The sequence below is a fragment of the Sphingomonas hengshuiensis genome (assembly GCF_000935025.1).
GTDB classification, from domain to species: Bacteria; Pseudomonadota; Alphaproteobacteria; order Sphingomonadales; family Sphingomonadaceae; genus Sphingomonas; species Sphingomonas hengshuiensis.
Genome location: NZ_CP010836.1, coordinates 5089459 through 5190000 on the forward strand (window position 1 = coordinate 5089459; position 100542 = coordinate 5190000).

At 67.2% G+C, this 100542-nt stretch carries 86 protein-coding genes and 1 pseudogene (2 of these 87 cut by a window edge); 42 read left to right on the forward strand and 45 right to left on the reverse strand.

The window, feature by feature from the left end:
- On the forward strand, positions 1–652 hold the 3' end of the coding sequence (locus TS85_RS23250) for a putative bifunctional diguanylate cyclase/phosphodiesterase (protein ID WP_044335445.1). It extends 1040 nt beyond the left edge of the window; only the last 652 of its 1692 coding nucleotides appear in the window; its start codon lies off the left edge, out of view; its stop codon occupies positions 650–652.
- Positions 653–656: 4 nt separating this feature from the next.
- Here TS85_RS23250 and mutS read toward each other — a convergent pair whose 3' ends face one another.
- Positions 657–3236, reverse strand: coding sequence for a DNA mismatch repair protein MutS (gene mutS / locus TS85_RS23255; protein WP_044336902.1), 2580 nt, complete (start codon positions 3234–3236; stop codon positions 657–659).
- Positions 3237–3361: 125 nt separating this feature from the next.
- Between mutS and TS85_RS23260 the strand changes: the two genes are divergently transcribed.
- Complete coding sequence (locus TS85_RS23260) at positions 3362–5617, forward strand: NADP-dependent malic enzyme (protein ID WP_044335447.1); 2256 nt, start codon at positions 3362–3364, stop codon at positions 5615–5617.
- 1 nt (position 5618) lies between these two features.
- Here TS85_RS23260 and TS85_RS23265 read toward each other — a convergent pair whose 3' ends face one another.
- The 5 genes from TS85_RS23265 to aceA all read right to left on the reverse strand — a co-directional run bounded on the left by TS85_RS23265 (position 5619) and on the right by aceA (position 10477).
- A complete protein-coding gene (locus TS85_RS23265; protein WP_155006540.1) occupies positions 5619–6566 on the reverse strand; it encodes a hypothetical protein in 948 nt (315 codons plus the stop codon).
- A 171-nt stretch (positions 6567–6737) separates the two neighbouring features.
- Entirely contained in the window at positions 6738–7517 is a 780-nt protein-coding gene (locus TS85_RS23270) for an SDR family oxidoreductase (RefSeq protein ID WP_044335450.1), read from the reverse strand.
- 189 nt (positions 7518–7706) lie between these two features.
- Entirely contained in the window at positions 7707–8852 is a 1146-nt protein-coding gene (locus TS85_RS23275) for an acyl-CoA dehydrogenase family protein (RefSeq protein ID WP_044335452.1), read from the reverse strand.
- Between the two features lie 143 nt (positions 8853–8995).
- Positions 8996–9166, reverse strand: coding sequence for a hypothetical protein (locus tag TS85_RS25905; RefSeq protein WP_173426256.1), 171 nt, complete (start codon positions 9164–9166; stop codon positions 8996–8998).
- A gap of 27 nt (positions 9167–9193) precedes the next feature.
- On the reverse strand, positions 9194–10477 hold the full coding sequence (gene aceA, locus TS85_RS23280) for an isocitrate lyase (protein ID WP_044335454.1): 1284 nt from the start codon (positions 10475–10477) through the stop codon (positions 9194–9196).
- Positions 10478–10910: 433 nt separating this feature from the next.
- On the opposite strand from aceA, the gene TS85_RS23285 reads away from it, so the two are divergent.
- Positions 10911–12287 (forward strand): helix-turn-helix domain-containing protein, encoded by a 1377-nt coding sequence (locus tag TS85_RS23285; RefSeq protein WP_044335456.1) that lies wholly within the window; start codon positions 10911–10913, stop codon positions 12285–12287.
- 32 nt (positions 12288–12319) lie between these two features.
- On the opposite strand, the gene TS85_RS25710 is transcribed toward TS85_RS23285, so the two are convergent.
- Positions 12320–12496 (reverse strand): hypothetical protein, encoded by a 177-nt coding sequence (locus TS85_RS25710; RefSeq protein ID WP_155006541.1) that lies wholly within the window; start codon positions 12494–12496, stop codon positions 12320–12322.
- Positions 12496–12762 (reverse strand): hypothetical protein, encoded by a 267-nt coding sequence (locus TS85_RS23290; RefSeq protein ID WP_044335458.1) that lies wholly within the window; start codon positions 12760–12762, stop codon positions 12496–12498. Before TS85_RS23290 ends, TS85_RS25710 begins: the two co-directional genes overlap by 1 nt.
- A gap of 123 nt (positions 12763–12885) precedes the next feature.
- On the opposite strand from TS85_RS23290, the gene TS85_RS23295 reads away from it, so the two are divergent.
- From TS85_RS23295 to metH, 4 genes are all read left to right on the forward strand, one after another.
- Complete coding sequence (locus TS85_RS23295) at positions 12886–13854, forward strand: ArsR/SmtB family transcription factor (RefSeq protein ID WP_044335460.1); 969 nt, start codon at positions 12886–12888, stop codon at positions 13852–13854.
- A complete protein-coding gene (metF, locus tag TS85_RS23300; RefSeq protein WP_173426257.1) occupies positions 13851–14768 on the forward strand; it encodes a methylenetetrahydrofolate reductase in 918 nt (305 codons plus the stop codon). Before TS85_RS23295 ends, metF begins: the two co-directional genes overlap by 4 nt.
- Positions 14769–14906: 138 nt before the next feature.
- Entirely contained in the window at positions 14907–15953 is a 1047-nt protein-coding gene (locus TS85_RS23305) for a homocysteine S-methyltransferase family protein (protein WP_044336907.1), read from the forward strand.
- Between the two features lie 96 nt (positions 15954–16049).
- A complete protein-coding gene (gene metH, locus TS85_RS23310) occupies positions 16050–18653 on the forward strand; it encodes a methionine synthase (RefSeq protein ID WP_044336909.1) in 2604 nt (867 codons plus the stop codon).
- Between the two features lie 91 nt (positions 18654–18744).
- On the opposite strand, the gene TS85_RS23315 is transcribed toward metH, so the two are convergent.
- From TS85_RS23315 to ligA, 4 genes are all read right to left on the reverse strand, one after another.
- Entirely contained in the window at positions 18745–19551 is an 807-nt protein-coding gene (locus TS85_RS23315) for a LytR/AlgR family response regulator transcription factor (protein ID WP_044335461.1), read from the reverse strand.
- Positions 19548–20654, reverse strand: a complete 1107-nt coding sequence (locus tag TS85_RS23320; protein ID WP_044336911.1) for a sensor histidine kinase — start codon at positions 20652–20654, stop codon at positions 19548–19550. The genes TS85_RS23315 and TS85_RS23320 overlap by 4 nt, the downstream gene beginning before the upstream one ends.
- 150 nt (positions 20655–20804) lie before the next feature.
- Positions 20805–23567 (reverse strand): TonB-dependent receptor, encoded by a 2763-nt coding sequence (locus TS85_RS23325; protein WP_044335463.1) that lies wholly within the window; start codon positions 23565–23567, stop codon positions 20805–20807.
- Positions 23568–23736: 169 nt separating this feature from the next.
- Positions 23737–25863 (reverse strand): NAD-dependent DNA ligase LigA, encoded by a 2127-nt coding sequence (gene ligA / locus TS85_RS23330; protein WP_044335464.1) that lies wholly within the window; start codon positions 25861–25863, stop codon positions 23737–23739.
- A 73-nt stretch (positions 25864–25936) separates the two neighbouring features.
- On the opposite strand from ligA, the gene TS85_RS23335 reads away from it, so the two are divergent.
- Together TS85_RS23335 and TS85_RS23340 are read left to right on the forward strand one after the other, a co-directional pair.
- On the forward strand, positions 25937–27112 hold the full coding sequence (locus TS85_RS23335) for an MBL fold metallo-hydrolase (RefSeq protein ID WP_044335466.1): 1176 nt from the start codon (positions 25937–25939) through the stop codon (positions 27110–27112).
- A gap of 88 nt (positions 27113–27200) precedes the next feature.
- Positions 27201–27662, forward strand: a complete 462-nt coding sequence (locus tag TS85_RS23340; RefSeq protein ID WP_044335468.1) for a hypothetical protein — start codon at positions 27201–27203, stop codon at positions 27660–27662.
- On the opposite strand, the gene TS85_RS23345 is transcribed toward TS85_RS23340, so the two are convergent.
- A complete protein-coding gene (locus TS85_RS23345) occupies positions 27663–28235 on the reverse strand; it encodes a DUF3617 domain-containing protein (protein WP_044335470.1) in 573 nt (190 codons plus the stop codon).
- Positions 28236–28289: 54 nt separating this feature from the next.
- On the opposite strand from TS85_RS23345, the gene uvrB reads away from it, so the two are divergent.
- From uvrB to TS85_RS23360, 3 genes are all read left to right on the forward strand, one after another.
- Positions 28290–30485 carry an excinuclease ABC subunit UvrB gene (gene uvrB, locus TS85_RS23350; RefSeq protein ID WP_044335471.1) on the forward strand — a complete coding sequence of 732 codons (2196 nt, stop codon included), beginning with the start codon at positions 28290–28292 and terminating at the stop codon, positions 30483–30485.
- A gap of 113 nt (positions 30486–30598) precedes the next feature.
- A complete protein-coding gene (locus tag TS85_RS23355) occupies positions 30599–31027 on the forward strand; it encodes a hemerythrin domain-containing protein (protein ID WP_052508078.1) in 429 nt (142 codons plus the stop codon).
- Between the two features lie 27 nt (positions 31028–31054).
- Positions 31055–31621, forward strand: a complete 567-nt coding sequence (locus TS85_RS23360; RefSeq protein WP_227698597.1) for a hypothetical protein — start codon at positions 31055–31057, stop codon at positions 31619–31621.
- Between the two features lie 410 nt (positions 31622–32031).
- Here TS85_RS23360 and TS85_RS23365 read toward each other — a convergent pair whose 3' ends face one another.
- The 5 genes from TS85_RS23365 to lnt form a co-directional block, all read right to left on the reverse strand.
- The gene (locus TS85_RS23365) at positions 32032–32793 is read right to left on the reverse strand and encodes an EAL domain-containing protein (RefSeq protein WP_227698598.1); all 762 of its coding nucleotides are present in this window, start codon (positions 32791–32793) and stop codon (positions 32032–32034) included.
- Positions 32794–32862: 69 nt separating this feature from the next.
- Entirely contained in the window at positions 32863–33378 is a 516-nt protein-coding gene (locus tag TS85_RS23370) for a hypothetical protein (protein ID WP_044335473.1), read from the reverse strand.
- A 66-nt stretch (positions 33379–33444) separates the two neighbouring features.
- A complete protein-coding gene (locus tag TS85_RS23375; protein WP_155006542.1) occupies positions 33445–33906 on the reverse strand; it encodes a hypothetical protein in 462 nt (153 codons plus the stop codon).
- A 121-nt stretch (positions 33907–34027) separates the two neighbouring features.
- Positions 34028–35239, reverse strand: coding sequence for a methionine adenosyltransferase (metK, locus tag TS85_RS23380; protein ID WP_044335476.1), 1212 nt, complete (start codon positions 35237–35239; stop codon positions 34028–34030).
- A 72-nt stretch (positions 35240–35311) separates the two neighbouring features.
- A complete protein-coding gene (gene lnt, locus TS85_RS23385) occupies positions 35312–36871 on the reverse strand; it encodes an apolipoprotein N-acyltransferase (RefSeq protein ID WP_044335478.1) in 1560 nt (519 codons plus the stop codon).
- 57 nt (positions 36872–36928) lie between these two features.
- On the opposite strand from lnt, the gene TS85_RS23390 reads away from it, so the two are divergent.
- Together TS85_RS23390 and TS85_RS23395 are read left to right on the forward strand one after the other, a co-directional pair.
- Positions 36929–37348: a VOC family protein gene (locus TS85_RS23390; RefSeq protein ID WP_044335480.1), complete on the forward strand. Its 420-nt coding sequence runs from the start codon at positions 36929–36931 to the stop codon at positions 37346–37348.
- Positions 37348–37650: a polyhydroxyalkanoic acid system family protein gene (locus tag TS85_RS23395; RefSeq protein ID WP_044335481.1), complete on the forward strand. Its 303-nt coding sequence runs from the start codon at positions 37348–37350 to the stop codon at positions 37648–37650. Before TS85_RS23390 ends, TS85_RS23395 begins: the two co-directional genes overlap by 1 nt.
- A 148-nt stretch (positions 37651–37798) precedes the next feature.
- Here the strand turns inward: TS85_RS23395 and TS85_RS23400 are convergent, their stop codons facing one another.
- From TS85_RS23400 to miaB, 7 genes are all read right to left on the reverse strand, one after another.
- The gene (locus TS85_RS23400; protein WP_044335482.1) at positions 37799–39163 is read right to left on the reverse strand and encodes a PQQ-dependent sugar dehydrogenase; all 1365 of its coding nucleotides are present in this window, start codon (positions 39161–39163) and stop codon (positions 37799–37801) included.
- 3 nt (positions 39164–39166) lie between these two features.
- Positions 39167–40084: a hemolysin family protein gene (locus TS85_RS23405; RefSeq protein ID WP_044335484.1), complete on the reverse strand. Its 918-nt coding sequence runs from the start codon at positions 40082–40084 to the stop codon at positions 39167–39169.
- An 8-nt stretch (positions 40085–40092) separates the two neighbouring features.
- Positions 40093–40602, reverse strand: a complete 510-nt coding sequence (ybeY, locus tag TS85_RS23410) for an rRNA maturation RNase YbeY (RefSeq protein ID WP_044335486.1) — start codon at positions 40600–40602, stop codon at positions 40093–40095.
- Positions 40602–41000, reverse strand: coding sequence for a type II toxin-antitoxin system VapC family toxin (locus tag TS85_RS23415; protein ID WP_044335488.1), 399 nt, complete (start codon positions 40998–41000; stop codon positions 40602–40604). The genes ybeY and TS85_RS23415 overlap by 1 nt, the downstream gene beginning before the upstream one ends.
- A complete protein-coding gene (locus TS85_RS23420; protein ID WP_044335490.1) occupies positions 40997–41257 on the reverse strand; it encodes a type II toxin-antitoxin system VapB family antitoxin in 261 nt (86 codons plus the stop codon). Before TS85_RS23420 ends, TS85_RS23415 begins: the two co-directional genes overlap by 4 nt.
- A 50-nt stretch (positions 41258–41307) precedes the next feature.
- Positions 41308–42333, reverse strand: a complete 1026-nt coding sequence (locus TS85_RS23425; protein WP_044335492.1) for a PhoH family protein — start codon at positions 42331–42333, stop codon at positions 41308–41310.
- A gap of 180 nt (positions 42334–42513) precedes the next feature.
- Positions 42514–43824, reverse strand: coding sequence for a tRNA (N6-isopentenyl adenosine(37)-C2)-methylthiotransferase MiaB (gene miaB / locus TS85_RS23430; protein ID WP_077228769.1), 1311 nt, complete (start codon positions 43822–43824; stop codon positions 42514–42516).
- Between the two features lie 29 nt (positions 43825–43853).
- Here miaB and TS85_RS23435 point away from each other — a divergent pair, with 29 nt between their 5' ends.
- Positions 43854–44219, forward strand: coding sequence for a GIY-YIG nuclease family protein (locus TS85_RS23435; protein WP_227698599.1), 366 nt, complete (start codon positions 43854–43856; stop codon positions 44217–44219).
- Positions 44220–44319: 100 nt separating this feature from the next.
- Here TS85_RS23435 and TS85_RS23440 read toward each other — a convergent pair whose 3' ends face one another.
- The 9 genes from TS85_RS23440 to TS85_RS23480 form a co-directional block, all read right to left on the reverse strand.
- On the reverse strand, positions 44320–45177 hold the full coding sequence (locus TS85_RS23440; protein ID WP_044335494.1) for a lysophospholipid acyltransferase family protein: 858 nt from the start codon (positions 45175–45177) through the stop codon (positions 44320–44322).
- A complete protein-coding gene (locus TS85_RS23445) occupies positions 45149–45571 on the reverse strand; it encodes a Fur family transcriptional regulator (protein ID WP_044335495.1) in 423 nt (140 codons plus the stop codon). The genes TS85_RS23440 and TS85_RS23445 overlap by 29 nt, the downstream gene beginning before the upstream one ends.
- Positions 45572–45682: 111 nt before the next feature.
- Positions 45683–46099, reverse strand: a complete 417-nt coding sequence (locus tag TS85_RS23450) for a MucR family transcriptional regulator (RefSeq protein ID WP_044336923.1) — start codon at positions 46097–46099, stop codon at positions 45683–45685.
- A 107-nt stretch (positions 46100–46206) separates the two neighbouring features.
- Positions 46207–46683 carry a GNAT family N-acetyltransferase gene (locus TS85_RS23455; RefSeq protein WP_044335496.1) on the reverse strand — a complete coding sequence of 159 codons (477 nt, stop codon included), beginning with the start codon at positions 46681–46683 and terminating at the stop codon, positions 46207–46209.
- On the reverse strand, positions 46680–47396 hold the full coding sequence (gene tsaB, locus TS85_RS23460) for a tRNA (adenosine(37)-N6)-threonylcarbamoyltransferase complex dimerization subunit type 1 TsaB (RefSeq protein WP_077228770.1): 717 nt from the start codon (positions 47394–47396) through the stop codon (positions 46680–46682). The genes TS85_RS23455 and tsaB overlap by 4 nt, the downstream gene beginning before the upstream one ends.
- Positions 47326–47919: a malonic semialdehyde reductase gene (locus TS85_RS23465; RefSeq protein WP_044335498.1), complete on the reverse strand. Its 594-nt coding sequence runs from the start codon at positions 47917–47919 to the stop codon at positions 47326–47328. The genes tsaB and TS85_RS23465 overlap by 71 nt, the downstream gene beginning before the upstream one ends.
- Positions 47920–47950: 31 nt before the next feature.
- Positions 47951–48526 (reverse strand): NifU family protein, encoded by a 576-nt coding sequence (locus TS85_RS23470; protein ID WP_044335500.1) that lies wholly within the window; start codon positions 48524–48526, stop codon positions 47951–47953.
- Positions 48527–48590: 64 nt separating this feature from the next.
- Positions 48591–48875: a hypothetical protein gene (locus TS85_RS23475; RefSeq protein ID WP_044335502.1), complete on the reverse strand. Its 285-nt coding sequence runs from the start codon at positions 48873–48875 to the stop codon at positions 48591–48593.
- Between the two features lie 31 nt (positions 48876–48906).
- On the reverse strand, positions 48907–49728 hold the full coding sequence (locus tag TS85_RS23480; RefSeq protein WP_077228771.1) for an aspartyl/asparaginyl beta-hydroxylase domain-containing protein: 822 nt from the start codon (positions 49726–49728) through the stop codon (positions 48907–48909).
- 210 nt (positions 49729–49938) lie between these two features.
- Between TS85_RS23480 and TS85_RS23485 the strand changes: the two genes are divergently transcribed.
- Complete coding sequence (locus TS85_RS23485) at positions 49939–52827, forward strand: M16 family metallopeptidase (RefSeq protein WP_044335504.1); 2889 nt, start codon at positions 49939–49941, stop codon at positions 52825–52827.
- Between the two features lie 327 nt (positions 52828–53154).
- Positions 53155–53898 (forward strand): dienelactone hydrolase family protein, encoded by a 744-nt coding sequence (locus TS85_RS23490; protein WP_044335506.1) that lies wholly within the window; start codon positions 53155–53157, stop codon positions 53896–53898.
- Positions 53899–54419: 521 nt separating this feature from the next.
- Here the strand turns inward: TS85_RS23490 and TS85_RS23495 are convergent.
- Entirely contained in the window at positions 54420–55433 is a 1014-nt protein-coding gene (locus TS85_RS23495; protein ID WP_044330013.1) for an IS110 family RNA-guided transposase, read from the reverse strand.
- Between the two features lie 314 nt (positions 55434–55747).
- Between TS85_RS23495 and TS85_RS24960 the strand changes: the two genes are divergently transcribed.
- Entirely contained in the window at positions 55748–56128 is a 381-nt protein-coding gene (locus TS85_RS24960; protein WP_227698600.1) for a DUF7668 domain-containing protein, read from the forward strand.
- Between the two features lie 60 nt (positions 56129–56188).
- Here the strand turns inward: TS85_RS24960 and TS85_RS23500 are convergent, their stop codons facing one another.
- Entirely contained in the window at positions 56189–57976 is a 1788-nt protein-coding gene (locus TS85_RS23500; RefSeq protein ID WP_044335508.1) for an AMP-dependent synthetase/ligase, read from the reverse strand.
- 204 nt (positions 57977–58180) lie between these two features.
- Between TS85_RS23500 and TS85_RS23505 the strand changes: the two genes are divergently transcribed.
- Positions 58181–59911: a gamma-glutamyltransferase family protein gene (locus tag TS85_RS23505; RefSeq protein ID WP_044335509.1), complete on the forward strand. Its 1731-nt coding sequence runs from the start codon at positions 58181–58183 to the stop codon at positions 59909–59911.
- Positions 59912–60054: 143 nt separating this feature from the next.
- Here the strand turns inward: TS85_RS23505 and TS85_RS23510 are convergent, their stop codons facing one another.
- On the reverse strand, positions 60055–60672 hold the full coding sequence (locus tag TS85_RS23510; RefSeq protein WP_227698601.1) for a DnaJ domain-containing protein: 618 nt from the start codon (positions 60670–60672) through the stop codon (positions 60055–60057).
- Positions 60673–60707: 35 nt separating this feature from the next.
- Between TS85_RS23510 and TS85_RS23515 the strand changes: the two genes are divergently transcribed.
- From TS85_RS23515 to TS85_RS23530, 4 genes are all read left to right on the forward strand, one after another.
- On the forward strand, positions 60708–60992 hold the full coding sequence (locus tag TS85_RS23515; protein ID WP_044335511.1) for a BolA family protein: 285 nt from the start codon (positions 60708–60710) through the stop codon (positions 60990–60992).
- Positions 60989–61438 carry an NUDIX hydrolase gene (locus TS85_RS23520; RefSeq protein ID WP_044335514.1) on the forward strand — a complete coding sequence of 150 codons (450 nt, stop codon included), beginning with the start codon at positions 60989–60991 and terminating at the stop codon, positions 61436–61438. The genes TS85_RS23515 and TS85_RS23520 overlap by 4 nt, the downstream gene beginning before the upstream one ends.
- Positions 61439–61676: 238 nt before the next feature.
- Entirely contained in the window at positions 61677–62576 is a 900-nt protein-coding gene (locus tag TS85_RS23525; RefSeq protein WP_044335516.1) for a pirin family protein, read from the forward strand.
- 112 nt (positions 62577–62688) lie between these two features.
- Positions 62689–63585, forward strand: coding sequence for an alpha/beta fold hydrolase (locus TS85_RS23530; RefSeq protein WP_044335518.1), 897 nt, complete (start codon positions 62689–62691; stop codon positions 63583–63585).
- Positions 63586–63592: 7 nt separating this feature from the next.
- On the opposite strand, the gene TS85_RS23535 is transcribed toward TS85_RS23530, so the two are convergent.
- Positions 63593–64675 (reverse strand): DUF2332 domain-containing protein, encoded by a 1083-nt coding sequence (locus TS85_RS23535; protein ID WP_044335519.1) that lies wholly within the window; start codon positions 64673–64675, stop codon positions 63593–63595.
- 49 nt (positions 64676–64724) lie between these two features.
- Here TS85_RS23535 and hisG point away from each other — a divergent pair, with 49 nt between their 5' ends.
- The 6 genes from hisG to TS85_RS23565 all read left to right on the forward strand — a co-directional run bounded on the left by hisG (position 64725) and on the right by TS85_RS23565 (position 70809).
- Positions 64725–65375, forward strand: coding sequence for an ATP phosphoribosyltransferase (gene hisG / locus TS85_RS23540; protein WP_044335521.1), 651 nt, complete (start codon positions 64725–64727; stop codon positions 65373–65375).
- A gap of 136 nt (positions 65376–65511) precedes the next feature.
- Positions 65512–66804, forward strand: a complete 1293-nt coding sequence (gene hisD / locus TS85_RS23545) for a histidinol dehydrogenase (protein WP_044335524.1) — start codon at positions 65512–65514, stop codon at positions 66802–66804.
- The gene (locus tag TS85_RS24350; RefSeq protein ID WP_052508079.1) at positions 66804–67190 is read left to right on the forward strand and encodes a hypothetical protein; all 387 of its coding nucleotides are present in this window, start codon (positions 66804–66806) and stop codon (positions 67188–67190) included. The genes hisD and TS85_RS24350 overlap by 1 nt, the downstream gene beginning before the upstream one ends.
- Entirely contained in the window at positions 67183–67644 is a 462-nt protein-coding gene (nusB, locus tag TS85_RS23555) for a transcription antitermination factor NusB (RefSeq protein ID WP_044335525.1), read from the forward strand. Before TS85_RS24350 ends, nusB begins: the two co-directional genes overlap by 8 nt.
- A complete protein-coding gene (thiL, locus tag TS85_RS23560) occupies positions 67641–68495 on the forward strand; it encodes a thiamine-phosphate kinase (RefSeq protein WP_044335527.1) in 855 nt (284 codons plus the stop codon). Before nusB ends, thiL begins: the two co-directional genes overlap by 4 nt.
- Before the next feature lie 115 nt (positions 68496–68610).
- The gene (locus TS85_RS23565; protein WP_044335528.1) at positions 68611–70809 is read left to right on the forward strand and encodes a sodium-translocating pyrophosphatase; all 2199 of its coding nucleotides are present in this window, start codon (positions 68611–68613) and stop codon (positions 70807–70809) included.
- Between the two features lie 53 nt (positions 70810–70862).
- On the opposite strand, the gene dinB is transcribed toward TS85_RS23565, so the two are convergent.
- Genes dinB through TS85_RS23580 form a run of 3 tightly spaced genes read right to left on the reverse strand, consistent with a single transcriptional unit; the run spans position 70863 to position 75100 of the window.
- Positions 70863–71939: a DNA polymerase IV gene (dinB, locus tag TS85_RS23570; protein WP_044335529.1), complete on the reverse strand. Its 1077-nt coding sequence runs from the start codon at positions 71937–71939 to the stop codon at positions 70863–70865.
- 15 nt (positions 71940–71954) lie between these two features.
- Positions 71955–73616 carry a response regulator gene (locus tag TS85_RS23575; RefSeq protein WP_044335530.1) on the reverse strand — a complete coding sequence of 554 codons (1662 nt, stop codon included), beginning with the start codon at positions 73614–73616 and terminating at the stop codon, positions 71955–71957.
- A complete protein-coding gene (locus TS85_RS23580) occupies positions 73613–75100 on the reverse strand; it encodes an ATPase domain-containing protein (protein WP_044335531.1) in 1488 nt (495 codons plus the stop codon). Before TS85_RS23580 ends, TS85_RS23575 begins: the two co-directional genes overlap by 4 nt.
- Before the next feature lie 238 nt (positions 75101–75338).
- Here TS85_RS23580 and TS85_RS23585 point away from each other — a divergent pair, with 238 nt between their 5' ends.
- Positions 75339–75719 (forward strand): winged helix-turn-helix domain-containing protein, encoded by a 381-nt coding sequence (locus TS85_RS23585; protein ID WP_044335532.1) that lies wholly within the window; start codon positions 75339–75341, stop codon positions 75717–75719.
- A gap of 13 nt (positions 75720–75732) precedes the next feature.
- Here the strand turns inward: TS85_RS23585 and TS85_RS23590 are convergent, their stop codons facing one another.
- Complete coding sequence (locus TS85_RS23590; RefSeq protein ID WP_044335533.1) at positions 75733–76371, reverse strand: response regulator; 639 nt, start codon at positions 76369–76371, stop codon at positions 75733–75735.
- A 235-nt stretch (positions 76372–76606) separates the two neighbouring features.
- Between TS85_RS23590 and TS85_RS23595 the strand changes: the two genes are divergently transcribed.
- The 4 genes and pseudogenes from TS85_RS23595 (at position 76607) to TS85_RS23610 (ending at position 80105) form a co-directional block, all read left to right on the forward strand.
- Complete coding sequence (locus tag TS85_RS23595; protein WP_227698602.1) at positions 76607–77530, forward strand: alpha/beta fold hydrolase; 924 nt, start codon at positions 76607–76609, stop codon at positions 77528–77530.
- A gap of 90 nt (positions 77531–77620) precedes the next feature.
- The gene (locus tag TS85_RS23600) at positions 77621–78301 is read left to right on the forward strand and encodes an isochorismatase family protein (protein WP_044335536.1); all 681 of its coding nucleotides are present in this window, start codon (positions 77621–77623) and stop codon (positions 78299–78301) included.
- A gap of 64 nt (positions 78302–78365) precedes the next feature.
- Positions 78366–79001, forward strand: coding sequence for a pyridoxamine 5'-phosphate oxidase family protein (locus TS85_RS23605; protein ID WP_044335538.1), 636 nt, complete (start codon positions 78366–78368; stop codon positions 78999–79001).
- A 237-nt stretch (positions 79002–79238) separates the two neighbouring features.
- A pseudogene (locus TS85_RS23610) lies at positions 79239–80105 on the forward strand (manganese catalase family protein).
- Positions 80106–80167: 62 nt separating this feature from the next.
- Here TS85_RS23610 and TS85_RS23615 read toward each other — a convergent pair.
- The 3 genes from TS85_RS23615 to TS85_RS23625 form a co-directional block, all read right to left on the reverse strand.
- Positions 80168–82390, reverse strand: coding sequence for a hypothetical protein (locus TS85_RS23615; protein WP_044335540.1), 2223 nt, complete (start codon positions 82388–82390; stop codon positions 80168–80170).
- Between the two features lie 65 nt (positions 82391–82455).
- A complete protein-coding gene (locus TS85_RS23620; RefSeq protein ID WP_044335542.1) occupies positions 82456–83586 on the reverse strand; it encodes a glycoside hydrolase family 130 protein in 1131 nt (376 codons plus the stop codon).
- Complete coding sequence (locus TS85_RS23625) at positions 83583–84341, reverse strand: SDR family oxidoreductase (RefSeq protein WP_044336929.1); 759 nt, start codon at positions 84339–84341, stop codon at positions 83583–83585. The genes TS85_RS23620 and TS85_RS23625 overlap by 4 nt, the downstream gene beginning before the upstream one ends.
- Positions 84342–84598: 257 nt before the next feature.
- Between TS85_RS23625 and TS85_RS23630 the strand changes: the two genes are divergently transcribed.
- From TS85_RS23630 to TS85_RS23665, 8 genes are all read left to right on the forward strand, one after another.
- The gene (locus TS85_RS23630) at positions 84599–87922 is read left to right on the forward strand and encodes a glycosyltransferase (RefSeq protein WP_044335544.1); all 3324 of its coding nucleotides are present in this window, start codon (positions 84599–84601) and stop codon (positions 87920–87922) included.
- A 52-nt stretch (positions 87923–87974) separates the two neighbouring features.
- Positions 87975–88742 carry an AcvB/VirJ family lysyl-phosphatidylglycerol hydrolase gene (locus TS85_RS23635; RefSeq protein ID WP_077228773.1) on the forward strand — a complete coding sequence of 256 codons (768 nt, stop codon included), beginning with the start codon at positions 87975–87977 and terminating at the stop codon, positions 88740–88742.
- The gene (locus tag TS85_RS23640) at positions 88742–89149 is read left to right on the forward strand and encodes a DUF2147 domain-containing protein (RefSeq protein ID WP_044335545.1); all 408 of its coding nucleotides are present in this window, start codon (positions 88742–88744) and stop codon (positions 89147–89149) included. The genes TS85_RS23635 and TS85_RS23640 overlap by 1 nt, the downstream gene beginning before the upstream one ends.
- A gap of 35 nt (positions 89150–89184) precedes the next feature.
- Positions 89185–91713 (forward strand): bifunctional lysylphosphatidylglycerol flippase/synthetase MprF, encoded by a 2529-nt coding sequence (gene mprF, locus TS85_RS23645; protein ID WP_044336933.1) that lies wholly within the window; start codon positions 89185–89187, stop codon positions 91711–91713.
- Between the two features lie 244 nt (positions 91714–91957).
- Complete coding sequence (locus tag TS85_RS23650; protein WP_044335547.1) at positions 91958–94441, forward strand: TonB-dependent receptor domain-containing protein; 2484 nt, start codon at positions 91958–91960, stop codon at positions 94439–94441.
- Positions 94442–94509: 68 nt separating this feature from the next.
- Positions 94510–96357, forward strand: coding sequence for a methyl-accepting chemotaxis protein (locus TS85_RS23655; protein ID WP_044335549.1), 1848 nt, complete (start codon positions 94510–94512; stop codon positions 96355–96357).
- Positions 96358–96427: 70 nt separating this feature from the next.
- Positions 96428–97483 (forward strand): DUF2332 domain-containing protein, encoded by a 1056-nt coding sequence (locus TS85_RS23660; protein WP_044335551.1) that lies wholly within the window; start codon positions 96428–96430, stop codon positions 97481–97483.
- 309 nt (positions 97484–97792) lie between these two features.
- A protein-coding gene (locus TS85_RS23665; protein ID WP_044335553.1) for a TonB-dependent receptor plug domain-containing protein crosses the window boundary here: on the forward strand, positions 97793–100542 show its 5' portion. The gene runs 106 nt beyond the window's last position; the window shows 2750 of its 2856 coding nt (coding positions 1–2750); its start codon is at positions 97793–97795; the stop codon falls past the right edge of the window.

The following is a 100542-nucleotide window of genomic DNA, read 5'->3' on the forward strand; positions in this document are numbered from 1 at the left end:
CTGGACGCAACCTGAACTCGGCGCGCTGGCCCCGGCCGAATTCGTGCCGATCGCCGAGGAAACCGGGCTGATCGTCCCGCTGGGCGAATGGGTGCTCGAGCGGGCGGCGCGGATGATGGCGCAATGGCCGGGCATTCCGATCGCCGTCAATGTCTCGCCGATCCAGATCCGTACCGCGGGGATCGTCGAGCGCGTGTTCGAGATCGTCGACTCCGTCGGGCTGCCGCGCGACCAGCTGCATATCGAGATTACCGAAACCGCGATCTTCGACGGCGGCGACGGCGCCGCCGAAAAGCTGCGGCGGCTGCGTGCGGCGGGCGTGAAGATCGTGCTCGACGATTTCGGCACCGGCTATTCCAGCCTGTCGCACTTGCAGCGGCTCGAAGTCGATCGCGTCAAGATCGACCAGTCGTTCGTCGGCGGGCTGGGCGCCGGGGGCGATTCGCGGCGGATCGTCGAGGCGGTGCTGTGCATCGGTCGTACGCTGGGGATCGCCGTGACGGCCGAGGGCGTCGAATCGGAGACCCAGCGCTGCATCCTGCGCGACAGCGGCTGTACCGAGTTCCAAGGCTATTTCTTCTCCGAACCGCTGCCGGAGGCGGCGATGCGCGCCTATTTGTCGCAGGCGCGGGTGAGCGCGCGCGCGGCCTGACGCATCATCCCTCGCGCGCCAGCGCCTTGAGCCGGTAGAGCGTATCCAGCGCCTCGCGCGGGCTGAGCGCGTCGAGATCGAGCCCGTCCAGCGCATCGCGCAGTGCGTCCACGGCCGCTGCCTCCTGTTCGGCGACGGCGGCGAACAGCGGCAGATCGTCGAGCCCCGCGGCGAGCCCGCCGGTCTTGGCGCGCCCCGCCTCCAGCTTGTCGAGCACTGCCTTGGCGCGCTTGAGCGTCGCGGGCGGCAGCCCCGCCAGCCGCGCGACGGCGATCCCGAAGCTGCGGTCGGCGGGCCCGTCGGCGACTTCGTGGAGCAGCACCAGATCGCCCTTCCACTCGCGCGCGCGGACATGGTGCAGCGTCAGCGCCTCGCAGCGTTCGGCGAGCCGGGTCAGCTCGTGATAATGCGTCGCGAACAGGCAGCGGCAGCGATTATCCTCATGGATCGCCTCGACCACCGCCCAGGCGATGGCGAGCCCGTCATAGGTGCTGGTGCCGCGCCCGACTTCGTCGAGGATCACGAAGCTGCGCGGCGTCGCCTGGGCCAGGATCGCCGCGGTCTCGACCATTTCGACCATGAAGGTCGATCGGCCCCGCGCGAGATTGTCCGACGCGCCGACGCGGCTGAACAGCCGGTCGACGAGCCCCAGCGTCGCGCGTGTCGCGGGGACGTAGCTGCCCGCCTGGGCGAGGACGGCGATCAGCGCGTTCTGGCGCAGGAAGGTCGATTTGCCGCCCATGTTCGGGCCGGTGACGAGCCACAGCCGCGAGGATTCGGACAGGGTGCAGTCGTTCGCGACGAAGCGCCCGCCCGATCGCGCCACCGCATCCTCGACCACCGGATGCCGCCCGCCTTCGATCTCGAAACAGCCATGGTCGACGAGCGTGGGGCGCGCCCAGCCGCCTTCGGCTGCGCGCTCGGCGAGCCCGGCGGCGACATCGATCCGCGCGAGCGCGTCGGCGGTCGCGGCGATCGGTTCGCGGCGATCGAGCGCGGTTACGGTCAGGTCTTCGAGATGCGCGGCCTCGGCCGCCAGCGCATGCGCCCCCGCCTGGGTGACGCGGAGCGCGACGTCGTGGAGTTCGGGCGCGTTGAACCGCACCACGCCGGCCAGCGTCTGGCGATGGGTGAAGCCGCTGTCCTGCGCCATCAGCGCATCGGCGGCGCGCGCGGGGACTTCGATATGATAGCCGAGCACGCCGTTATGGCGGATCTTGAGCGCGCCGATGCCAGTGCGCGCGCGATATTCGGCCTCCAGCGCGGCGATGGCGCGGCGTCCGCCCGCACCCGAATCGCGCAGGTCGTCGAGCGCGGCGTCATAGCCCTCGGCGATATAGCCGCCCTGTGCCGCGTCGACCGGCGGCTCGGGCACCAGCGCGCGCGTCAGCAGGTCGATCAGCGCGCCATGCCCGCGCAGCATCGGGGCGAGGTCGTCGAGCAGCGCGGGCTTGTCCGCGATTGCGCCCAGCCGCTCGCCCAGCCGCCATGCGCCGTCCAGCCCGTCGCGCAATTGCCCCAGGTCGCGCGGCGATCCGCGCCCGGCCGCCAGCCGCCCCAAGGCGCGACCGATATCGGGCAGCGCCCGCAGCGCGGCGCGCACGCTTTCGCGCAGCCCGCTATCGTCGTGGAAGCGCCGGACGAGGTCGAGCCGCGCCTCGATCGCGCGGCGGTCCATCAGCGGCGCGGCGATATCGGCACCGAGCAGCCGTGCGCCGGCGCCAGTGACGGTACGATCGACGCTGTCGAGCAGGCTGCCCTTGCGCGCGCCGGCGGTGCTGGTCGTCAGCTCCAGGCTCTCGCGCGTCGCCGCATCGATCGCCATCGCCGCGTCGGTCTGGCTGAGGCTGGGCGGCCGCAGGAAGGGCAGCGAACCCTTGGCGGTATGTTCCAGATAGGCAACCAGCCCGCCTGCGGCGGCGAGCGCCGCGCGCGAGAAGCTGCCGAATCCGTCGAGCGTTGCGACGCCGAACAGCCGCTTGAGCCGTTCTTCGCCGCCTGCGCTGTCGAAATCGGCGCGCGGGCGCAGGACGTTGGCGAGGTCGGCAAATCCCGTCGCGTCGCTCGCGATCGTCTCGGCGGGGGAGAGGCGCGCGATTTCGGCGCCGACGCGATCGGGATCGCTTTCGACGACGTCGAAGCGGCCCGTGGAGATATCGGCGCAGGCGATCGCGACCTGGCCGCCCGCCTCGCCGATCACCACGCACCAGTTTGCGCTGCGGCTGTCGAGCAAGGTCTCTTCGGTCAGCGTGCCCGCGGTCACGACTCGGACGATCGCGCGGTTGACCAGCGCCTTCGATCCCATCCGCTTGCGGGCGGCCTCGGGCGTCTCGGTCTGTTCGGCGATCGCCACGCGGTGCCCGGCCTTGATCAGCCGCGCGAGATAGCCCTCCATCGCATGCACCGGAACGCCGCACATCGGGATGCGCGTGCCTTCATGCTCGCCGCGCGCAGTGAGCGCTATGTCGAGGCAGGCGCTGGCGATTTTGGCGTCGTCGAAGAACAATTCGAAGAAGTCGCCCATGCGGTAGAACAGCAGGCAATCCTCGGCTTCGGCCTTGAGCGCGAGATATTGCGACATCATCGGGGTTGGAGCCGCGGCGGACATGGTGCAGGGCCTAGCGAAACGCGCGTCGCGATCAACACCCGGCGATGGGTTTTCTTGGGGACAAGTCGTCCCTAAAGCGATCGCGAGCATGGGAGGCGGAAATGTCTGAGGAATCGAACGTCCAGTTTTCGGAGCGCGAGGCGCTGCTGTACCATTCCGAGGGACGCCCCGGTAAGATCGAGATCGTCGCGTCGAAGCCGATGGCGACCCAGCGCGACCTTGCGCTGGCCTATTCGCCCGGTGTCGCGGTGCCGGTGCTGGCGATCGCCGCCGATCCTGCGCTCGCCTATGACTATACCGCCAAGGGCAATCTGGTCGCGGTAATCTCCAACGGCACGGCGATCCTGGGGCTGGGCAATCTCGGCGCGCTCGCCTCCAAGCCGGTGATGGAAGGCAAGGCGGTGCTGTTCAAGCGCTTCGCCGACGTCGACTCGATCGATCTCGAGCTCAAGACCGAGGATGTCGATCGCTTCATCGACGCCGTCGAACTGATGGAGCCGAGCTTCGGCGGCATCAACCTCGAGGACATCAAGTCCCCCGAATGCTTCGTGATCGAGCAGACGCTGCGCGAGCGGATGAACATTCCGGTCTTCCATGACGACCAGCACGGCACCGCGATCATCGCCGCCGCCGGGATCATCAACGCGCTGTTCCTGACCGGGCGCGACATCAAGACGACCAAGATCGTCGTGAACGGCGCGGGCGCGGCGGCGATCGCGTGCACCGAGCTGATCAAGGCGATGGGGCTGCCGCACGACAATCTGCTGATGTGCGACCGGACCGGCGTGATCTACCAGGGCCGCGACGACGTGAACCAGTGGCAGTCGGCGCACGCTGCGAAGACCGACCGTCGCACGCTGGGCGAGGCGCTGGAGGGCGCGGACGTGTTCCTGGGGCTGTCCGCCGCCAATGCGCTGCCCGCCGAGCTGCTGGTCAAGATGGCCGCCAAGCCGATCATCTTCGCAATGGCCAATCCCGACCCGGAGATCACACCGCCCGAGGCGAAGCGCGTGCGGCCCGACGTGATCATCGCCACCGGGCGTTCGGACTATCCGAACCAGGTCAACAACGTGCTGTGCTTCCCGTTCATCTTCCGCGGCGCGCTCGACGTGCGGGCCACGACGATCAACGACGCGATGAAGCTGGCCGCGGCGCGCGCGCTGGCCGAACTCGCGCGCCAGCAGGTGCCCGAGGAAGTCGCCACCGCTTATGGTACCCAGCACAGCTTCGGCCCGGACTATATCATCCCGACGCCGTTCGACCCGCGGCTGATGGAGATCATCCCCTCCGCCGTCGCACAGGCAGCGATGGACTCGGGCGTCGCGACCAAGCCGATCGTCGACATGGCGGCCTATCGCCAGACGCTGAAGGCGCGGATGAACCCGACGACCTCGGTGCTCAGCCTCGCCTATGAGGGCGCGCGCGCCAATCCGAAGCGGGTGATCTTCGCCGAGGGCGAGGAAGAGACCGTGCTGCGCGCGGCGATCGCGTTCAAGGATGGCGGCTATGGCATCCCGGTGCTGGTCGGCCGTGAATCGGTGCAGGACCGTCTCCGCGCGCTGGGCGCCAATCCCGACGATTTCGAGCTGCACAACAGCGTCAATTCGCCGCTGGTGCCGGAAATGGCCGATTTCCTGTACAACCGGCTCCAGCGCCGCGGCTATCTGCGCCGCGACGTCGATCGGATGGTCAATCGCGATCGCAACATCTTCGGCGCGCTGCTGCTCCAACTCGGTGTCGCCGACGCGATGATCACCGGCGTCACCCGCACCTATGCCGAGACGATGCGCCAGATCCTGCGGGTGATCGACTATGCGCCCGGGCGCACTGCATTCGGCATCCACGTGCTGGTCGGTCAGTCGCACACGGTGTTCATCGCCGACACCACCGTCAACGAGCGGCCCGGCACCGAAGAACTCGCCGCGATCGCCGAGGGCACCGCACAGGTCGCTCGGCGGATGGGGCATGAGCCGCGGGTCGCGTTCCTCAGCTATTCGAACTTCGGCAATCCCGAGGGGCAGTGGCTCGAGAATGTCCGCGGCGCGATCAAGCTGCTCGACGAGCGCAAGCCGGGGTTCGAATATGAAGGCGAAATGTCGCCCGACGTCGCGCTCAACCCGCGCCAGATGGCCAACTATCCCTTCTCGCGGCTGTCGGGCCCGGCGAACGTGCTGATCATGCCGGGGCTCCAGTCGGCGAACATCTCGGCCAAGCTGCTGCGCGAGCTAGGCGGCGATTCGACGATCGGGCCGATGCTGATCGGGATGGAAAAGCCCGTCCAGATCGCCCCGATGTCGGCCACCGCCAGCGAGCTGGTGACGCTGGCGATGCTCGCGGCGGGGGGCATCGCTCGGTAGGCTAGCTGCCTGCTCGCTCAGGAAGGGCCGCGATCGGGATGGTCGCGGCAATCCGCCGCTGATGCCGCTCGATGGCGATAAGCAAGAAGAAGAACATCAGGGCAATAAAGCCGCCGAATATTCGAAGCGCCAGCGACAAGTCTATACTTCCTCGGACGTTACTCTCCGCGATCTCAATGCGACGTGCCTCCGCGGTGGCCGCATTGCTAGAGCGACGGTTTTCGAGCAAAGTGAAGAACTTATCCTGCATCGCATGGAATATCTGGGAGTGTGATTGCGTACCTTTCGGAAACTCCATTGCCTTCGTGGTTTCGGAATAGGGCACCTCAACCGCGCGCCGTTCAGCGCACCCGATCGGCGAATAGAACCAACCATCGCAGCTGGTACTCAGCGAGTTCCAGCCGCGCCGATATTCAATGCGAGTCTTCCTTATCTGGCGCTGCACAGCTACTTTTTTCGCCGCTTTGTAGCGGCGCAGGCGTTGGATCGTACGGGGCTCGACCGCGGCCGCCGTCATCGCAGCCAGAAGCGACTCCAGATCGGCGCGGTCGCTGCTGAACGTGACGCTGCCGGCGGTGGCCGCATTCAGTCGAGCAGCGGATTGAACGAAGCTATCGTCGAACTCATCACGGCTGAGCACCTTGTCTTCCGGCTGCCGGAAAGGCTCGAACTTGGTGTGAAAGAGCCGAAAGTAGCGCTCTACGAAGTTTGAGTAGAATTTCTGCTGTTCGGAATCTGCAACCGGACCTTTCCCGGCCTCGGGCGAAACCGCTTCGGGTTGCTCGGCGTCGCTGATCTCGTTGGCTGCTACGCTGGCCACTGCCTCTCGAACCGAACTGGGAGACTGGGCGACACGGTATAAGCCAGAAACAGCAAGGTAGGCTGTATACAGAATCAGAATCGTAGCGATAACCAAAATGATCGCGCGCAAAAAGCGCAGATAGATCACCTCGGTATGGTCGATTATTTCGGAAACCCGAGTGGAAATAGATCGCGATTGCGGCTCCATATTCAAGTCAGCCCCCCAGCTTGTAGCGTAAAATGGTCCCGCATTTCGTTTGAAACGTCAAATAGAGTCTGCGGGCCGTGTGGGCATTTCTCAAACTTATATTCTATCCCTCTATGCGGGCGCCAGCGATGCGTTGACCAGCCCGCCGTCGACGGTCAGCGTCTCGCCGACGACATAGTCGCCGGCGCGGCTGGCGAGGTAGATGGCGGCGCCGGCCATGTCCTCGTCCACGCCGATCCGCCCGGCGGGGATGCTTTTTGCGACGCCGTCGGCATGGTCGCGCGCCACCTTGTTCATGTTGCTGGCAAAGGCGCCGGGGGCGAGCGAAGTGACGACGATGCGGTCGGCGATCAGCCGCGCGGCCATGCGCCGGGTCAGGTGGATCAGCGCCGCCTTCGACGCCTGATAGCTATAGGTTTCCCACGGGTTGACGCGCTGGCCGTCGATCGAGGTGATGTTGATCACCTTGGCCGGGCCGCCCGCCGCGGCGCCGGCCTTGAGCAGTTCGTGCAGCGCCTGGGTGAGGAAGAAGGGGGATTTGACGTTGAGGTCCATGACCTTGTCCCAGCCCTGTTCCGGGAAGGTCTCGAACGCCTCGCCCCAGGCGGCGCCGGCGTTGTTCACGAGGATGTCGAGCGCCGGCTCGCGCTTCGCCAGTTCCTCCGCCAGCGCGCGGCAGCCGGCGACCGTCGAGACGTCGGCGGGGAGCGCGATGCAATTGGGGCCGAGCGCCGCCGCGGTTTCCTCGCACGCATCCGCCTTGCGCGACGAGACATAGACCTTTGCCCCTTGGGCGACGAAGCCCGTGGCGATCATCCGCCCGATCCCGCGCGATCCGCCGGTGACCAGCGCGACGCGGCCATCGAGGCGGAAAAGTGTGTTCGTGTCCATTCGATTCTCCCTCTCCCCTTTAGGGGAGTTTTGCGGTCGGTCATGCCCCCGGCATGACCTGAACAGCGCGGGGCGCTGTTCACCTAAAACTGGCCGGGGAGAGGGGCAGTCCCTCCGTTTCCGGCCCTTCATTGTGTTGCGACTGCCCCTCTCCCAACCCTCTCCCCTGAAGGGGAGAGGGCTATTCTTTCACCCTCCCCGCTTCAGCGTCTCCCTGGCGATGATCAGTTGCTGGATCTGGCTGGTGCCTTCGTAGATGCGGAACAGCCGGACGTCGCGGTAGAGGCGTTCGATGCCGTAATCGGCGATGTACCCCGCGCCGCCGAAGATCTGGACCGCGCGATCGGCGACGCGGCCGACCATTTCGCTCGCGAAATACTTGGCCGCCGCCGCCTCCATCGTGGTGTTGCCGCCGGCATCCTTGGCGCCCGCCGTCTCCAGCACCAGCGCACGGGCGGCGAGCGCCTCGGTCTTCGAATCGGCCAGCATCGCCTGGATGAGCTGGTGCTCGGCGATCGGTTTGCCGAACTGGGTGCGGCCCGTGGCGTAGGCGACGCAATCGGCGATCAGCCGCTCGGCCACGCCGACGCAGACCGCCGCGATGTGCAGCCGCCCGCGATCGAGCACCTGCATCGCGATGCGGAACCCCTCGCCCTCGGCGCCCAGCCGGTTGGCGGCGGGGACGGGGACGTCGTCGAGGATCAGGTCGGCGACCCTGGCGCCGCGCTGGCCCATCTTCTTCTCGGGCGCGCCGACGCTCAGGCCGGGCAGGTCGCGGGGCACGAGGAAGGCGGAGACGCCGCGGCCGCCGGGTTCGTCGCCGGTGCGGGCCATCACGGTGAACAGGTCGGCCTTGTCGGCATTGGTGATGTAGCGCTTGGTTCCGCTCAGCCGGTAGACTTCGCCGTCGCGCACCGCGCGGGTCTTCACTGCGCCCGAATCCGACCCGACATCGGGCTCGGTCAGCGCGAAGCTGGTGACGATCTCGCCGCTCGCGATCCGGGGCAGCCACTGCGCCTTTTGCGCCGCAGTTCCCGCGATCACGAGCCCCTGCGACCCGATCCCGACATTGGTGCCGAAGGTCGAGCGGAACGCCGGGGTGGTGCGTCCCAGCTCGATCGCGACCCGGCATTCCTCGAGCATCGTCAGCCCCAGCCCGCCAAATTCCTGCGCGATGGAGAGCCCGAACAGCCCCAGCGCGCGCATCTCCGCCACCACCGCGTCGGGGATCGCATCGGCGGCCTCGACCTCGGCCTCGAGCGGGCGGAGCCGGTCGGCGACGAAGCGGCGGACGGTTTCGAGCAGCGCATCGAAAACTTCCGGGTCCAGGGCCATCGCAAGCGTTCCTCAGGTTCGAACGATGAGCCTACACTTCGAACGAAGGTCGCTGCAAGCCATACCCGATCTTCCAACCCAACGGAAATACCCGCCGGGACCGGACCCGGCGGGCATCCTTTCCTCCCCAGGAAAGTCGTCGATCAGCCCACGCGGCCCAGCCGGTGGTACAGGTTCGAATATTTGACCGATTCCGGCGAATCCCGGACCTGCTGCAGATGGGTGCCGACCGCTTCGCGGATCAGGCGGAAATCCTCGGTCGAGAAGACCGCGCGGCTGCGCTGCGGCTCGGACGGGCGGGGTTCGGTGGTCATGGCAGTGTCTCCTGATACGCGGATGGGTTATGCGGCTTCGCGGGTGAACTGGTCGGCTTCGGTCGATTGGGCATAGGCAGTGGTCGAGCTTTCGCCGCCGGCCACCGCCTGGGCGATGGCGTCGAAATAGCCGGTGCCGACTTCGCGCTGGTGGCGCGTCGCGGTATAGCCATTGGCCTCGGCGGCGAATTCGGCCTGTTGCAGCTCCGAATAGGCGGCCATGCCGCGATCCCGGTAGCCGCGGGCCAGTTCGAACATGCCGTAGTTGAGCTGGTGGAAGCCCGCGAGCGTCACGAACTGGAACTTATAGCCCATCGCGCCGATTTCGCGCTGGAAGCGAGCGATGTCGTCCTTGTCCAAATTCTTCTCCCAGTTGAAGCTGGGCGAGCAATTATAGGCGAGCATCTTGTCCGGATGCGCCTGTTTGATCGCCTCGGCGAAGCGGCGGGCGTCGTCGAGATTGGGCTTCGACGTTTCCCACCACAGCAGGTCGGCATGCGGCGCGAAGGCGAGCCCGCGCTGGATGCAATGGTCGACGCCGGTGCCCTCCTTGAGGCGGAAGAACCCCTCCGCGGTGCGCTCGCCGGTCAGGAACGGATGGTCGCGTTGGTCGACGTCCGAGGTGATGAGCTTCGCGCTCTCGGCGTCGGTGCGGGCGCAGATCACCGTGGGTACGCCGCACACATCCGCCGCCAGCCGCGCGGCATCGAGGTTGCGGATCTGCGCTTGCGTCGGGATCAGCACCTTGCCGCCGAGATGGCCGCACTTCTTCTCGCTGGCGAGCTGGTCCTCATAATGGACCCCGGCGGCGCCGGCGGCGATATAGGCCTTCATGATCTCGAAGCAGTTGAGCGGGCCGCCGAACCCGGCCTCCGCATCCGCCACGATCGGCGCGAACCAGTCGCGGGTGGCGCCGCCCTCCATATGCTCGATCTGGTCGGCGCGCTGGAGCGTGGCGTTGATCCGCTTGGCCAGTTCGGGCCCGGCATTGGCGGGGTAGAGCGACTGGTCGGGGTACATCTGGCCCGCGGTGTTGGCGTCGGCCGCAACCTGCCAGCCCGAGAGATAGATCGCCTTCAGCCCGGCGCGGACCATCTGCATCGCCTGGTTGCCCGACAGCGCGCCGAGCGCGTGGACATAGTCCTCGGTCCGCAGCAGCTCCCACAGCTTGAGCGCGCCGCGGCGGGCGAGGCTGTGCTCGACCGCGATCGAGCCGCGCAGCTTCGCCACGTCTTCGGGCGTGTAGGGGCGGACGATGCCGTCGAAACGCCCGGCGGGGGCGGGGACCAGATCCTCGAAGCGCTGCGGCATGTTGTGAATTCCTTGACGGGTGTGCGTTTCCTGTATGGGCTAAGTTGACGATCTTTAGGCGTGTGGATAGAAATTTGGGCCGGTTTCGGGGTTGTGCTGTGAAGTCCGTGCGGTGGTGGATTGTTGTGGTGTAAAGGTTTTACAAGGTGGCGAGTCGCGGGATGGTTGGAACATAGCAGGAACGATGGATGTAGGACAGGGGGCGGGATTTGCCATCGCTGTTTAGACTGCGTCCCCCTCACCCTTCCCACCGCCTACGGCGGCGGGCCCCTTCCCTCTCCCACAAGGGGAGAGGGAGCTTGGGCTACTGCGTCCCTCTCCCCTTGTGGGAGAGGGAGGGAGCGCCGAAGGCGCGGAAGGGTGAGGGGGACGAAGGGGAATGCGATAGCGCAGCCCCCACGCGGGGTGACGACGACAGAAGGGGAACACCACCATGGCCGAACGCAAGCTGCTCGCCGGGCACGCCATTCGCCGGCTTCGCCGCCAGCTCGGGCTGTCGCAGGTCGCCATGGCCGAGGCGCTCGACATGTCGCCGAGCTACCTCAACCTGATCGAGCGCAACCAGCGCCCGGTTTCCGCCGCGGTGCTGTTGCGGCTGGCTGAGGCCTATGATTTCGACCCGCGCAAGCTCAACGCCGCGGCGCCCGGGGGCGGGGCCGATGCGGTGCGGCGGCGGCTGAGCGATCCGTTGTTCGCCGACCTGGCGATCGACCGGCACCAGCTGGAGGAATGGCTGGCGGGCGCGCCCGACGGTGCCGAGGCGTTTGCGCGCGCCTATGACCGGATGGGCGGCGGCGCAGCGCCGGGTGCCGCGCCCGATGCCGAGGCCGCCGTCCGCCGCGAGATCGAACGGTGGCGCAACCATTTCCCCGATCTGGACGCGGTGGCCGAGGCGCTGGCCGATGAATTGCGGATGGGGGCGGGCGACCTGTACGGCGCGATGGCCGAGCGGCTGCGCGTCAAGCACCAGCTATCGGTGCGCATCCTGCCTGCCGAAGTGATGCCCGGGCTGACTCGGCGGCTCGACCTGCATGCGCGGCAATTGCAATTGTCGGAGATGCTCGATCCGTCCTCGCGCAGCTTCGCGCTGGCCGAGCAACTGGCGCAGGAGGCGCGCGGCGAGATCGATGCGCTGGTCCGTGGTGCGGCGCTCGACCGGCTGGGCGAGCGGATGTACCGGCGGCATCTGACCGGCTATTTCGCGGCGGCGCTGACGATGCCCTATGCCCGGTTCCTGCGCGCGTGCGAGGCGAGCGGCTATGACGTGGCGCTGCTCGAGCGCCGTTTCGGCGCGAGCTGGGAGCAGATCGCGCACCGGCTGACGACGCTGCACCGCGTCGGCGCGCGCGGGCTGCCCTTCTTCCTGTTGCGCGTGGACCGGGCGGGGCAGGTGTCGAAGCGGCTGGCGGGCGCGAGCGCGGCCCCGCTGGCGGAAGGGGCGGGGACGTGCCCGTTATGGAATGTGTACGAGGCGTTTGCCCGGCCCGACGAACTGCTGACGCAGCTCGTGGCGCTGGAGGATGGCAGCCGCTGGTTCACGATGACGCGCTGCGTCCGGCGTCACGGGATGCGCGTGGGCGGCGTGGCGGCGCGCTTTGCCGTGACATTGGGGCTGACGACGGGCGCGGCCGGGCCGCTGGCGGCGGCGGCGGGGGTTGCCCTGGAAGGCGCGGCGGTGCCCATCGGGCTGGGCTGCCGCGCCTGTACCCGCCCCGATTGCCCGCAGCGATCGGCGGCGCCGACCGGGCGGACGCGCGTGATGCCGGAGCGCGAGACGGGGGCGTCGCCGTTCGGGTTTGCTGCGGATTGAGGGGAGCGCACGGCGCCGCCCCGCGGGCGCGGTCAGCGCGCGTCGGAGTCCGTGTCCGCAGCATTGTCGGTCAGCGCGACGTTGATGTCGGTGGCCGCTGCGGCTTCGTCGAGCTGGCGCGTTTCGTCGGCGGTCGTGCCGGGGGCGGACTCGGGCGTGCCGCCGCAGCCGGCGAGCGCGAGCAGCGCGGCGAGCGGCAGCAGGCGCATCAGTCGGTGATCTCGGTCGCGTTGGCGTCGGCGCCTTCGGTGTCGGCGCTTCCGCTCTCCGGGGTGCCACTCGCAGTGGCTGCGGGCGGATAGGCCTCGGCCCCGGCCGCGTTGGCGGCGTCGACGTCGCGCACCGCCTCGCCCATCGTGTTGCTGTCGCCCGCAACCGTCTCATTCGCCTCGGCGGCTTCGTTCTTCGCCTTGCCGCCGCATGCGGACAGCGCGAGCAGGGCAGTCGCGGCGAGGGGGAGCAGGCGCGGGCGCATGGGGATTCCTTGAACAACGGCGTCGCCCTGCGCTAGCCGAGCGCAGCCGACGCATGCAACCCGCGTCGCGACTCAACAGCCGCATTGACCTGATATAAAGATATCTTTATATCTATATGCGACATGACCGCTTCGCTCACCATTTTCCGCGCCCTCGCCGATTCGACGCGGCTGCGCATCGTCGCGCTGCTCCGCTCGATGGAGCTCTCGGTGGGCGAGCTTGCGCAGGTGCTGGGGCAGAGCCAGCCGCGCGTCAGCCGCCATGTGAAGATCCTGTGCGATGCTGGCCTCGCCGAGCGGCGCAAGGAGGGAAGCTGGGTGTTCGTCGCGCTGGGCGCCGACGCCATTGTGAAGCCCGTGCTTGCCGCGCTGGACGCATGGGACGAGGGCGACCGCTGGGCGGCAGCCGACGAAGCGCGGCTGGCGGCGGTGCGCGCCGATCGCGCGGCGGCGGCGGCGGAGTGGTTCGAGGCGAATGCCGGGCAATGGGACGCGATCCGATCGCTGCACGTCGCCGAGGCGCAGGTCGAGGCGGCGATGGCGGCGGCGCTGGGCGGTGCTGGGCTGGCCAGTGCGGGGCTGGGGCGGCTGATCGATATCGGCACCGGCACCGGGCGGATGCTCGAGCTGTTCGCGCCCGATGCGCAGACCGCGCTGGGGATCGATCGCAGCTCCGAAATGCTGCGGCTGGCGCGTGCCAAGCTGTCCGAGCGCGGCTTGCTCAACACCGAATTGCGCCAGGCGGACCTTTATGCGCTGCCGCTCGCCGATGGCGGGGCCGACACCGCTATATTGCACCATGTCCTGCATTTCGCGCAGCAGCCGGGCGCGGCGATCGGCGAGGCGGCGCGGGTGCTGAGCCCGGGCGGTCGGCTGCTGATCGTCGATTTCGCGCCGCACCACCGCGAGGAATTGCGCACGCGCGATGCGCATACGCGGCTGGGCTTTTCGGACGAACAGATATTGGGCTGGTTCGACGCGAGCGGGATCGCGCCGAGCGAAGTCGACACGCTGGAGGGCGCGGAGCTCAGCGTGAAGCTATGGCTGGGCCGCAAGACCGGCCCGATTGCAGAGAGGGTTAAGGCGGCATGACATTCGTGGACCCGCTGGCGGCACCGCTGTTCGCGGACGTGGCCGGCGACATCGACATCTCGTTCGAATTCTTCCCGCCCAAGAGCGAGAAGATGGAGGCGGCTTTGTGGGAGTCGATCGAGACGCTGGGGCCGCTGGGGCCGCGCTTCGTCAGCGTGACCTATGGCGCGGGCGGCACGACGCGCGACCGGACGCACGCCACGGTGGCGCGGATCGCGCGCGAGACGGGCATCCCGGCGGCGGCGCATTTGACCTGTGTCGAGGCGACGCGCGACGAGGTCGACGCGGTGGCCGAGGCCTATTGGGCGGCGGGGGTGCGGCATATCGTGGCGCTGCGCGGCGATCCCCCGCGCGCGGGGGAGAAATACCAGACGCATCCGGGCGGCTATGAGAATGCCGCCGACCTCGTCGCGGGGCTGCGCCGGCTGCACCCGTTCGAGATTTCGGTGAGCGCCTATCCCGAATGCCACCCCGATTCGCCGAGCAAACAGGCCGATCTCGACAATCTGAAGCGCAAGATCGATGCCGGCGCCAACCGCGCGATCACGCAATTCTTCTTCGAGCCCGAGACCTTCCTGCGCTTTCGCGACGATGCGGCGGCGGCGGGGATCGACGCCGAGATCGTGCCGGGGATCATGCCGGTGACCAACTATGCCGCGATCCAGCGGATGGCGGCGATGTGCGGGACCGAGGTGCCGGCATGGCTGGGGCGGCTGTTCGACGGGCTCGAGGACCATCCCGCCGCGCGCCAGTTGGTCGCGGCGACGCTGACCGCGGAATTGTGCCGCAAGCTCTATGCGGGGGGCGTGCGGCAGTTCCACTTCTACACGCTCAACCGCGCCGAGCTGAGCTACGCGATCTGCCATTTGCTGGGGGTGCGGGCGAAGCCGGGGGCCGTGGCGGCGGCGGCATAGACAAATGCACCCCCTGCCCGCTTGCGGGAGGGGGCAGGGGGTGGGCCCACGCTCTCCTCCTGACGACACGCTTGTTGATGGCGGGGGCCCCCCCCCCAACCCCCTCCCGCAAGCGGGCAGGGGGAGAGGAAGAGAATGATGACACCACGCGAGACTTTCCTGGCCGAGGCGGCCAGGCGTATCCTGATCACCGACGGGGCGTTCGGGACCGAGATCCAGAACTGGAAGCTGTCCGAGGCGGATTATGCCGGCGCGCTCGGGCTGAGCCATGACCAGAAGGGCAATAACGACATCCTCGCGCTGACCAAGCCGGAGGTGCCGGCGAGCATCCACCGTGCCTATTTCGAGGCGGGGGCGGATATTGCCGAGACCAATACCTTCTCCGCCAACCGGATCAGCCAGGCCGATTATGGCGCCGAGCATCTGGTGCGCGAGATCAATATCGAGAGCGCGAAGCTGGCGCGCAGCATCGCCGACGAGTTCCAGGCGCGCGACGGTCGCCCGCGCTTCGTCGCGGGCGCGCTGGGGCCGACCAACAAGACGCTGTCGCTGAGCCCCGACGTCAACGACCCGGGCTATCGCGAGATCGATTTCGACCATCTGAAGGACGTGTACCGCGAACAGATCGACGCGCTGGTCGAGGGCGGGGTGGACTTCATCCTGATCGAGACGGTGTTCGACACGCTCAACGCCAAGGCGGGGATCATGGCGTCGATCGAGGCGGCGAACGCTCTGGGCCGCGATCTGCCGATCATGATGTCGATGACGCTGACCGATTTGTCGGGGCGCAACCTGTCGGGCCATACGGTCGAGGCGTTCTGGCACGCGGTGCGGCATGCCAAGCCGCTGACGATCGGGCTCAACTGCTCGTTCGGCGCCGAGCAGCTTCGCCCGCATGTGAAGGTGCTCTCCGCGCTCTGCGACACGCTGATCATGGTCTATCCCAATGCCGGCCTGCCCAACGAACTGGGCGCCTATGACGAGGCGCCGGCGACTACCGCCGCGCTGGTCAAGGAATGGGCCGATGCGGGGCAGGTCAATGTGCTCGGCGGCTGCTGCGGATCGACGCCCGCGCATATCGCCGAGATTGCGCGCGTGGTGCGGGGCTTGCCCGCGCGGGCGATCGCGGTGCCTGCGGTCCAGACCCGGCTGGCGGGGCTGGAGCCGTTTACGATGGCGGCCTGACCAAAAAGCCCGGCGAAGGCCGGGGTCTCGCAGTTACTGAGCGTGCGCTAGCGGCACGCGGTCCCGGCTTTCGCCGGGATGACGATTGGAAAAACCATGACCACCACTGCCTCCTCCACCAATTTCGTCAATATCGGCGAGCGCACCAACGTCACGGGCTCCGCGGCGTTCAAGAAGATGATCATGGCGGGGGACTATACCCGCGCGGTCGAGGTTGCGCGGCAGCAGGTCGAGAATGGCGCGCAGGTCGTCGACGTCAATATGGACGAGGGGCTGCTCGACGCGCATTACGCGATGACCACCTTCCTCAAGCTGATCGCCGCCGAGCCCGATATCGCCCGCGTGCCGGTGATGATCGACAGCTCGAAATGGTCGGTGATCGAGGCGGGGCTGAAATGCGTGTCGGGCAAGCCGATCGTCAATTCGATCAGCATGAAGGAAGGCGTCGACCAGTTCCTCGACCATGCCCGCAAATGCATGGCGTACGGCGCCGCGGTGGTGGTGATGGCGTTCGACGAGAAGGGCCAGGCCGACACCAAGGAGCGCAAGATCGAAATCTGCGAGCGCGCCTACCAGCTGCTGATGGAGATCGGCTTCCCGCCCGAGGACATCATCTTCGATCCCAATGTCTTCGCGGTCGCGACGGGGATCGAGGAGCATAACAACTACGGCGTCGACTTCATCGAGGCGACGCGCGAGATCAAGGCGCGCTGTCCGCATGTCCATATCTCGGGCGGGCTGTCGAACCTGAGCTTCAGCTTTCGCGGCAACGAGGCCGTGCGCAAGGCGATGCATTCGGTGTTCCTCTACCACGCGATCCCCGCGGGGATGGACATGGCGATCGTCAATGCCGGCCAGCTCGACATTTACGACCAGATCGAGCCCGAGCTGCGCACTGCTTGCGAGGATGTGATCCTCAATCGCGATCCCGAGGCGGGCGACCGGCTGGTAGCACTTGCCGAGAAGTTTCGCGGCACCGATGCCGTGGCCGAGAAGCAGGCCGCCGAGTGGCGCGGCTGGCCGGTCGCGCGGCGGCTGGAGCATGCGCTGGTCAAGGGCATCGACATGTATGTCGTCGAGGATACCGAGGAATGCCGCCTCGCCTTCCCGCGCCCGATCGAAGTGATCGAGGGGCCGCTGATGGACGGGATGAACGTCGTCGGCGACCTGTTCGGATCGGGCAAGATGTTCCTGCCGCAGGTGGTGAAGTCGGCGCGCGTGATGAAGAAGGCCGTCGCGCACCTCCTCCCCTATATCGAGGCGGCGAAGGAAGAGGGCGCCAAGGGCAAGGGCAAGATCATCATGGCGACCGTCAAGGGCGACGTCCATGACATCGGCAAGAACATCGTCGGCGTGGTCCTCCAGTGCAACGGCTTCGACGTGGTCGACCTGGGGGTGATGGTGCCCTGGTCCAAGATCATCGAGGCGGCGAACGAGAATGACGCCGACATGATCGGGCTGTCGGGGCTGATCACGCCGAGCCTCGACGAGATGGTGACCGTGGCCGAGGAAATGCAGCGTTCGGGCATGACGATGCCGCTGCTGATCGGCGGCGCGACCACGAGCCGGGTACATACCGCGCTGCGCATCGAGCCCGCCTATAAGGGGCCGGTGGTGCATGTCCTCGACGCCAGCCGCGCGGTGGGCGTGGCGACGACGCTCGTCTCCGACACGATCCGCGACGATTATGTGGCCAAGGTCGCCGAGGAATATGAGCAGGTCCGCCAGGCGCGCGCCGGGCGCGGACAGAGCGAGCTGGTGCCGCTCGACAAGGCGCGCGACAATGGCTTCGACGCGGACATGAGCCTGAAGCCGGGCAAGCCGCGGCTCCCCGGCGTGCATGACTTTCTCGACTGGGACCTGGCCGACCTGCGGCAATATATCGACTGGACGCCGTTCTTCCGCGCCTGGGAGCTGGCGGGCAATTATCCTGCGATCCTCGAGGACAAGGTGGTCGGCGAGAGCGCGACCTCGCTGTTCGCCGATGCGCAGGCGATGCTGGACCGGATCATCGCCGAGAAATGGCTGACCGCGCGCGGCGTGGTCGGGCTGTGGCCGTGCCGGCGGCAGGGCGACGACATCATCGTCCATGTCGAGGACGAGGTCCATTACACGCTCCCGATGCTCCGCCAGCAGATCGCCAAGCGCGAGGGGCGGGCAAACATGTGCCTCGCCGACTTTATCGACCATGACGGCGACTGGATCGGCGGGTTCGCGGTCGGCATCCACGGAATCGAGCCGCATCTCGCGAAGTTCAAGGCGGCGATCGACGATTATTCGGACATTTTGCTCAAGGCGCTGGCCGACCGGCTGGCCGAGGCCTTTGCCGAGCGGCTGCACCATTATGTGCGCACCGCCTTGTGGGGCTATGCCGAGGGCGAGCAGCTCACCAACGAGGCGCTGATCAAGGAGCAATATCGCGGCATCCGCCCGGCGCCGGGCTATCCGGCCTGCCCCGAGCACAGCCTGAAGCCGATCCTGTTCAAGATGCTCGACGCGCATCACCGCACCGGCATCTCGCTGACCGAGAGCTTCGCGATGCTGCCGACGGCGGCGGTGTCGGGGTTCTATTTCGGGCATCCGCAGGCCGAATATTTCGGCGTCGCGCGGATCGGGCAGGACCAGCTGGAGGAATATGCCGTTCGCCGCGGGATCAGCCTGGAGCTGGCGCAGCGCTACTTACGGCCCAATCTGGACTGAGGATTCTCCCTCGTTACCCTTCCTTCCCGTCACCCTCGTCTTAGCGGGACGAGGGTGACGGAGGAATTGAGGGGCGGGCGGTCCCGCGCCCTCAGTGGACGAAGCGCGCCACCACGTCGCGGTACGACCGCGACACCTTCACCTGCGCGCCTGAATCGAGCACCAGGAAGCATTCGCCATTGGTGTGCGGCTTGACCTGCTTGACCAGGTCGAGGTTGACGATCGTCGAGCGATGCACCCGCTGGAAGCGGCGCGGGTCGAGGCGCTTTTCGAGGTCCTTCATCGTTTCGCGCAAGATCAGCGTGTTGTCGCCGGTATAGATGCACATGTAATCGCCCGCCGCGTCGATCCGCTCGATCGTATCGACATCGACGCGGAAAATCTGGCCGCGATCCTTGATGTTGATGAGCTTTTCGAAGCGGTTGGCGGCCATTTCGTTGCCGCCATCGGTGCCCGCCATCTCCTCCGCGGTATCGGGGGCGACTTCGGCGAGGACTTCCTTGAGCTTCTCCACCTCCTCGACGCCGCGTTTCTCGGCAAGGCGCTGGCGGACCCGGTCGAGCGTGTCGGCCAGCCGGGCGGGTTCGACCGGCTTCATCAGATAGTCCATCGCCTGTGCCTCGAACGCGCGGATCGCGTGGTCGGAATAGGCGGTGACGAAGACGAAGAGCGGCGGTTCGACTTCCATCAGCCCCTGGACCACCGAGAAGCCGTCAAAGCCGGGCATCTGGATGTCGAGGAAGACGAGGTCGGGTTTGTGGGTCTTGATCGCGCGAATGGCTTCGCGGCCGTTGGAGCATTTGTCGATGATTTCGACATCCTCGTGCTCCTGGAGCCGGAGTTCCAGTCCCTGGATCGCCAGGGGTTCGTCGTCGACGAGGATGGTACGGATTGTCATGCGGCCTCTCGGTTCGGTTCCTCGAGTTGGAACGGGATTTCTATCTCAACGCTGAACCCCTGCCCCGGGTCCGCGCGCGTCTCAAAACGATGGTCAGGCCCGAAAGCCTGCGCCAATCGCTCCTTGATATTGGCGAGCCCCACGCCGGTTGAAAGGGTCGGCCTCGGGCGCGCTTCGATCAATCCCGGACCGGTGTCGGATACGCTGATCTGCACCCGTTCTCCGGCGAGCCGAGCGGTGACGGTGATGTCGGCCCCCTCTTCCTGCGGCGTTACCGCATATTTAATCGCGTTTTCGACCAAGGGCTGGAGCAGCAGCGACGGCAACCGTGCCTTGGCGCAGCGCGGGTCGATGGCGAAATGCGGACGCAGCCGCGCGTCGAAGCGCATCTTCTCGATCTCCAGATAGAGCTGGAGCGTCTCGACCTCCTGCGCGAGCGTGACATGCGCGGTCGGCTCGTTCGCCAGCGTGTAGCGCAGGAACGAGGACAGGCGGCTGAGCATCACGTTCGCGCGCTCGGTCTGTTTGAGCAGCACCAGCGTCGAGATCGAATTGAGCGTGTTGAACAGGAAATGCGGGTTGAGCTGGTAGCGCAGCATCGCGAGCTGCGCGCTCGACGCCTGATTCTCCAGAACCTGCATCTGATCGATCTGCTGCTCGACGATCAGGTAGAAGTTGATCCCGAAATACAGCGCCGACCAGCCCGCGAGGACGGTGAAGGTGAGGAAGGTATAGCCCAGCACGCGGGTGAGGGTGATCCCCGGCTCGGCCGCGGTGAACGAGAAGGTGAACGCCTCCAGCGTCGCATAGATCAGCGTGGCGATCCCCAGCGTGCCGAGCGTCAGCAGGACCGCCGGGATACGCGGGAAGCGCCGGTAATAGCCATAGAGCGATGACATCAGCAGCGTCAGGCAATAGCCGACGATCGCCTCGATGATCGACTTGATCACCCCTTCGACCGACAGCCCGTTCGAAATGCTCGAGACGGTGCGCAGCAGCAGATAGCCGCTCCACCCCCCCGCCTGGAGCATCCAGAAGGCGCGACTCTTGTCCTCGAAAAAGGGGCGCGCGAGCCGCCCCGGCCTTGTCATCGTCCGCGGCATCAAGCGCCGCGCGGGGTCCACTGCCTTTGCCACGCGGCTCCTCTACCACCGGCGGCGGGGCGGGGCAAAGAGGGGCGGTGTTCGCCGCACAAACGAAAACCGCCGCCCCATCGCTGGGGCGGCGGCTTCGTAGGGGCTTGGTGCGAAGGCTTAGAAGCCGACGACCAGCGTGCCCATGAACGTGCGCGGATAGCCGATCTGGCTGTTCAGCGCGCTGCCATAGCTGACGATGTCAACGCCCTGGCCAACGCGGCAATTGCCGTTCGAGCTGCCGCAATAGGTCGGGCCCTGGTTCAGCGAACCGTTGCCGCTGTTGACGCTGCCAACCCACAGCGTGTTCCAGACGTTGAGCACGTTGAGCTGGAAATAGGTCTGGTCGTTGAGACCGGCCCAGCCGAGCGGCACGCGTGCATCGATATTGATCTGGGTATAGGCCGGGGTCTTGTTCCCGTACACCGTATACTGGTTGTACACGGTGCTCGCCCCGGTGCCCGTGGCGATGATCGCACGGACCGGCTCGTTGGTGTCGTACAGATAGCGCGGGCCGGTGCGCTTGGCGTTGAAGCCGACGCTGAAGTAATCGAGATCGACCGTCGCGCCGCCGCCGAAGGTGTATTCCGGCGCATTGGCTTCGCGCTTGCCGGCGGTCGGGGCATAGATAATCGAGCCGACGGGGCCGAGCGGGCCGGCCACCGTGGTGCGACCGATTTCGACGTCGTTCTGGATCTCCGAGTGGAGATACGAACCAAAGGCATAGACGCTCAGCTGGCGAACCGGCGAATAGGCGATCGTGCCGTCGACGCCGTACTTCTTGACCGCGCCCAGGTTGCGATAGACCGACTTGTCCAGATCGGGGTCATAGGACTGCGCAAGGCGGTTCTGATAGTCGGTGTACCAGCCCGAGAGCTGCAGCTGGAGCGTCGACGAACGATAGCGGATGCCCAGGTCGAAATTGTCCGAGGTTTCCGGCTTGGGGTTCGCCGAGGCGGTGCCCTTCACGAAGTAGAAGGAGTTGTACAGGTTATCCGTACCCGGAACCTGCAGACCCTTCGAATAATTGCCGAACACATCGACCTGCTGCGTCAGCGACCAGGTGTAGCCGACGTTCGGCAGGATCTTCTTGTAGTTGAAGATGCGCTGCTGCGGTCCCTGGGTCGGGAAGGTGCAGACCGTGCCGACGCAGGTCGCGCCGTTTGCGGCCGCGACGCTCGCCACGACCGTCTGGGTCGGGTTCGCGGCGAGCCAGGCGGCCTGTGCGGTCGTGTCGCTGCCGAAGCATTCGACGAAGCCCGCCGCGCTCGACGTGGCGCAATAGTTGGTCAGGTTGCGACGGAAGAACGGAGCGCGGATGCCGCCGTTGACGCGGAAGGTGTCGTCGAAGAACGAACCGCGATATTCGGCAGCGACCTGGTGCAGGATCGCGAACGACAGGCGATCGCGCTTCTGGAGGACGCGACCGTTTACGTCGGCGACCGGGTCATTGACCGGGAAGACGTCGTAGGGCTTGCCGTTGAGCTGGAGATAGCCGGTCTCGCCCGTCTGACGGTGACGCGCACGGTCATAGGTGTAGGCGAGGCGGATGCTCTGGTCGGGGGTGATGTCGTAGCGCAGCGACGAGATCACGCCGATGCGCTGCGTCTGGGTCTGGCTCGGTGCGAGCAGCCGGACGGTGTCGAGCAGATCGCCGTCGCCGTTGAGGTCACGACCGAAATAGGGGGTGCCGCCGATATAGCCCGACTGGCAGCTCACCGTCGCGCTGTTGGCGGTGGTGTTGCAGTTCGCATTGCCGCCCGAGGGATTGACGTCGCGGCGCGCTTCCTGCGCGACGACGGTGCCGCCGCCGTTTGCCTTCACATACTGGTAGCTCGGATCGACCGAGAGGACGAGGCCGTCCATCAGCGTGAAGCGCGATGCGCCGCGGATGTTGCCGGTGTTCGACGGATTGTAGCGCTCGTCGAAGATCGAGCCGCAGCTATTTGCAGCCTGCGCGCCGGCGCCGGTGACCTGGTTGGTCTGGCATGCCGGGACGGTGTAGGATGCTTCGTCGCGGGTCAGCGGGAAGCGGTTCGACGAGTTCGGGCCGACCGTGCCGCCGCCGGCGGTGCCGGGAACGGTCCAGCGCAGCGGCACCGAGCCCTGGAAGTTGTTGCGGTTCTCATTGTAGTGGCCGGCAAGCGAGATGAAGTCGCCGTTGCTGCCCAGCGTCTGATAGATGCGGGCGTTATACTGCTGCTTCTCGATCTGCGATTCTTTGTTGAACGGCGAATGGTTGCGCGTCGTGCTGCCCGCGAACCAGGCGCGGGTGCCGAACGGGCCGAACTCGCCGGTGTTGACCAGGCCGAACACGCGGAAGAAGCCGAAGTCGCCGGCCGAGCCGACCAGCTTGACGCCGAAATCCTCGGTCGGGACGATCGAGCGATAATTGACCGTCGAACCGGTGGCCGACGCGGTCGGGCTGTCGACGTCGGTCGAGCCGAAGTTGACGTTGACCTGCTCGATCAGCTCGGGGTCGAGCTGCTGGTTGCCGTAGATCGCATAGCCGCCCGAGTCGTTCAGCGGAACGCCGTCGAAGGTCTGGCTGATGCGCGTCGAGTCGAAGCCGCGGATGTTGAGCGAGCCGCCCGACGAACCATAGGGATCGTTGCTCTGATAGCTGACGCCCGGAAGCTGGTTGATGATTTCGTTGACCGACTGGCCGGGCGACTGGCGGTTGATGAACTCCGACGTCAGCACGCCGCGCGACTTGGACGTGTCGGGAACGACGATGCCGTTGACGCCGTTATCGGCACGGGCGCCCGTGACGACGATCTCGGCGCCTTCTTCGAAATCCACCGAACCCGTCGACTGCGCATAGGCGCTCGCCGGGAGGATCAGCGCGGCAAAAGCCACGCCTGCATAAAGCTTGTTGCGCATTTGGTAGTCCCCTTGCGTGTGCATCCCTGATGCACGTAATCACAGCGGTGCGGTTCACCGTCTCCGCCGCCCTTGCGTGTCATTTATGTCGGAGCCATGACAGTCAATCGGGCGCTGCGATGAGCCCCCTGTTCATCTGCGATTCAGTTTTGTGCGTTGCAAAAAAGCATCACTGCGCCGCGGCGACAATCTCCGCCCAATCGGCCTCGGTAATCACCGGAATCCCCAGCTCTGCGGCCTTTTTCAGCTTCGATCCGGCGCCGGGGCCGGCGATTACCAGGTCGGTTTTCGCCGATACCGATCCGGCGACGCGCGCGCCGAGCAATTCGGCCTGCGCCTTGGCTTCGTCGCGGCTGAGCGACTCGAGGCTGCCGGTAAATACCAGCGTCTTGCCCGACACTTCCGAGTCGCGGGTCTCATGCACCAGGTCGGCGGGGGCCACCTGGCCGAGCAGATCGGCGACGGCATCGGCGTTGTGCGGCTCGGCGAAGAAGTCGACCAGCGCGAACGCGACTTCGGGGCCGACCTGTGCGGTCTCGACGACGGCGGCCAGTTCCTTCGCCAGCCGGGTGCGGAACTTCTCGTCGGTCTCGCCGATCGCGGCCGCCGCCGCCGCGCGGACCGCCAGTGCGCGATCGATCATCGCCCGGAACGCATCCCAGCTGCGATAGCGCCGCGCAAGATCGCGCGCGGTGATCTCGCCGACATGGCGGATGCCGAGCGCGAACAGGAAGCGATCGAGCGGCGGGGCGCGGCGCGCATCGATCGCCGCGATCAGGTTGGTCGCCGAAAGCTCCGCCCAGCGTTCGCGGCCCAGCAACTGTTCGCGCGTCAGGCGGAAAATGTCCGCGGGCGTGCGCACCAGCCCGTCGCGGAAAAAGCTCTCGATATGCACCAGCCCGAGCCCATCGATGTCGAGCGCGTGGCGCGACACGAAATGGCGCAGCCGCTCGACGCGCTGCGCGGGGCAGATCAGCCCGCCGGTGCAGCGGAAATCGACTTCGTCGGGCGCGCGATCCGCCATCGATCCGCATTCGGGGCAGTGGGTGGGAAAGGCCCAGGGCGCGCGTGCGGCGTCGCGGGTCAGATTCTCGACGATCTGCGGGATCACGTCGCCCGCGCGCTGGAGCACCACACGGTCGCCCGGGCGCACCCCAAGCCGTTCGATCTCGTCGGCATTGTGCAGCGTCGCGTTGCGCACCACGACGCCGCCGACGGTCACCGGCTCGAGCTTTGCGACCGGAGTCAGCTTGCCGGTGCGCCCGACCTGGATCTCGATGTCGTTGAGCGTCGTCTGCGCGCGCTCGGCGGGGAATTTATGCGCCAGGCCCCAGCGCGGGGCGCGCCCGACAAAGCCCAGCCGCGCCTGCCAGTCGATCCGGTCGACCTTATAGACCACGCCGTCGATATCATAGGGCAGGTCGGCGCGCTGCACCTCGATCCGGCGATACTGCGCCAGCGCGGGCTCGACCTGGACGCAATCGACCAGCAGCGGCGAGACCGGAAAGCCCCAGCCCGCAATCGCCTGCATCACTCCGAACTGCGTTTCGGCGGGCAGCGCCGCCGCCTCGCCCCAGCCATAAGCGAGGAAGCGTAAGGGGCGCGACCGCGTTACCTCCGGGTCCTTCTGGCGCAGCGATCCGGCCGCGGCGTTGCGCGGATTGGCGAACTGGCGCGCGGTTGCCGGGTCGACTGCCTCGGCCAGCAGCCGCGCGTTGAGCGCGACGAAATCGGCCTTCGCCATATAGACTTCGCCGCGCACCTCGAACAGATCGGGGGCGTCGTCGGGCAGCGTCTGGGGGATGTCGGCGATGGTGCGGACGTTCGCGGTGACATTCTCCCCCACCTGACCATCGCCGCGCGTGGCGGCGAGCACCAGCACGCGGTTCTCATAGCGCAGCGAGCAGGACAGCCCGTCGATCTTGGGCTCGGCGGTCAGCGCGACGCGCTCTTCCTCGCTCAGCGACAGGAAGCGGCGGACGCGGATCACGAATTCCAGCACCTCGGCATCCGAAAATGCATTGTCGAGGCTGAGCATCGGGCGGGCATGCGCGACCTTGGCAAGATGCCCGGCGGGCGCCGCGCCCACCTGTCGTGCGGGCGAGTCGGCGCGGACCAGATCGGGGAAGGCCGCCTCGATCGCGGCGTTGCGGCGGACCAGCGCGTCGAACTCGGCGTCGCTGATCTCGGGCGCGTCGTCTGTGTGGTAGCGCGCATTATGGTGCGCGATCTCGGTGGCGAGCCGCGCCAGCTCGGCGGCGGCTTCTTCCTGGGTCCGGGGCAGATCGGCTGTCATCGCGCCGGGTTAGGGGAGGGGGTGGGGGCGGATCAAGCTTGATTGCACGGCCCTGCACGCCGACATGCGGCACATGGCAAGGATCAAGACGGGGATTCGCTGGGGACTGGCGGTCCTGCTCTGGTCGATCGTGGGGCTGTGCCTGACGGTGACGGTGGCGCCGCATTTCCTGGATCGCATCTATTATCGCGGTCCGGTGAGCGGGCATTTCGACGGCGCGCATTTCTTCAATCCCGATGGCGACGACGATCGGCTGGTGACGCACGGCCCGAGAAGCCGCACCCGGATGATCGCGGCGCAGGTCTTTGGCGATGCCACGCGCCCCAACTGGCCGGAGCGCGTGGCCGTCAGCCCCAGCCGGCCCCCGGCGCGGGTGGAGGGCGCGCGGATGCTCGTGACCTGGATCGGCCATGCCAGCGTTCTGATCCAGACGAGCGGGATCAACATCCTGACCGATCCGGTATGGGGCGAGCGTGCCGGACCCTTTGGCATCGGCCCGCGACGGGTTGCCGAGCCCGGCGTGCGCTTCGACGATTTGCCGCCGATCGATTTGGTGGTCGTCAGCCACAACCATTACGACCATATGGAACTGGCGACGCTCAAGCGGCTGTGGGACCGCGACCGTCCCCGGATCGTCACATCGCTCGGCAATGACAGCGTGATCGCGCAGGCGGGCGTGCCGAGCGTCGCGCTGGATTGGGGACAGCGGCTTCGCCTGCGCCCCGGCATCGACGTGGCGGTGACGCGCAACCATCATTGGGGCAGCCGCTGGTTCGCCGACCGGAACCGGGCGCTGTGGTCCAGTTTCGTAGTGCGCCTGCCCGGCGGCAACATCTTCTTCGCCGGCGACACGGGGCTTGGCGACGGCAAATGGCCCGCCGAGGCGGCGGCGCTGGGGCCGATCCGGTTCGCGGCACTCCCGATCGGCGCCTTCCGCTTCGAGGAAGGGCAGATGGCGATCGGCAGCCATATCGGGCCGCGCGACGCGATCCGGGTGTGGGACGGGCTGGGGCGCCCCTTCGCCTTGCCGATCCACTGGGGCACCTTCCGCCTGTCGCGCGAAGGCTATGCCACGCCGCCGCGCATGCTGCGCGGGATGCTGGCCTGCGCGGGAAGTGATCCGTCCCGCTTTCGCGCGGTGCCGGTCGGGCAGCAAGTGGAGGTCCCGTTGGCGGGGCAGCCGCCGGTTGCGAACATGGGGGCGATCGATGCGTGCGTGCAGGCGGGCAGGTTCGACGCGCTGCGCTGACGGCGTGCGGCGACGCGTGCCGGTGCCCGCTTGAGGCGCGCGCGCGACCGGGATATGGTCGCGGCACGGGAGGGGAGCCCTGGAACCGATGGACCTACGCGCCGCGCGGCTGCCGCGCCGCTATGACACTACGCTCGACCGCGCCGGACTGGCTCTGGCCGTGGGTAGCGTGTTGCTGGGCCTGATCGCCACCGGCCTGATCGCGCTGGGTGGCCGGACCGAGCCCGCGACGCTGGTGACCGGCGCGCTGCTCGGCAGCATCTTCGGTGGCATCGCGATTACCGCGGTGGCGGGGCCGCTATGGCTGGTGATGCACGTTGCCGGACTGCGCCGCCCCGGCCACGCCGCGCTGGTCGGCGCAGTCACTGCGCTCGCGATTTTCGTCGGTGCGCAGACCTATGGCTTCGGCCTGTTCGAAATGCCGGCGATGGACGAGCGCGCCTGGATCTTCCGGTGGCTCAGCGCACTCGCGACGAGCGGGGTTCTGGCGCTTATCGCCGCGTCGATCGGGTTGGTGATGTGGCGGATCGCGTATCGCCGCCAGCTCTGATCACCCCGCAGCGGCGCATTCGCCCAGCCGCTTGCCCGTCGCCTGGACCTTGAACGCCAGATAGCCCGGCTGTCCCTTCAGCCCGTTCTGCTGCGAGAGCAGGATGTCGAACCCGGTCGGCGAACTGGTGCCCGCCGCCCGGATGTGCGTCGCGGGCGCGCCTTCCTTCTTGCAGGTGATGTCGGCGTCGATCCTGCCGCCTGCGAGTTCATAGCGCGCGAAGCGGCACGTCCCCGCCGCCTTTTCCAGCTGCTCGAGGTCGAGCGGCTTCAACTCCTTCTCGGTCCGGCATGCCGTGGTGTCGCGTGCCTGTTTCCGGATCGCCTCGTCCTGCGCGGCGCGGACGTCGGGCGAAACATCGCCGAGTTCGGCGGACTGGATCGCGATCTGGAGCCGCCACAGGCCGGGCTTGAGCGCGGTCTTTTCGCGCGCCGCCTTCATCAGCCGCGTCACTTGTGCGCTGTCGACATCGGTCGCGTGGATCTCGCCTGTCTCCGCCGCCTGCTTCTCCGCAGCCGACTGGCATCCGCCCAGCGGCAGGGCCGCCGCGGCAACCAGCAGAATTCGACGCATCTATCCCATCCTCAAAGCTTTTCGCCGGGTCGCTCACACCCCATATTGCCTGCGATGGCAATTCAGATTCGCACCAACCTGGCCGAGCCCGACACCGGCGACACCTTTGTCCCGCACCGCCCGCAGCGGCCGCAAAAGGTCGAGGGCGGGCGACCGTTCAAGCTGGTCAGCGACTATGAACCCTCGGGCGACCAGCGTTTCGCGATCCCCGAACTGGTCCAGCAGGCGCTTGCCGGCGAGCGCGACCAGGTGCTGCTCGGCGTCACCGGCTCGGGCAAGACCTATACCGTCGCCAAGGTGATCGAGGAATTGCAGCGCCCCGCGCTGATCCTCGCGCCGAACAAGATCCTGGCGGCGCAGCTGTACGGCGAGTTCAAGAGCTTCTTTCCCGAGAACGCAGTCGAATATTTCGTCAGCTATTACGACTATTACCAGCCCGAGGCCTATGTGCCGCGGTCCGACACGTACATCGAGAAGGAAAGCTCGGTAAACGAAGCGATCGACCGGATGCGGCACAGCGCCACTCGGTCCTTGCTCGAGCGCGACGACGTGATCATCGTCGCGTCGGTATCGTGCCTGTACGGCATCGGCTCGGTCGAGACCTATTCGGCGATGATCTTCGACCTGAAGAAAGGCCAGGTCGCCGACCAGCGCGAAATCATCCGCAAGCTGGTCGCGCTCCAGTATAAGCGCAACGACGCCGCCTTCACCCGCGGCGCATTCCGCGTACGCGGCGACAGCCTGGAGATTTTCCCGTCGCATTATGAGGATACCGCCTGGCGGATCAGCTTCTTCGGCGACGATATCGAGGAGATTACCGAGTTCGACCCGCTGACCGGCAGCAAGGTCGCGAGCCTCGATTACATCCGCGTCTATGCGAACAGCCATTATGTGACGCCCGGCCCGACGCTGAAACAGGCGATGGAGGGCATCCGCCACGAGCTGACCGAGCGGCTCAAGGAGCTGGAGGCGGAGGGCAAGCTGCTCGAGCATCAGCGGCTGGAGCAGCGGACCAATTTCGACCTGGAGATGATCGCGGCGACGGGGAGTTGTGCCGGGATCGAGAATTACAGCCGCTTCCTCACCGGGCGGCTGCCCGGCGAACCGCCGCCCACCTTGTTCGAATATCTGCCCGAGAATGCGCTGCTGTTCGTCGACGAGAGCCACCAGACGATCGGCCAGATCAACGGCATGTCGCGCGGCGACCACAAGCGCAAGATCACGCTGGCCGAATATGGCTTCCGCCTGCCCTCGGCGATCGACAACCGCCCGTTGCGCTTCAACGAATGGGACGCGATGCGCCCCCAGACCACCTATGTCTCCGCGACGCCGGGCGGATGGGAAATGGAGCAGACCGGCGGGGTGTTCGTCGAGCAGGTGATCCGCCCCACCGGGCTGATCGACCCGCCGGTGGAGATCAAGCCGGTCGAGGAACAGGTGCAGGACCTGATCCAGGAATGCATGAAGACGACCGCGATGGGCTATCGCACGCTCGTCACCACGCTGACCAAGCGGATGGCCGAGGATCTGACCGAATATATGCACGAGGCGGGGGTGAAGTGCCGCTACATGCATTCGGATACCGAGACGCTGGAGCGGATCGAGCTGATCCGCGACCTGCGGCTGGGCGTGTATGACGTGCTGATCGGGATCAACCTGTTGCGCGAGGGGCTCGACATCCCCGAATGCGGGCTGGTGGCGATCCTCGACGCCGACAAGGAAGGGTTCCTGCGGTCGGAGACGTCGCTGATCCAGACGATCGGCCGCGCGGCGCGCAACGTCGAGGGGCGGGTGATCCTCTATGCCGATCGCGTGACCGGCAGCATGGAACGCGCGCTGGCAGAGACGAGCCGCCGCCGCGAGAAGCAGGAAGCGTATAACGCCGAGCACGGCATCACGCCGACGACCATCAAGCGCAATATCGGCGACATCATCGCGCATGTCGCGTCGAAGGACGGCGTGACGATCGAGATCGACGAGAACCGCCCGCACATGGTCGGCCATAATCTGCGCGCCTATATCGAATCGCTCGAGAAGAAGATGCGCGACGCCGCCGCGAACCTGGAGTTCGAGGAAGCCGGTCGCCTGCGCGACGAAATCCGCGCGCTGGAGGCGGAGGAGCTTGGGCTGCCGGCGGGCGAGCACAAGGCGCCGGTGATGGGGCGGAGCAATGAGGGCAAGCCGGGGACGCGCAAGGGGCGGTACGGGAAGCAGAGCAAGACGCGGATGGGCGGCCCGCGACGAAGCTGACGACGCCTGCCGTCGCAGAATTTAACCGCTGTGCGGTTATATCACCGGAAGTTCACGTAGAGACATGAACGATATGCCATGCTTGCAAGGGGCGCTTGCGTACCGGAGTAGCTATGGCGTCGATCACGGAATTCTGCGCGGAGCACCGCGAACTGGAGCGCCAGGCGCGGATGTTGCTCGACGTCGTTGCGCTCGAAATCCCCGATCCGGCGTCGGTCGCGGCATTGCGTTGGGGCTTTGCGCAGACGCTGCGCGATCATTGCGCGGGCGAGGATTATGCGATCTACGATGTCCTGCTCGCCTCCGGCGATGTCGCCGCGACGCGAACCGCCTGGGCGCAGCGCCAGGAGCATGGCGCGCTGAGCGCCGCATTCGCGACCTATATCGCGCAATGGTCGGTCGGGCGGATGGCAAGCGAGTGGCCGCTGTTTTGCGCAGAGACCCGCGCGATGCTCGCCCGGATGCTCGATCGGATCGAGAGCGAGGAAACGATCCTGTTTGCCGAGGCCGAACGCGTCTTCGCGCGTCGCAAAGCGGCCTGACCCGCCGCGCCCACATTCTCCCGCTGCATGGTTGAGCGGGGGGAGCGGTTCGCCCATAAGGCCGCGATGCGCCGCATCCTCTCCGTCACCGTCCTGCTCGCCCTTGCCGGCTGCGCCGCTGTTCCCGAGGCGACGCCGCCCGCGCAGCCGGTGCCGGTCCCGGTGCCAGCGCCGCCGCCACCGCCGCCCGCCCCCGTGCTTCCCGCCGATTGGCGCGACTGGCCGCTGACGCCGGGCGATTGGGCGTATCGCCGCGACGCGCGCGGGAGCATCGCGCTGTTCGGCATCGCGGGGCAGGACGCAGCGCTGACCCTGCGCTGCGACCGGCAGCGCGGCCGTATCTATGTGTCGCGGCTTGCGGCGGTGCCGGTGGCGACCAGCTTCACGCTTCGAACCAGCAGCATGATGCGGACATGGGCGATGACACCGGCGGGCGCCGCGTATCTCGCGATCGAACTGCCGGTGCGCGATCCCGCTCTGGACGCGATGGGCTATAGCCGAGGGCGTTTCGTGGTGGAGGGTGGGGGACAGCCGCCGCTGGTGGTGCCGGCCTGGCCCGAAATCCTGCGCGTTGCCGAGGATTGCCGCGGCTGATTCCCGCGCGTCGCGACCACCGTGCGGCGCAGCACAGACCTATGAGACTCGCACCATCTTTTGCGTAAAACAAGACTTGTTCTGCGACTCGCGTTGATTCAATAAGATGCTGTGCCGATGGGCACGTGCTCTTCAACTAGCGAAAGGAGGTGATCCGATGTCTCATGGTTCAGCAATGGGGTCGGTTCAGTTCGTTCGGGAGACGCGCCGCTAAGCGAGACGCGCGGACGGAAGCCCTCCGTCCGAGAGGCAAGCGGGAGGTATTCTCCTCCAGCCAACGCTTGCCGGCGTCCTGCCAAGCGGCCCGCATGGTTTCCCGTGCTGGAGCTTCCGGCCGCTGACCATGTCGGAGGTCGTCGGTCCCCTGGTGGGGACCGGCGGCCTCTTTCAGTTCTGGCGCCGATCGGGCGTCAGCCCTGTGCGATGGGCATGGGCGATGGCAGCCGTCCGACTTGCGGCGCCGCGATGAAATCCCCCTGCATCAGCGGCACGCCCAGCGACCGCAGCCGATCATATTCGCTGCGGGTCTCAACTCCCTCGGCGATCAGGCGAATGTTGTTGCGCTGGGTGATCTGCACCACCTTCTCCACCACCAGCCGCCGCGACCAGCTGCTGCACAGCCGATGCACCAGTTCCGGGGCGAGCTTGATCGTGTCGGGGGTGAAGTGCGAGAGCAGCGCGAGGCCGTTGTCGGCGGCGCCGAAATCGTCGAACGCCGCGATGAAGCCGCGGTTCTGATACGCCTTGACCAGCGCCGTCATCTTGACGCTTTCCAGGTCGTCGCGCTCGCTGAATTCGAACACCAGCCGGCGATTGGGAAACCCCAGCCGCCGCGTGATGCGCAGCATCCGTTCGGCATCGGCCTCCGGATCGCCGATATAGGCCGGCATCACCTTCACCGCGAGGCGCACGTCGCGGTCGAGGATGCCGGCGGCGATTGCCTGTTCGATCGCGGCGATCCGGCACCGCAGGTCGAACGTGGGCAGGATCTCCTCGGGCAGCGCGGCGGCGTAATCGGCGACGCATTGGCCATCCGCGCTGTTGAACACCGCCTCGAACGCCGTGATCCGGTTGGTATTGGTGTTGACCACCGGCTGAAACGCCATGGTCAGGGGGCGCGTGGACCAGATGGCCTTTGGCGCCGCCTCGACGACATTCTGCTCTGCGATCACCTATCCTGCTCCTGCTCCACCTCCCTGTTCCCATCATAGGCGGGTTGCGGCGCGAGCGGGCATTTTTGGTTACTTGGCGTCGATGGTGATATCCTTGCCGTTCCGCGAGGTGGAGGAAATCGGGCTGCCCTTCTGCACCGCGGCCACCACCTGATCCGGGCGGGGCAGGCCGTCAAAGCCGGGGTACACCAGCGTCCGATCCAGATCGTTGAGATAGATGGCGACAGGCGGCTGCTTGTCGTCGAGCGATATGCCGGGCGCGACGCTGATCGTCCGACCAGCATCGGCCAATGCCAGCACATAGCTGTCGGTGCCGCCGCTGCGATAGGTTGCGTAGATCGGGCCAGCCGCACCTTCGCGACACCATGATGTCGGTTCGGCGGCTGGGGCATCGGCGGCGGGGGGCTCCTTCGCCTTGCTGCTGACCATACCGGCAAGCACGCTGCCGATCAGTGCATCGGTCATATCCAGCTTCTTCGCCTTGGCACGCTTGGCAAAGGCGAGCGGGGGAAGGGCACAGGGCTGAATCGGGACCGCCGCAGGACTCTCCGCGACGCCATCGGGCCAGCCGATCGCGGCGATCACGGCGTCGAGCCGGGTCTCCAGCGCATCCGGGGCAAGCGTTGCCGCGCTGATCCGGATCGCGATCAGTCATTCCCCCAACGGGATCATCGCCACCCCGGTGCTCCGGTACGGCGGCTTGCTGGGCACATAGACGCGGCGCAGCGCGCTTGCCGAACCGCCGGGGCTGCGCGCGAAGGCGCGGGGGGCGCTGGTCGGCGCAGGATCGCCGAAGGTGCCGCGCTGCTGGATCTGGGTTTCCGCCCGGTCGAACCACATCGGCGCGCTCTGCAGCGCGGGGCGGAAGATATAGAGGGTGAGGCTGATGTCGTCCGGGTCGCCATATTGCGCGGCGACGTCCAACTCCGCGTTGCTCGAATCGGTAAGGCGCGTGCGCGGCAGGCCGGTCAACGCTGCCCGCAATATCACCCCGGTCTCGGCATGTTTCCAGCCCGCGGTGGCGGGCACCTCCAGCACGCGCTGCGCCGTCGCGGGCATGGCCCAGAGGCTCGCAAGCGCGAGCAGTCCCGCCATGAATTTCGATGCTCGCATGCGCTGTTCCTCCCCCGCTTTCGAGCGAAGGCTAGGCGGGAAGCGTGCCGAGGCCAAGCGTGCAAACGAAAAGGGCCGGAGGATCGCTCCCCCGGCCCTGTTTCGCGTCCGATGGCGGCGATCAGGCCAGCGCGGCCTTGAGGTCGTCGACCAGATCGGTCTTTTCCCAGGGGAAGAAATCGCCCTCGGGGTCGCGGCCGAAATGGCCATAAGCGGCGGTGCGCTCATAGATCGGCTTGTTGAGGCCGAGATGCGTGCGGATGCCGCGCGGGGTCATGCCGCCGAGCTTCTCGATCGCGCCAATCGCCTGCTCGATCACGTCGTCGCCGACGGTGCCGGTGCCGTGGGTGTCGACATAGAGCGACAGCGGCTTGGCGACGCCGATCGCATAGGCGAGCTGGATCGTGCAGCGCTTGGCGAGGCCCGCCGCGACGATGTTCTTCGCCAGATAGCGGGTGATGTACGCCGCCGAGCGATCGACCTTGGTCGGGTCCTTGCCGCTGAACGCGCCGCCGCCATGGGGGCTGGCGCCGCCATAGGTGTCGACGATGATCTTGCGTCCGGTCAGGCCCGCGTCGCCATCGGGTCCGCCGATTTCGAAGCTGCCGGTCGGGTTGATGTGGTAGACGGTCTCGTCGCTGAGCAGCTCGGCCGGAAGAATGTCGGCAACGACCTTCTTCACATAGGCGTGGAGCTCGGCTTCCTTCTCGCCCTGGTCATAGCCCTTGCCATGCTGAGTCGAGACGACGATCGCGGTTGCAGCGGCGGGGATGCCGTTTTCGTAGCGCAGCGTGACCTGGCTCTTGGCATCGGGTTCCAGGAAGGGCGCGGCACCCGAATGGCGGTCGGCGGCCATGCGGTGCAGGATGCGGTGGCTGTAATAGAGCGTCGCCGGCATCAGATCGGGGGTTTCGTCGCATGCGAAGCCGAACATGATGCCCTGGTCGCCGGCGCCTTCGTCCTTGTTGCCGCCTGCGTCCACGCCCTGCGCGATGTGCGCCGACTGCGGGTGCAGGTTGTTGTGGAACTTGAGCGTCTCCCAGTGGAAGCCGTCCTGCTCATAGCCGATGCGCTTGACCGTCGCGCGGACCGTCGCCTCGACTTCCTCGGGCACGCCGGGCGCCCAGTTGCCGGCTTCGTCCATGATGCCCTTGCCGCGGATTTCACCCGCGAGCACGACCAGCTGGGTGGTGGTCAGCGTTTCGCACGCGATGCGCGCTTCGGGGTCCTTGGAGAGGAACAGATCGACGATCGCGTCGGAAATCTGGTCCGAGACCTTGTCGGGATGGCCTTCGGAGACCGATTCGGACGTGAAGAGATAATTGGAACGCATGGTTTTCCTCTAGCCATTGGGGAGGAAAGCTGGCCGTTGCCATGCCATATAAAGCTTTCCTTATATTGTGCTCTAGCGACCCCAGCGCCGAAACGCAAACGCCATTGCCAGCAGCAGCATCGCGACGGCTCCGGCCAGGACATTGCCGAACCGCGCGAACAGCGTGGGCGGCAGCGGGCGGGGCAGCGCAAGTTCGATCGCGCCTTCCTGCCCCAGCGGGATCGTCTCTAGCAGGCGGCCATGCGCGTCGATCACCGCGGAAATCCCCGTAGGCGTGGCGCGCAGGATCGGCAGGCCTTCCTCGATCGCGCGCAGCCGCGCCTGCGCGAGATGCTCAGGGGGGCCCCAGCGTCCGAACCAGGCGTCGTTCGAGGGATTGAACAGGAAGGCGGGGCGATGCGCGCGGTCGACCACCTGTCCGGAGAAGATGATCTCGTAGCAGACCTGGATGCCCGCGGTGCCGAACTCCTGGACCGGAAGCCCGCGCGGGCCGGGGCCGGGGAGGAAATCGACATCCCCCATCACCAGCCGCGCCAGCCCCAGCGGCGCGAGCAGCGTCCGCATCGGCAGATATTCACCGTAAGGCACCAGATGCGCCTTGTCATAGCGCGCGCCGAGCATCCCGGCGGGATTGAGCGTCCACACCGAATTGCCGGCGCCGCTCACCTGCCCCTGTGCATCGAAGAACAACGCCGTTCCGCCGATCAGCGCAGTGTCGCGCGGCCCCAGAACGGCGGCGATCCGGGCGCGGACCCAGCGGGGATCGGCGCCGCGATAGAATCGCGGATCGGGATAGCCGTCTTCGATGTAATAATTCACCATCCCCTCCGGCCACACGATCAGCCGGGGCGCCGCACCGGGCTTACCGCTCCATTCGAGCAGCTTGGCGAGGACGCGCTCGTCATAATCGGGCCTGCCGACATTCTCCTGCCCGATATTGGGCTGGACGACGCGGACGCGGGGGGCCGTTGCTTCGGGCGCGGCGGGGGTCTGCGGGAAATCCAGCGTCGCCAGCCCGGCGATCGCCAGCACGGGCGCGCCGATCAGCAGCGGCAGATACTGGCGCCGCGCCGCGAGGAAGAGCAGCCCGGCGGCCAGCAGTGCGACTCCCGACAGCGCATAGGTGCCGATCCACGCTGCGATCCCGCCTATGAAGGTCGGCACCCAGATCACACCGAGCGGGTTCCACGGATATCCGGTGAACAACGTGCCGCGCAGCCATTCGCTGACGATCCACGCCGCCGCTGCGGCGAGCACGAAGCCGAAATCGGGCTCCACCCATCCCGAGCGATGCCGCACGCTGCGCGCGAACCGCCACGCCAGCCCCATCGCCAATGCTGGATAGATCGCCAGATACAGCGCCACCAGAATGACCGCGAAATATCCGAGCACCGGCGGCATCTTGTCCTGATAATCGAAGGCGTGCTGGATCCAGTTGTTGCCGACAGTGAAATGCCCCACCCCGAACACCCAGCCGCGCAGCAGTGCCGAGCGGAGCGTGGGTGCCTCATGGGTGATCCACAGCAGCGCGGCGAAGCACAGCAGGGCGACCAGCCACCAGTCGAGCGGGGCGAATCCCGTCGCCGACAGGAGACCGGCGGCGAGCGCGACGAGCATGGGACGGTGCGACATGGGGCCTGCCCCTAACAAACTCTCCCCATGCTGGGGAGGATTTGTTAGGGCCCGGGCATGACGCTGCGCCCCTTCCACCTCGCCTTTCCGGTCCATGACCTCGCCGCCGCGCGCGGCTTTTATGGCGGGGTGCTGGGCTGTGCCGAGGGGCGCTCGTCGGAGCGCTGGATCGATTTCGATTTTTTCGGGCACCAGATCGTCGCCCATCTCGATGCGGGCGCCAGGGCGGTGGCGGTTTCCAACCCGGTCGACGGGCATGACGTGCCGGTGCCGCATTTCGGCGTGGTGCTGACCATGGCCGACTGGGAAGCGCTGGCTGCGCGAGTCGAGGCGGCAGGCGTGCCGTTCGGGATCGCGCCGCATGTCCGGTTCAAGGGGCAGGTCGGCGAGCAGGCGACGATGTTCTTTTGCGATCCCAGTGGCAACGCACTGGAGTTCAAGGCGTTTGGAGACGATGCAATGTTGTTCGCCCGATAATGGCTGATCCGATCACCCTCGACATCCCGCACAAGCTGGGGCGCGACGCGGTACGCGCCCGGCTGGCCGGCGGAGTCGGCAAGCTCGCCGACCTGTTCCCCGGCGGCGGGCATGTCGAGCAGGCCTGGGACGGCGACGTCCTCCATTTCAGCGTCAGCGCGATGGGGCAGAAGGTGGCGAGCCGGCTCGAAGTGTATGACGACCGCGTCCATGCGGTCGTGGATCTGCCGCCGATGCTCGCGCTGTTCGCGGCGAAGATCCGCGAGAAACTGGCCGAGAAGGGGCCTAAGTTGCTGGAGTAGGGGTGGTTACGGTCCCTCTCCCAGCGGGAGAGGGAAGGAGCCGCCAACGGCGGCGGGAGGGTGAGGGCGATGCGCTCTACCCTGTCACCCTCACCCTTCCGCCGATTGCATCGGCTCCCTCCCTCTCCGAGCGGGAGAGGGAAAGAGGCTACTTCGCCGCGCTTACCCGCCAGATGCGGTTGCCGACATCGTCGGCGACCAGCAGCGCGCCCGTCGCGTCGGTGATGACCCCAACCGGGCGCCCGCGCGTCGTCTTGCCGTCCGTGGCGAGGAAGCCGGTGAGCAGGTCGACCGGCTTCGCGCCCTTGGCGGGGAAGCCATTGTCGCCAAAGGGAATATAGACGACCTTATATCCCGACAGCGGCTTGCGATTCCACGATCCGTGGAGCCCGACAAACGCGCCATTGGCGAAAGTGCCACCCAGCTTCGCGTCGGTCGCGAAGGTCAGGCCCAGTGGTGCGGTGTGGGCGCCCAGTGCGAAATCGGGGCGCTTGGTATATTCGCGCAGGTCGGGGCGTTCGGGGGTGACGCGCTTGTCGACATAGCCGCCCCAATAATTCCACGGCCACCCGTAAAAGGCGCCGAAATCGACCTGGGTCAGGTAATCGGGGGGCATGTCCGACCCCAGCATGTCGCGCTCGTTGACGACGGTCCAGAGCTGGCCCGAATGCGGCTCGAACGCCATGCCGTTGGGATTGCGCAGCCCCCAGGCATAGACGCGGGCGGATTTGCTGTCGGGGAAGACCTGGAGGATCAGCGCACGGCCTCGCGCGCTGGGGGTGCCGTCGACATAGAGCTGCCCCTCGGCCTCCAGCCCGTTTTCGGCGATGTTCGACGCCGATCCGACGCTGACATACAGACTCTTGCCGTCGGGCGCGGCGACGACGTTGCGCGCCCAGTGATTGCCGCCGCCCATCAGGTCGATGATCTTCTCGGGCTTGGCGGTGATCTGCGTCTGGCCGGGCGTGAACGGATAGCGCACCAGCGCATCGGTGTTGGCGACATAGAGCCAATTCCCGACCAGCGCCATGCCGGTGGGCGAGTTGAGCCCGGTCAGCAGCGCCGAGCGCTGGTCCGCCACGCCGTCGCCATTGGTGTCGCGCAGCAGCGTGATGCGGTTGGGCGAAGGCACGTCGGCGCCCGCCTGGCCGAGCAGCAGCCCCATGATCCAGCCGGTGATCCCGCCGCCCTCACGCGGCGGCGAATTGGTCTCGGCGACCAGCACGTCGCCATTGGGCAGCCGGTACAGCCAGCGCGGATGATCGAGCTTGTCGGCAAAGGCCGCGACCTGGAGCCCCGCGGCGGGCGTCGGCTTGGCGCCCTCGGCCCAGCCGACCGGCTTGGCGATGCCGATGGTCGGTATGTCCTGCGGCCGCGCGGTGCCAAGCTGGGGGATGCGCCCTGTGACCGCCTGTTCGCTAAGCTGCGCCTCGTCCGGCTGGCCGTACCAGAAGAACAGCCCCGCCGCCGCGACGGCGAGGATGCCCAGCACGATCAGGATACGCTTGAGCATCGTCTATTCCTCGGATTCGGTGCGCGGCGCGGGCGGGTGGAGGCGCAGGCGCGTGACCTTGCGCGAATCGCCCTCGACCACTTCCAACGTCCAGCCGCTGGGATGGTGCAGGCATTCGCCCGGGGCGGGGACATGCCCCGCGAGCACGAAGGCGAGCCCGCCCAGAGTATCGATGTCTTCCTCGACCTCGGCGAGGCGAGGATCGATGATCTCGGCCACGTCCTCCAGCTCGGCACGGGCATCTGCTTCCCAGCCGCCGCCCTCGATCGGCACCAGCAGCGCGGTCGGCGCGTCGTCATGCTCGTCCTCGATCTCGCCGACGATCTCCTCGATCAGATCCTCGATCGTGATCAGTCCTTCCGTCCCCGAATATTCGTCGAGCACGATGGCGAGATGCGTCCGTGACCCGCGCATCTGCGCCAGCAGGTCGAGCGCGCCCATCGATTGGGGAACATAGAGCGGCTGGCGGATCAGGTCGGCGATGCTCGGCGGGTGCGGGGCACCGGCGGCGAGGATCGCGAACACGTCCTTGATATGGACCATGCCGATGATCGTATCGAGTTCCTCGCGATACACCGGCAGGCGGCTATGCCCGGCCTCGGCGAACAGCGCGACGAGATCGGCGAAGCTGGTCGCTTCGTCCACCGCGACGATGTCCGCGCGGGGCACCCCGACATCGCCTGCGTCGCGCTCGCCGAAATGGAGGAGGTTGCGCAGCATCTGGCGCTCGATCGGGGCGAGGTCGCCCGCCGGCGCCTTGCCGCCATCCTCCTCATGCTCGTCGATCGCGTCTTCGAGCCGGTGGCGCAGCGTGTCGCCATGGTCGTCGCCGAACAGGAGCGTGCGGATTCCCCGCCATATGCCGCCGCTGTCGTTACTAGAGTCGCCACCTGTGGCGGTGCTACTGGGGCCGTCGGCCATGGTCGTGTTCAGTCCTCGCGCACGGGGTACGGATCATGCAGGCCAAGCTGGTCGAGCGCGGCGCGCTCCATGTCTTCCATCGCCTCGGCCTCGGCGTCCCCCATATGGTCATAGCCTAGCAGATGCAGCATGCCGTGGACAATCAGGTGCGTGGCATGATCCTGCACAGAAACCTCACGCTCCACCGCCTCGCCCGCACAGACGCCGTGCGCAAGAACGATGTCGCCGAGCAATACTTCGCCGTCGTCGCTGTTCTGCGTCACGCTTTCCAGCAGATCGGGCTGGATCATCGGGAAGGACAGGACGTTGGTCGGCTTGTCCTTGTCGCGATATTGCCGGTTGAGTGCCTGGACCTCGTCATCCGAGGTCAGCCGTACCGCGACTTCGATCGCGGTCGGCCAGCCGAGCCATTCGGCATAGGGGGTCTGGCGGATCGCGGTTTCGACGGCACGCGCGGCGAGCGCGTCCCAATCGAGTTCGGGCCAATCGGCTTCGCGAAGCGCGGCGACGTCAAGCATCAGGCAAGGTCCGTGTGAGAGAAGTCGTCGCCCTTGTAGAGCAGGCGGGCGCCATGGGTCTTGGCGCAGGCATAGGCGAAGCAATCCCCCATGTTGAGACGGGCAGGATGGCCGGAGCGCTTGCCGTAGCGGAACCAAGACTCAAGGGCCAACCTGCATTCCCCCATACCGATGGGAACGAGATCGAAGCGATTGGACTCTGCGAAATCGGAGACTATCATTTCGGCGTGTTGGGTCGAGGTACGAAGCCGCCGGGCCAGGGCAACGGCGCTTTCCCAATGGCAAATCGGAGACCAGAGGCGCCTGGGATACTCGTCCAGGACATCAGCCAATTTTTGCCAATCCTCTTCTAAACCCAAAATTGCGACGATCGCTGACGCATCAACGAACCAGGTCACAGGTCGTCCGAGAGCGAATCAAAAAAAGCCTTGTCAGCTGGCGGCCCAAGCGTTGGCGGCAGCGGATGCCGTTCCCAGAAATCAATCATGCGTTCGCGCAAGGGGCGGCGATCCTCGACGGGCGGCGGCGCGGCGCGACGCTCCAGTTCGTGGCGCAGCGCCAGCTTGACCGCAGCAGTCTTGGTGAGCCCACGCTCTGCTGCGAGCCGCTCCGCGAGCGCGTTGGCTTCCTGATCCTTGATATACAGCGATGCCATGCCGCGTCTCCGATGGGATATCCCGAACATAGGCCGGGATATCCCGTGCTTCAAGAACCCGGCCCCTCATAGGCGTTGACGATCCGCCCGACGATCGGGTGGCGGACGACGTCGTGGACGCCGAAGCGGACGATCGAGATCCCCTCGATCCCGTCGAGCTTGTACACCGCGTCGTTGAGGCCGGAGGCGGGGGGGCCGCCGGGGAGGTCGGTCTGGTTCGGGTCGCCGCAGATCACCATCCGGCTGTTCTGGCCGAAGCGGGTGAGGAACATCTTCATCTGCGCGGGGGTGGTGTTCTGCGCCTCGTCGAGGATCACGAAAGCATCCGCCAGCGTGCGCCCGCGCATGAAGGCGATCGGCGCGATCTCGATCTCGCCGCTGGCGATCCGGCGCTCGACCTGTTCGGCGGGCAGGCAATCATAGAGCGCGTCGTAGATCGGGCGGAGATAGGGGTCGACCTTTTCCTTCATGTCGCCGGGCAGGAAGCCCAGCCGCTCGCCCGCCTCGACCGCCGGGCGCGACAGGATCAGCCGCTGGACGCTGCCGGTAATGAGCTGCGCCACCGCCTGCGCCACCGCCAGATAGGTCTTGCCCGTCCCTGCCGGCCCGAGCGCGAAGATCATGTCGTTCGACATGAGTTCGCGCATGTAGTGCGTCTGCGTCACCGAACGCGGCACGATCGTCTTCTTGCGGGTGCGGATCATCAGCCCGCCGCCATTGCCGCCATTGCCGGCCGGGCTGCCGCCCGGCGCCTCGGCGCGCAGGATGCCGGTGAGCGTTGGTTCGCTCGACATCGCGATCACCGCTTCGATCAGCCCGGTATCGATATCCTCGCCGCGGATGACGCGGGTATGGAGCTCCTGGAGCACTTCGCGGGCATGCGCCACCGCCTCTGCCGACCCCTCGATCACCACACGCTGGCCGCGCGCGTGGATGTAGACGCCCAGCCGTTCCTCCAGCGCGAGGAGGTTGCTGTCATACTCGCCGAAGAGTTGCGGCAGGAGCTGGGGCTTGTCGAAATTGACCTCGGTGCGCGACCGCTCACCAGACTGGGCTTGGACAGGCTTGCGGCTCATGCGGTCCTTTCGGGGCGGGGCAAAGTTTACGAAGTTGACGCATATACGATACGGAAGTTCGGCGAGACGATAACGGCGTAACCGGGAGCAGGGCGAGGGGTTCCGTGGCGCATGTCGTGCGCCGCAGGATGGCAGACAAGGCGCATGTAGGACAGCGGAAATTCGGTGAGGAAGCGTTGCCTAGGCGGCGACGCGGGCCCGCTGCACCCCGCTCAGCGAATTGGGGTCGGCGCGGACGATTTCGACGTCGATCAGGTCGCCGATCTTCGCATCGGTCAGCAGATGGACCGATTGCAGCCAGGGCGACTTGCCGAGCATCTGGCCGGGGAGCTTGCCCGTCCGTTCGATCAACACCGGGCAGGTCCGCCCCGCCGTCGCGGCGTTGAAGGCGGCCTGATGCCGGTTGAGCGATGCCTGGAGCCGCTGGAGGCGCTCGTCCATCACCTCCGCCGCGATCTGATCGGCCATGTCGGCGGCGGGGGTGCCGGGGCGGGGGCTGTATTTGAAGCTGAAGCACTGGGCATAGCCGACCGCGTCGACGAGGCTGAGCGTCGCTTCGAACTCGGCATCGGTTTCGCCTGGGAAGCCGACGATGAAGTCGCCCGACAGCGCGATGTCGGGCCGCGCGGCGCGGACGCGGTCGAGGATGCGCAGGTACGAGTCGCGGCTGTGGCTGCGGTTCATCGCCTTGAGCACCCGGTCGCTGCCCGACTGGACCGGCAAATGCAGGAACGGCATCAGCTTTTCGACCTCGGCATGCGCGCGGATCAGCCCTTCGCGCATGTCGTTGGGGTGGCTGGTGGTATAGCGGATGCGCGCCAGCCCCTCGATCCGGTCGAGCGCGGCGATCAGCCCGTGGAGCCCGGTGCCCTCGGCATCGTCCCATGCATTGACGTTCTGCCCCAGCAGCGTGATCTCACGCGCGCCGGCATCGACCAGCGCCTTTGCCTCGTCGACGATCGCCGCGAAGGGGCGGCTGACTTCGGCGCCGCGGGTATAGGGGACGACGCAATAGGTGCAGAATTTGTCGCACCCTTCCTGCACGGTCAGGAAGGCCGAGGGGCCGACCTTGCGTCGCCGGGGGAGCGCGCCGAACTTGCTGGCGATCGGCATGTCGGTGTCTAGCGCGGCCTTGCCCGCCGCGGCATCGGCGACGAGCTGGGGGAGGTTGTGATACGCTTGCGGGCCGACGACGACGTCGACCTTGGCGCGGCGGACGATCTCCTCGCCCTCGGCCTGCGCGACGCAGCCGGCGACGGCGATCATCGGGTCCTTGCCATGTTTGCGCAGCCGGCCGATGTCCGAATAGACTTTCTCGGTCGCCTTTTCGCGAATGTGGCAGGTGTTGAGCACCACGAGATCGGCACTGCCCGCGTCGGCGGCGGCGGTCAGGCCCTGCGCGGCCATCAACTCGGCCATGCGCTCGCCGTCATAGACGTTCATCTGGCAGCCGAACGACTTGACGTGATAGGTTTTGGGGGATGGTTTCATTGGGCGGCGCTATAGCCAAAACCTCTGTCATGCTGAACTTGTTTCAGCATCCAAGGCGCGGCAAATTTGCGGCCATGCGAGAGCGGACTCCATGCGTCTACATTTTGGCGAGTCGGCCTCGGGGGACGCTGTATATCGGAGTCACGTCTGACCTTCCTGGCCGACTATATCAGCATCGCAATGGGGTAACCGCCGGATTCGTCGCGCGCTACAACGTCCAAAGGCTTGTCTATTTCGAGACCTGCGAAGCGATGGACGGCGCAATTGCACGAGAGAAACAGTTGAAGCGCTGGCATCGCGAGTGGAAGCTCAACTTGATCGAGCGCGCCAATCCCGAATGGAATGATCTGGCCTCGGGGCTGGGCATTGCCGAGCCACTGTCTCCTGGAGATTAGATTTGGTGGGGCTGGTACGCATCGACCGACGGGCATCCGGTGTGCGGGTTGGATGCTGAAACAAGTTCAGCATGACGGGAAGGGAGGGGGGCGTGACGCCTCAGCCCGCGGGGCTGCCCTTGTACCCGATCGCTTCCTCAGCGTAGCGGAAGGGGCGTAAGGGGTGGCCGAGCGTGGCGATCAGCGCCGCCTCTATGCGGCGGCGGCTTTCGGCGGCGATTGCCTTGCGGCCCGGGAAGTCCGCCGGGAAGAAGGGCTCGAGGAAATGGACGCGCAGGGCAAAGCTGCCGCGGCGCGCGAGGATGCGGCGGGCGTTGCTGACGCCGCGTTCCTGGCCGATCCAGGCAATATCCTCGCCCGCATCGCCATAATCGAGCAGCACCGGCTGGACCATCACGCCGGGCGGCGGGGGCTCCAGCACGCGGAGCATCGGCGTCTTGAACGGGAGCAGCGATTTGCCGTCGGTGGTGGTTCCTTCGGGGAACACCGTGATCGCCCAGTTGTCGATGAGCGCGTCGCGGAGCTGGTTGATCTGTTCGGCGACGCCGAGCCGGTTCTCGCGCTTGACATAGACGGTGCGGTTGAGCCCCGCGAGCCAGCCCACGATCGGCGCGGTGCCGATCTCCGCCTTGGCGACGAAGGCGGTGCCGCTGGCGCCGCCCAGCGCCGGAATATCGATCCAGCTCAGATGGTTGGAGACATAGAATACATCGCGCTTCAGCGGCGTGCCGACGCAGCGGACGCGCGCACCCGCGATCCGCGCGGCAGTGCCGAGGAAATGGCGCGGCCAGGGCGAGGGCAGGCGGAACAGCCGGAACAGATAATGGAGCGGCACGAACAGCGCGACTGCGCCGCCAAGCATCGCCACGCGCAACCATAGCCGCGCCTGTTCGATGCCGGTCAGCGGTGGCGGGTTGCCCTCGGCGGCGTCAGCCCTTGCGGTCGAGTGCGACGCCATAGAGCTCCATCCGGTGATCGACGAGGCGGAAGCCCAGCCGCTCGGCGATCTGCTTCTGGAGCAGTTCGAGCTCGGGATCGACGAATTCGATGACCTTGCCCGTCTCGACATCGATCAGGTGATCGTGATGCGCCTCGGGTGCGGGTTCATAGCGCGCGCGGCCATCGCCGAAATCGTGGCGGTCGAGAATCCCGGCCTCTTCGAACAGCCGCACGGTGCGATACACCGTCGCGATCGAAATGCCCGGATCGATCGCCGAGGCGCGTTCATAGACTTTTTCGACGTCGGGATGGTCTTCGGCGTCGGACAGCACACGGGCAATCACCTTGCGCTGCTCGGTGATGCGGAGCCCCTTGTCGTGGCAGAGCTGTTCTAGATCAATCTTGCGCGGCATTTGCCCGATGTAACGGCAATGATGCGGTGGGGGAAGGGCAGCCCGACGCAAAACGCCGGCCCCGGGCATATCCCCCGGGACCGGCGTTGCAAATCGGCGCGGTGCGCTGGTTCAGACGCGCTTGCGGCGCTTCGTGCCCAGACCGATCTTCTTGGCGAGCGTGCGGCGCTGCTCTGCATAATTGGGGGCGACCATCGGATAGTCGGCGGGCAGGCTCCACTTGGCGCGGTACTGCTCCGGGGTCATCTGATAGTGCGTCATCAGGTGGCGCTTGAGCATCTTCAGCTTCTTGCCGTCCTCGAGGCAGACGATGAAGTCGGGCTTGACCGATGCACGGATCGAGACCGCAGGCTCCTGCTTCACTTCAGGCTCGACGGGGATGCCGCCAAGGCCGGTCAGCGCGGAGTGCACGTTCTGGATGAGCACCGGAAGATCAGAAACCGCGACGCTGTTATTGCTGACATGTGCTGCAACAATATCGGCGGTGAGCGTGATCAACGTTTCATGCGTGTCCGAAGAAGCTTCCATGATATTCCTTTCGACCCATTGAGGGCGACTATAGGTTGCCGCCTGCGCCGCGCTATCGGACCATTCGGCCACGAGCGCAAGTGATTAGACAGCAGTTGCAGCAAAAATCAGGCGAGCGTCCGCGAGAATGTCTGCGCGTCGAACACCTGCCCGGTCTTTCCTCTATAGTAGGCGCGGCGTTCGCCGACCTTCTCGAAACCTTCGCGACGGTATAGCCGGACGGCATCGTTGCCCGCGCGGACCTCTAGATGCAGCTTTTCGACGTCGCGGGCGCGCGCTTCGGCGATCACCGCGCGGAGAAGTGCCCCGGCAACGCCGCGCCGCCGCGCCGCCGGACGCGTGGCGAGCAGGAGGAGCTCGGCCTCGTCGCCGGTCGAACGCGACAGCGCGAAGCCGGAATCGACGCCGTCGACGCTGGCGACGACCAGCCACACGCCGGGCAGCGACAGCATCCCCAGGCACTGGGCGTTGGTCCATGCCTCGCCATAGCGGGGATCGAACGCCGCCTGCATGATCGCCGCGACCGAGGGCACGTCCTGGACGCCGCCTTCGCGCAATTCGGTGAGGTTGACCGCGGTGCTCATGCCAGCCCCCGTTCGGCCAGCGTGCGCGCGTCGGGTGCGCGGCCATAGATCGGGCGCGGCGGCAGCGTGGCGAAGGCGGGCGGGAGCAGGCGGGCATCGCCAGCGTCGGGAAGCGCCTCGCGCAGATCGGCGGCGGGATCGAGCGCGGCGAGGCGGCGGATGCCGCTGCCGATCGCAGGGCGCCCATCGAGCGCCGCGAGCGCATCGGCGGGGAGCAGCGACCGCAACGGGCCGTCGGCAAGCAGGCCATCAGGCCGGGAGGAAGCGAACCCCTGCATGAAGACTTCACCGTGCCCGCCTTCGAGCACGACGGCAAGTCGGGCCAGCGCCGGATCGGCGTCGAACGCCGCCGCGGCGAGCAGCGCGAGCGAGGAATAGCCCGCGACCTGTGCCTGCCAACCAATCGAAAGCCCGATCGCCGCCGCCAGCCCGACGCGGACTCCGGTGAAGCTGCCGGGGCCGACATCGACGAGGATGCGCGGCGCGCGGCCCTGGCCCGGCAGGCTCGCGATCATCGGCACCAGCCGCTCGGCATGGCCGCGCCCGACGACGTCGTGCGCGCGGGCGGTCACGACACCGCCAACGAGCAGCGCGACCGAGCACGCCGCCGTCGCGGTTTCGATGACGAGCGTCGGACGCGTCTCAGACGACGCGGTTGAACCGTTCGAATTCGGGCCGGGGGAGCCGGCCAAAGACTGTGGAGGGATCACCATGGCCCAGCGTAGAGATGAAGTTGGATTTCACGCGGGGCTGGTCGCTGAAGAACGCCGCGTCAACCTTTGCATTGTCGAATCCCGACATCGGACCCGTATCCAGGCCCAAAGCGCGCGCCGCGATGATGAAATAGGCGCCCTGGAGCGACGAATTGCGAAACGCATGGACTTCGCGCGATGCCGGATCGGCGAACCAGTTCTTCGCATCGGGCGCATGCGGGAACAGCCAGGGAAGCTGTTCGTGGAAATCGAGGTCGGTGGCGATGATCACGCTGGCGGGTGCCTTGCGGATCTTTTCGGCGTTGGAGCCGCTCGACAAGTCGGCCAGCTTGTCCTTGGCCTCCTGGCTGGTGATCCACACGAACCGCGCCGTCTGCTGGTTGACCGAGGTCGGCCCCATTTTGAGCAGGTCGTAGATGGCGTGGATATCGGCTTCGGTCACCGGCTGGTCGGTATAGCCGTTGAAGCTGCGTGCGGTACGAAATATCGTATCCAGCCCTGCATCGTCCAGGGGTTGCGCCATGTATTCGGTCCTTGTCTGGAGGGGAGCGCGGTTAGATCGCGCGGACTTCGGTGACTTCGGGGACGTAGTGTTTGAGCAATTGCTCGATCCCGTTCTTCAACGTCGCGGTGGACGAGGGGCAGCCCGAACAGGCGCCCTGCATCTGGAGATAGACCTTGCCCGCGTCGAAGCCGCGATAGACGATGTCGCCGCCGTCATTGGCGACCGCGGGGCGGATGCGGGTTTCGATCAGCTCGCGGATCTGCGCCACGATATCGGCATCGGCGGGATCGTCGCCAAATTCGCTGCCCTCTGGCGGAACCGCGATTTCCGCGGCGCTGCCGGCGCGGAACAGCGGCATGTTGGCGGAGAAATGGTCGAGCAGGATGCCGAGCACATCGGGCTTGAGCATCGGCCATTCGACGCCGGGCGCCGCGGTGACCGAGATGAAGTCGCGCCCGAAGAACACGCCGGTCACGTCGCCAAGTCCGAACAGCGCATCGGCGAGCGGCGAGGCTTCGGCATCCTCGGGGCTGGCGAAGTCGCGGGTGCCGGCTTCCATCACGGTACGACCGGGCAGGAACTTCAGCGTCGCGGGGTTCGGAGTGGGTTCGGTCTCGATCAACATGCCCGCGATGTGGGCGCTTGGCGGCTGCGGATCAAGCGCCCGTGCGGAAACGCTGGGTTGCCGCTCAGTCCTCGCCCGTGTCGGTCGTGCGCGTGGCCTCGCCGACATTGCGGTCGTGCCCGCTCTTGTCGCTGAAGAACGCCGCGGCGAACAGCCCGCAGCCGAGCAGCGTCGAGACGAACACGCCGCCGACCGTGGCGATCACCATCGACGGATAGAGCGGCCCGTAGAGCGAGAGATACCAGAGCGCGCCCGCGACCATCGCGACGCCGCACAGCGCGATGACGATCATCATCCTGCGGAACTCGCGCCATGCCTGGCTGCGTTCGGCGCCGTTGCTGCTGTCCATCGCGCCTATTTCGGGTGCGGCGGGCGGGGTTTCAACTGCGAACCTTTGCCGATTGCGCGGGCGCCTGTCGCTCCAGTGCCGTCAGCGCGGCATTCCAGCGGGGCAGCATGCCGAGCAGCGTGTCGGCCAGCCAGCGCCCCGGCTGGCGCAGCGGGCGGCGGAACTGGAGGAGCAGGACGACGCGCGTGCCCGTGCTGTCGTTCCACAGTTCATGGTCATAGGTGTCGTCGAACACCAGAGTCTCGCCCTCGGCCCAGCGCACCACCCGGTCGCCCACGCGCATCCGCACGTCGCCGTCGCGCGGCACCACCAGCCCGAGATGGCAGGTGATCAGCCCCTTGGTCACGCCGCGATGCGGGGGGAGGTGCGTGCCGGGGGCGAGGACCGAGAAGAATGCGCTGTTCAGCCCCGGAATCCGCGCGACCACCCCGGCAGTCACCGGGCAGCGATCGAGATTCTCGGCGATGCGATAGCCATGGCCCCATAGGAAGAAGGCGCGCCATATGCCGATCGCGCGGGGATCGGGCGGGACCCGCGCGAGCGACGGCGCGCGGCGCGGTTCGCGTGCGGCGGCGACCGCCTCGTCGCGAATCGCTGGCCAATGGTCGCGCAGCAATTGTGTCCAGCCGAAGTCGCGCATGTCGAGCACCGGGGCGTTGGACACCAGCGACGATGCGGCAACGATGCGATCCAGCGCGCCGCGCAGGGGCGTGCCATGGCGCAGGAACCAGGGCCGGTCGCGACCGGGGGCCAGCGCCGCGGGAGTGAATGCGCCCGCCGGATCGGGTGCCGTCACCGCCGAGTCGAAGTGCCGGAAAGCGGCGCCTTTGCGCGAGTCGAGCGTCACCGTCATCCTTGTCGTCCCCCTGCGCGGCGGGCAGGCATTTTTGCCGCAACCCATCGCGAATGCAGGATTAATTCTCGAGTCGGGGCCAAAACATGGCGATTGCGGGGCTGTTCGGGGTTTCCGGATTGCTGAAGCCTTTCGGCCACAGTGGGTCCGTACACCTGCGCGAAAGGTACGCGCTGGCATGCCGGGCGGATCGCCATTAGATGAGTGTCCATGCTTCGTACCTTGCGGTTCCCGCTCTTCGCCTCGCTCGCGCTCGTCACCCTCTCGCCGGCACTGCCGGTCCAGGCGCAGACCGCTGCTCCCGCCCCGACTCCGGCGCCCTCCGGCCCGCGCCCGGTGCAGACCGCCGACGATCCCTGGCTCTACAAGGGCAGCGACCTCGTCCATGACGATGCGTGGACGTTCGGGCGGCTGCCCAACGGGGTGCGCTATGCGGTGCGCAGGAACGGCGTGCCGCCGGGGCAGGTGTCGGTGCGCGTGCGGATCGATGCGGGTTCGCTGATGGAGAAGGACAGCGAGCGCGGCTTCGCGCATCTGCTCGAGCATCTCAGCTTCCGCGGATCGGTCCACGTGCCCGACGGCGAGTCGAAGCGCATCTGGCAGCGGCTGGGCGTCACCTTCGGCAGCGACAGCAACGCCAGCACGACCTTTACCCAGACCGTCTACAAGCTCGACTTGCCGATGGCGACGCCGACGGGGCTGGACGAGAGCTTCAAGATCCTCGCGGGGATGATGAGCGGCCCGGCGATCACCCAGCAGGCGCTGACCGCCGAGCGCCCGGTGGTGCTCGCCGAACAGCGCGAGCAGCCGGGGCCGCAGGTGCGGATGCAGCAGGCGCTGTTCGACCTGATGTTCGCGGGCCAGCCGCTGGCCGAGCGCGAGCCGATCGGCACGACCGAGACGCTGCTCGCCGCGACGCCCGAGAGCGTGCAGGCCTTCCACGATCGCTGGTATCGCCCCGAGCGTGCCGTCGTGATCGTGATCGGCGACGCCGAGCCCGCGCAGATGGAGGCGCTGGTCGCCAAATATTTCTCCGACTGGAAGGGCACCGGCCCCGCGCCCGAGACTCCGAAGTTCGGTGAGCCCTCGGCCGATCACCCGGTTGCCGCGAGCCTGGTCGAATCGGCGATGCAGCCGATGGCGATGATGGCGATCGTGCGCCCCTGGACGGTCTTTGCCGACACGGTGATCTTCAACCAGAAGCGGATGGTCGACATGGTCGCGATCCGCATCATCAACCGCCGGCTCGAATCGCGGGCGCGATCGGGCGGATCGTTCCTCGCGGCGGGCGCCGATCTGAGCGACATCGCGCGATCGGCGAATGTGACCACGGTGCAGGTGCTGCCGACCGGCGAGGATTGGGAAACCGCGCTGCGCGACGTGCGCGGGGTGATCGCCGACGCGCAGGCCGCGCCGCCGACTCAGGCCGAGATCGACCGCGAACTCGCCGAAATCCGCGCGCAGATGGAACAGCGGATCAATACCGCTGCGGTCGAATCGGGCGCGAGCCTGTCCGACGAGCTGATCCAGGCCGTCGACATCAACGAGACGGTGACGACGCCCGAGGCCAGCTACGACATCTTCAAGGGCGCGATCGCGGCCAAGATGTTCACCCCCGAAACGGTGCAGGAAGCATCGAAGCGCGTGTTCCAGGGCACCGCGACGCGCGCTTTGGTCAACACCCACACCCCCGATCCCCAGCTGGTGACCAGGGTCACGGCGGCGCTCCAGACCGATGTCGTCGCGAGCGGCAAGCGCAAGGCGCTGGGCAATGTCAGCTTCGACCAGCTCCCCAGGCTGGGCAAGCCGGCGACGGTGGTGAGCCGTGCGCCCGCGGTGGCGGATACCGGCATCGAGAAGGTCGTCTATTCGAACGGCGTGACGCTGTTGATGCGTTCCGATTCGTCCGAAGTCGGCAAGGTCTATGTCAATGTCCGCTTCGGGCGCGGGCTCAACGCGCTTCCCGCCAAGCCGTCGCCCGCCTGGGCGGCGGACATGGCGCTGGCGGCGAGCGGCGTCGGCCCGTTCGGGCAGGAGGAGCTGGACGCGCTGACCGGCAATCGCCAGATCGGCTTCAACTTCGGCACCGACGACAATGCGTTCACGCTGAACGGCCAGACCAACAAGGCCGATCTGAACGACCAGCTCCGGCTGTTCGCGACCAAGCTGGCGGCGCCGGCATGGGACCCGAACCCGGTGCTGCGCGCGCGAGCGGGCATCCTGTCGGGCTATGCCGGGTTGTCGGCATCGCCCGACGCGGTGCTGTCGCGCGACCTGGAAAAGCTGCTCCATTCGGGCGATCCGCGTTTCGGCATCCCCGATCGCAAGACGATCGAATCGATCACCCCGGCGGCGTTCCGCAAGCTGTGGGAGCCGCTGCTGGCGACCGGGCCGATCGAAGTCGAAGTGTTCGGCGACATGGATGCCGAGGCGACCGTGAAGGCCGTGGGCGAGACGTTCGGCGCGCTCAAGCCGCGCAAGGCTCCGCCCACGCTGACGCCCGAAGCGCCGTTCCCCGCGCATCGCGATACGCCGGTGGTGCGCACCCACACCGGCAAGCCCGACCAGGCGGCGGCAGTGATCGCCTGGCCCACCGGCGGCGGCACCGCGGGCATCGCCGAGAGTCGCAAGCTCGAAGTGCTGGCGGCGGTGTTCCGCGACCGGATGATCGACCAGCTGCGCAGCCAGGCGGGGGTGAGCTATTCGCCCAACGTCGCCAGCCAGTGGCCGACGGGGATGCAGAGCGGCGGCAAGATGATCGCGCTGGGGCTGGTCCCGCCCGACAAGACGGCGTTCTTCTTCGAACTGTCGCGCGCGATTGCCGCCGATCTGGTCGCCAAGCCGATCGACCTCGACGAACTCAACCGCGCGCTGACTCCGCTCAAGCAACAGATCCTCCGCCAGTCGAGCGGCAACATGTTCTGGATGCGGCTGGTCGAAGGCGGCAGCCAGGACCCCGCGATCCTGGCGGCGGTGGATACGCTGGCGATCGACTATACCCGCGTGACGCCGCTGGAGCTGCAGGCGCTGGCGGCGAAATATCTGCGGCCCGACAAGGACTGGACGCTGGCGGTGGTGCCGGAGAAGGACGCGAAATAGGCCTCTTTCCCTCTCCCGTCGGGAGAGGGTTGCGCAGACTTGGTCTTCGCTGAAAGCGAAGGCTTAGTCGGAGCTGGGTGAGGGGATCACCCACTCGAGAGCGCATCCCCTCATCCAAGCTCCGCTAGGCAGCGCGCTGCCAAGCTGCGCTATCCTTCTCCCTCTGGAGAAGGCTAAGAAACAGGGAGGCTTCTTAATCCCCCTCCCGCAAGCGAGTTGCAGGTCGATCAGGCCCCCGGCCTGATCTGAACGACGCGGGGCGTCGTTCACCTGCAACTGGAGCGTTATGGCACCGGCGTTTAAGGCCGGTCTCCCAAGGAACCCCGGATGATCCTGCGCAGCGACGAAATCCTGGACGTGGACGTGCCCGGCGGCGGGGCGATGCGGATGCATCTGTTCCGGCCCGCGATCGAGGGGCGGTTTCCCGGCGTGCTGCTGTTTTCCGAAATCTATCAGGTCACTGCGCCCATCCGGCGGCTGGCGGCGATGATCGCGGGCAATGGCTATATCGTCGCGGTGCCCGAGGTCTATCATGAGTACGAGCCCGCGGGCACGGTTCTGGCCTATGATCCCGCGGGCACCGATCGCGGCAACGCGCTGAAGGTTACCAAGCCGGTCGCGGCTTATGATGCCGATGCGGCGGCGGGGCTGACCGCGCTGGCCGAACATCCGGCGTGTAACGGGCGGCTGGGGACGTTCGGAGTCTGCCTGGGCGGGCATCTGGCCTACCGCGCCGCGCTCGACCCGCGCGTGGCGGCGGCGGCGTGCTTCTACCCGACCGACATCCATTCGAGCACGCTGGGCGAGGGCCGCTGCGACGACAGCATGGCGCGGATGGCCGAGCTGAACGCGGAGATGCTGTTCGTCTGGGGCCGGCAGGACCCGCACATCCCCTTTGCCGGACGCGAAGCGATCCGCGCGCGGCTGGAGGAGACCGGCGTGTCCTATGCCTGGCACGAGATGAACGCCCAGCACGCCTTTCTGCGCGACGAGGGGCCGCGCTATGACCCCGCGCTGTTCCTGGAGGCGATGGCGCTTACGCTGGGGTTTTACCGGCGGGTGTTGGGGTGAGGGGGTTCGATGGCAGCGGCATCGCGGCGCGAAAGGCGGGTTCTGACGAGCGCCGGGTTTCCTTAGTCATGGGGCGGTGCTGGTGAGGCTCGAATCGCCCCACAAGCGGTCTTTCCAATCCTCACCCGCCAGGGGGAGGTGGCAGGCGCAGCCTGACGGTGGGGGCGGAAGCATATCGCCCCGTGTGTGCGTCCTCCCCCTCCGGCGCCTTCGGCGCCACCTCCCCCTGGCGGGTGAGGATTTTCGTAACGACAACTCCCGCCCGATTCTGTTCTCTAATAGGGCAAGGTCTGGCTGCTCGGTCCTGAGCGGATTGGGTGCCTTTGGGTGCCTGCGTTCTCTGCGTGCTCGATATCGGCACTTGATGGGGTCAGCTGGGTGCAACGTGGCTTGGTTGAAAGCGCAGTCGGTCGACGGGTCGGCCGCATGCTACAGAATCGGCGCCATCATTTGCTCCCTCCCTCGGGCGTTGCTCCCGCTCGGGAGCTCGGTGCGGCCTCCTGTCTCTTGGTCGGCGGAGATTAGGCCGGTCGGAAGTCGGTGCCGTGTCGGAGCATGGAGTGCATGATGATGGCGAGGCGTCGGGCGAGCGCGATCCGCGCCTTGCGCATGGTCGAGCGCCTGGCGATGGCGAGCGCCCAGTCCTTCAGCTTCAGATCGCCCTTGTAGCGGGTGAGCATGACGTTGGCCGACTCATAGAGCAGGGTTCGAACGCGTCGGTCGCCAACTTTGGAGATCCCGCCGACATAGTCGATCTCGCCCGACTGGTAGCGCCGCGGCACCAGTCCGAGATAGGCACCGAGATCACGCGAGCGGCGGAAGCGGCCCGGATCGTCGATGGCGGCGGTGAACGCCAGCGCGGTCAGTTGCCCAACGCCAGGGATGGTCATCAGCCGGCGGCACGCATCGGACGCGCGAACCAGCTTCTTCATGTCGGCGTCGATGGCCGCGATCGCGCCGAGTACGGCATGGCGTGCCGCCACGAGCCCTCGCATGGCGCCTGACAGGCCCGCAATGCCTTCGCTCATGGCGATCACCTGGTCTACGAACGCGGGGCTGAGGCCACGCGGCAACCGGACGCCGAACACGACCGCGAGGCCACGGATCTGGTTCTCGAGCGTGACGCGCTGGCCGACCAGCTTCTTGCGCGCGATGATCAGCGCGCGCACCGCATGTGCCGGTAGCGACTTCACGTGCACGGGCTTAAAGAAGCCCGTCCTCGCCAACTGAGCCAGCCCACGCGCATCATTGCGGTCAGTCTTGTGTGTCGCCAGCGTCTTCAGCGCCTGATATGCCTGCCGGCTCTCGACGCAGACAACCGGCACGCCCAGTTCGGCCAAGCCATGGTAGAGCATCGGTGCCATGCGGCCCGTCTCGAACACCACACGCGTACACGCCGGGGCCTTGGCCAGGGCCGCCGAGATCGCCTCCGCTGATGACGACGCCGTCACCTCGTGTATCACCGTGCCGTCACGATCAAGGACGCAGATGTGCGTCTTCTCCAGCGACACGTCCAAGCCAGCATAGTAATCCATGGTCGTTCTCCTCTTCTACATCGGAGCCGATCCTATCGGTCTCCATCGAAGAGCAGCCAGACCATTACCCAATGTTGAAAAACTCCGTAAGCGGCCGACCCACAGCGATGTTAGGCAACATGAGTTCGTGAACGCTGCCGAAAGAGGCGTTAAACTGCAAATGGCAGCCATCTATAGCATCGATATTTCAGCACCAAGTCCTGTGATCGGCCGACGAGGAGTTTTTCAACACTATCGCCCGATTGCCGCCAGTCTGGAATGGTGCGAACCTTCCTCGTTACCGGCAACGGTTGCCAATTTCGGAGCGCAGGCTTGTGAGTACACCAGTTCCAATTCTGAACGACGAAGAGCAGGAGCATCCTGTTCCGTCAGTATGGAGAAGTAAGCTTCGGGACATCGCGGAGGCGCTCAAAGATGGCAACTTCAACCTACTTGGCCTCGCCGATGTCGATCAGCTGGACGATACCACGGCGGCTGGAATTGTTCAAAATATCAATGACTATGGCTGCACACTGACCTCGCTCCCAGACGCTAGTTGGGAAACCTCGGTCTGCCAGTGGCAACTCGAATATTGGGAAGTGCTGGTAGACTTATTCACCGTCGAGGAGGGATGTAGTGACCTGGTTTTGCATGTTCACGTTTTCGAGCGAGTTGGCGGTTTCGATTTCAAAGTGCACTTCGTTTATGTGCCATAGCGCGGGCCAACGTCGCATTTGGCAATGACCGCTTTCCACCACTTCCCGCCGCCGCCTCCCTCAATACAGCGCGTCGAGCCTTGCCCCATAGGCCTCCCGCAATACATGCCGCCGGATCTTCAGGCTTGGCGTCAGCTGCTCGTTCTCGATCGTGAACGGGCCGTCCGCCAGGATGAACTTGCGCACGCGCTCCGTCACCGACAGGTCGCGGTTCACCCGTTCCACCGCGGCGGCGACCGAGGCCTTATAGTCGGGGTCCATCGCCAGCGAGCGGAAGTCGCAGCGGGTGCCGGAGCGGGCGCACCATTCCTGCGTCCAGTCGGTGTCGGGGACGATGACGGCGGTCATATAGGGTTTCTTGTCGCCCGCGATCATTGCCTGCGCGATCTCCGGCTGGAGCGTCAGCATGCCCTCGACCTTTTGCGGGGCGACATTGTCGCCCTTGTCGTTGACGATGATATCCTTCTTGCGATCGGTGATCTTGATGCGGCCCTTGTCGTCGATCAGCCCGATGTCGCCGGTGTGGAGCCAGCCGTCCTTGAGGACGCGCGCGGTCTCCTCGTCGTTGCGCCAATAGCCGTGCATCACCAGCTCGCCGCGCACCAGTATCTCGCCGTCCGCGGCGATGCGGACCTCGACATCGGGGAGGGGCGGGCCGACCGTGTCCATCTTGAGCCCCGCCTTGGGCCGGTTGCACGAGATGACGGGCGCCGCCTCGGTCTGGCCATAGCCTTGCAGGAAGGTGATGCCGAGCGACTGGAAGAAGATGCCGACTTCGGGGTTGAGCGGCGCGCCGCCTGAGACCATCGCCTTGATCCGCCCGCCGAAGCGCTTCGCGAGCTTGGGCCGCAGCGTCGCGCCGAGGAACAGGTCCATCGGCTTGTCGAGCAGCGTCGCCTTGCCCGCCGCGCGGCGGCTGCCCAGGTCGACGGCCTTTTCGAGCAGGTACTGGGGGAAGCGCCCTTGTTTCTCGACCTGCTTGGTGATGCGGGTGCGCAGGACCTCGAACAGGCGGGGGACGACGACCATGAGCGTCGGGCGGACCTCCTCGATATTCGAGGCGAGCTTTTCGAGCCCTTCGGAATAATAGATCTGCCCGCCCAGCGCGACCGGGAAATATTGGCCGCCGGTATGTTCATAGGCGTGGCTGAGCGGGAGGAAGGACAGGAATATTTCATCCTCCCAGCCGAAATCCTCCGAGATGATCGTGCAGCAGCCCGCGACATTGTGGAGGATCGCGCCGTGATGCTGCATCACGCCGCGCGGGCTTCCGCCGGTGCCGCTGGTGTAGATGATGCACGCCAGCTCGTCGCGCCCGAAGGTCGCGAGTGCGGCCATCGTCGCGGGCGGCGTATCGTGGCGGGCGATCAGCGCGCGCCAGTCATGGAACTCCAGGCTGCCCTGTTGCGCGACGTTGACGTCGTCGATCCCTATGACGATGCGCGCCGAGGAGGCGCGGATCGCGGCGGGGAGCAGCGTGCGCGCGAGCCTGGCGTTGGACACCACGATCGCGCAGGCGCCCGAATTCTCGATGATATGCTGGTGATCGCGTTCGGTGTTGGTGGTGTAGGTGGGGACGGTCACGCAGCCCGCCGCCATGATCGCAAGGTCGGTGATGCAGAATTCGGGGCGGTTCTCGCACACCAGCATCACGCGGTCGCCGGGCCGCAGCCCGAGCGCCTGGAGCGCAGTGGCGAGGCTGGCGACCTGGCGCGCGGCCTCGGCCCAGCTCGTGGGGTGCCATGTGCCCGCAGCCTTGCGCCACAGGAACGGCGCGTCGCCCTTTTCCGCGGCGCGGGTGAAGAACATCTGTACCAGATTGTCGAAACGTTCGAGCGTTCGGCTCATTGCGGTCCCTCTCTCGCCGTACACGCCCCCTTGTGGGCGGGAGCGTTGCACGATTGCAACATCCTAGAGCGCGTCCACCGCGATGTCGACGTGGACGGCGTGGCGGACTTTGCGCTATCCCTCGAACGCCGTTGCGCACGACACGGGTTCAGACACATAGCGAGAGAGATAAGCGCAGGGGCATTCTCGCTTCCGGGAGCATCGATGCAGTTGATCCGCAAAGCCGCGGTGGCGTTCGCCGCGTTCGCATTGGCCGCCTGCACCGCGACGCAGGCCCCGGTCGCCGAGGCGCCCCCGAGCGCGCGGGTGCCGCAGATCTTCGTCGCGGCGGCCAATCCGCTGGCGGCGGAAGCGGGGATGGCGGTGTTGCGGCGCGGGGGGAGCGCGGTCGATGCGGCGGTGGCGGTGCAGGCGATGCTCTCGCTGGTCGAGCCGCAAAGCTCGGGCGTCGGGGGCGGCGCGTTCATGACCTATTATGAGGCGAGCACGCGCAAGGTGTCGGTCTATGACGGGCGCGAGACTGCGCCGGCGGGAGCGTCCGAAGGGATGTTCCTGGGCGCCGACGGCAAGGCGCTGTCGTTCTTCGACGCCGTGGTGAGCGGGCGTGCGACGGGGGTGCCGGGCGCGGTCAAGATGCTCGATCTGGCGCATCGCGAGCATGGTGCGCTGGCGTGGCGCACGCTGTTCGGCGATGCCGAGCGCGTCGCCGAACAGGGCTTTGCGATCTCGCCGCGGCTGGGGCGGTTCCTGACCGGGCGATTCCCACAGAACAGCGCGCCCGACGCGGTCGCCTATTTCACCAATGCCGATGGCAGCCGGATGAAGACCGGCGACGTGCTGCGCAACCCGGCCTATGCCGCGTTCCTCAAGCGGCTGGCGAGCGAGGGCGTGGCGGCGCTGTACGCCGGGCCGACTGCGCAGCGGATCGTGGCGCGGACCAACGCGGCGCCGCTGGGCGGGACGATGACGATGGCCGATCTGGCGGCCTATCGCCCGGTCAAGCGCGAGGCGCTGTGCGGGAGCTATCGCACCTATCTGGTCTGCACCCCGCCGCCGCCGTCCAGCGGCGTGGGGCTGTTGCAGCTGATGGCGCTGCTGGAGCGCACCGACATCGCCGCGCGCGGGCCGACCGATCCGCAGGCATGGTTCCTCTTCGCCGAGGCCAGCCGGGTGATGTATGCGGACCGCGATCGCTATGTCGGCGATCCGGCCTTCGCCAAGGTGCCAGTCGCGGGGATGCTCGCCCCGGCCTATATCGGCGAGCGTGCGAAGCTGATCGGTGCGGTTGCCGGGCCGGCGCCCGTGGCGGGCACGCCCGAGGGCGCAGTGGTCGCGGGGCGCGACCGGACGCTGGAGCCGATGGGCACGTCGCACTTCATCGTCGGCGACGCGAAGGGCAATGTCGTGTCGATGACCACCACCGTTGAGTCGATCTTCGGGTCGGGGCGGATGGTCGATGGGTTCTTCCTCAACAACCAGATGACCGATTTCTCGCTCCAGCCGCGCGACGCGCAGGGGCGGCTGTCGGTCAACGCCCCCGCGCCGGGCAAGCGTCCGCGCTCGTCGATGACGCCGCTGATCCTGCTGGACGGCGAGCGGCGCTTTGCCGGGGCGCTGGGGTCGGCGGGGGGCAATGCGATCCTGCCCTATGTTGCCAAGTCGCTGGTCGGTGCAGTCGATTGGGGGCTGCCGATGCAGGACGCGCTGGCGCTGCCCAACCTCGTCGCGCGCGGGGAGAGCTTCAACGGCGAGGTGACCAAGTTTTCGCCCGCTATTCTCGCCGGGCTGGCTGAGCGCGGGGTGACGCTGCGGCCCGGACAGGGCGAGGATTCGGGGCTTCAGGGGGTGATCGTGCGCGATGGCCGGATCGACGGGGGGTATGACCCGCGGCGCGAGGGGCGCGCGCTGGTGGAGGCGGCGCCGGTGGGGCGGTAGGGGGGTTCTTCTTCTTGGTTCCCCTCCCGCAAGCGGGAGGGGCTAGGGGAGGGCTGCACGTGTGCAGCGCTTCTGCTACTTCAGGCCCTCCCCCGACCCCTCCCGCAAGCGGGAGGGGAGCGCCAGATCAAAGGGCAGTCCCCTCACGCAAACGCCGGGGAGCCCTTGAGCTGCTGGTATGCCTCGATCACCTTTTGCAGCGCGCTTTCGTGGCTGCGGTCGCCGCCGTTGCGGTCGGGGTGGTAGCGGCGGACGAGTTCGGAATAGCGCTTGCGCAACGCGGTGCGATCGGCGTCGGTGCCGAGCTGGAGCGTGCGCAGCGCCTCGCGGTCGCGGCCTGACAGCGGCTTGCCGTCGCTGCGTGCTGCCTCGTCCTGCATCCGGGTGCGGAAGCGCGCGCCGATCGCGTCGAGCGGATCGGAGAAATCGGCCCAGCGCGGCGGGCGATCGGCGCCGCCGGTGGCGTTGAACGCCCGCGTCTCGCGCTCCCACCCGGCATAGGGGCGCTGGGCATCGTGGATCTCCTCGGGGCTCATCCCCTGGAAGAAATTATACCCCGAATTGAATTCGCGGACATGATCGAGGCACAGCCAGCGGAATTGCGGCGGGCCGTCGGCGGTGTGGCCGGACCCTTCCAGCGGGGGCGCGCGGAACTCGCCCGGCTCGGCGCAGCCGGGATGCGCGCAGACCCGTCCCTGCGCTTCGACGCGACCGTGGAAGCGGGCGGTGGGACGATCTTTGCGGGGATTGCTGGCAGGCACGCGACTCTCTCGGACAAACCGCATATATAGTCGGCATGACCGCCTCCGCCACCGCCCCGCTCGCCGAAGTCATCGCAGCCCGCCTCAAGGAGGCGCTCCACCCGACGCGGCTCCATGTCAGCAACGATTCGGCGCAGCATGGCGGCCATATGGGCGACGACGGCAGCGGTGAATCGCATTTCAGCGTGAGCGTGGAGAGCCCCGCCTTTGCCGGGCTGTCGCGACTCGCGCGGCAGCGGCTGGTCAATGCGGCGCTGGCCGATCTGCTCGCGACGCGCATCCACGCGCTGGCGATCCAGGCGCGCGCGCCGGGCGAATGACCGCCCCGCGTGCTGCGCGCCCCGCGGCGCGCATCCTGTTGCTCGACGCGGGCGACCGGGTGCTGCTGTTCCGCTTCGACCCCGCCGACCGGCCGCCCTTCTGGTGCACGCCGGGCGGGGCCGTCGATCCGGGCGAAAGCTATGCGCAGGCAGCGCGGCGCGAATTGCGCGAAGAGACCGGAATCGATGCCGAGCCCGGCGCCGAGGTCGCGCAGCGCTTCGTCCAGTTCACGACGATCGAGGGCGTGCCGGTGGATGCCGACGAACGCTATTTCCTGGTCCGCACCGATGCCGGGGCGATCGATACCGGCGGGCATACTGCGCTGGAGCAGCGCGTGATGCGGAGCTGGCGCTGGTTCACCCGCGCCGAGATCGCCGCGCATGACGAGCCGATCTTTCCCGAGGACCTGATCGAGATGATCGACGTGGCGCAAGGCTCTGTTTGAAAATTCGCGAAAGAGCGAATTTCAGGGCGGCACCAGCCCGCTCCCCCGCCCGGCCACCCCTAGAAATACTGTCGTCGGGTGGCCGGGCGGGGGAGCGGGCTGGTGCCGCGAAATGCGCCACGGCGCATTTCCAAACGGCCCCGCCCCGGAAACGCTGCGTTCCGCCGATTAAACCCTTGTCTGACTGGGCGCATGGCCCGCCAGCCGCTAGTTCGGGGCTATCCATAGGAGACGCCCGATGCGCGAAGACCTGATCATCCACACTATCGAACCGACCAGCCACGATCTGGGCGGGTTCAAGGTCCATCGCACCTTGCCCTCGCGCCCGCGGACGATGGTGGGGCCGTTCATCTTTTTCGACCAGATGGGGCCGGCGCATCTGGATGTCGGCACCGGGATCGACGTGCGCCCGCATCCGCATATCAACCTGGCGACGGTCACCTATCTCTATGCCGGGGCGATCGACCATCGCGATTCGCTGGGCACCTTTGCGACGATCGAGCCGGGCGCGGTGAACCTGATGACCGCGGGGCATGGCATCGTCCATTCGGAGCGCTCGCCCAGCGCCGAGCGCGAAAAGGGCCCCGAGCTGTCGGGCATCCAGACCTGGCTGGCGCTGCCCGAGGCGGACGAGGAGCGCGATCCCGCGTTCGAGCATGTCGCCGCCGCCGAGCTGCCGGTGATCGAGGCGGGCGGCGCGACCGCGCGCATCATCATGGGCGAGCTATGGGGGGCGTCGGCGCCGACCACGACCTATGCCCAGACCATCTATGCCGACATCGCGCTGGAGCCCGGCAGCAGCATCCCGATCGATGCCGCCGCCGACGAGCGCGCGCTCTATGTCTCGATGGGCGAGGCGAGCCTGGACGGGATGCCGCTGTTGCCGATGACGCTCTATGTCCTGCGCCCCGGCACCCACGCGGCGCTGCGTTCGGAGCGCGGCGCGCGGGTGATGCTGTGCGGCGGCGAGGCGTTCACGACGCCGCGGCATGTGTGGTGGAATTTCGTCTCGTCGCGCCGCGACCGGATCAACCAGGCCAAGGAGGATTGGCAGGCGGGCAGCTTTCCCAAGGTGCCCGGCGACGCGCTGGAGTTCATCCCGATCCCGGCGGTGCCGAAGACCGTAAGCTATCCATGAGGTTACGCGACCGGCTTGCAGCCGCCCGCTGCAAGGCGCATGATTCCTGAACGACGCGGGTCCGCCCGACCAGGGCTGGGCGGCTCCGCGATCGAACCGGGAGAGTTTGCTTATGGTCGCTCTGGAACGGGTCGCGCTGTCGACCGGAGTCGAGCTGGATGTTGCGGTCGCGGGCGACCCGGCCAATCCGCCGATCTTCCTGCTGCACGGATTTCCCGAATCGCACCACACCTGGCGGCACCAGATCCCGGTGCTGGCCAAGACCCATTTCGTGATCGCGCCCGACCAGCGCGGCTATGCGCGCTCGTCGAAGCCCGAGGGGGTTGAGAATTACAGCCCCGACAAGCCGGTCGCCGACCTGATGGCGCTGGCCGACCATTTCGGGATCGAGAGCTTCACGCTGGTCGGCCATGACTGGGGCGGGGCGATTGCGTGGATGGCGGGGCTCCAGCATCCCAAGCGGGTCACCCAGCTCGTCATCCTGAACGCGCCGCATCCGCAGATCTTCCAGCGCAAGCTGTTCGACGATCCGGAGCAGCGCAAGGCGAGCCAATATGTCCGCTATTTCCGCGAGACCGATTTCGACAAGGGGGTGACCGGGGCGGCGCTGGAGCGATTCTTCTCGTCGCTGTTCGTCCAGCATCTCGCCGCGACCGTCTCGGACGAGGACAAGGCGCAATATCTGGTCGACTGGGGGCAGCCGGGCGCGATGACCGCGATGCTCAACTGGTATCGCGCGACCAGCATGATCGTGCCGGGGATGGACGAGGATGTCGAGCGCCCGGCCTGGATCGACGGCCCGTTCCCGCTCCAGCCGCAGCCGACGCTGGTGATATGGGGCCTGCGCGACACCGGGCTGCTGCCCTGCCTGCTCGACGGGCTGGACCAGCTGATCCCGGACTATACGCTGGTCCGGATCGAGGATGGCGGGCATTTCATCCCGTGGGAAAAGCACGAGCAGGTCACTGCCGCGCTGGTCCATTGGCTCGGGCGGCGCACCGCTGTGTGAAAAGGGCTCAGTAGCTGCGCATCACATAGGGGCGGGTTTCATAGGGCGGCGCGAGTCCCTCGACCCAGGCGCCATGCGCGTGGGTGAGTGCGACAAGCTGCATTGGCACCTCGCCCGGCCAGCCGCGGACGCGCACCTCGTGGCGGTGCAGGTCGCGATTGGGCTCCATCATCACCCAGCCGAGCGGGCGTTCGGGGGTCGCGCGGGCGCCCGCCGCCTGCATCGCGTCGGCGATCCGGTGCTGCGTCGGCTCGGGCAGATATTGCCAGACGACCGAGTGCATCAGAACGCGCGTCACCCCCGCGGCCTGGGGCTCGGCGAGCCGCGCCTCGATCCAGTCGGCGGCGTCGCCCTGTTCGAGCGCCACGCCGTGCGCGCGGAACATGGCGATCGTTGCCCATAGCCGCGCCTGGCGATCGGGCGCGTCGACCCAGCAATAGGCCTGGAGTCGCTCGGCATTATGGGGGTCGGACAGGTCGAGCGGCTGGATGTCGACGCCGCGTGTCGAGACGATCTCGACCGGGACGGCGGGGGGCGGCGGGCCGCGCCAGTCGGGGGCGATCGTGAGCGGAGAGTCGGCGGGGCCGGCGGGGATGCCGCCGAGATTGAAACTATATCTGTTAATCAACAGGTTGAGGCCGGCGCTCGACCCGATCTCCAACACTTCGATGCGCGGGCCGTAGCGCGCAGCCAAGTGGAGGATGCCGGTCATCAACCCCGCCGATCGCCCTGCCTCGTTGGTCTGGGGCGGGCCGTCGAGCCAGGGAAGCAGCGCCGCGTCGTGCGCGACCAGCACCGCGCGCAGGATCGCGGCGACCGAGTCGGGATCGGTCTCCTGCCCGGTGAACACCGGCGCCAGCGCCGCCACCCCGCGCCGGTGGAGCGCGTGCAGCCCGCCGACCAGCCGCAGCGCGAGCGCATCGGCCTCCGGCGCGCCGGGCCAGTCGAGCACGCGGCGCCCGGTTGCGCTGTCGCGGTCCAGCGCGACCGCCAGCGCCGTGCAGACTCGCGCGGTGACGGGCGCCGCCATCGCGGCGCAATAGCCCGCCTGGATGCGGAAAGCGTCGCGGTTACTCTGTTCATTCGCCATGGGGGGTTGTTGCGCCCGCCGCCGCCCCCAAGTAAAGGCCCGCCTTCCCATGCAAGAACCGCTCATCCTTGCCGTGCCCAAGGGCCGGATCCTCGACGAGGCGTTGCCGCTGCTCGCGCGCGTCGGCATCGTCCCCGAAGCCGCGTTTTCGGACCCCGCGTCGCGCGCGCTGCGCTTTCACACCAACAGCCCGGCGATCGACCTGATCCGGGTGCGCGCGTTCGACGTCGCGACCTTTGTCGCGCATGGCGCCGCGCAGTTGGGCATTGTCGGGTCGGACGTGCTGGCGGAATTCGACTATTCGGAGCTGTACGCGCCGGTCGACCTGGGGATCGGGCATTGCCGAATCTCGGTGGCGGAGCCCGCCGACCTCGCCGAGCGCGACGATCCGCGCGGGTGGAGCCATGTCCGCATCGCGACCAAATATCCGCACATCACCCGCGCGCATTTCGAGGCGCGCGGGGTGCAGGCCGAATGCGTCAAGCTGAACGGCGCGATGGAACTGGCGCCGGTGCTGGGGCTGGCGCCGCGGATCGTGGACCTGGTGTCGTCGGGCAAGACGCTGAAAGAGAACGGGCTGGTCGAAGTCGAAGTGATCGCGCAGGTCACGTCGCGGCTGATCGTCAACCGCGCGGCGTTCAAGACGCGCGCGGGGCAGGTCGTGCCGCTGGTGGATGGGTTTCGGAGGGCTGTGGCGTGAGCTTGTCTTCGAACGTCGCAACCTGCGCTCCCCTTCCGCTTGCGGGAGGGGTCGGGGGGGGGCCTGGAATTAGCGGGAGTACTTACATCTCTACGTCAGTCCCTCCCCTAACCCCTCCCGCAAGCGGGAGGGGAATGTGATCCGCCTCGATGCCACCGCGCCCGGCTTCCCCGACGCCTTCACCGCGCTCGTCAACGCCCGCCGCGAGGCGGATGACGATGTCGCGCGCAACGTCACGCACATCATCCGCCGCGTCCGCGACGAGGGCGATGCGGCGCTGGCCGACCTGACCCGGCTGTTCGACAAGCATGAGCTGGACACGACCGGCTGGGCGATCGACCGCGCCGAGTGCCTGGCGGCATGGGAAGGGCTGCCCGACGATCTGCGCGCCGCGCTGGAGCTGGCGGCCGAGCGGATCGCGGTCTATCACGCCAAGCAGCGGCCCGAGGATCGCGACGAGATCGACGCGCAGGGCGTTCGGCTGGGCGCGCGGTGGAGCGCGGTGGATGCGGCGGGCATCTATGTCCCCGGCGGGCGCGCGGCCTATCCCAGTTCGGTGCTGATGAACGCGATTCCGGCCAAGGCGGCGGGGGTGCGGCGGCTGGTGATGGTGACGCCGACGCCCAATGGCGAGGTCAATCCGCTGGTGCTGGCCGCTGCGCATATCGCGGGCGTCGACGAATTGTGGCGCGTCGGCGGGGCGCAGGCGATCGCCGCGCTGGCCTATGGCACGCAGCGTATCGCGCCCGTCGATGTCGTCACCGGCCCCGGCAATGCCTGGGTCGCCGAGGCCAAGCGCCAGCTCTACGGCGTGGTCGGGATCGACATGGTCGCGGGACCGTCCGAGATCGTCGTCGTCGCCGATGGCCGCAACGACCCCGAATGGATCGCCGCCGACCTGCTCAGCCAGGCCGAGCATGACCCGACCAGCCAGTCGATCCTGTTCACCGACGATGCTGCCTTCGCCGACGCCGTCGCCGCCGCGGTCGAGGCGCAGATCCCGCAGCTGGCCACCGCCGCCACCGCGCGGACGAGCTGGGACGCCAATGGCGCGATCGTGCTGGTGCCGAGCCTGAGCGACGCGATCCCGCTGGTCGACCGGCTCGCGCCCGAGCATCTCGAGCTGGCGTGCGACGATGCCGAGGCGCTGTTCGCGCAGGTCCGCCACGCCGGATCGGTGTTCCTCGGCCGCCACACGCCCGAAGCGGTGGGCGATTATGTCGCCGGGCCGAACCACGTCCTGCCCACCGGCCGCCGCGCGCGTTTTGCGTCGGGGCTGTCGGTGCTCGATTTCATGAAGCGCACCAGCTTCCTCGCGCTCGACCCCGCCGGCCTCGCCGCGATCGGCCCCGCCGCCGTCGCCCTGGCGAATGCCGAGGGGCTGCCCGCGCACGCCAAATCGGTGGCGCTGCGGCTGGGCAAAGGGTGATGCGCACGCCAGACCTGCACGATGACGGCTGGTGCCTCGAAAGCGGGCTGGAACGCCATCTGCTCCACCCCGAGAGCTTCCCGATTGCCGACGAGGCGGTGCGTACCACGCTCCGACCGGGCGACTTCGCAAAGCTGATCTTCGTGGTGCAGGTGGAGGACGACGAGCCCGCCGTCGAGCGCATGTGGGTGGTCGTGCGCGAGAATGCCGAGGGCGGTTATTTCGGGCTGCTCGATAACGAGCCGTCCATCGACGAGAACGACGAATTCTGGCTGGGCACCGAAATCCCCTTTGGTGCCGAGCATGTCATTGAAATCCGGAAAGGCGATGCGGCTTCTGTCGACTATGCCGCCCGGCCCCCCTTAAGGAGTTGGCCCCGTGCCTAGCCCGACTGCAAAATCCCGTTCCCAGGCCCGCGCCGCCGCGCGGCTTGCCGCTGTGCAGGCGCTGTACCAGCAGGAGATGGAGGGGACGAAACTCGTCTCGCTGCTCCATGAATTCCATCAGCACCGGCTGGGCGCGACGATCGACGATGTCGAATATGCCGAGGCCGATCTGGCGTTCTTCGACGACATCGTGAAGGGCGTCGATGCGCGCCGGGGCGAGATCGACGGCCTGATTTCGTCCAAGCTCGCCGCCGACTGGACGCTCGACCGGCTCGACAAGCCGATGCGCCAGATCCTGCGTGCGGGCACCTATGAGCTGCTCGCGCGGCCCGATGTGCCGGTGGGCGCTGTGATCAGCGAGTATCTCGACGTTACCGACGCATTCTATGACCGCCGCGAAAAGGGGTTCGCCAACGGACTGCTCGACGCGATTGCCAAGGATGTGCGGCGCTGACCGAAGCCGATTTCATCGCGGCGCTCCGCACCCTGCCGCTGCACAGCGGGGCAGAGGGGCTGCTCGACGACGCGGCGATCCTGGAGGTGGGCGGCGAGTCGCTGATCCTCACGCATGATGTGATCGCCGAGGGCGTGCATTACCGCGCGGGGACCGATCCGGCGGATATCGCGTGGAAGCTGGTCGCGGTGAACCTGTCCGATCTGGCCGCCAAGGGCGCCGAGCCGATCGGGGTGCTGATCGGGGCGACACTCGACGCGGGGAGCGCGCGGTTCGTCGAGGGGCTGGGCGAAGTGCTCGATACCTATGGCGTCAAGCTGCTGGGCGGGGACACGATTGCCACCGGCGCCCCGGCGACGTTCGGCTGCACCGCGATCGGGCGGGCGACCAGCGTGCCGGTGCCCCGGCGCAGCGGCGCGCGGCCGGGCGATGCGCTGTACGTCACGGGCGTGATCGGCGCGGCGATGCTGGGGTTTCACGGGACGCTGGAGGGGGCCTATCTGCGCCCCAAGCCGCGGCTGGCCGAGGGCCGCGCGCTGGCGCCTTTGGTCCATGCGATGATGGACATATCCGACGGGCTGTTCCTCGACGCGCGCCGGATGGCGGTGGCGAGCGGCTGTACCGCGGCGATCACGCTGGGCGACGTGCCGTTCGCGCCGCGCATCCTGGCCGAGGGCTATCTGGCCGCGGCAAGCTGGGGCGACGATTACGAGCTGCTGTTCGCGGCGCCGGCGGATCTGGCGCTGCCGGTCGAGGCGAAGCGGATCGGGACGATGCTCCCCGCCGGTCCCGAACCGTTATTGATCGACGGCAATTCCCCCCCGGAACGGCTCGGCTACGAGCATAGCTGAGCGCGGCCGGGCGCCGCTTGCGCTCGCTCCTTGCTGGCCTATACCTCAAGACAGAGCATGATCCGGCAACAGACCGGACAGGTGCCGGAAAGTTCTAGGGGAAGGACCGAAGCAGATGACGATTGTCTATCTCGCCATAGTCTGCGGCCTGATTGCCGTGGCTTATGGTTTTCTGACCAGTCAGCAGGTGCTTAGCGCGCCCGCCGGTAATGAAAAGATGCGCGATATCGCCGCCGCGATACAGGAAGGCGCCAAGGCCTATCTGGGCCGCCAATATCAGACCATTGCGATTGTCGGCGCGGTCATGGCGGTGCTGATCTGGGTGTTCATCGACCAGATGGGGGCGCCGCTGTCGCTCATATCGTTCCTGATCGGATCGGTGCTGTCGGGTGCCGCCGGGTTCGTCGGCATGAACATTTCGGTGCGCGCCAATGTCCGCACTGCGGAGGCCGCGCGGACGAGCCTGCAAGGCGGGCTGACGCTGGCGTTCCGTTCGGGCGCGATCACGGGGATGCTCGTGGCGGGGCTGGGGCTGCTGTCGATCGCGGTGCTGTTCTGGTATCTGGTCGCGCAGGCGGACTATGCGCCCAATGGCCGCCCGGTGATCGCGGCGCTGACCGCGCTGGCGTTTGGTGCGTCGCTGATCTCGATCTTCGCGCGGCTGGGCGGCGGCATCTTCACCAAGGCCGCCGATGTCGGCGCCGATCTGGTGGGCAAGGTCGAAGCCGGCATCCCCGAGGACGATCCCCGCAACCCCGCCGTGATCGCGGATAATGTCGGCGACAATGTCGGCGATTGCGCTGGGATGGCCGCCGATCTGTTCGAAACCTATGTCGTCACGCTGGGGCTGACGATGGTGTCGATCGCGCTGCTGGTGAAGGGGCTTCCCGACGCGCTGCTGCTCAAGCTGATGGCGCTGCCGCTGATCGTCGGGGGCGTGTGCATCCTGACCTCGATCGCGGGCACGTATATGGTGCGGCTGGGCAAGGGCCAGTCGATCATGGGGGCGCTGTACAAGGGGCTGTGGACGACGGTGCTGCTGTCGATTCCGGCGATTTACTTCGTCACCCAATATGCGCTGGGCGACATGAATGCGCCGCTTTCGGGGCTGGGCGTCGATCCGGGCGCGTTCCTCGACGCATCGTCGAGCGCGATTACCGCCGAGGCGGCGATCGGGCTGGCGACCGGGCCGGAGTTCACGGGCAACAGCCTGTTCTTCTGCATGATGATCGGGCTGGTCGTCACTGGGCTACTGGTGTGGATCACCGAATATTATACCGGCACCAATTACCGCCCGGTCAAGTCGATCGCCAAGGCATCCGAGACCGGGCACGGCACCAACGTCATCCAGGGCCTTGCGATCAGCCTGGAATCGACCGCGCTGCCGACGCTGGTGATCGTCGTCGCGGTGATCGCGTCGTTCCAGATTGCCGGGATCATCGGCGTGGCGTTCGCGGCAACCTCGCTGCTGGCGCTGGCGGGGATGGTCGTGGCGCTCGACGCCTATGGCCCGGTGACCGACAATGCCGGGGGCATCGCCGAGATGGCGGGGCTGCCCGACGATGTGCGGCACCGCACCGACGCGCTCGACGCGGTGGGCAACACGACCAAGGCAGTGACCAAGGGCTATGCGATCGGCTCCGCCGCACTGGCGGCGCTTGTGCTGTTCGGCGCCTATACGACCGACCTCAAGGAGTTCTTCCCCGACGTCCGCGTCGATTTCAGCCTGAGCAATCCGTACGTCATCGTCGGGCTGCTGCTGGGGGCGCTGCTGCCCTATCTGTTCGGCGCGTTCGGGATGACTGCGGTGGGCCGCGCGGCGGGCGCGGTGGTCGAGGATGTGCGCGCGCAGTTCCGTGACAATCCGGGCATCATGGCGGGCACCAGCCGCCCAGATTACGCCCGGACGGTGGACATCGTGACCAAGGCGGCGATCAAGGAGATGATCATCCCCTCGCTGCTGCCGGTGCTCAGTCCGATCGCAGTGTATTTCATCATCACCGCGGTCGCGGGCCAGGCCGAGGGGTTCGCGGCGCTGGGCGCGATGCTGCTCGGCGTGATCGTGTCGGGGCTGTTCGTCGCGATCTCGATGACCAGCGGCGGCGGCGCGTGGGACAATGCCAAGAAATATATCGAGGACGGCAACCATGGCGGCAAGGGCAGCGAGGCGCACAAGGCGGCGGTGACCGGCGATACGGTCGGCGATCCGTACAAGGATACGGCAGGCCCGGCGGTGAACCCGATGATCAAGATCACCAACATCGTCGCCCTGCTGCTGCTCGCGGCGCTGGCGGCGGGGCAGGGCGTGGGGTGATCTTCGGCTGAACGGTTGATGGCCCGCCCGGAGGTGCTCCGGGCGGGCTTTTTTTACCCGAACAGCGTCGCCCCCGCATCCTCTTCCTCCCTCGCCTCGAAGTTTGACACCGTCACCCCGACCAGCCGGATGCCCTTTGCGGTCGGGAGGACCGAGCGGATCAGCAGCAGCGCGGTGTCGCGGAGGGTTTCCCAGCGGTCGACCGGGGCGGGGTGGCTGCGGCTGCGGGTGATTTGCTGGAAGTCGGCGTACTTCACCTTCACCGTGACGGTGCGCCCGAACGCCTGCGCCTTTTCGCACCAGGCCCATACGTCGCCGGCCATCTCCAGCACGCCTGCCTCGATCGGCTCGGCATCGCTATGGTCGTGGCGGAAGGTCGTCTCCGAGCCCGAGGATTTGCGGACGCGGTCGGGCTCGACCGGGCGGTCGTCCTCGCCGCGGGCGATGGCGTGATACCAGCCCGCCGAACTGCCGAAATGCTCGCGCAGGAAGGCGAACGGCTTGGCGCGCAGGTCGGCGCCGGTGCGGATGCCGAGCTGCTCCATCTTGCGCGCGGTTACCGGGCCGACGCCGTGGAAGCGCGATACCGGCAGCGTCTCGACCCAGGCGGGGCCCATCTCCGGCGTCACCGCGAACTGGCCATTGGGCTTGCGGTGGTCCGAGGCGAGCTTTGCGAGGAATTTATTGTACGAAATCCCCGCCGAGGCGGTCAGCCCGGTCTCCTCGAGGATGCGCGCGCGGATCTGCTTCGCGGTCGCCCAGGCGGTGGGGAGGCCGCGCAGGTTTTCGGTGACGTCGAGATAGGCTTCGTCGAGCGACAGCGGCTGGATGCGCTGGGTATATTCGGCGAAGATCGCGTGGATCTGCCGCGACACCGCGCGGTACACGTCGAAGCGCGGGGGGACGAACACGAGTTCGGGGCAGCGGCGCAGCGCGGTGACCGAGGGGAGGGCGGACTTCACCCCGAACGTCCGCGCCTCATAGCTGGCCGCCGCGACCACGCCGCGCGCGGCGCCGTGCCCGACCGCCACCGGCCTGCCGCGCAGCGTGGGGTCGTCGCGCTGCTCCACCGACGCGAAGAACGCGTCCATGTCGACATGGATGATCTTTCGGACCGGATACGCGCCCATGGCGCCGCTATAGCGTCAAGCGAACGAAGAGGGAACAGTTTCCGTCGGCTCGGCGCCCGGCCGGACGAGCGCCGCCAGCGCATTGGCGATGCCCGCCTGCCCGAACGGCTTGGCCAGCCGCGGCAGATGCAACGTGTCTTCGGTCGACCCGGTATAGCCGGTGATCAGCAGCACGGCGATGTCGGGATAGTCGGCGCGCAGCCGCTGCGCGAGTTCGGCGCCGTCCATCCGCGGCATCTTATAGTCGGTGATCACCACGTCGACGTCGAGCCCGGAGGCGAGCAGCGCCAGCGCCTCGGCACCCGAGCCCGCCTCGGTGACGTGATGGCCGAGGTCGCGAATCATCTCGGCGGTGCCGATGCGGACGATCTGCTCGTCATCGACCAGCAGGATCGACAGCGCGTGTCCCGGGGCGATCAGCCGCGGTTCGGCGGTGTCGGTCACCCCGTCGGCGGCAGTATCGGCGACGCGCAGATACAGCTCGGCGCGCGTCCCCGCGCCCAGCTCGCTCGACAGGACAAACGCGCCGCCAAGCTGCGCGGCGAGCCCGTGCACCATCGAGAGCCCCAGCCCGGTGCCGCGACCGACTTCCTTGGTCGAGTAAAAGGGCTCGACCGCGCGGGCGAGCGTCTCGGCATCCATGCCGGTGCCCGCGTCGATGACCGAGAGCCGCACATAGTCCCCCGGACACGGCGCGACATCGGGCACCTGTTCCGGCGCGACGGGATCGACTGCGATCGTCATCATGCCGCCCTCGGGCATCGCGTCGCGCGCGTTGACGCACAGGTTCAGGATCGCCAGCTCGAGCTGGTTGGGGTCGCCGAGCGCGGGGGGGAGCGAAGGCGGGGCGTCCAGCCGCACCTCGACCGTCGGCCCGACCGACGAGGCGATGAGATCGCGCATCCCCTCCAGCAGCAGCGCGAGGTCGAGCGCGCGCGTCTCCAGCGTCTGGCGCCGCGCAAAGCCGAGCAGCCGCTGCACCAGCGTCTTGGCGCGATCCGCGGCGAGCAGCGCGTTCGCGATCAGCCGCCCCGATCGCGGATCGATGCTCGCATATTTGTTCTGGAGCAGGTCCAGCGCGCCGGTGATCGGGGTCAGCAGATTGTTGAAGTCATGCGCCACGCCGCCGGTGAGCTGGCCCAGCGTCTCCAGCTTCTGCGCCTCGTGCAACTGCGCGACCGCCAGCGCATGTTCGGCGGTGCGCTCCTCGACGCGGCGCTCGAGCCCGGCGGCGAGCTGGTGCAAATCCTCCAGCCGGGCGCGCGCCTCATATTGCCGCCGGCGCCCGCGCAGTGCCGAGCGCGCGATGCTGACCAGGGTCGTCGGGTGGAAGGGGCGCTCCAGGAAGGTGACGTTGCCGAGCAGGTCGAGATAGCGCCCCGCCGCCGGATTGCGTTCCAGCCCGCCGCCGCGGCGGGTGAGCAGGATGAAGGGGAAGTCGGACCATTCGGGCTGGTCCTTGATCCAGCGTTGCAGCGTCGCCAGCCCCGGCCCGGTCAGCGCCTCCTCGGTCGCGAGCGCGAAACCGGCGCCCTGATCGACATGCTTCGTCAGCGCCTCCAGGTCGGCGGCGATCGTGCAATGCAGCCGCGCCTCCTGCAGCATCGCGCAGGCGACCGCCGCGTCGCGCCCCTGGGGCGCCAGGACGACAGCACGTTCGGAAAGATGCGGGATCAATCTTCGGTCGCTTCCAACAGGCTCTGGCTTTCGGTCATCAGCGTCGGCACGCCGCGCAGCACGCCCTGAAAACCCATCACCGGATCGCCGACCACGACGCCGTCCTTGCCGATGCGATATTCGCGGATCGTGTCCTCATGCGCGCCGGTGCGCTTCTTGATGACCGAAATCGCGCGGCGGACGCGGCCCAGCGCCTCGAAATAGCGCAGCAGGACCACCGTATCGGCCAGATAGGTGACGTCGACCGGCGACTTCATGTCGCCGACCAGCCCGTGCTGCGCGACCGTCAGGAAAGTCGAGACGCCCTGGCGATTCAGATATTGCAGCAGCTCGTGCATGTGGAGCACGAGTGCGTTTTCCTCGGGCATTGCCGCCTGATAGCCATTGAGGCTGTCGATCACGACGGTCCGCGCGCCATTGGCCTCGACGCAGTGGCGCACGCGCGTCGACAGCTCGCCGGGGCTGAGTTCGGCGGCATCGACCTGCTCGATCTGGAGCAGCCCGGTATCGACCATCGCCTGGAGATCGAGCCCGATGCCCAGTGCGCGCTGGAACAACAGCCCCAGTTCCTCGTCGAACACGAACATCGCCGCGGCCTCGCCGCGTTCGACTGCGGCGGCGATGAAGCTGAGCGTGAGCAGCGACTTGCCGGTGCCCGCCGGGCCGAGCACGAGGACGCTCGACCCGCGCTCCACGCCGCCGCCGAGCAATGCGTCCAGCGCCCGCGATCCGCTGGGCAGCGGTTCGCGCACGAAATTGCGCTTATGCTCCGCCGAGACCAGCCGCGGAAAGACGCGCAGCCCGCCGGTATCGAGCACGAAATCGTGGAAGCCGCCGCGATAGCGCTGGCCGCGATATTTGATCACGCGCAGCCGGCGCCGTTCGGGGCCATATTCGGGCGACAGCTCTTCGAGGCGGATGACGCCGTGCGCGACGCTGTGCATCGTCCGGTCGTTCGCCTCGCTCGACAGGTCGTCGAGCATCAGGACGGTCGCGCCGCTGCGCGCGAAATAATGTTTGAGCGCGAGGATCTGGCGGCGATAGCGCAGCGAAGACTGGGCGAGCAGACGGATTTCGGAAAGGCTGTCGAGCACGACGCGCTCGGGCCGCACCTTTTCGAACGCTTCGAAAATGCGCTTGGTCGTCTCGCCGAGTTCGAGGTCGGACGAATAGAGCAGGCTTTGCTGCTGGTCCTCGTCGAGCAGGCTCTCGGGCGGGACAAGCTCGAACAGCTCGATATCGTCGAGCGACCAGCCATGCGACGCCGCGCCCGCGCGCAGCTCGTCTTCGGTCTCAGAGAGGGTGATGTACAAGGCGCGCTCGCCCGCGGCGGCACCGGCCATCAGGAACTGAGTCGCCAGCGTGGTCTTGCCCGTGCCCGGGCTACCCTCGAGCAGGAACAGGCGCCCGTTTGAAAGCCCGCCCGAGGTGATATCATCGAGCCCCGGAACGCCGAAATCTGCCTTACCGTCACTCTTGACCACGTCGTGCCTCCATCGAAACGTCCCAACGCAGCGTGGGGCAATGCGATCCGGCATCGCCGTCGCGCGGGTGACAAATCGTTTCGGAACCGTGCGGGTGCGCGCGTTACCCAAAAGGGTGCGCCGCCATACCCGGGCGTTGGATGCCCCGCCTTGCGCGAGGCGCTACTTGCCGGGGCGACGCAGATATGGGCCCGCCTTCAGATCGGTAAGCGCGGCGATGCGGTCGGGAGGTCGTACCATGATGTTTACTGCCGTGGCGGTTCCAGTGCCGCCGTCCCTGTACCCGGTCCAGCCCGCTCGTCCGATCGAGCGCAGCTTCGCGTTCGGGCCCTTCGTCCTGAAGCCGGGACGGCAGTTGCTGCTCAACCAGGGCGTGCCGGCGCGGATCGGCGGGCGCGCCTTCGATCTGCTCACCGCGCTGGTCGAACGACCGGGCGAGATCGTCAGCAAGCGCGAGCTGCTGGCCCGCGCCTGGCCCGAAACCTTTGTCGGGGAGGGCAATTTGAAGGTCAACATCGCCAGCCTGCGCCGGGTGCTGGACGAAGCGGTGGAGGCGCCGCGCTATATCGCCACGGTGACCGGGCGCGGCTATCGCTTCATCGCCGATGTGCGGTGCTGATGCGCGGCGAGGATCAGCGATCGAAGAAGCCGCGCCGCGTCGCGACCGTGACCGCATGGGTGCGGTCGTCGACGCCGAGCTTGGCGAAGATGTTCTTCAGATGCGCCTTGATCGTGTCGGGCGAGAGTTCGAGGTGCCACGCGATCTGCTTGTTGGGATGGCCTTCGGCGACCATGCGCAGGATCGCCAGCTCGCGCTCGGTCAGATGCTCGTCGAGCGCATGTTCGGCCAGCGAATGGCTGATGTCGGGGCTCATCGCGCGGCGGCCCGCATGGATGGCGCGGATCGCGTCGAGCAATTCCTTGCGGATGCAGTTCTTGAGCAGATAGCCGGCGGCGCCCGCGCGGATCGCGCGGACCGCCTGGGCATCGCCGGGATAGGTGGTGAGGACCAATATCCTCGCCTCCGGGGCAAAGCCGCGGATCGCGCGGATCGCGTCGACTCCGTCCATCCCCGGCATCTGAATGTCCATCAGCGTGATGTCGGGCGCCAGCGCGCGGAACTGGGCGATCGCCTCTTTGCCGTCGGCGGCTTCCCCGACCGCCTCCATATCGGGCTGCCGCGCCAGCAGCGCGGTCACGCCGTCGCGGACCATGGCATGGTCGTCGACGGTCAGCACGCGGATCGGCGTGCGCTCGCTATCCTCCGCCATCCGTCCCTCGCAAGTCCGCCCCGCCGTTCCGTGCCGAACTTCCCACGATCCTTCCGCCTATGCCAGCCACAATGTCGGCACGGCGATCGGCTGGCGGGCGATCAGGCGCCTTTTACCGCAATTTACCGCACCGCCTTTTGACCGTCTCTTACCGAAGCTGACCGGAAGGCAGCGTCGAGCTGGCGTACACCGACGCTGTCGAGTCCCCCGACGTGCCAATGGAATGGAGCAAGACATGTCCAACCAGAATGTAGAGCTTTTAGCGCCGATCGAGTCTTCGATCGCGCATCAGCCCGTGACGATCTTTCATCGTTTCGAGATCATCGACGGCGTGAAGATATTCTATCGCGAGGCGGGGCCGTCCGATGGCCCGGTGGTGCTGCTTCTGCACGGCTTTCCCACCTCGTCGCACATGTTCCGCAACCTGATCCCGCTGCTCGCCGATGGCTATCGCGTGATCGCGCCCGATTATCCCGGTTATGGCAATAGCGACGCGCCCGCTGCCGCGACGTTCCGCTACAGCTTCGCGCATGTGACCGAGATCGTCGAGGCGCTGCTGAGCCGGATCGGCGCGCGGCGTTATGCGATGTACGTCATGGATTACGGCGCGCCCATCGGATACCGGCTCGCGATCCGGCATCCCGAGCGGGTGAGCGCGCTGATCGTCCAGAACGGCAATGCCTATGTCGAAGGGCTGCTGGATTTCTGGGACCCGATCAAGGCCTATTGGGCGGAGAACACCCCCGAGCGGAGGGCCGCGCTGGCCCGGCTGGTCACGCTGGAGATGACGATATTCCAGTATACCGACGGCGTCAGCGATGTGTCGCGGATCAGCCCGGACAATTGGATCATCGATCAGGCGCTGCTCGATCGCCCGGGCAACCAGGACATCCAGCTCGACATGCTGCATGATTATGGGACCAATGTGCCGCTCTATCCGGACTTCCAGGCGTTCTTCCGCACCTACCGGCCACCGACGCTGATCGTGTGGGGCAAGAACGACAAGATCTTCCCCGAAGCCGGCGCCCACCCCTATCTGCGCGACCTTCCCGAAGCCGAGGTCCATATCCTCGATACCGGCCATTTCGCGCTGGAGGACAAGCTGGACGTGATGGCGCCGCTGATCCGCGACTTTCTCGACCGCGAAGTCGCCAGCTAGCCCGCGGCGCCGCCGCAGCCCGGGCGTTCGTCGCCCGGGCCCATTTCCCGCCGCCGCACATGCGTGCCGGCGAATGACAGGACATGCAACATGGACTCTCCTACCCACGCGAAGACCAGCATCCTCCCCAGCGGCGGCGGCGCCATGTTGATGGACCCGTCCGATACGCTGATCCTGTTGCTCGATCACCAGTCCGGGCTGTTCCAGACCGTGAAGGACATTGCCGTCGCCGACCTGCGCCGCAACGTCGAGATGATCGCGAAGCTGGCGACGCTGCTCAAGATCCCGGTGATCACTACGGCGTCGGAGCCTGCGGGCACCAACGGGCCGCTGATGCCCGAAATCCACCTCCATGCGCCCCACGCCGTCTATGTCCCGCGCAAGGGCGAAGTGAATGCCTGGGACAATGACGATTTCGTCGCGGCGGTGCGATCGACCGGGCGCCGGACGCTGGTGATGGCAGGGGTGTGGACCAGTGTGTGCGTGATGTTCCCGGCGCTCGACGCGCGCGCGGCGGGGTATGAGGTCTATGCCGTGCTCGACGCCTCGGGCGATCCGAGCGAGATGGCGTCGCGGATCTCGCTCGCGCGCTTCGTGCAGGGCGGGGTCAAGCCGATTTCGACCAACGCGCTGCTCTCCGAACTCCACCGCAGCTGGGCGCGGCCCGAAGCGGCCGAACTGGCCGGGCTCTATGCGCTGGCCGCGCCCAATTACGCGGCGGTGATCGAAAGCTATCTCCGCGCGCAGCAGGCCGCACGGGATTCCGTCTGAGCATAGTCGCACTCGCTGACGACGGGATGCTAGACGGGGCGCGATCAGGCAGGGGAATGGCGCAATGGCATATCGCTTCATGGATATCGCGCTGACGCCGAGCGTGCTTGCGGCACAGGCGGAAATGGACGCGGACCATCTCTGGGCCGGGTTCAAGGGGCATCGCGAGTTCGATCGCTTCACCGAGAATGAGGCGGCGTTCCTCGCCCAGCGCGACAGCTTCTATATCGCATCGGTGTCCGAGACCGGATGGCCCTATGTCCAGCATCGCGGCGGGCCGCCGGGGTTCCTCAGGATGCTCGATGCGACGACGCTCGCGTTCGTCGATTATCGCGGGAACCGCCAATATATCAGCACCGGCAATTTCGCCGCGAACGACCGGGCGTGCCTGATCCTCGTCGACTATCCCCGCCGGGCGCGGCTGAAAATCTATGGCCATGTCGAAAAGCTGACGCTCGACGCCGATCCGGCGCTGACCGAGCGCGTGACCGACGCGGCCTATGGCGCGAAGGCCGAGCGGATCTTCCGGCTGCGGCTGGCGGCGTTCGACTGGAACTGCCCGCAGCACATCGTTCCACGCTTCAGCGAGCGCGAAGTCGCCGCCGCGGTCCAGCCGCTCCACGATCGCGTCGCCAAACTGGAGCAGGAGAATGCCGCATTGCGACGCCAGCTCGCGGGGCAGGTCACGCCGGGAAGTTGATCGACGTTAAAATCGATGATCGCTTCAGTCGATTACCGCCGCGGTGCGAAGTCATTGTTTCGCCAGAACGATCCTCGGAAAGCATCACGTGGCGCTAGGCGCTAACCTATGATAATATTCAAAATATCTTTTCGAAAGACCTATTCGCAACTTCCGACGCCGCCGCTGGATTTATTGGTCGCACAGGAGGTAGCTGCAATGTTCATGCATAACAAGCGTCTGCAATATACTGTACGGGTGTCCGAACCCAATCCGCGTCTCGCCTGCATGCTGCTCGAGCAGTTCGGCGGGGCCGATGGCGAGCTTGCCGCGGCGATGCGCTATTTCACGCAAGGGCTTGGCGAGGAAGATGCCGGCCGCAAGGATATGCTGCTCGACATCGCCACCGAGGAACTGAGCCATCTCGAAGTGATCGGTTCGATCGTCGCGATGCTCAACAAGGGCGCCAAGGCCCAGCTTTCCGAGGCGTAGCAGGAAGAGGCCGAATTGTTCGCGATGGTCGGCCAGACGGGCACCAGCGCGAAGGAATCGCTGTTGTTCGGCGGCGGCCCCGCGCTGATCGATTCCGCCGGCGTCCCCTGGACCGCGGCCTATGTCGATACGCGCTCCGAGCCGACGGTCGACCTGCGTTCGAACATCGCCGCCGAATCGCGCGCGAAGATCGTGTATGAGCGGCTGATCAACATCACGACCGATCCGGGCATCAAGGAAGCGCTCGGCTTCCTGATGACGCGCGAGGTGGCGCACCAGAAATCGTTCGAAAAGGCGCTTTATTCGATCGAGAACAACTTCCCGCCGGGCAAGCTGCCGGGGATCGAGCAATATGCCAATGTCTATGTCAACACGTCGCAGGGCGAAGGCGACGCGACCGGCCCGTGGAATTCGGGCGATCAATGGCAGCGGATCGATGACCTCGAAGAGGTCATGCCGATCGACGACGGCGACGGCACCGCAAGCGTGGTGCTGGGCAGCGACGACGAAGCGGCGCTCGGGCAGCTGATGCTGCGCGGCCAGTCCGACACGAGCAAGGACCCGACCACGGGCTCCGATCTCGGCGCGGGCCCCGGTGCGGGCAAGACCAAGCAGGTCGAGACGCTCGACTAAGGCACGCGGCGCAGGACAGGCGGGGCGCCCTTTCGGGGCGTCCCGCCTTTTGCCGTGCGGCTTTATTCCCAGGCGAGGATCACGCGCCCGCTTGCAGGGACGCGGAATTCGTGGCGGTCGGCGGCGCGGCGATGCGCGCGGACGCTGTCGCCGCCGACGGTCCTGACGGTGAGCCGGGGCAGCTTCGCGCGTCCGCTGCGCACCACCACCAGCGTCGCCGTGCAGGTCTCGCCGCCGTCGAGATGAAGGCTCAGCGCGTGTTCGCCGGTGCGCTCCTGCGCCAGGATGAAATGGTCGCAGAACAGCCGGAACGGCGCGTCGTCGACCCGGTGGAAGCTGCGCGTCGCAAAGACCAGCGCGGCGCCGGCGCCATAGATTTCCTGCCCGACCTGCCCGGCGGGCTGGCCGTCGACATAGAGATCCTCGAGCGGGAAGGAGAGCGCGCGATCGATATGGCCGTTGCGGATGTCCTCGGCCAGTGCGTCCTTCGGCAGCGCGTCGGGATAATAGAACCAGGCGCGGTCGAGCGCATATTTGCAATATTCGCTGATCAGCATCCGGGCGGCGGGCTCAAGCTCGGGGCCGCTGTCGCGCAGATAGCATTCGAACGCCGCGAAGCTGTCGAAACACTCATAGATCGCCATGTACGGCGCGTCCTGGAGGCAGGTGACGCCCAGGAAATTGGGATAATGCGCGGCATGCCCGATCTGCGATTCCCAGATCGCGCTGTTGTGGAAGAAGCTCGCCAGATAGACATAGCTTTGCAGCCGGTAGCGCTCGACATTGGTGATCCGCCACAGCCGCATGCACGCCGCCGCGCCCCATGCGGTGAGGTTCGCCTGATAATTCAGGTTGAACCGCATCCCGGCTGCGGCATCGATCGCCGCCTGCGCCTCGTGCAGGAAACGCTCGTCGCGCGTGAGTTCATAGGCCTGGAGCATCACCCAGGCATAGAGGCCGCCGACATCGGTCTGGCCATTGTCGTCGGCGCCCGCGACGGCAGTGATGACCGAGAAATCGGTGACCTTGTACTGGATCGGCCATTTATAATCGAAATGGTGCGCGGCCTTGATCCCGAAATCGATCGACCGTTCGAACAGGCTGCGCGCCGTCTCGTTCCCGGCGATCGCCAGCCGCCCGAGGTTCATCAGCGGGTGATAGAGATACCAGCTGTCGACTGCGTCGGCATCCTTGTCCGCGCCGACATTGGGCAGGTAGCGGCGGACGGTGCCGAGCTTGGGATCGTAGAATTTCTCCAGCCCCGCTTCGAACTCGCCGAGCAGCGGGATGTCGGTGCCGCTCCACTGCGCATAATCGTGCATCGGGGCGATCAGCGCCATCTGCACCATCGAATCGGGATATTCGCTGGCGGTATAGGGATGGGCGTAGCGATGCCCGTAATGCCGGATCGTCGCCTCGGGCGCCTCGCTCAGGTCGGCGAGCGTGCGTTCGGTTCGGTCGATCCAGTCGCGGAAGGTCACGTCGGGCAGGTCGAGCGCGGTGTAGACCACCCCCAGCATCTGGAGAAAGCGGCGCGCGGAGTCGACCTCGTCATTCGCGGGCGCTTCGCGAAACACCAATAGGGCGTCGGACACGGTGACGGGCGTGCCCGCGGGGAGCGGATCGGCGGGCGCGGTGCCGTTCTTCGTCGGCGGCAGATAGCCGAGTTCGGGCCAGTCGCCGCCCACCGCGCCATCGGGTCTGGTGCCGGTGGCGCGATAATAGTCGTTCATCGCGGTCAGGTTCTGGAAATACAGCACGCTGCCCAGCCGGGGCGCATCGATGTGGAAATAGACCAGCCCGCTGTTGACGCCGCGTTGCCCCGCCTCGACGGTGCCGGCCGCGCCGATGGGGTCGTCCTTGGCGTCGAGCGGATAGAGGTCGCGCGGCAGATAGGGGAGCAGCAGCGGCGCCGAGGGCGTCAGCGTCACCGTCGCGCGCAGCCGGTGCAGGTCCAGCCCCTCGGCGCGCAGCACGACGAGATGCGTGCCGATCGCGCTGCGCACCGACAGGCGCAGCGCCTCGCCCGGTTTGCGGCGGTGCTTCGTCACCCGATCGATCCCGCCCGGCGCGAACGCCAGCCGCAGCGCGAGCCCGCCGCGGCCGGGATGCCGCAGGATCGCCCAGAGCGAATCGCGGCCCTCGCATAGTTCGCCGCTCAGCTCGCCGAGCGCGAAGCTCGCATGCTGGACCATCGTCTTGCCGACGAGTTCGGCGCGCAGGGAAAGCGCGTGCGGGCTGATGCCCGTCATTTCGCGATGTTCAACGTACAATGCGGCGCTCATGTCTCACCGTCCCCATGTGCAGCAGTGCCGTAACTGACTCTATTCGCTGCGGTTCCGCGGCTGGGTCAGGCGAACGCGGTCTTCGGGATATGGGTGATGCGGCACGCCAGATCGGCTTCGCCCGACGCCACGACATAATGGTCGCCGCCATCGGCGATGCCGGTGGTGAACACCACGTCATGGATATACATCTGGTGCTCGATCGGCTGGGTCAGCGCGGGGTTCGCCTCCAGCAAAGGCGCGTGATCGGTGGCCAGCACGATGCTCGGGTCGTCGCGGTCGAGCAGCGACCAATAGGTGCGATAGATGCCGACGATCTCCTTCGGCTCGACGCCGTGCCACAGGCTGAGCCAGCCCGTGTCGGTCAGGATCGGCGGGGTGCCGCCGCCCATCCGCGCGGTAGCCACCGTCCCCGCATGCGGGCGGATGCCGGGCTTGCGATAGGGTTTCCAGAAATGGCCGTCGGGCGACAGCGCGAGGTTGATCGACGGCCCCGCGCGCCATTCGCTGCCCGGTGGATAGGCGAAATACAGGTCGCCGAGCGGCCGCGTCTGCGCCCAATACTGGCCGTCGATCAGCCCCTCGAAGATCAGCATGTCCTTGTTCTGGTGATCGAGCACGACGTCCTCGAACGTCCAGTCGAGCCCGTCGGGCGAACTGTAGAGCGTCGTCGAGTGCCGCTCCGGGCTGACCGAACAGGTCGTCATCAGATAGCGGTCGCCGACCTTGCTGATCCGCGCATCCTCGACGCCATAGCATTGCAGGCTATCCTGCGGCGCCACTGCGCGATCATAATGGATCGCAACGACCTCCAGCCCGTCCGGGGTCAGCTCGACGGGGAGCAGCCACGAGAGCGACGTCAGCGCCATGATCTTCCACCCGCCGCCGCGCAGCATGAATTTGCGCGGATCGGCGGTGTCGGCGAAATCGAGCGGCCAGGCGTCGAGGACATAGCGGCCCGTGCCATCCTCGCGCGCCTCCCAGCGGATCGAATGGACGTTGCCGTCGCGCACCGGATGGCGCAGCGCCTCGGCGATGCGCACCATCATCAGCAGATTGCCGCTCGCCAGCCGCGTCAGCCCCGGATTGAACGCGCCCAGCACATAAGTCTCCGCATCGAAATGCCCCGCCAGCGGCGAGCGGGACAAATCGATGTCGTCGGGGACGAGGACCAGCCGGTCGACCGGATAGTTCATTCGGAATCCTGCGCGCGCGGGACGATGGTGAGCTGCTGGATCACGGCTCGGCGCGGCTGGGTGAGCAGATAGTGGACGCCCACGGCGATATCCTCGGCGCGGAGCATCGTCTCCGCGTTGATCATCTCGCGCTGCTTGTCCTCGGGGATGTCGGGATATTGGAAATCGGCGCCGGTCTTGCCCGGCTCGACCAGCGAGACCTTGATCCCCTTGGGGCTGATTTCCTTGCGCAGCGCCTCGGCAAAGCCTGCGATCCCCGCCTTCATCCCGGCATAGACGGTCGATCCCGGCCCCAGGATGTGCGCGCTCATCGATCCGATCAGGACGATGTCGCCCTTGTCGCGCAGCAGCTGCTGGGCCGCATGCGCGGTGAGCAGATAGGCGGTGAAATCGACCGCGATCGCATAGCGGAGTTCGTCTTCGCTCATGTCGGACAGGCCGCTGGCGGGGACCGCCGCATTGACCACGACGATGTCGGCATCGCCGAAATTGGCCCGGCCTGCGTCGAAGAAGCGCGTCACGGCGGCGGGCTCGCCGAGGTCGATCGCGACGCCGTCGCCCTTGCCGACCGCGCGGATGCGCGCGAGCGCGTCGTCGAGATGCTCGGGCGTGCGCCCGCAGACGAAGACGTCGACGCCTTCGCTCGCCAGCAGCACCGCGATCGCGCGGCCGATCCCGGTCGTCCCGCCGGTGATGAGCGCGCGCCTGCCCGAAAGCGTGGGCTGGTCGGTATGGGCGTCGGAGCGTTCGGTCATGATTTTCCCTGCCGTTTTCGCATCCAGGCGGGTCGCCTGCGCGCTGTCCTTAAACACCGGGAATGCAAGGAGGTTTCCTCGTTCGACGACCGACGGTCCGCACGCATGACGGGGGCATGAACGATAATTCACATGCCGAAACGAATCGCTTCGGTTAGGTCCCGGCCACGGCCGACAGAGGACTCCTTCCGCCTGAAAGCGCGGTGGGGGTGGGAGCGCAGAAAGCGTGTCCCGAGGCCGCGTTGTTCGAGGCAGTGATGGTCAATCCGGTCTTTTTCGATGCCACCGGCCGCCGGCGTAGCTGGGTCCGGCTGGGGTTCTGGTCGCTGGTCGTGGCGCTGGTGGTGGTGGCGGGGATATTCCTCGCGACGCTGCTCGACGTTCCGCGCGGAAGCGACTTGCCGATGCGGTTCAGCGAGGCGCATCCGGCGGCGCTGCGGACGACTCCGGGCAATGCCGCGGCCAATCGCGGCAGCTGGCTGCCCGCGTTCATCCGCCACCGGCCCGCACCCGCGCGGACGATCGGCTTCTACGTGCCGTGGGACGAGACCAGCGCAGCGTCGCTGCGCCAGCATGTCGGCGCGCTCGACTGGGTGGTGCCCGCGCTCGTCACCGTGGCGGGCCCCGACCACGCCGTCCATGTCCAGCACGATCCCCGTTTCGACCAGATCATCGCGGGCGCCCGCCGCGCGCCGGGGGTGCTGCCGATGGTCCAGAACCTGTCCGATTCGGCGTGGGATTCGGCGGGCGCGGCGCGGCTGCTTGCCAGCGCACCGGCGCGCGAGGCGCTGGCGCGCACGCTCGCCGGGCTGGTCGCCCAGCGGCACGATGCCGGGCTGGTGTTCGATTTCGAAAGCCTGCCCGATGCTTCGCTCGGCGGTTATCTGGCGCTGCTCCGGCGCGTCAATGCGCTGCTGCCTTCGGGCAAGACGCTGGCGGTCACCGTGCCCGCGGGCGATCCGGCGTGGCAGCTCCAGCGCTTTGCCCAGGTCGCCGATCGGCTGATCCTGATGGACTATGACCAGCATTGGCAGGGCGGCGAGCCCGGCCCGATCGCGCCCCAGCCCTGGTTCGTCGACCAGTTGCGCCAGAGCGTGCGCCAGGTCGGCGCGGACAAGCTGATCGTCGCGCTGGGCAGCTATGCCTATGACTGGCACGAGGGCCATGCCGACGCGCTGGCGATCGAGGACGCATGGCTCGCCGCGCACGACAGCGCCGCGACGCCCGAATTCGACCGCGCCAGCGGCAATACCGCCTTCGCCTATGAGGAGAAGGGCGTCCATCACGACATCTGGATGCTCGACGCGGCGGCGACCTGGAACCAGCTCCGCGCCGCGCGCGCGCTGGGGGTGGGGAGCGTCGCCTTGTGGCGGCTGGGGACCGAGGATGCCGGGGTCTGGCCCGCGCTCGACGCCTTTCGCACCGGCAAGCGCCCCGATCTGACGACGCTGCGCCCCGCGACCTCGGTCGATGTCGAGGGCAATGGCGAGATATTGCGGATCGCCGCCTCGCCCGGCAATGGCGAGCGCCAGCTCGATTTCGATGCCGCGGGGATGATCCGCGACGAGCGCTATGTCCGGCTGCCGACGCCCTATGTCGTCCAGCGGACGGGGGCGGTGCCGGGGCAGGTGGCGCTGACCTTCGACGACGGGCCCGATCCCGAATGGACGCCCAAGATCCTCGACGTGCTGAAGCAGGCGCAGGTCCCCGCGACCTTCTTCGTCATCGGCGAGAATGCGCTGCAGGAGCCGTTGCTGCTCCGCCGGATCGTGGCGGAGGGGCACCAGATCGGCAACCACAGCTATACCCATCCCAATCTCGCGCTCGAATCCGCCGGCACGACTACGCTGGAGCTGAACGCGACGCAGCGGCTGGTGGAGGCCTATACCGGGCGCGGGATGCGGCTGTTCCGCGCGCCCTATTTCGGCGATGCCGAACCGACCACCGCCGACGAAATCGGGCCCGCGCTGACGGCGCAGACTCTCGGCTATACGGTGATCGGGCTCCACGTCGATCCGGGTGACTGGACCCGCCCCGGCGTCGACGCGATCGTCCAGCGCACGGTGGATCAGGTCGTCGCGGGCAATGCCGATCGATCGGGCAACATCATCCTGCTCCACGACGGCGGCGGCGACCGTGCGGAGACCGTCGCGGCGCTGCCCCGGATCATCAGCGAGCTTCGCGCGCGCGGCTATCGCTTCGTGCCGGTCTCGACGCTCGCGGGGCTGACTCCCACTGCGGTGATGCCGTGGATCACGGGGAGCGACCTGCTCGCGGTGCGCGCCGATGTCGCGATCTTCGTCGCGCTCGCCGGGCTGGCCTGGGCGCTCAAATGGGCGTTCTTCATCGCGATCGCGCTGGGCATCGCGCGCGCCGTGACGCTCGCCGCGCTCGCGATACGCCAGCGCCGCAACGAGGACCGCAGCCCGCCCGAATGCACCCCCAGCGTGACCGTGATCGTGCCTGCGTACAACGAAGCGAAGGTGATCGAATCCTCGGTCCGCCGCGTCCTCGAAAGCGCCTATCCCGCGATCGAGGTCATCGTCGTCGACGACGGATCGAAGGACGAAACCAGCGCGATCGTGACCGCGGCGTTCGGCAGCGATCCGCGCGTCACGTTGCTGACGCTGGAGAATGGCGGCAAGGCGCGGGCGCTCAACCGCGCGCTGGCGATCGCGACGGGCGAGGTTATCATCGCGCTGGATGCCGATACCCAGTTCGAGCCCGAGACGATCGCCCGCCTCGCGCGCTGGTTCGTCGATCCGCGGCTGGGCGCGGTGGCGGGCAATGCGCAGGTCGGCAACCGAGTCAACCTCGTCACCCGCTGGCAGGCGATCGAATATATCACCGCACAGAATCTGGAGCGGCGCGCGCTGGCCGGGTTCGGGGCGATCACCGTCGTCCCCGGCGCGGTCGGGGCATGGCGCCGCGCCGCGCTCGATGCGGTGGGCGGCTACCCCGAGGATACGCTGGCCGAGGACCAGGACCTGACCATCGCGATCCAGCGGCGCGGCTGGCGCGTCAGCTATGATCCCGATGCGGTCGCCTGGACCGAGGCGCCCGAGACCTTCCGCGCGCTGGCGAAGCAGCGCTATCGCTGGGCGTTCGGGACGCTGCAATGCCTGTGGAAGCATCGCGGCATCGGGCGTGATCGCACTGCCCCCGGCCTCGCCTGGATCGGGCTGCCCCAGGCATGGCTGTTCCAGATCGCGTTCGCCGCGCTGTCGCCGCTGATCGACCTCGCGCTCGTCGCAGCGCTCGCCTCCACCGCGATCAAGGTGTGGCAGCATGGCTGGGCGCAGACCCAGACCGACGTGCTAACCATGGCGGTCTATTGGGTTGCGTTCACGGCGATCGACATTGGCTGCGGCTGGACGGCGTATCGGCTCAACAGCCGCAAGCTGCGCTATCCGGCGCTGCTGCTGGTCGCGCAGCGCTTCGTCTATCGCCAGCTGATGTACTGGGTGGTGCTGCGCGCCATCGCCTCGGCCTTTGCGGGGATGTGGGTCGGCTGGGGCAAGCTGGAACGGACCGGCAGCGTCGATGCCCAGCCGGCGCCCGGCGCGCAAAAGATGACATAGGTTTCATCCGCGCGCCACCACGCTGACATTCGCACCCTGGCAATCGGGACCCATGACGCTCTCCTCTCCCTTCCCCCGCCCGCACCGCCGCTGGCTGCCCCGCAGCTGGCGCGGGCGCATCGCCGCCGCCGTGCTCCTGGTCGTCGCGCTGCTGCTCGGCCTCTATGCCGCTGCCGGCTTCTTCGATCGCGATCCGATCCGCCTGTTCGCGGCGGATCGTGCGCGCAGCGACGTGGCGGCGGTCTATTTCTCGGGCGACATGGGGCTGCGCTTCGGCATGGGCCGCTATGTCGCCGATGGGCTGGCCAAGTCGGGGGTGCCGGTGCTCGGCATCTCGTCGTCGACGGCATTCGCGACGCATCACAGCCGCGCTCAGACCGACGCGATCGTCGCCGATGCGATCCGCCAGACGCTGCAACGGACGGGGGCCAAGCGCATCGTCGTGCTCGGCCAGTCGTTCGGCGCCGACATCGTCCGCGTCGGGCTGGCGCATCTGCCGCAGGATCTGCGCGGCAAGGTTGCCGCTGCGGTGCTCGTCGTGCCGGGGCAGAATGCCTATTTCCGCGCCGATCCCTCGGGCCTCGCCTATCGCGGCGCCCCCGATGCGACCGCCGCCGAAGCGCCCTTGCTCGGCTGGCTGCCGCTCACCTGCATCCGCGGCGCGACCGAGACCGACAGCCTGTGCCCCGCGCTGACGCTGCCCAATGTCCGGCGGATCACGCTGGCGGGCGGGCATTTCCTGCGCAGCGACCATGCGCTGCTCGTCCAGACGATCCTGCGCTCGCTCGGCACCACGCTTTCGCCGATGGGGAGCCGCTGATGCGCCGGCTTGCCGCGCTGGCGCTGCTGCTCGCCGCCACCCCCGCCGCAGCGCAGGGGCCGGTCGCACCGCCCGACCCCGTCTTCGGCACCTGGGCCAATCCGAAGCACAGCATCGAAGTGCGGACCGCGCTGTGCGGTGCCGATCTGTGCGGCGCGATCGTCGCCGCTTCGCCCCAGGCGGAGCAGGATGCGCGCGACGCCGGGATCGATCGGCTGATCGGCATCGAATTGCTGCGCGACTATCGCAAGACCGGCGACGCGCGCTGGTCGGGCACGGTGTTCGTCCCCGATATGGGGCGCAGCTTCACCTCGCGAATCGTGCAGGTGTCGCCGAATCTGCTACGTATTTCGGGCTGCATTCTGGGGGGGCTGATATGCAAGTCGCAGGACTGGACGCGAGTCTGAGCGCAGGCGGGGCGGCACGGGCCCGGCGCAGCGCGATGCGGCGCCGGTTGCTGCGGCCGCTGATGATCGTCGCAGTGCTCGCGGTCGGCGTGCTGGCGTTCGCGGCGATGCGCGGCATCCTCGCCGAGGTCCATTACCACGACATCCGCCACGCCATCGCGGCAGTCGGCCCGGAGCGGCTGGTGCTCGCCGCGCTGCTCACCGCCGCGAGCTATTTTGCGCTGACCTTTTACGACTGGCTGGCGGTGCGCACGATCGGGCACCGCCTGCCGTGGCGCACCGCGGCGCTGGCGTCGTTCACCAGCTATGCGCTCAGCAACAATCTGGGGTTTGCGCTGCTCACCGGCGGATCGGCGCGGTTGCGGGCGTACGGCGCGGCGGGGCTGGATTTCGCCGATGTGGCGCGGATCACGGTGATCGCCTCGGCCACCTTCTGGGGCGGGATCATCGCCGTCAGCGCCGTCGCGCTGCTGTCGGCGCACACCGATTTCGTGCTCGGGCCGTTCGCGTTCGGAGCGGGGGCGCAGCGGCTGCTCGGGCTGGGGCTGGCGGCGGGGGTTGCGGTGCTGCTATGGCTGCGCAGCCGCGGCTTTGCCGAGATCCGCGTCGGCGGCACCAGCATCCCGGTGCCCCCCGTCCGGCTGCTGGCGCTCCAGATCGGGATTTCGGCAGTCGACCTGCTCTGCGCCTCGACCGCGCTCTATGTGCTGGTGCCCGGCGCGCCGGTCGCGCTGTTCGGGCTGTTCTTCCTCGCCTATGTCATCGCGATCTTCGCCGGGCTGGTGACGCATGTCCCCGGCGGGCTGGGGGTGATCGAGGCGGTGATGCTGGCGCTGGTGCCGTTGGGGCGGCCCGATCTGTTCGCCGCGCTGCTGCTGTACCGGCTGATCTATTACCTGCTTCCGCTGGCCGTGGCGGGCGCAGTGCTGGCGGGGGTGGAGGGGCACAGGCTGCGGCGCCCGCTGCTCGCCGGGCTCGGCGCAGTCGATCGCGTCGGGCAGGCGCTGGCGCCGCCGCTGCTCGCGCTGCTGGTGTTCGCGGGCGGGCTGACGCTGCTGGTGTCGGGCGCGCTGCCCGGGCTCCACGATCGCATGACGTCGCTGCGCGACCTCGTGCCGCTCCCCTCGGTCGAGGCGTCGCATTTCGGCGCCAGCCTGGTCGGCACCGCGCTGCTGCTGATCGCGCCGGCGGTGCAGGCGCGGCTCCAGAGCGGGTTCCAGGCGGCACGGCTGCTGCTGCTCGCGGGCGCTTTGTTCTCGATGCTCAAGGGCATCGACTATGAGGAAGCGTTCGTTCTCCTCGGCGTCGCCGCGCTGCTGCAATATAGCCGCCGGGGCTTTTATCGCAGCGCCGGGATCGGCGCCGCGCCGATCGCGCGCTGGTGGTGGGCGGCGGCGCTGATCGCGCTCGCGCTCAGCGCCTGGGCGGGGCTCTTCGCCTATAAGCACATTCCCTATTCGGACGAGATGTGGTGGGATTTCGCCTGGCACGGCAACGCCCCCCGCTTCCTGCGCGCGACGCTGGGCGCGACGATGCTGGTCGCGGGCTGGGCGTTCTGGCGGATCATGGCGGCGCCGGCGGCGGTCGCGCAATCGTCGGAGCTTCCCGCCGCGGTCGCACAGGCCGCGTTCGCGGCGACCGATCGTGCCGATGCGATGCTGGCCTATACCGGCGACAAGAGCTTTCTGGCCTCTGCGGCGGGGGACGCCTTCCTGATGTACCGCGTCCAGGGGCGGACCTGGGTGACGATGGGCGATCCGGTGGGGCCGGCGGCGGCATGGCCCGACCTGATCTGGGAGATGCGTCGCCGCTGCGATGCCGCGCGCGGACGGCTGTGCCTGTTCCAGGTGAGTGCGGAGATGCTGCCGCTGCTCGTCGAACTGGGACTCCAGCCGATGAAATATGGCGAGGAGGCGCTGGTCGACCTGTCGGGCGGCTTCACGCTGGCGGGCAGCGCGTATAAATCGCTGCGCCATTCGACCAACAAGGCGATTGCAGGCGGGCTGGTGTTCGAGGTGATCCCGGCGAGCGAGGTCCGCGCGCACGGCGATGCGTTGCGGCGCGTGTCCGATGCCTGGCTCGCGGGGAAGGTCGGGCCCGAAAAGGGATTCAGCCTGGGGCGGTTCGATATCGACTATCTCGCGCGCTTCGATTGCGCGGTGCTGCGGCTTGGCGGGGAGATCGTGGCCTTCGCCAATATCTGGGAGACGCCCAATCGCGCCGAAATCTCGGTCGATCTGATGCGGCACCTCCCCGATACGCCCTATGGCGCGATGGACCTGCTGTTCGTCCGGCTGTTCCAGCATGGCGCCGAGCGCGGCTTTGCGCGCTTCAACCTCGGCATGGCGCCGCTGTCGGGGCTGCATGGCGGCCCGCTCGCGCCGATCTGGGCGCGGCTGGGCGCGGCGGTCTATGGCCATGGCGAGCGGCTGTACGGCTTTTCGGGGCTGCGCGCGTTCAAGAGCAAGTTCTCGCCGACCTGGGTTCCCCGCTATGTCGGGATGTCGCCCGGCATCTCGGTGCCGCGCGCGCTGCTCGATCTGGTCCACCTCGTCGGGGGGTGAGCAGCGCGCCCGTCCCTCGCGCGCGAGCGAACAGCGCCGTAGTTTCGCTGCCCGGGCGCGTTTCGCTCGCGATGGTGGCCCCCGGGCTGCGGAAAAAACGCCCGAAATCCGACTCTGTCCGCCGCTCCCTCTAAAAAGAGAGGGAGCGCGGGAGTCCTGCTCTTCGGCCGAGGGTATCGGCCCCGGGGAGGAGAGCAGTCACGTCCCGCCGATCGAATTCGATTATCGGAAAGCGGGAAACTCAATGAAGACGTGCCTCCTCGTCAGCGCAGCCGTCCTGGCGATTACCACGCCGGCCTTTGCGCAGAATGCCGACCCGTCTCCGACGGGGGATGCCGCCCCCGCCAAACGGGATGTGGCCGAGAAGGAGGTCTTTTCGACCGGCGTCGCCAAGGGTCGCGACCGGCTGGACAGCGCGACGTCGACCAGCGCGCTGAAGGGGGACGACATCCAGACGCTGGGCGCGCGCTCGCTTGCCGAAATCCTGCGCAACATCCCGGGCATCCGCACCGAGTCCTCGACCGGCGAAGGCAATTCCAACTACACGATCCGCGGCCTGCCGCTGGCGTCGGGCGGCTCGAAGTACATGCAGCTCGAGGAAGACGGCCTGCCCGTGCTCGAATTCGGCGACATCTTCAACGTGGCGTCGGATATCTTCATCCGCGCCGACTTCAATCTCTCCGCTGTAGAGGCGATCCGCGGCGGATCGGCGTCGACCTTTGCGTCGAACTCGCCCGGCGGGGTCATCAATCTGATTTCGAAGACCGGCGACGTCGAAGGCGGCGCGGTGCAGGTGAGCACCGGGCTCGATTATGGCGAGCACCGGCTGGACTTCGATTATGGCGCCAAGCTCAGCGACACCGTGCGCTTCCACTTTGGCGGCTTCTACCGCGTCGGCGAGGGGCCGCGTGCGACCGGGTTCGACGCCTATCGGGGCGGCCAGATCAAGTTCAACGTGACCAAGCAGTTCGCCAACGGCTTCATCCGCGTCTATGGCAAATATCTCGACGATCGCTCGCCGCAATATATGCCGGTGCCCGTCAAGATCACCGGCACCAACGACAAGCCGGTATTCTCCAGCTTCCCCAATTTCGACATCGGCAAGGATTCGACGCTGTCGCGCTACAATCCGGGCCTGACCACGCTCGATGGCGCCAACCAGCCCTATCATGACCCGATCAGCAGCGGTCTGCATGCGATGGTCAAGTCGGTCGGACTGGAAGCCCAGTTCGAAGTCGCCGGGTGGTCGATCAGCAACCGCGCGCGCTATTCGGACATTTCGGGCAGCACGCTGCGCGACCAGCCCTTTTCGATCGATACCGCCAGCGCGATGGCCACTGCGATCGGCGGGGCCGGGGCCACGCTCAGCTACGCCAGCGGGCCGAACGCCGGGCAGCGGATCACCAATCCCGCAACGCTCAACGGCAACGGCCTGGTCGGCAACATGCTGATGCCCGAGGTCAAGGTGCATTCGCTCAACAATTTCACGAACGATCTGCGCGCCAATCGGTCGTGGAAGGTCGGTCGGGGCAATCTCACGGTCACCGGCGGCGTCTACAAGGCGCTGCAGACGATCAACACCGACTGGCTGTACACCAACGTCCTCCAGAGTTTTTCCGGCGACGGGAACTCGACGCTGATCGACGTCACCAATGCGGCGGGCACGCCGGTGACCCAGGACGGGTTCGTCGCCTATGACCTGAACGTCACTCCGGGAACCTATCGTCGCAAGTTCGACGTCGATTACGACATTACTGCGCCTTATGGTTCGGTGAACTATCATATCGGCAAGATCGCGATCGGCGCCAGCGTCCGCTACGACATGGGCAAGGTGCGTGGCCAGGTTTTCGGGTCGGAACTGGGCGGCGGTCGGATCGGGCTTACGTCGTACGACTTCAACAATGACGGCAAGATCTCGATCGCCGAGGGCAAGACCGCGATCCTCCCGCTGACGCGCCCCGCGCCGGTCCATTACGACTATAACTATCTCAGCTATTCGACCGGTATCAACTTCCGCATCGCCGAGCCGCTCGCGGTATGGGCGCGCTACAGCCGCGGCGCGCGCGCCAGCGCCGACAAGATCCTGTTCACCTCGGCAGTAAGCCCCGCCGACGGCAGCATGCCCGTTTCGAGCGACGGCTATGACACCGTCAAGCAGACCGAAATCGGAGTGAAGTTCCGCAAGTCGGGCGTGAACCTCAATGTCACGGGCTTTCTCGCCGACACGACCGACCACAATGTCCAGGGCGGCACGGGGCTTCAGGTGCTGCGCGATTACCGCGCCTATGGCGTGGAACTGGAAGGCAGCTTCCGGCGCGGGCCGTTCCGCCTGACGGCGGGCACGACCTATACCCATGCCGAGCTGGTCAAGGATTATCTGGTCAGCGCAGTGAACGGCAACACGCCGCGGCATCAGCCGAAGTTCATCTTCCAGGCGACGCCCGAGTTCGAGACCAGGCACTTCACGGTCGGCTTCAACGTGGTGGGTAACACCAGCAGCTATGCGCAGGACACCAACCTGCTCAAGATGCCCGGCTATACCGTGGTGAACACCTTCCTGCAGATCAGGCCGGTCGAGCGCGTGCAGTTGATGGTCAACGTCAACAACCTGTTCGACCAGGTCGGCTTTTTCGAAGTCACCCAGGCGTCGGTTCCCGCCAGCGGGATCGGCTGGGGGCGGTCGGTCAATGGCCGCACCATTTCCAGCGCACTGCGCTTTTCGTTCTGACCCCAGTTCGGGCAGCCGGGGCAACGCCGCCCCGGCTGCCGGGAACTTCCCAATCGAGAGTTGTCACAATGTTGAAGTCGCTGAAGATACCACGGAAGCTCGGGTTGTCGTTCCTGACCGTCTGCGCATCGGCTGCGATCATGATGGTCGTGTTCTACAGCAACATCGCCATGATCCGGACGACGACCGACGGCAATAACCTCAGCCAGTCGATCCACGCCCAGGCGCTGACGCTGGAGACCGCGCTGCTGCGCCAGAACAGCCAGCTCCGCGGGTTTCTGGTGACCGCCGATCCGACGTATCTGAAGTCCTATTACGAAGCGCGCGACGAATATGACACGACGTCCGCCGACCTCGAAAAGCGCCTGAGCGACCCCGCGCAGCGCGACGCGGTGCTCGAATCGCGCAAGGAGACGCTCGCCTGGCGCACCCAATGGGGCGATCGGCTGATCGAGGAGGTCAAGGCCGGCCAGCGCGACGCCGCGCAGGACGCAGTGCGCGCCGCGGGCAAGGCGGTTCTGGTCAGCGCGGCGGTGCTCCCGCTGCGCAGCATCCGTGAGGCGCAAAGCGCGCTGATCGAGAAGAATTCGAACAACCAGAATGCCGCGATCAGCTCTGCGATGACGGCATTGATCGTCGGCGGCATCGCGCTGATCGGTGTCGCGATCACGATGGCCGCGCTGCTCACCGGCGTGATCGCCCGACCGGTGACGCGTCTCACCACGACAATGGCCAGCCTCGCGGCGGGTCGCAACGACATCGACGTGCCCGACGTCGATCGCGGCGACGAACTGGGCGACATGGCGCGCGCGGTGCTCGTCTTCCGCGACGCGGCAGTGGCGAAGCAGGCTGCCGAAGCGGCGAATGCAAAGGCCGAAGCCGCGCAGAAGCTGGTGGTCGAGACGATCTCGACGCATCTCTCCGAACTCGCGGGGGGCAACCTCACTGCGCGCATCACCGAGGATTTCCCGGGCGACTATGCCGCGGTGAAGACCAATTTCAACGACGCCGTGACCGCGCTGCGCGCGCTGCTCGCCTCGGTCATGGAAACGACCTCGACGATCCGCACCGGCTCCAGCGAAATCGCACAGGCCTCCGAGGATCTTGCCCGCCGCACCGAATCGAACGCGGCCAGCCTCGAGGAGACCGCCGCCGCGGTGACGCAGATGGATGGCCGCCTGCGCGCCACCGCCGATGCCGCCAAGCGCACGGTCGGCCAGGCCGATGCCACGATGGCATCGGTCACCGACGGCCGCGCGACTGCGGACGAGGCGGTGCAGGCGATGACGCGTGTCGCCGACAGCGCCAAGGGTATCGACAGTGTCATCGAGGGTCTCGACAAGATCGCCTTCCAGACCCGCGTTCTGGCGATGAACGCCGCGGTCGAGGCCGGTCGGGCAGGGGAGGCGGGCCGCGGCTTCGCCGTCGTCGCCGACCTCGTCTCCGCGCTGGCAATGCGCGCCGAGGAAGAAGCGGGGCGTGCCCGCGACCAGCTCACCGCGACGCAGACCGATATCGTGACGGCGGTGCAGGCGGTGCAGAGAGTCGACGGCGCGCTGTCCGACATCTCGCAGGGCGTCGGCGCCGTGCATCAATTGCTCGGCGACATGGCGACGGACAACCAGGCGCAGGCGAGCGCGATCACCGAGATCAGCTCGGCACTGGGCAGCATGGACCAGGCGACCCAGCAGAATGCGGCGATGGTCGAGGAAACCTCGGCTGCGGCGCGCAACCTGGCCGGCGAGGTCGGTACGCTGACCGAACAGGCGCGCCAGTTCAACATCGGCGACGGCGGCGCCGGCCCGGCGCGCAGGATGCCGAGCTTCGACGGGCCGGTGCGTCAGCTGCCGCCCGCCGCGGTCTCCGCGCTGGTGCGCACCCCCAGCGGGGCGAGCGACGATTGGCAGTCGTTCTGAACCGGCTGTGCCGGCGCCCGAAAAGGGACCGGTATCCGGCGGGCGATCTGGGCCGGGTGGGGAGAAGATAATGAACATGATCGCGCGTCTCGAGCGTCTCGACACGGCAGGCCCCGGCGAACTGGCCCGTCAGGCATTGGTCGCGCGCCAGCTCGGCTCGCCCTTCGTCAGCGCGGTGCTGGAGGCGGGCGAGCGCCAGCTTCCCCGCGCCCCGCGCACCGCCGCGCTGATCGCCTCCTGGCCCGACGATCCCTCGTCGGCAGCGCTGGCGATGCGCTTCAACGCAGCGCTTCATGCGCTTGCGCGGCGCGGCGTCCATCCGGCGCTCACCGCGCTCTATCGCGGTGCGCACGCGAATTTCGACGAGGCGATCGGCGCCGCGATGGCCGCCGAGGACGAATTCATCGCCGGTTGGATGCACCACACCCCGCAGACCAACGAAGTCGGGCGCGCGGCGGCGATCGTCGCGGCGCTGATGGCGGCGTCGCAGGAAGCCTCGATGCCGTTCGAACTGCTCGAACTCGGATCGAGCTGCGGGCTCAACCTCAATCTGGGCCGCTACGCTTATGATCTGGGCGGGCTGTCCGCTGGGGACGCGGGCTCCCCGGTCCAGGTCGCGCCTTTATGGCGCGGGGCGGCACCCCCCTTCGCCCCGCTCGACATCCTTTCGGCGCGGGGCGTCGACCTCAATCCGCTCGACGCCGGCGATGTGCAGACGCGCGAGCGGCTGCTCGCCTATGTCTGGGCCGATCAGCCGCGGCGCGCGGCGCGGCTGGAGAATGCGCTCGCGCTGGCGCGCCTGCATCCGCCCCAGGTCGATCGCGGCAATGCCGTGGGCTGGCTGGCGCGGCGGCTGGCCGAGCCGCAGCGCGAGGGGCGCTGCCGCGTCGTCTTCCATTCGATGTTCCTGCAATATCTCCGCGCCGACGAACGCGACTCGATCGTCGAGTCGATCGCCGGCGCCGGCGCGCGCGCCACGGCGCAGCGCCCGCTATTGTGGGTCAGCCTCGAATGGAGCGCGGGTCGGCGCGAAGTGCAGCTTCGCAGCCGGCGTTGGCCCGATGGCGAACCCCGGCTGCTCGCGACCTGCCATGCCTATGGAAACTGGATAGATTGGCGCGATTGAGCGCGGTTTCCACGCCGTGAGCCGCCGTTTCGCGTCATGCCGGACGGCTATATGCAGGCGAAGCGATAGAACATCCCCCCGCCTTGACGACCGGGAACGCCTGCCCGCACTCTGACGATGGAACCAGGCAAAAGCCAGCACACCCGTTCGCGCGAAGGCGCCCATGAGAGATGTCGCGGCTTGAAATCGGGGAGCGCGTGAGATCAGGACAGTCCGGCCCATTGTGGCTTCCGGTATCCCCTGCATCCCGCCGACTCCCTGCCGGGTCCGCAGGGTGAACGATTGCGAAATCATTTCCGGGGGTCGATTATGAATACTCGTTTGTGGCTTGAGCGCACGTCGTGCGCGAGCCTGGCCGCGCTCGCTTTTGCGACGCTGGCACCGGCTGCGTCCGCGCAGACCGCTAGCACCGACACACAGCAGGCGGACGAGGTCGCGGACCAGTCCGATACTGAACTCGTCGTCACCGGATCGCGCATCGTCCGCGATGGCTTCCAGTCGCCGACGCCGCTGGTGGTGATCACGGAGGAGGCGATCCGCGCGCAGTCGCCGTCGAACAACCTTGCGGACTATATCAACCAGATGCCGGCGGTCGCGGGCAGCATCCGCCCCGCCAATTCGCGGCTGGCGATCAGCTCGGGGCTTGCCGGGATCAACGCGATCAGCCTGCGCAACCTCGGCACCGAGCGGACGCTGGTATTGCTCGATGGCCGCCGGTCGGTGGGGTCGAGCATCACCGGCGCGGTCGACATCAACGATTTCCCGCAGGCGCTGGTGAAGAGCGTCGAGATCGTCACCGGCGGCGCCTCCGCCGCTTATGGTTCGGACGCGGTGGCCGGCGTGGTCAATTTCGCGCTCGACAAGAAGTTCACCGGAATCAAGGGCAGCGCCGAAAGCGGCATCACCGACGAAGGCGAGGGCTTCAACTATGCCTTCAGCCTGGCGGCGGGGAAGAGCTTTGCCGGCGGGCGGGGCCATATCCTGGTCAGCGGCGAAGTTGCGCATCGCGACGGCATCTTCGACATGGACCGCGACTGGAACCAGACCGGCTATCGCACGATCACCAACCCGGCCTATACCGCGACCAACGGCCAGCCGCAGAATCTGGTGGTGTCGAAGGCAGGCACCTACAACCAGCTTCCCGGCGGCGTCATCAACAGCGCGACGCTGCGCGGCGGCGGCAGCACCACGGCGCTCAACGGCACCTATTTCGGCCAGGGCGGCAGCATCAACAAATATAATTTCGGCTCGATCACCAACACCACCACCACGGTCGGCGGCGACTGGGCGATCGCGGACGGGCAGCGGCGCATCGGGCTCGATTCGAGCGACGACCGGCGGACGGTGTTCGGGCGGCTGAGCTATGAGCTGTTCGACTGGATCGAGATATTCGGCGAGGCCAGCTATGGTTGGCACCATTCGGTCTTCAACGCTGGCCCGTCGCTGGGCACCGCGACGCTGGCGTCGGACAACGCCTATCTGATCCAGACGCTGGGGCAGGCGACGCTGACCAACCTCAACATCAATACCGTGACGATCGGGACGTCGGGCGGCGACCTTCCCTATCGCAAGAACGACAATACCCGCGACGTGCAGCGCTATGTGTTCGGCGGCGAGGGCGGGTTTGCCGCGCTGGGCAGCGACATCCGCTGGGACGGCTATGTCCAGTACGGCGTCACAAAAACCCACGAAGTCGCGGCGGACATCATGAACACCGCGCGGATGGCGCTGGCGACCGACGCGGTGTTCGCGCCCGCGGGCAATGCGCTGGGCGTCGCGGCGGGGACGATCGTGTGCCGGTCGTCGCTGACCGCGCCGACCAATGGCTGCGTGCCGATCAACCGACTGGGCACCGGCGTCGCCAGCCAGGCCGCGATCGATTATGTGACGGGCGATCCACAGCGCTACCAGACGTTCAAGCAGACCGTCGCGGGGCTCAATTTCAGCCTGAACCCGTTCGCGACCTGGGCCGGCCCGGTGTCGGTCTCGTTCGGCGGCGAATATCGGCGCGAGGAAGTGTCGGGTTCGGTCGAGACGCAATATCGCACCGGCTGGGCCGTGGGCAATTTCCTGCCGACCTTCGGCAGCTACCATGTGAAAGAAGCCTATCTCGAAACCGTGGTGCCGCTGGGACTGGGGATCGAGTTCAACGGCGCGGTACGCGGCACCGACTATAGCACGTCGGGCTATGTCACGACGTGGAAGGCCGGGCTGACCTGGCAGCCGATCGACGACATCCGGCTGCGCTTCACCCGCTCGCGCGACATCCGCGCGCCCAATCTGAACGAGCTGTACGCGGCGGGGACGTCGCGCACCAACACGCTGCTCGATCCGTTCAACAACCGCGCCTCGACGCAATATCTGGAAACCACGACCGGTAACCCGAACCTCAAGGCAGAGGTCGCCGATTCGCTCAACCTGGGCGTGGTGTTGCAGCCCAGCTTCCTGCCGGGCTTCTCCTTCTCGGTCGACGGGTTCGACATCAAGGTGAAGGACGCGATCGGCCAGGTCCGCGCCGAGGAGATCCTCAATCGCTGCTACCAGGGACTCCAGGAATATTGCGCGTCGTTCACGCGCGTGGAGGGAGGCAGCCCGGCGTTGCTCGTGTCGGTGAGCCCGTTCAACTTCTCGAACGTCCACACCCGCGGGCTGGATTTCGACGCCAGCTACCGGGTGCCCGTCAGCGGCGCGGCGACGGTGACGCTCCGCGGGCTCGCGACCTATTACGACACCAGCTACACCAACAACGGCATCGACGCCCCGGTGGAGGCGGCCGGCGCCAATGGCGGGGGCGTGCCGAGCTGGATCTACCGCGCCTCGGCGACGCTCGACACCGGCGATTTTGCTATGACCTTCACGGGGCGTGGCGTCAGCTCGGGAACGATCGCCAACAGCTATATCGTCTGCACCTCGGGCTGCCCGGCATCGACGGTCGCCAACCCGACGATCAATTCGAACCATATGGCGGGCGCGATCTATTTCGATCTCAACCTGACCCAGACGATCCGGATGGGGACGAAGGAGGCGCAGCTGTTCGCGACCGCCACCAACCTGTTCGA

Bases quoted from the DNA above. Each gene is read 5' to 3' on its own strand.
- TS85_RS23340 (WP_044335468.1), top strand. From the start codon at position 27,201: ATGGACCTACGCGCCGCGCGGCTGCCGCGCCGCTATGACACTACGCTC.
- TS85_RS23405 (WP_044335484.1), bottom strand. From the start codon at position 40,084: ATGGCCGACGGCCCCAGTAGCACCGCCACAGGTGGCGACTCTAGTAAC.
- TS85_RS23525 (WP_044335516.1), top strand. From the start codon at position 61,677: ATGCGCGAAGACCTGATCATCCACACTATCGAACCGACCAGCCACGAT.
- TS85_RS23440 (WP_044335494.1), bottom strand. From the start codon at position 45,177: ATGGCGTCGCACTCGACCGCAAGGGCTGACGCCGCCGAGGGCAACCCG.
- TS85_RS23335 (WP_044335466.1), top strand. From the start codon at position 25,937: ATGGCAAGGATCAAGACGGGGATTCGCTGGGGACTGGCGGTCCTGCTC.
- TS85_RS23275 (WP_044335452.1), bottom strand. From the start codon at position 8,852: ATGGCCCTGGACCCGGAAGTTTTCGATGCGCTGCTCGAAACCGTCCGC.
- TS85_RS23530 (WP_044335518.1), top strand. From the start codon at position 62,689: ATGGTCGCTCTGGAACGGGTCGCGCTGTCGACCGGAGTCGAGCTGGAT.
- TS85_RS23320 (WP_044336911.1), bottom strand. From the start codon at position 20,654: ATGCCGCGGACGATGACAAGGCCGGGGCGGCTCGCGCGCCCCTTTTTC.
- TS85_RS23355 (WP_052508078.1), top strand. From the start codon at position 30,599: ATGGCGTCGATCACGGAATTCTGCGCGGAGCACCGCGAACTGGAGCGC.
- lnt (WP_044335478.1), bottom strand. From the start codon at position 36,871: ATGTCGCACCGTCCCATGCTCGTCGCGCTCGCCGCCGGTCTCCTGTCG.
- uvrB (WP_044335471.1), top strand. From the start codon at position 28,290: ATGGCAATTCAGATTCGCACCAACCTGGCCGAGCCCGACACCGGCGAC.
- TS85_RS25710 (WP_155006541.1), bottom strand. From the start codon at position 12,496: ATGCGCCTGCTGCCGCTCGCCGCGCTGCTCGCGCTCGCCGGCTGCGGC.
- TS85_RS23260 (WP_044335447.1), top strand. From the start codon at position 3,362: ATGTCTGAGGAATCGAACGTCCAGTTTTCGGAGCGCGAGGCGCTGCTG.
- tsaB (WP_077228770.1), bottom strand. From the start codon at position 47,396: ATGGTGATCCCTCCACAGTCTTTGGCCGGCTCCCCCGGCCCGAATTCG.
- TS85_RS23315 (WP_044335461.1), bottom strand. From the start codon at position 19,551: ATGACAATCCGTACCATCCTCGTCGACGACGAACCCCTGGCGATCCAG.
- TS85_RS23585 (WP_044335532.1), top strand. From the start codon at position 75,339: ATGATGTTTACTGCCGTGGCGGTTCCAGTGCCGCCGTCCCTGTACCCG.
- TS85_RS23655 (WP_044335549.1), top strand. From the start codon at position 94,510: ATGTTGAAGTCGCTGAAGATACCACGGAAGCTCGGGTTGTCGTTCCTG.
- hisG (WP_044335521.1), top strand. From the start codon at position 64,725: ATGCAAGAACCGCTCATCCTTGCCGTGCCCAAGGGCCGGATCCTCGAC.
- TS85_RS23295 (WP_044335460.1), top strand. From the start codon at position 12,886: ATGACCGCTTCGCTCACCATTTTCCGCGCCCTCGCCGATTCGACGCGG.
- TS85_RS25905 (WP_173426256.1), bottom strand. From the start codon at position 9,166: ATGACCACCGAACCCCGCCCGTCCGAGCCGCAGCGCAGCCGCGCGGTC.
- TS85_RS23605 (WP_044335538.1), top strand. From the start codon at position 78,366: ATGGCATATCGCTTCATGGATATCGCGCTGACGCCGAGCGTGCTTGCG.
- TS85_RS23590 (WP_044335533.1), bottom strand. From the start codon at position 76,371: ATGGCGGAGGATAGCGAGCGCACGCCGATCCGCGTGCTGACCGTCGAC.
- TS85_RS23395 (WP_044335481.1), top strand. From the start codon at position 37,348: ATGGCTGATCCGATCACCCTCGACATCCCGCACAAGCTGGGGCGCGAC.
- TS85_RS23485 (WP_044335504.1), top strand. From the start codon at position 49,939: ATGCTTCGTACCTTGCGGTTCCCGCTCTTCGCCTCGCTCGCGCTCGTC.
- metH (WP_044336909.1), top strand. From the start codon at position 16,050: ATGACCACCACTGCCTCCTCCACCAATTTCGTCAATATCGGCGAGCGC.
- metK (WP_044335476.1), bottom strand. From the start codon at position 35,239: ATGCGTTCCAATTATCTCTTCACGTCCGAATCGGTCTCCGAAGGCCAT.
- TS85_RS23565 (WP_044335528.1), top strand. From the start codon at position 68,611: ATGACGATTGTCTATCTCGCCATAGTCTGCGGCCTGATTGCCGTGGCT.
- TS85_RS23620 (WP_044335542.1), bottom strand. From the start codon at position 83,586: ATGAACTATCCGGTCGACCGGCTGGTCCTCGTCCCCGACGACATCGAT.
- TS85_RS23420 (WP_044335490.1), bottom strand. From the start codon at position 41,257: ATGGCATCGCTGTATATCAAGGATCAGGAAGCCAACGCGCTCGCGGAG.
- TS85_RS23325 (WP_044335463.1), bottom strand. From the start codon at position 23,567: ATGCGCAACAAGCTTTATGCAGGCGTGGCTTTTGCCGCGCTGATCCTC.
- TS85_RS23535 (WP_044335519.1), bottom strand. From the start codon at position 64,675: ATGGCGAATGAACAGAGTAACCGCGACGCTTTCCGCATCCAGGCGGGC.
- TS85_RS23375 (WP_155006542.1), bottom strand. From the start codon at position 33,906: ATGCGAGCATCGAAATTCATGGCGGGACTGCTCGCGCTTGCGAGCCTC.
- TS85_RS23615 (WP_044335540.1), bottom strand. From the start codon at position 82,390: ATGAGCGCCGCATTGTACGTTGAACATCGCGAAATGACGGGCATCAGC.
- TS85_RS23455 (WP_044335496.1), bottom strand. From the start codon at position 46,683: ATGAGCACCGCGGTCAACCTCACCGAATTGCGCGAAGGCGGCGTCCAG.
- TS85_RS23470 (WP_044335500.1), bottom strand. From the start codon at position 48,526: ATGTTGATCGAGACCGAACCCACTCCGAACCCCGCGACGCTGAAGTTC.
- TS85_RS23390 (WP_044335480.1), top strand. From the start codon at position 36,929: ATGACGCTGCGCCCCTTCCACCTCGCCTTTCCGGTCCATGACCTCGCC.
- metF (WP_173426257.1), top strand. From the start codon at position 13,851: ATGACATTCGTGGACCCGCTGGCGGCACCGCTGTTCGCGGACGTGGCC.
- TS85_RS23625 (WP_044336929.1), bottom strand. From the start codon at position 84,341: ATGACCGAACGCTCCGACGCCCATACCGACCAGCCCACGCTTTCGGGC.
- TS85_RS23640 (WP_044335545.1), top strand. From the start codon at position 88,742: ATGCGCCGGCTTGCCGCGCTGGCGCTGCTGCTCGCCGCCACCCCCGCC.
- miaB (WP_077228769.1), bottom strand. From the start codon at position 43,824: ATGAAACCATCCCCCAAAACCTATCACGTCAAGTCGTTCGGCTGCCAG.
- TS85_RS23445 (WP_044335495.1), bottom strand. From the start codon at position 45,571: ATGCCGCGCAAGATTGATCTAGAACAGCTCTGCCACGACAAGGGGCTC.
- TS85_RS23425 (WP_044335492.1), bottom strand. From the start codon at position 42,333: ATGAGCCGCAAGCCTGTCCAAGCCCAGTCTGGTGAGCGGTCGCGCACC.
- TS85_RS23515 (WP_044335511.1), top strand. From the start codon at position 60,708: ATGACCGCCTCCGCCACCGCCCCGCTCGCCGAAGTCATCGCAGCCCGC.
- TS85_RS23650 (WP_044335547.1), top strand. From the start codon at position 91,958: ATGAAGACGTGCCTCCTCGTCAGCGCAGCCGTCCTGGCGATTACCACG.
- TS85_RS23360 (WP_227698597.1), top strand. From the start codon at position 31,055: ATGGTTGAGCGGGGGGAGCGGTTCGCCCATAAGGCCGCGATGCGCCGC.
- TS85_RS23345 (WP_044335470.1), bottom strand. From the start codon at position 28,235: ATGCGTCGAATTCTGCTGGTTGCCGCGGCGGCCCTGCCGCTGGGCGGA.
- TS85_RS23520 (WP_044335514.1), top strand. From the start codon at position 60,989: ATGACCGCCCCGCGTGCTGCGCGCCCCGCGGCGCGCATCCTGTTGCTC.
- TS85_RS23400 (WP_044335482.1), bottom strand. From the start codon at position 39,163: ATGCTCAAGCGTATCCTGATCGTGCTGGGCATCCTCGCCGTCGCGGCG.
- TS85_RS23635 (WP_077228773.1), top strand. From the start codon at position 87,975: ATGACGCTCTCCTCTCCCTTCCCCCGCCCGCACCGCCGCTGGCTGCCC.
- aceA (WP_044335454.1), bottom strand. From the start codon at position 10,477: ATGCCGCAGCGCTTCGAGGATCTGGTCCCCGCCCCCGCCGGGCGTTTC.
- TS85_RS23270 (WP_044335450.1), bottom strand. From the start codon at position 7,517: ATGGACACGAACACACTTTTCCGCCTCGATGGCCGCGTCGCGCTGGTC.
- TS85_RS23285 (WP_044335456.1), top strand. From the start codon at position 10,911: ATGGCCGAACGCAAGCTGCTCGCCGGGCACGCCATTCGCCGGCTTCGC.
- mprF (WP_044336933.1), top strand. From the start codon at position 89,185: ATGCGGCGCCGGTTGCTGCGGCCGCTGATGATCGTCGCAGTGCTCGCG.
- TS85_RS23475 (WP_044335502.1), bottom strand. From the start codon at position 48,875: ATGGACAGCAGCAACGGCGCCGAACGCAGCCAGGCATGGCGCGAGTTC.
- TS85_RS23595 (WP_227698602.1), top strand. From the start codon at position 76,607: ATGTCCAACCAGAATGTAGAGCTTTTAGCGCCGATCGAGTCTTCGATC.
- dinB (WP_044335529.1), bottom strand. From the start codon at position 71,939: ATGGGCGCGTATCCGGTCCGAAAGATCATCCATGTCGACATGGACGCG.
- TS85_RS23480 (WP_077228771.1), bottom strand. From the start codon at position 49,728: ATGACGGTGACGCTCGACTCGCGCAAAGGCGCCGCTTTCCGGCACTTC.
- TS85_RS23505 (WP_044335509.1), top strand. From the start codon at position 58,181: ATGCAGTTGATCCGCAAAGCCGCGGTGGCGTTCGCCGCGTTCGCATTG.
- TS85_RS23290 (WP_044335458.1), bottom strand. From the start codon at position 12,762: ATGCGCCCGCGCCTGCTCCCCCTCGCCGCGACTGCCCTGCTCGCGCTG.
- TS85_RS23630 (WP_044335544.1), top strand. From the start codon at position 84,599: ATGGTCAATCCGGTCTTTTTCGATGCCACCGGCCGCCGGCGTAGCTGG.
- TS85_RS23660 (WP_044335551.1), top strand. From the start codon at position 96,428: ATGAACATGATCGCGCGTCTCGAGCGTCTCGACACGGCAGGCCCCGGC.
- TS85_RS23305 (WP_044336907.1), top strand. From the start codon at position 14,907: ATGACACCACGCGAGACTTTCCTGGCCGAGGCGGCCAGGCGTATCCTG.
- TS85_RS23435 (WP_227698599.1), top strand. From the start codon at position 43,854: ATGCTGAACTTGTTTCAGCATCCAAGGCGCGGCAAATTTGCGGCCATG.
- TS85_RS23500 (WP_044335508.1), bottom strand. From the start codon at position 57,976: ATGAGCCGAACGCTCGAACGTTTCGACAATCTGGTACAGATGTTCTTC.
- TS85_RS23490 (WP_044335506.1), top strand. From the start codon at position 53,155: ATGATCCTGCGCAGCGACGAAATCCTGGACGTGGACGTGCCCGGCGGC.
- TS85_RS24350 (WP_052508079.1), top strand. From the start codon at position 66,804: ATGCGCACGCCAGACCTGCACGATGACGGCTGGTGCCTCGAAAGCGGG.
- ybeY (WP_044335486.1), bottom strand. From the start codon at position 40,602: ATGCTTGACGTCGCCGCGCTTCGCGAAGCCGATTGGCCCGAACTCGAT.
- TS85_RS23495 (WP_044330013.1), bottom strand. From the start codon at position 55,433: ATGGATTACTATGCTGGCTTGGACGTGTCGCTGGAGAAGACGCACATC.
- ligA (WP_044335464.1), bottom strand. From the start codon at position 25,863: ATGACAGCCGATCTGCCCCGGACCCAGGAAGAAGCCGCCGCCGAGCTG.
- TS85_RS23600 (WP_044335536.1), top strand. From the start codon at position 77,621: ATGGACTCTCCTACCCACGCGAAGACCAGCATCCTCCCCAGCGGCGGC.
- mutS (WP_044336902.1), bottom strand. From the start codon at position 3,236: ATGATGTCGCAATATCTCGCGCTCAAGGCCGAAGCCGAGGATTGCCTG.
- TS85_RS23450 (WP_044336923.1), bottom strand. From the start codon at position 46,099: ATGGAAGCTTCTTCGGACACGCATGAAACGTTGATCACGCTCACCGCC.
- TS85_RS23465 (WP_044335498.1), bottom strand. From the start codon at position 47,919: ATGGCGCAACCCCTGGACGATGCAGGGCTGGATACGATATTTCGTACC.